Below are 107,467 nucleotides of genomic sequence, written 5' to 3'. Positions count from 1 at the left end.
GATCGACGCTGGCCGTGCCATGGGCGGCGGCGGCGCTCACCGAAAGGGTGTGGCTGTCGCTGGTGTCGACGTCGCTGAAGGTGACCTTGCCGGTCGCGACCTGCGCCGTGGCCGGAAGATCATCGCCTTCCGAGACATTGCCGGACTGCGCGGCCGAGGTGATCTGCGGCGCGTCGTTGGTGCCGGTGATGGTGATAACGACATCGCGGGTGACGACACCGCCATGCTGGTCGTCGAGCGTGACCGTATAGGTCTCATGCACAACCTGGCCGGCCGCGAGCTTGTCGAGGGCCGAATCCGCAGCAGTGAAGGTCCAGGTGACAAGACCGCCGGAGCCGGTGCCGGTGGTGTCGGTGGTCTTGACCGCGTTCAGCGAGCCGAGCTGGCCGCTATAGTCGGTGCCCTTGAACACCGCCGAGGCCAGATGCACGTCGGTAAGGTCGACGTCGCCAAATGCGATGGTGCCGGTCGCGGTCTCGGTCGGCGTGTGGGCATCCTCGGTGACGGCGCGAACAAGACTGGCAGCGCCAATCACCGGCGCGTCGTTGGTGCCGGTGATGGTAATAACGACATCGCGGGTGACGACACCGCCATGCTGGTCGTCGAGCGTGACCGTATAGGTCTCATGCACAACCTGGCCGGCCGCGAGCTTGTCGAGGGCCGAATCCGCAGCAGTGAAGGTCCAGGTGACAAGACCGCCGGAGCCGGTGCCGGTGGTGTCGGTGGTCTTGACCGCGTTCAGCGAGCCGAGCTGGCCGCTATAGTCGGTGCCCTTGAACACCGCCGAGGCCAGATGCACGTCGGTAAGGTCGACGTCGCCAAATGCGATGGTGCCGGTCGCGGTCTCGGTCGGCGTGTGGGCATCCTCGGTGACGGCGCCGACAAGAGTGGCAGCGCCCATCACCGCCTTGTCGTTGGTACCGGTGAACTGAACGGTGGCCGTAGCCCAGCTCAGCGTGCCGTTGCCGAGTTGAATGGCATAAGTTAGCTTGTCGGTAAGAACCTGGCCTGCCCCAAGCGCCTGAATTTTCGCGTCGATATCCGCCTTGTCGTAGTGGATCATACCATCCGTGCCGATCCAGATCCGTGCGCCCAAGGAACTCGTTTCCGCGGTCGCGACAGGAACAGCGAGTGCCGCAGCATCACTCGAATAGGCGGCATCACGAATGAGCAGGTCCGACGGCGCGGGTGTTTTCGTCGCCGTAAGAGCGCTATCTGCGTTGTCGATCGAGTAGAGCTGCTTGGCCGCCCCGCCAGAATCATTCGCCAGCACATTCAGGACAAGTACACTGCCGTTCACGTCTTCCGAAAAGATGAAGGCATCGTCCTGTGCCTGCGGTGTATTGGAGAACGACGTCGTAGTACCGCCGGCACCGGTGACCTGAGTAGCCATTTTTCAACCCCTGTTTTTTTACGCAGACGCCCCTACGCCTGTATGTTGATAGTCCTGTACGACCACGCTCTATCCGAGCGTCGATCCCAAAGATCGGCACACTGCTGGGTTGGAAGTGAAGTGCAGTGCATCATCAGCGAGCCTGCCGGAAGAAGAGCCGGCTGGAGCTTGCGGATGATGATCGCTTGATGGCGGCTGCGACACGGTGATCGCTGCGCTACGTCTCCCTGCCCCAATTGCTCGTCTAAAACGTCGGTTTCCGATCAGCGATTTTAGACGGTTCTTATATTAGGAGATTATTAACTCTATGATGCTGGAAACGTCAACGTCGTAGTTTGCAAACAGTTAATAGTTAAATGTTGAAGCAGAGCCACGGCCGCGGTGGCCCAGAGAACGTACCAAGAACTGTGATTTATTAGCATTTTCGGCGCGGGACCGACTGCGGCGACGTAAGAGGGCAGCCGTAGGAGCGTCAGCATAGCGCCGCCACAGGCGGGACGCTGGACCGACGGCCCCGGCGAGGAGTGCCGCGTAGGACGCATGTTGCGATAATATGATGGGGCCGCCCTTTATCGTGAGGCCGTAGAGAAGATGTTGCGGCTACTCGGCCATCCACTCTAACGGGACTCTCGGGGCTGTTGCGATCCGACGCGGCAGATTGGTCCCATGACCGACAGATTCGCCACCCAAATAACGACAATGGCGCCCGGAGGATCAGAGTCGATTCGTCATGAGCACTTGGGACGGCGCGAAAGCTCGGCCTGTTCGAAGATCGCCAATTGATCGTCGAGTTGAGGTAACGGGCGGTGCTCTCTCAGCCCGAATCTTGGCAAGTTCCCGCTTTATGAAAGGTTGATTGCGACGTTGCGCAGGAGCGCAACGGATTTTCGCATACCTTCCATCGCGGGCAACATCATGTCCTCGTGCTCGATTGACAAGACATCGTCGTAGCCAACCTGCTTGAGCGCGGTACAAAACTGCCGCCACCAGGTCTCACCGTGGCCGTATCCGAGTGTGATGTAATTCCAGGCCCGTTCGGCATAGAGGTTTGGGGGGCGCGGATCGAGCGTGCCGTCGATGGCCGCGGTGATTGGCTCAATCCGGGTATCCTTGGCGTGGACATAGTAGATGGCCGAGCCGAGCGCTCGAATGGCGGCAATCGGGTCCGCGCCCATCCACAGCGGATGACTGGGGTCATAGTTGGCGCCGACCGTTTCTCCGACAGCGTCACGGAGCTTGAACAATGTCTGGACATTGTACACGGCCTGATGGCCATGCAGCTCCAGGCACAGTTTGTGAATGCCGACATTGTTTGAAAACGCTACGAGGTCGCGCCAGTAGGGAATTATCCGCTCTTCCCACTGATAGCGCAGGATCTTGAGGCATTCCGGCGGCCAATCGGTGATGATCCAGTTCGGGTTGGCGTCACCCGGTCCGCCCGGCAGGCCCGACATCATTATTACACGATCGATCTCCATCAGGCCGGCCAGCCGAATGGTGTCCCGTGTCACGCTATGGTGGACGTTCCCCTGCGGTCCCGGGTGCAGTGGATTGCCCGAGCAATTGAGCGCTGCAATCGTCAGTCCGTGATCCCGGATCTTGGCAACGAATTCCTTGCGCGTGGCCGCGCTCGCCAGCATGGCCTGCAGGTCGATATGGGGCGCCGACGACCAGTTGCCGCAGGCGAACTCCAATGTCTGAAGTCCAAGCTCGGCCGAGGCGCGCAGCATCTCGTCGAATGAGAGGTCGGCGAGGCTGTCTGTAATCATCCCGATCTTCATCTGGAAGCTCCTCGTTTCGATTTGCACTAAAACCTGACGGTCTCGAACCTGCCCGACTTGGCGGAGGCAAGCGCTGCCTCGCACAGGATCATCGCTTTGCGGCCGTCGCTTGCCGTGACGTCCGGCCGTCGTCCTGTTTCGACGCAGATAATGAAATGATCGATCTCGGCAGCGTAGGACTCGGCATAGCGCTCAACGAAGAAGTAGTAGGGCTTGTCGCGCGATATCGCCTTTGCGCCTGATAGTTCGACCGATGTCGGGATCCTGTTGCCGGCTCGCAGCATCCCATCCGCGCCATGCACCTCGATGCGCTGGTCGTAGCCGTAGGCGGCCCTGACGCTGTTGTTAATGTGACACTGCCGGCCGGACGCCGTGCGCAGCACGAACATCGCGGTATCGTAGTCGCCCAGCTTGGCATATTGCGGCGCGACAAGTGACGACCCGGTCGCGAAGAGCTCCACCGGCTCCTCGCCCAACAGGTTTCGTGCCATGTCGAAGTCGTGGATGGTCATCTCCCGGAAGACGCCCCCTCCCCCGGCCAGCGCTTCCTCGGTTTCCGGTTCCGGATCCCGGCTGGTGATAATGATCTGTTCAACGGCGCCGATCTCGCCTTGCGCAAGGCGCGCCTTCAGCGCCCGAAAACTGGGGTCGAACCGACGGTTGAATCCGATCTGAAAGGGCACACCTGCCTTCTCGACAGCCACCAGACATTGATCCGTGCGCTTGAGATCAAGATCGATCGGCTTTTCACAGAAGATCGCCTTGCCCTTGGCGGCCGCGGCCATGGCCAGGTCCGCATGCGTTCTCGTTGCCGAAGCAATGAAAACCATGCGGATCGATGGGTCATTGATCGCGGTCTGGGTGTCGGCGATCTCAGCTCCTGTTAGGGCCGAGACCTTCGAAGCGGCCTCGGTGTTCGGATCAACGATGTAGCGCAGGCGCACCCGGGGATGGCGCGCCAGGTTGGCTGCATGCACCTGGCCGATAAGGCCCGCTCCGAATAGACAGACATCGATCATGCGCTTGATTTCCCTGAAAGGCCGCGTGGTGTCGGGCGGCCTTGAGCGTGGCCGGGACGGCGACTTGATTGAGGTGAGTGGCTGCCCAGCAGGGTCGTCATTTGACGGCTCCCATGGTCAGCCCGCGAACCAGATGGCGCTGCACCAGGAGCGCGAAGAAGACGATCGGCAGCGCGCCGATGACGCCGGCCGCCGACATCGAGGCCCAGTCGGTGTCGATGCGGCCGATCAGCGTGGCGGTGCCGCGCGGCATCGTCATCGCCCGCGGCGTGGCCGTCAGCGCCAGCGCGAACAGGAATTCGTTGAAAGTGACAAGCACGGCAAAGATGGCGGTCGCCGCGAGGCCGGGTGCTGCCAGCGGCAAGGTGATGCGCCGGAACGCACCGAAGCGGGAATCACCGTCGACCATAGCGGCTTCCTCGAGGTCCACGGGGATTTCGCGAAAAAAGCTCTCCATCATCCAGACGCAGAAGGTGATGTTGAAGGCGGTGTAGGTGGCGATCAAACCCAACCAGCTGTCGAGCAGGCCGAGCTTGAGCATCAGCAGATAGACCGGGATCAGGATGACGACCGGCGGCACGATGCGCAGCGTCAGCAGGAACAAGCCGACCTTGCGCTCCATCGCGAAAGGCAAGCGAAAGCGGGCGATCGCATAGGCGCCCATGGCGCCGGCGACCAGGGCGATCGCCACGGAGAAGAATGTCACCACCAGCGAGTTGGTCAGATAGGCGCCAAACTGCTTCTCCGTGAACAGCCTGATGTAATTGTCCAGTGTCGGAACATGCGGATAGAGCGTGCCTTCCTGGGTGATCTCGCGATTGGACTTCAGCGAGGTCGAGACGAGCCAGTAGATCGGCAAGAGGACGATGGCCAGCACCGCGCTCATTACCCCGATGCGGGTCAGACGACTGTTCATGATGCGTCGACCCTGCGCAAAAGCCGCACGGCGCTAAAGGCCAGGGCAAGCACCACGAGACCGATGGTGACGAAAAGTGCTGCCGCATAACCCGTCTGCTGGAACTTGAAGGCAGTGTCGTAGCCATAGATCGAGACCAGCCGCGTCGCCTCGCCCGGTCCGCCCCGGGTGAGCACGAACACCTGGTCGAACGTGCCGAAGGCGTCGATCGTTCGAAGCACGATGGCGATCGCCAGCACGGGCCGCATCATCGGAAAGGTCAGGTCGGCAAACACCCGCCAGTTGCCGGCGCCGTCGACGCGGGCAGCCTCGAAGGGTTCGTGCGGCAGCGACTGCAGGCCGGCCAGCAGGATCAGGAACATCAGGGGCGTCCATTCCCAGACATCGAGAACGACGAGGCCGATGAAGGCCTTGACGGGGCTGCCGAGGATCTGCACCTGGCCGCCGCCCATCCACTCGGAGATCGCCGTCAGCATACCGGCGTCGCTGGCATAGATCAGCCTGAAGACGATGGCGACGACGACCGGCGTGATCACCATCGGGATGATCAAAATGGTTCTGAGCAAGCGGATGCCGCGAAATTCCCGCAGGCAAAATAGCGCCAGGGCAAAGCCCAGGATCGCCTCGAAGATGACCGACAGGGCGACGAATTCGACCGTCACCCAGAGCGCGTTCAGAAACTGCGGATCGCTCCACAGCTGGATGTAGTTCTGCATGCCGACATCGGCGACGACCGAGCCGTAGCGATAGACCTTGGTGCTGGCGCGCAGACCGTCCCACAAGGGATAGACGAGCACGCCAAGCACGATCAGCACGCCTGGCGCCAGCATGAGATAAGGGAGGGCGAGGTCGAGCCCCGCCCCCTGCAGACGGTATTTGCGGCTCTGCGTCCCGCCGTTTGCCATCAATAGTAGCCGACCGAAGACAGGTAGTCCTTGACCTGCTTGGCGGCATTGTCCAATGCGGCCCCGCCACCCGAGCCAGCCTGCAGCGCCTTGTTGAGCTCGATGCCGAGCAGTTCCTCGACCTTGGCCCAGTCTGGCGTGCGCGGCCGCGGCAGCGCGCCGGCGTCGAGTTGCTGCAGAGCGACCGGGATCAGCCGGTTGCCGGGCTTGGCAATGCCGAAGGCGCTGCGCTTGACCGGAATGGAACCTGCTTCCGACAGCTTGGCCTGAATGTCGGCGCTGACATACCACTTCAGGAATTCGACCGAATTGGCCTTGTTGGGCGCCGATTTCGGAATGCCGGCGATGAAGATGCCCATCTGGGCGATCGCCGCAGTCTGCTTCGGCACGACACCGAAATCGAGCTTGCCCGCCACTTTGGTCTGCGTCGGATCGTCGGCCTTCAGCGCATTGCCCGAATACTGGATGATCGCGCCGGCGTCGCCGCCCAGGATCGCCGCACCTTCCTGATCCGAGTCGAATTCGACGACGCCGCTCGGCGCGTTCTGCTTCATGGTGCCGACGAAGAATTCGGCGGAGGCCTTGCCTTCGGCGGAATTGAAGACCGGGTTCCATTTGTCGTCGAAGAAGGATCCGCCAAACGACAGGAAGACCGGATACCAGCTGGTCACGATCGGATTTCCGGAAACACCGCGGAACACGACCGGATATTTGATCTTGCCAGCCGCAACGCCTTCCTTGCCCTTGGCGATGACTTCGTCCCAGGTCTTCGGCGCACCGCTCGTGTAGACATCGTTGCGGTAGGTCAGGGTCTGCAGATCGCCGACGAACGGCACGCAGATCAGCGTTGGCGTGGCAGTTTCGAAGCCTCTCACGCGTGCGCCCTTCTGCGGCGGCCAGTAGCCCATGTCGATCATCGAGCCGATCCAATCCTTGTCGCCGCCGTCGATGCCGGCCGCGCCGAGATCCTCGAGCACGTTGGCCGCGCCGAACTGCGGCACCCATGGATCGTCGAGAAGGTAGAGGTCGTACTGGCCGGCGCTGTTCTTGGCGTCGGCGAACCACTTCTCCAGCGTCACGCCATATTCATCCTCGAGGAATTCGATATCGAAGCCGGCATTCTTGGCGAGCGGGATGATCTTCTGTTTGAACGGCGTCAGGCCGCCATCGGCGAAAGCGCCGATGATCACCTTCTTGCCGGCCGCCCTGACCGGTACAGGCAGGCCGATTGCGGTAAGGGCGGTGCTGGCAAGCGCCAAGCCAAGTCCTCCCTTGAGTACGGAGCGGCGAGTAAGTCTGCTTCTGCTGGACTGTGTCATTTCACTCTCCATCACTGTTGACCCTGTGGACGGCTGTCAGGCCGGCCGAATTGAAGAAGCATGCGTTCGACACATCGAAGGTGACCGCGATATTGGCGCCGACCGCGCCCCTGAAGTCGCGGCCAGCGCGGACCGAGACATTGCCGCCGCCAAGCCGGACGTTGACCAACGTCTCGTTGCCCATGGGTTCGACGACATAGATCTCCCCGGGCAGTGCGTTGGGCGCGCCTGGCTTTGAAACGCTCATATCTTCCGGCCGCAGCCCGATCTCGACCACTTGCGCCGCGCGGCATGCCGCCAGCCGGGCGGCGGGAATCGCAACCGGCGTTCCACCGATCGCGATGCCTTCGTCGGCCAGTGTGACCGGAAGGATGTTCATCGGTGGATTGCCGACGAAGGTGGCGACGAAACGGTTGGCCGGGCGGTCGTAGATGTCGGCCGGCGGAGCCATCTGCTGCAGCTCCCCGCCGTGCATCACCGCGACGAAGTCCGCCATGGTCAAGGCCTCCACCTGGTCGTGGGTGACATAGAGGGTAGTTGCGCCGAGCCGCTGACAAAGCCGCTTGATCTCGCCGCGCATGGTCAGGCGCAACCTTGCGTCCAGGTTCGATAGCGGCTCGTCCATGAGGAAGGCCGCCGGATCGCGAACGATCGCGCGCGCAAGCGCCACGCGCTGCCTCTGGCCGCCGGAGAGCTGGCGCGGCCGCCGATCGAGCAGGTGGCCGATCTCGAGAACCGCTGCGACCTCATCGATCTTGGTGCGGCGCTCGCTGTCCGGCATGCTGCGGATCCACAGCGGATAGCCGATGTTCTCGCCAACAGTCATCTGCGGATAGAGCGCATAGCTCTGGAAGACCATGGCGATGTCGCGGTCGCGCGGCTGCAGCCGGGTGACCTCACGCTCGCCGATGAAGAGCTTGCCGGCGCTTGGCATGTCGAGGCCGGCCAGGATGCGCAGCGCCGTCGTCTTGCCGCAACCCGAAGGACCGAGCAGGGCCAGGAACATGTGGTCGGGGACGGCAAGGTCAAGCGAGCGCAAGACGTTCAGCGCGCCGTAGTTCTTGACCACACCTTTGTACAGGACAGAACTCATTGCCGCTCCCCAGCGCCCCGAAGGGTATCAGTTCTCCCGTTCCTTGACCTCGAAACCGGCCGTGAGGGCCAGGTCGCGCAGGTTGCGATAGCCCATCGTCGCATAGGTAAGCGGATGGGCCTTGCCAGGATCCTGTTCGGCCTCGACCACCAGCCAGCCGGCATAGCCATTGTCGGCCAGCACCCGCAAAAGCGTCAAATAGTCAATGGACCCATCTCCTGGCACGGTGAAGATGCCTTCCATCACCGCGCCCATGAAGCTCATATCCAGGGCGCGAGCGCGCTTCAGCACATCCGGTCGCACATCCTTGCAGTGCACGTGGACGACGCGGCCGACATGCCGCCGCAGCAGCGCCTCGGGATCGCCGCCGGAAAACAGGCAATGGCCGGTGTCATAGAGGAGGCCAACGGCTTGCCCTGAACTGGCCATCAGCCTGCCGATCTCGTGATCCGTCTCGATGATGGTTCCCATGTGATGGTGAAAGGCCATGCCGACGCCGAAATCCGCGAACCGTTCGGCCAGTCGCGTTATCTTGTTGCCGTAGGACTTCCACTCGCCGTCGGCAAGCTTGGGACGCTGTGAGATCGGATCGTGAATGGCGCCATGGCGGCCGCGCGATGTGTCGGCGTAGACGACGTGCTTGGCGCCGAGGTCGCGCAGCAGCATCAGATGCGGCAGGATGGCGTCGAATTCCTCCTCGACCTCCTTTTCGCAGATCCGGCCATCGTACCAGCCGGAGACCAGTTCAAGGCCATGGGCCGCGAGAACCGCAGCCAGCGCCTTGCTGGCACGCGGGAACTTGCCGCCGAGCTCCGTTCCCGCATAGCCGGCTTCGGCCGTTTCGGAAAGGCAGACCTCGAGTGGTATATCCCCGCCCAGCTCGGGCACGTCGTCGTTGCTCCATGTGATCGGATTTATGCCTATGCGGACAGCCATTATCGCTCCTCATCGTACAGGCCACGCCATTGCTGGCGGCGCCTCATCCGAACCAATCAGGTCGGTGAAGGCGTTCCGCTTGTGGTCTGTCTGGCCAGTCGTTCCCTCTTGCTTTTCATTTAGGCGCCGATCTGTCTCCATCGCGAGAGCCAGTTTGGCGGGAAGTGAAGGTGCCAGTTTCAATTGGCGCGGCGCGCGCCTAAGCTCGATCCGCTCTCTAGCCGCGAGGCCTTTCCGATGCAGATATCAAGGCGAAGGCGCCAAGCTTTTCCGATGGACGCGCTGATTATCGATCGGACAATCGATGAACCGATCCATCGCCAGCTCTATCGGCAGATTGCCGACATGATCCGTGGGCGTCGCCTGGCGCCGGGATCGGAATTGCCATCGACGCGCGCGCTGGCTGAGGATCTGGGCCTCGCCCGTAACACTATCGTAGGTGCGTATGACCAGTTGGCGACGGAAGGCTATCTGGTAACCCGGCAGGGCGCGCGCGCGGTGGTCATCGACCTGCCCGTGAACTCGACCGATCAGGGCAGCAAACCCATTGCCACGGCAGTCCATCGACCGCTTTCCAAGCGCGGCGAGAGCCTGATGCAGCAACCCTTCCATCACGGATCGCCGGGACGCTTTGCCTTTCATCCGGGCATGCCGGACCCGCAAAACTTCCCGTTTGGCGTCTGGGGCAGGCTGCTCGCACGCCGGGCAACGTTTGGCGCCGACATGTTGTTCGGTACCTATCATGTGACCGGCCTGCCGGCGCTCAAGGAGGCGATTGCCGGCTATCTGATCTCGGCCAGGGGGGTGCGGTGTTCTCCCGAACAGATCGTCGTGACGACGGGAGCACAGGCGGCGTTCGATCTGCTGGCGCGTCTGCTGCTCGATCCGGGCGACACGGTCTGGCTGGAGGAACCGGGCTATTACGCGGCCAAGGCGACTTTCACCGTCGCTGGTGCCAATATTGTGCCGCTTGTCGTTGACCACGACGGCTGGCAGATGAGCCCGCCCGAGGTTTCACCGCGCCTGATCTATGTGACGCCCGCCTGCCAGCATCCCTTGGGGATCACGATGCGCATGGACCAGCGGCTGCGACTGTTCGAAATCGCCGAGCGCAACAATTCCTGGATCATCGAAGATGATTTCGACGGCGAGTACAGATTTCAGGGAAGGCCGGTCCCCGCCATACAGAGCATGGATTACGCTGACCGGGTCATCTATGTCGGCACCTTTGCCAAGCTGCTGTTTCCAGCGCTCAGGCTGGGGTTCATGGTCTTGCCCACCGCCTTGTGCAAGGGCATTCCGCATGCACTGAGCACCACCGGGCAGTTCGCACCCCTGGTGCTTCAGGCGGCGCTGGCCGATTTCATCGATGAGGGCCACATGAGCCGCCACCTCAAGCGCATGCGTCGCATCTACGCCGAGCGACGTAAGCTTTTCTACGAATTGTGCGAGACCGAACTGGCCGATCACATGACCCTTTCGGCGGCGGAAGCCGGTATCCAGGTCGTTGCCTCGCTTCACGAACGTTGCGACGATCGGGCGGTCGTGCATTGCGCTGACAAACTCGGTGTCAACGCATCGCCGCTGTCGAAATATTACTGGTCATCGTCGGGCAATGGCCTGGTGCTTGGCTATGCCGCCTGCAACAAGGCCGAGAGCGAAGCGGGTATCCGACGTCTACGCCAGGCCATCGAGCACGTGCGGACTTTGTCGTGAGTCCGTCTGCCGCCATGAACTGGTGGTTGGCGCCGCCAGATTGGTCGAGTGTTGCCAACTACTCGGCGCTAACTACTTCCGGGTTGTCTGAAGGGTGAAACATCCGGAAATTGGGCGGACTGAATGGCAGGCCCAGAGGATTTACAAGGTTTGTTGAGACTTGCCGCTTCGCTGCAGTCCGCCGTCGCCGATCCCGCTGCACAGCGTGGTCGGCTATGCGCCGAATGCTCCTCTGGAGCCTGTTGTGCGGCCGGCTCGACCCTACCGGCAAAGGTTAGTTCACCTATCGGCCAATGTTGAAAAGCTATCCTAATGTGGCCGACCAAAAGACCCCGATGGCTCCGACCCTGTTTTATATCATCGCAGTTGGGAACTACACACCTAGGACTTTTGCTCTGGAGGGAGAGAGATCCTTTCCCGTACGGACTGCTCCGTCGTGTCAGCCGCGGACTTGACGATTTCACCAATCTGGTCGGCCACCGTGCCTGGTTGCGTGTCCTGCCGTCCAGCTTCCTGCTTGATCGTCTCATAGGCGTCTGCGGCAACGTGCTTGGCCTGATCGACGCCTTGCTCGAGCATGCTCTCCGAGCTCTGGCGAAGCTTCTCGCGATATCCGCCCAGTTGCTCATCCTCCATCGCGGTATGGGGCAGCATGGCGCCTATCGCGGCGCCGATGGCGAGACCGACCGCCGCAACGGCCAAGGGCTGATCATTCAATAGCACCTGTGCCGAGCGGCTGGCTTTCGCAGCCATGTCGCCGGCCGTCGATCCTGCACTGGCAGCGTTGCTCGTCAGTCCTTCGGCGGCCCCCCTTGCTGCTCCTGATATTGTGGCGCCAACGCTGCTTGCGGCCGACGAGAGCGATTCAGCGGTTTCGGAGAGCGTGCTGCCCAAGCCGGCCCCCTCCGCCTCGTCACGCCTGCTGGGGGGAGTAGTCGCCGCATACGCGGCCGGGCCGCGGCTGCCGTTCGACGGACCGCTGCCCAGCATCAGCCAAGCCAGACCTGCGCCCACCATGGTCACGGGCAAAGGATTGTCCCTGACCTGTGTTCTCAGGTTGTCGAGCATGGCCGAACTTTCTCCCCCGGAGAAGATGCCGGTGAATTCGTCCAGCAATTGCCCCGGTGTCATCTTGCCTCGAATGGATTCGGCGGTTTCCACCACCCTGGCGCGCGCGGCCTCCGCCTCGCGTTCAAGTTCGGCTGCGGATTTCTCGGTCATCTCACTTGTTCCTTGATCACATTCGCGTCGCGCCTGAGCTGTTCCTGGGTCCGCTCGGGAGTCAGTTCGGAAGGCGCCATGCTTGCCGTCCCGGTGCGCAGCAGGATAACGCCAAGAATTGCCACCACCACGCCGACCAACAGGGAGGACCACCCGGCGCCCAGCCCTGCCCGCGTCAATGCGATGACCAGTGCTTGCAGCAGCACGATCAGGGCCGCGAGCAGGCAGATTGCTCCGCCCAGCACCTCGGCGGCGCCAGCGCCCGTCTTGGTAAGCTTTTCTGACAGCTCGGCCCGCAGAAGCCTGGCTTCGGTTTGCACCAGCGTGGTGACGTTTTGGGCCAAGTCGGTCACCAGGGTCGCGAGGCTGGGATTGTCCTGCGTGTTCATCTGTCTTGCTCCGCATGCTGCGTGGCCAGATCGTCATCTGTGCGGTCATGTCCTCGGGACCCGTCCGTCGACCGATCAGCAGATCGAGCGGTCTGGGTGTTGGCTTCTCGGGAGGCACTCCGAGCTGCTTGGGGGCTCGTCGGAGGGGAAGCTTTCATGAAGCGTCCAAGCGCCAATCCGGCCAATACGGAGCCAGCGAGCAGGGCCCCGGGGTTTTGCCTGCCGAAGGACTGCACATCCTCAAGCACCTGGCCGAACGGTTTTTGTTTCAACGAGGAGGAAAGCCGCTCCAGGCCGCCGGCGGCGTCCAAGGCAAATTTCGATGCAGTCCTTTCATCATTGTTGGCCAGGTGATCACTGGCCGCGCGTAGGGCGCCGCCCAACGCCGCCAAGCTCGATGCGATGTCGCGCTGCGTCTCCTGCGCCTTGTCTGAAACAACCTGCGTGGCTTCTGTCGCGTAGTCGCCAGCCTTGCGGCTCAATTCGTCGCGAGCATTGTGAAGCAACTCGCTCGCGCGCTCTTGTTCCCGATCAAGCCTGTCGGAAACGTCAGTTGTCGCCTTGTCGAAATCAGTGGGTTTACGGCCCTGGCCATCATTACGTTGCATGGGTCACCTAGTGAAAACCGAGGAAGGAGAGGACCGCGAGCACGACAACGACGAGGCCGATAAGATAGATGACACTGTTCATGGCACGTTCCTCCGTGCTGCCCAACTTCATGGAACCTGCGATGTTCCGTCGGCAAAGAGCTTTTTGAGGTCCAAGAGCAACGCAGGCAGAGTTGCCGAAAGTTCCTTCTGAGAAGAATGCCTTCCGAGCCAATCCATTAAGCCACCATCAAAGTGCGCGTGAGAGAAATCGCTGGTGCCGTCGCGGGCTTGGCTGCGCGCGACGCCGTCGCTGGGCAGCTAGCTGGGCTGATGGGCCGTCAAAGCGCAGATGTGATACAAAGCGCACTGCAAAGCGCATCCAGCAAGGCGGGCGACATGCAGATCGTCAATCTCGACTGGAAGGAACTGGACGGCCCCAACGTCGAGCCGCCAACACGGCGCGGTTTCGGCACGACGCTGCTGGCGAGGGTGGTGGCAGTGCAATGCGATGCCAGCATCCAGCTGAATTATCTTCGGGAGGGCCTGCATTTTCACCATGGCGCTGCCATTGCGCGAGATCAGGCTGGTGCCGGCCTACTCATGAAGCCGATAGCAGTGCCGCTTTGGCGATAGCCCGCGCAAGGCTTCGCTGATATTGATGGCAGCCGGAAAATTCCTGGATGCACCAGATGACATCGAATTCGGATAAGGCGGAGACGGTCGAGCAGTTGCTCGAAACGCCGGACCTTGCCAGCGCGCTTGAAAGCGAACAATTCAAGAAGTTCCTCGACCAGGTGCCAATTGCAATCGCCGTTTCGGATGTCAGCGGGCAAGAACGTGTCGTCTATGCCAATCCGGAGTTCGAGAAACTGTCCGGTCTGAAGGCGGCCAAGCTCGCCCAGAAGCATTGGGCGGCACTTTCCGGCATCGGCCTGCACCAGCAGAAGGATCGCGCGCTATCAAGTGCGGTGGTCGACGAAACCGATTTCGTCGGGACCTTCCGACTGGAGCGGGGCGAGGACAAGCCTGCAATCGTCGACGTCTATTCCAACGTCATCGAGGATGACAATGGCAGAGCCTGCTTCCGGCTGGTGGCTCTGGTCGACGTCTCGGCCCATGGCGAGACCGAAGATGCGCGCTCGATCGAGGAGCGCGTTCGCGAGAAGGACACGCTGTTGCGGGAATTGCAGCACCGGGTGAAGAACAATCTGCAGATGATCACCGCCCTGATCCGCCTCGAAACACGCAATGCGACCGAGCCGCACCGCAACCGCTTCGAAAGACTGGCCGGCCGCGTCGACGCCCTGGCCATCCTTTATCAGACCCTTTCGGGCGAGGAGCACAAGGAGGAGGTCGATCTCGGCGTTTATCTCAGTCAGATCGCGTCGGCCGTAATGGCCTCGCATGCCGTCGAGGGCATTCGCCTCGACATGAAAGTGGACACCTATCCGGTCTCGGTCAACGTTGCTATGCCCACCGGCTTGGTGGTCAACGAACTGCTGACCAATGCGCTCAAGCATGCATTTCGCGGGCGCGACAGTGGGACGATCACCCTGCACAGCGTCGTAAACGGCGATGGTTGCCGCATCGTCGTTGCCGATGATGGGATCGGGTTGCCGGAAGGCGAGAGCTGGCCCAAGCAAGGCAAGCTCGGCGCGCTCATTGCACAGTCGCTGAGCGAGAACGCCAAAGCGGAGTTCCATGTGACTTCCAGCGCTGACGAAGGCACGCGGGTCACAATCGTGTTCAAGCGCTCTGCCGCCGAAGGCTAGGCTGGATTACAACCGAACCCGTTCTTCTTCTCCCACGTTGAAACTGGTCGACCTGCCTTAAGTTAATCGCAGAAAGTCGACGGAAGGCACGCAACAGGTTTTGGCTCTTCTCTCTTCCTCTAACGAGCAACCACCCCTCCGGGGTTCGTGGGGTCGGTCCGCGACGATAGACCCTGACGGGCCTAACGTTGGTCTTGGTCTCCTCCGCCATGGGAGAAGGATTGGAGTTCCTGCATGTCGACGCTTTCATCGCCGTCCTCGTCGACAGCGTTGAAAATCCGCCCAATGAAATCCTGAACCTCCGTCTGCGACAGCGCACCATCACCATTGGTGTCAATGACAGCAAACATGATGCGTATTTTTGCGCCCTGCATCATATCGGCTGCCGCTCTGCGGCCATGTCTCATGCGCCGCGTTTCACGATCGCTCATTTCGTCGTCCTGAAGCGTTGGGACGCTATGCAGCCGCTCTGGCCCAGGGCCTCGGTCCATTTCTGTCCTCTCCTGCAGCATCTCACCCATCATCTGGCGCATCATCCGACGCATAGCGTCCTGGTTCTGTCCGGCCTCTCCGGCGGTCTGATTCTGGGCTGGTACTGCGGGCTTGGGATCTGTCGATTGAGCAAAAGCCGACGAGGCGAGCATAGCGAACGCCGCGGCTAATACTGTAGTTGTGAAGGGTCGTGCCATTGGGATCTCCTTTGACGATTGCCACGCCGACTACCCGGCGTACCGCCCAACCAGCAGCTCAGTTCATGGTTCCTGGGAATCAGGCGCAAAAGCGCCGACTTCTCCTGCTGTAGGGCCGGCACATCTGAGAACGGAGCCGATCATAGTCGACGAGGTGCCCAACGAGGGCGTGCAAGCAGCGCGATCTACCCGGTCGTATGCTACGCGGTTAACAACCATCGGCCCTTAGCGATCTCACCATGCGAACGACAATCGAATCATAGGGGAGCTTTTCGGCGCGGCTATAGTTGACGGTAAACAGGGCCGCACGATCGCCGCAGACTTTGATGGCGCGAACATACAGGATCTGCCCGTCCTTCACGCCCGAATAGCTGGCCCATTGCGGCCTCACTCGCCTATAGGTCAGCCTCCAGCCTTCGGTTTCGTTTACTGCCATGCGATGCTCAATCTCGGTGCGAAAACTCGCCTTGCCGAGTTGCGCGCCCCACACGGCAAGAAATGCTTTATTTTCGCCCTCGAAGGCTGCCCCTTGATCGGAACGCTGAGTCAGCACAAACCCAGGTGGAACATCGAACACGAAGCCAAAGTGCTTGATTCCGAAGGCCTGCCATCCCTGAGCACCGAGCAGCGATGTGGGCATCATCGTGATAACTACACTCAGCAGAATATGGAGAACATGTCTCATGGCGTGATCCTAGCGCCTCGGCGGCCCGCGCCAGGTCTGTGTGCACGTCGTCGAGCAGCGTCGGCTCGCCCGAGGCATTCGTTTGGTGATCGACTGGGTTGCCGCTTGGGGCCATTTAGTTAGTGGCATAGGGAAAATCCCTGGTGATCCTGGCAATTAGGCCGCGCAAAAAGCCTGTCAGCCCTGGAAAGTGCTTCCAGCGTCTGCGCGCCAATGCCCGTTTCCACCTTCTGAGGTCCGCTCGGCTCGTTCGGGCCGGAGCCAAACCCAAGGTGTCCCTTTTTTAAGGCGGCGACAGCACTCTCGGAATTAGTCTCGCCCGCTCGGCAGCAGCGTGAAGCACCGCGTCAGCTCGGCGTTCAATCCTTCAAAGCGTCCCGAATTGCGTCCTTTGCCTTGCCAACCCCTTTTTGCAGGCTGCCTTCGGCCTTGTCGGCGGCTCCGTCAGCGCGAAGCTTGTCATCACCCGTTGCCTTACCGATTTTGTCCTTTACCTCGCCGCGCAGCTTCTTTGCTGAGCCCTTGACTTGGTCCTTGTGCATGGTTCTTCTCCTCGTTTGATCAGAACCAACGTGTGCGATATCTGAAATGTTCCAGAGGAGCAGGATCGGAGTAGCCCCGCGCTGGGCCCGTGCCACACCACGTCCACATCCCCACGCGCTAACATCATTGCACACCTTCCCAGTTACGGACAAATGGCGCGGGTGATGAACACCGTTCTCCCGCAGTTGATTGCACCTTTTGCCCTCGAACAGCCACCGAAGCTTTGAATGGACGGACGTGTACTGAGCATTTCGAGGGGAAACGTTTTAGTTTCATCGACGTTGTTCCTGGGCTCGTGTCAGATCAGGGAAACATCGATGGACAACGAAGGCACATCCGCTCTCCACGGTGATAACCCGGTCGCCGTTACCGATCGCGCTATGCCTGACGTAAAGGAATTGGCTGCAATAGCTTTCCAACGGACGCGAATGCCGATGGTGGTGACTGATGCCACCCAGAAAGATTTCCCTATCGTGCTGGCGAACCAAGCTTTTCTGAACCTCACGCGCTATGGGACGAGTGAGGTACTTGGACGCAACTGCCGGTTTCTTCAAGGCCCAGCGACATCCCCTGCGGCGATCGCCGAGATCCGAGCAGGATTGCAGGAGGAGCGTGAGATCAACGTCGAGTTGCTGAACTACCGAAAAGATGGATCGGCGTTCTGGAATCTGCTGCACATCAGTCCAATCCATGATGACGATGGCCGTCTGGTTTACCATTTCGCATCTCAAATAGACCGCACAGATTTTCGCAGGATCGAGAGCCTGGAAGCGTCAGAGCATCGGTTGCTTTTGGAGGTGGACCATCGAGCCAACAATGTACTTGCCCTTGTCGACAGCATCGTGCGCTTGACGAGATCTGACGACGCCGCGCTATATGCCGCCTCCGTCCAAAGACGCATACAGGCCCTGGCTAGGGCGCATGGCTTGTTGTCGCAGCGGGCCTGGCACGAGATTCCATTGCGGGAAACAATCTCATCTCAAATTGAGCCGTACGGAGCGACACGCGCTCTGCTGGATGGTCCTGATGTCATGCTTGCAGCACATTCTGTTCAGCCGTTGGCGCTGTTCATTCACGAACTAGCAGTCAACGCGGCTTCCCACGGCTCGCTCTCGAAAGAGAGGGGTCAGCTACAAATCAAATGGCAAGCCAGACCGCAGAATAGTGGTTTCGTCCTCGTGTGGGAGGAAACCGGGGGACCACCCCCACCTACGTCTCCGCCAGAAGGTTTTGGAACGTTGATGACCGAAGCTACAATTCGCCGACAGCTTAAGGGATCACTAAACCGCGAGTGGTCCGATCAAGGGCTAAGGATCGTAGCTGAAGTGCCCAACGTCACAGTCTCGCGGTAAAGAGACTGCATGGGTCCACGGCGGTCTCTGCCTAGCATTGTGCTCGCACCTGAACGCCATCGCTCTTCTATCTGGTTTGCAGGATGGCTGCTTCGGCAGCGACAAAGCTGCTGCCGTAGGCCAAAGCTTGCGGAAATGAAGAGCAAAGGCGGAGCGGTTCCGGGCTCGACCTTGATGGGCCCGCGCAAGCGGGCAAGGGAGGTGACAGCGCCCGCTTCGCCGGACCAGGTGAGTGAAGGTCCAACTGCGCTATACTCGCTTGAACTAACGCTTGCTGTTCCTGGCCCGTTGATTATCGTTGAGCGTTCCTGAGGCAGCACGGGATATGGACTTGCCTCGTCGATGAGTTCGATCGCACCTGCTTGCTTTGATCGCCGCCGCGGTGGTCCCGGTTTGGCTGTGTTAGCGCCGGCCTCGGCGCTTCGGCGGGTGGCTCGAATGGCGTCAATGCAGGAGCCGGCGTCTCGGTCGGCAGTGGTGGGGCCAACGCCGGCCTTGGCGCCTCTGTGGACGGCACGAGTGGCGTCAATGCCGGAGCCGGCGCCTCGATTGGCGGATCCAGCGGAGCCCTGCTCTGTCAGGGGATAGCTACACCAACTCCATCAGCCGCTGCTGCAGGAGATTTCCGCGAGAGCATCCGGGAGATTAGGCCTGTCCTGGTGCCACGCGATCGGCGAGTTCAGGCGCGATCAGTACCGTGCTCTCCGGCGACCAGTTCAGCACAACTTCCTGGCCCTCGGCCAGCCTTTCGGCACCTGTATTCTGCACGATCACCTTTAGCGTCTGGTCACCGCGCTCGACGAAATAGGTGCTGTTGTTGCCGGCGAAGATGCGCTTCGAAATCTGGCCCTTGAGCGTGTTGGCATTGGCGTGATCAGACTTCCCCGTGCCAGTCGAGAACTGGATGCGCTCCGGCCGCACGGCGCAGCTCGCCTTTCCACCCGTGGGCACGGACGCGCCGACAGAGGCAGCGATCGTCGTGCCGTCCGGTAGCTTTACGCCGTTGCCGGTCGCATCGCCGCGGAAGATGTTGGCGTCGCCGAGGAAGGTCGCGGCGAATTCGCTTTGCGGCCGGTCGTAGATTTCTTCCGGCGGCCCCTCCTGTACCAGCCGGCCGTCGCGCAATATGCCGATGCGGTCACTCATCGTCAGCGCCTCTTCCTGGTCGTGCGTGACGAAGATGGTGGTGATGCCGATCTCGCGCTGGATGCGTTTCAATTCGATCTGCATGTCGACGCGCAGCGCCTTGTCGAGCGCGCCGAGCGGCTCGTCGAGCAGAAGCACGCGCGGCTTGGTGACGATGGAGCGTGCCAGCGCAACGCGCTGCCTCTGGCCGCCGGAGAGTTGATGCGGCCGGCGGCCGCCGAGCTTGCCGAGTTGGACGAGGTCGAGCGCGCGCTGCACTTGCGTGGCGATCGACGCCTTCGCCTCGCCGCGCACCGAAAGGCCAAAGGCGACGTTGTCGGCGACGCTCATATTGGGGAACAGCGCATAGTTCTGGAACACCATGCCGATGCGGCGCTTCTCGACCGGCACGCGCTCAACGCTTTCACCGCCGATGGCGATGCGGCCGGTATCCGGAAAGTCGAAGCCGGCGATTTGGCGCAGCAGCGTCGTCTTGCCGCTGCCCGAGGGGCCGAGCAGCGCGTAGAAGCCGCCATCGGCAAAATCGATCGAGACATCGTCCAGCGCCTTGTGCGCGCCGAAACTGCGGGAGACGTTCGCTACCTGGACGCCGGCCATTATTTCTCTCCGCCGAATTTGAAGAAGCGTGCCGTCAGCAGCATGAGCGCCATGGATACGACAATGATGATCGTCGAGACCGCATTGATCTCGGGCGTGAAGCCTTTGCGGATCGCGGCATAGATTTCGACCGGCAGCGTCGTCTGGCCGGGCGTCGACAGGAAATACGAGACCACGAACTGGTCGAACGACACGGCAAACGCAAACAGCCCGCCGGCGATCACCCCAGGCATGATCCATGGCAGCGTGACGCGCATGGTCACCTGCCACTGATTGGCCCCGAGTGAGCGCGCCGCCTCTTCCAGCTCCGGGGCGAAAGTCTGTAGCCGGGCCGAGACGACGACGATGACATAAGGCAACGCCAGCGCCACATGGCCGAGCAGGATGGCGAACAGGCCGCGCCCGATGCCGACGCCGAAGAAGAAGATCAGCATCGCCGTGCCGGTGATCAGCCACGGAATGGCAATCGGCGGGAAGAGCAGCGCCTGCAGGAATTTCTTGCCGCGGAACTCGTAGCGGTAGAGCGCGAGCGAAGCCATCACGCCCAACACCGTCGAGATGATCGTGGTGATGACGGCAATCTCGATGCTGTTCCAGGTCGCCGCGATCAGCTGGTCGTTCTGCCAGAGCGAGGCATACCAGTCCGTCGTCCACTCGAACGGCAATTGGTAGAAGGGCGATGTGTTGAACGACATCAGCGCCATGATGATGATCGGCAGATAGAGGAAGGCGAGCAGCAGCACGATATAGAAGCGCCCGAGCCATTCGAGGATGCGCGTCGTCGCCATCAGCCTGCCCTCCGCAAAACTGGAGCGGCGAGCGCCAGGATAATCAGCACGACCGCCAGCAGGATGAAGGACAGCGCAGCACCCAGTGGCCAATTGAAGACGGCGACGAACTGGTCCTCGATGACTGTGCCGTAGAAGGTCCCGGTGCGGCCGCCGAGGATGCGTGGCTCCATGAAGGAGCCTACCACCGGCACGAAGATTAGCGCTGAACCGGCGATCAGGCCGGGCATCGACAGCGGCATGATCACCCGCCACAGCACCTGCCGCCGCGAGGCGCCGAGCGACCGGCCGGCTTCGATCAGCGAGTCGTCAATGGCCTGCAGCGTCAGGTAACAGGTCAGAACCATGTAGGGCACGTAGGAGTGCACAAGGCCGATGATGACGGCGGGATAGGAATACATCAGATCGATGTTGATCTTGAACGGCAGGACCGCGTTGAGCGCCGTGTCGAGAATGCCGCCTTCGCGCAGCACCATGGCCCACGAGAAGATGCGCACCAGGCCATTCGACCAGAAGGGCAGGATGACGAGCAGGAAAATCGCCTCGCGGCTGCGGCCCTTCAGCACCTTGGCCAGCACATAGGCTGCCGGGTAGCCGATGACGACGCACCACAGCGTGACCTCGAGCCCGAGACGCAGCGACGCGAGCAGCAGTTTCGAATAGAGGCTTTGCGAAAAGAAGGCCGCGTAGTTGCCGAGCGTGAACGACCACTCCTTCCCGGCCAGCGGCAGATCGGTCATGAAGGAGAAGAACACCATGGCCGACAGCGGCAAGAAGATCGCCACCGTCAGCCACAGATAGGCGGGCAGGAGAAGCGGCAGAGCGGGCCTCAATCCACGGCGCGAACCGATCGCAAGCTGGTCGGCCATTTTGCCTCTCCTCCGAAAGACGCGCGTTATTTCACGTTGACCTTCAGCTCCTGCCACAGCGCCAGGTACTTCTCGCGCTGCTCGTCGGTGATCGGCGCCTGGAACTGGATGCGCTTGGCGACCTCCGGATCACCCATCACCTTGCGGTTGAAGGCATCCCCGGGCAGTGCCTCGACCGCCTTGGTGTTGGCGGAAACAGGAGCGCCGACCTTGGTGACCCATTCGACATAGAACTTCGGATCGATCATGTAGTTGATGAAGGCCTCAGCGCCGGCGACATTCTTGGAGCCGACCGGGATCGAGAAGGCGTCGAGCCAGGCGACCGAGCCTTCCTGCGGGATGACCAGCGAGACCGGCAGCTTGAAATGCGTCTTGGCGCGATCGGCCGAGCCGCTCCAATAGGTGCCGATGTCGATCTGGTTGGAGGCGACCATCTGGTTCCAGTCGTTCTCCGAGCTCCAGAAGGTCTTGATCTGCGGCATGAGCGAGGTGAGCTTCGCTTTGACCGCTTCCATATCCTTGATGTCATTGATGTTCTGTCCCGAAGCCAGCGCACCGAACTGCACCGCCTCGACGGCGTCGTCACGGATGATGACGCGCCCCTTATGCGCCGGGTTCCACATCTCGGCGATGCTCGTCGGCGGCTTGTCGAACGACTTATCATTGATGGCCAGCGCTGTCAGGCCCCACACCCACGGCACACCATAAACCTTGCCGTCATGGTCGAGCATCGGCGAACCGGCCTTGTCCTTGGCGATGTCGGCATAGTTGGAGAGTTTTGAGACATCGATCGGCTGGATCAGCTTCCCGGCCATCGCCTGGTCGTTGAAGGCGGCATTGATCATGACGACGTCGTAAAGGCCCGGATTGGTGCGGATCTTGGTCAGCATCTCCTGTTCGGAGTTGAAGAAGTCGTTGACCACCTTGAAGCCGGTCGCCTTCTCGAAATTGGCGACCGCCCACGGCTCGTCGGCGCCATAGCCTTTCCAGTTGAGCACATGCACTTCCTCGGCTGCTTGTGCTGCCAAAGGGAATGCATAAACCGTGAATGCAGAGACGAAGACGGCGGTCGCCTTCAGAAAAGCTGTCAGGCTGGGTATGCGCATGTTTTCTTTCCTCCATTGTTTGCCCGGTTGATGGGCTTGTTAAGTTGCAGTCGCTTCCTCTCGGCCATGCGCGGTGGTTGCTGGGCCGTTCCGGTTCAGGAATTCCTGGATTTCTGCATGGGTGGGCGCCGAGGACCCGCCATGACGAGTGACGGAAAGGGCGGCCGCGGCATTGGCGTAGCGGGCCGCCTCGCAGGGTGGCGTGCTCCGCGACAATGCGCTGACGAAGGCGCCGATATGCGTGTCTCCGGCCCCATTCGTGTCGACGGCTTGCACCTTGAAGCCGGGCACCGTACGAGTGCCGCCATCGGCTGTGCGCACGGTGCAGCCATGCGTGCCGGCGCGGATGACGACGCCTTCGGCCGTGGGGCAATGCTCGGCAAGCAATCTGATCGCGACGGACCGGGCATCGCCGGCGCCGGCGATTTCGGCGGCCTCGTTGGTGTTGCAGCTCAGCCAGGTCGTACGCGCCAGCACCCTGTTCAGGATTGGCCGTGGAATGTCGGCGATCACAGGTGTCGGGTCGAAGACCAGAGGAATGCCGGCCGGCAGCGCCTCGATCCAGTCGGCGAGCACATCGCGGCTGCCTGGATAGCTCAGCGTGTAGCCCGAAGTGAAAACCCAATCGCCCGGGACGACTTGGATCGGCTTCATCATTTCCAGCGCGAGCCGGCTCTCGGCGCCTGGCCATGAAACGAAGGTGCGTTCGGCGTCGCCGCTGATCATGGCGACGCAATTGCCGCTGTCCATCGAGGGAGACGGCGGCGTCAGCGTCTCGATGCCTTCGGCCGGGAAAGCGGCGCGCAGAAAGTCGCCGTCAGGTCCTGTCCCCAATTGCCCACCGAACACCACTTTCATGCCGGTGCGACTTGCCGCGACCATCATGTTGAAGCCGCCGCCGGCGACGCGCGCATAGCTCGTCGCGGTCTTTTCCGTGCCGGGCGCCGGCAAGGCATCGATACGGTAGACATAGTCGACCACGGCGCTGCCGACATGGACGAGCCGCCCGCTCATATGGCGTCCTCCTTGCCTGGGCCGGTCTTGGAGTCGCGTGCGGCGACCAGATCGGCAACCAGTGCGCAGACGTCCGCGACGTCGATACCATGCAGTTCGGAGATGCGATCCTGCGGCAGCTTCGACAGGCCGGCGCAGGCGCCGGCCATGCCGGCGGCGATGGCGCCAATCGTGTCGGTGTCGCCGCCGAGATTGGCTGCGATGACGGCAGCCCGCCATGCGTCGCCTTGCGCGACCTCCAGCACCGCGAATGCCGCCGGCACCGATTCCTGACTGGCGACACCGGTGCCGACCAAATCGACGATCAGCTTGATTGCTTCTCTTTCGGCCTTGCCGCGAACAAGCGCCTGCGCCCAGAGAATGCGCGCGGCGATGTCGCCGCCTGTGACCCAATGGCCGAGCGCGGCGCCAAGTCTTGCCGCTGCGACCGCATGGCCGCAAGCGGCGCGCCAGTCGCCACCCGAGACGCCGAGACTGACAGCGGCAGCGACCGCGGAAGCCGATGCAATGGCTATCGAGGTATTGTGCGTGGCCCGGCAGGTTTGTGCGACCTTCGCGACGACGGCGTCGAGCGGCTCCGGCGGCATCATGATGCCGACCGGTGCGATGCGCATCGCCGCGCCGTTGGTGTCGCCGCCGCGCCCCGCCTCTTCGGCCGGCACGCCGCTGTTGATGGCGTCGATGGCCCGTTTGGTCGAAGGTCCAAGCAGGTCGTAGCTGCCGCGCGCCTTGACGTCGCGCTCCCAGTCGAGCAGCGCGTTGACCCAGCGCGCATGGTCGAAACGCTCGCCGGATTCGACAAGGATGCGGCCAAGCAGCAGCGCCTGTTCGGTATCGTCGGTAACCGTGCCGGCCGCCAGCCCCTTCGACACCGGATGATCGGCGGCAGGCACGACGAAATCCTCGACATGGCCGTAGAGCTCGGCGATGCGAGACGTCGACAGAAGTTGTGTCGGCATGCCCAGCGCATCGCCAAGCGCCCCGGCGATCAGCGCGCCCATTGCCCGATCCATCAAGGCAGCGTCCGCCATGCTCAGAACTCCAGATGGAGCGCGAAATGCGCGGGATTGAGCAGGCTGGTGACGAATTCGATGGCGCGTCCGTCAGCGGCGCGCGTCAGGCGGCGTGTGCGCAGGAAGGGCGTGCCGGGCGCGCAATCGAGGATCGCGGCGTCGGCAGCGCTCAGCATCTCGACGTCGACCCATTCCTCGCCATGATCGGGAACAAGCCCTGCCACGCGCAGTGTCTGGTGCAGCGAGCCTTCGCGCAAGCCGCGCAGCGGTATGTCCTCCAATTCGGGCGACAGCGGCAGACGGCTGCGCTCGATCGAGATGGCGTGGCCGTCATCGGCATTGGTGCGGGCGCGATCGACGGCGATGAAGGACCGACTCCCGACCCCGAGCCTGGCCGCCAGTTCCGCGTCCTCGATGATCTCGAGCCGCAATGTGCGGGTCTCGGCATTGGCGCCCGCATTGGCAAGTGCGCGCGACCAGCCGATCGCGTCATCGACCGGCATGCCGTCGAAGGTGACAAAGGATCCGATGCCGACCTTGGTTGTGATGAGCCCCCGGCTCGACAATTCTTCGAGCCCCTTGCGGACTGTGTTGCGACTGACGGAGAAGCGCTGGACGAGCTCGTTCTCGCTCTGCAGGCGGTCGCCGAACCCAAGCAGGCCGGAGCGTATCTCATGCTCCAGAACCGTCGCGATCTGCTCGGGCTTGCCCGTGCCGGGAGTGAGTTGCATCGCGCGGCGGGCCATATCGATACCTGTTCACTGAACCTGTATGATCCTGTTCAATAGCTTATCTGAAAACAACCGTCAACGGGGCACTGCCTGCTTATCACCCACCGAACTCGGTTGGCATTAGGCTACGCGTGCTTCGCGCCCAAGCCCTCGCCACGACCCCTTCCAGTTGTCAGACGCGGAGGAAATGCCACCGCGCCAACCGTCCAATTTTGTACGTTAGATGTGAGCCTTCAGGAGGTCGTCCATTCGGACCTGGTGGCGGTCAGTAGCGGGGGGTTTGCTTACTGCATCGGCAAAGGCTCGCGGAGCTTCCTGATAAACAATGTGCGCGTCGTTCGATATCTCGCGCAGAAATTCCCCGCAGACCCTTCAGAATTTTAAGGGCGACCGAGCCTAAACAACCAGATGGTTAGCCGCGTCGTTGACGTGGTGGCGCAGACAGTGTTCATGGCCGGCGCCGATCCGGCCATTTTCCCAACAGCGGCGTTGCATCGTTCTCAATTGCCGAAGTGCCTTTTATTGGGATCAGTGACGGCTCTTCAGTGTTGCGCTTACGTCCAATTTTCAGGGCTTCGATTTCGTCATCACGCCTTGCGATCCGGCTTTCCAAGTTTGCAATGCGCTCTGTCAAAAAATAGCGGCCAACGATGAACCCTCCGCCTCCAAAAAGAACTGCGAAAGTCATGAAGGCTATAGGGTTGGCGATCACCAGAGTCGCATTGGTCTGGAAGAAAGTGATCAGATCGTGCATTTTGAACATCCTCTCAGTTCCGGGGAAGTTTGTGGATTTCCAATCTCACCGGGCCACCTCGATCGCAGTTCGTGCAGAGAAGCGCCCGCTCAACGGTACTGAATAGTGCGTCCTTCCCGTATCGCCCGATCAGCGCAGCCGCCTTCACCTCGGCGTGATGAGAGCAAGTCTTGCACCACGCCCGCAGCCTGTGCCATTCGCGTAAGTCCCCGAGGGAGACATCCAGATCGGCATGAATACTTCCGTCGACAATTGCCTGTGGCGGGATCTTCACCTCCCCAGGCGTCAAGATTTTTTCCATGACATGCCGGCTGTTGTAATGGATCAGCAGCATGCCGGGTCGACGGCGAATTGCAGCCTGCCAGGCGGCTTGGCTGACTGTCGCATCCGGGGACGTTGAAATCGTTTCGAGATGGGTCTTTTCCTCCCTGTCCCAGACTTCGATGCGGAAATTGTCCTCGGCCGTATTCGCCATCAGGTCCGTCCCCTGTGCCAGCCGCGAGAGAAGCCGTTGGAAACTGCCGCGCGCGACAGCGCGAGCTCACGTTCGAGTTCAGTGTTCCTGGATAGAACGTGCAGCAGTGCGACTACGCAATCGCCGCCCGCCGCAGCGATGGCCTGCTGCACCGCGGTTTCCAAATCCGACATAGCTTCGCCGCCCGGCGCGTTCTGGCGCTTTCCCATAGCCCTTCCTGCTCATATGTCTTTTCAGGAATAAGGAATATATTCCTGCCTCGTCAAGGCCGCTCTTGACTTTTTGTTCTTATTTCGTTCACTGTTGACCAGATTGGCCGCGGGAGGCGAGTTATGAGGCGTCAGCTGGAAATCAAAGGCGCTTCGCCGGAAGAGAAGCACCGCGGCATCGAAGCGGCCAAAGCTGTTCTTGCCGCAGCGGGAATATCCGCGGAAGAGGCAACGGATGGGATGTTCGCGCTCGAAAACTGGGACGATTCCAGCTTTGACGACGATGAAGCACCCACGGAGGACGAGGATGTAGCGGCGGCGATCTGGATGGACGCCAACAAGGCGGCAATCCTGGCGTGCTGCGCTGACTGGCCAAGTGATGCGGTGCCGGAGAACTATCAATTCCTTGAGTTGGTGGATTGATGTCCGACCACGGCCTGCCTTCCCAGAAAAAGCCGAAACTCATCGTTGTCGTGGCCTTTGACCGCGGTGACGATGGCGAACTGTTCACGGCCTATGGCCCGACTGATCAGCAAAGCGAGGAGCGCGCGCTCAGGATGGCCAAGGGGCTCGCCTCGAAGCATATTGGCGTGATCGCCTGGAGCCGAGATGCCGACCCTGCACTAGGCGATTACGGTCCGCCCACAACGCTATTCGTCAGCGGCGATGTCCCAGACATGGAATAGGCGCCGCCGTGTCACGCGCTTTCAGGCCGTACAGTCTCCACCGAGAGCGCCCCGGCCGAAAGCGGCCGCAAGAGTTCGGCCTCGGGCTTTGTAAGATCGAGCCAAGCCGGCCAATTTTCAGGCTTGAGCACAACCACCTGGCGGTTGTGATATGGCGCAACGTCCGCCCCGGGATCGGTCGTGAGCATCGTGAAGGTCGGCGGCTTGTTGCCGGTGCCCTCACGCCATAAGCCGGCAATCGCCATAAACGGAGCGCCGTTGAGCGTAAACCGATGTTTGGCCTTTGGATACTTGATGCCAGTGAATTCGAAGAATGCCGACGCAGGAACCAAGCAGCGATTGCTGTTTGCGAATTGCCTGCCTTCCGAGCGGAAATTGAACACTGGTCCGCCTTTCGGTCCTGATGGCGGGAACCCGAACGTCATCGATGCAAGTTCTATGACGTCGCCGCCGGCACGCATAATTGGAGCTGGGTCGTTGATGCGAATGTCGTCTGCGTGCGGCAGATCGAGTTCGGTCTGATGGTTCGGGATCTTCAACGTCAGCGAGGCCATCATCCGGCAATATTCGGCCCAGAGGACGTGCTGCTCGTAGTCATTGCACATGGGAGCCCCTTCGGCATTCTTGCAGGAACAGAACGAAGACCTGGACGCTTGACAGCGCCAGCATTTCTACGCCGACTTTCGGCTCTTGGCTTTTGCGCCGCCCTTGATGCCTTCCTTGGCCAGGCTCTTGCGAAGAACCGAGGCCAGATCGACGACATTCTCTTTTGGTGCGGGCACCGGCTTGGGCGGCGCTTTGCCTTTGCGCTTGGCGTCGATCATGGCGATTAACGCGTCTTCATATGTGTCTTCGAATTTCGACGGATCGAACTTGGTGACTTTCTTGTCGATCAACAGTTCGGCTATCTCAAGAAGGTCTTCATCGTATTTGTGGCTTTTCAAGCTATCAAACACGGTCTTTTCCGACGTCATCTCGTTGTGAGTGCGCAATTCGGTCAGCAGCATCCCCTTCTGGAAAGGTTGGATCAGCACCTCGCGCCCGCGCTGGTAGAGCACCACGCAAGAGCGCGCAGCCACGCGCTTGTTCGCCATCGCGTCGCGAAGAACGCAAAAGGCTTCGAGGGAGGCGCCGTCCGCCGGGATCAGATAATAGGGCTTTTCCAGATATCGGGTGTCGATGTCTTCGATCGCGACAAATGAATCCACCTCGAGCGTGTGGGCCGATGTCAGCTTGAGTTTCTTGATCTCGTCAGGCTCGATATTGATGAAATGGTCCTTGTCCACCTCATAACCCTTAACCTGGTCCTGGCTCTCGACGACATCCCCGGTCTCTTCATCCACATACGCGCTTTTGACAGGCAGGCCATCTTCACGGTTCAAAATCTTGAAGTGGATCTTGGAGGCCTCGCTGGTCGCACCGACAATCTTCACGCCGCACGAAACCGACCCGACCTTCAGGAAGCCCTTCCAAACCGCTCGGGGTGCCGCCATGACGTTGCTCCTTTTGTTGCCGCCAGTAACAACACTCGAAGTCGTCGCCCGTTCCGCCGAAGTGTCACGAGACTCCTCCGGGCGAGGTTGGCGACAGCATCGACCATGACTGCGAAAATGCTGTCAACTTCCTCCCCATCTCTGTTGCCGATATCCCTTCACGGCATTGCCGATCACGCGTTCACTGGTTCCGCCGAGATCCGGCGTGGCATTGAAAGCCGCCGCTCATACGAAGACGACTCGCCGTCCGCTCTGGTGAACCCACATGGCAAAGCTAAAGTGCTCTCGGCTGCTAGCCACCTGAGAGTTGCCCGGCAGAGGTCGTAGGCGCGCTCTGCGTCAGTGCGATGAAGACCTACGGTGCCTTCTCAGCCTGGTAATCGCCGAGCGTCCGACAGTGACTACGCCGCCGCAGTCAATCCGCACCGTCAACTTGTCGGCTTTGCGATCAATGCGGATAATGTCCCCAACAAGAACGACTTTATCTCCAGCGCGGGTTTTAGGTGGTGGGTCAACCGAATAGGGTGAGTCATAGGACGGAATGCTTACTTTGGCGCGTCCGCTAGGCAGGATCGTGGTGACCGTGCCCGTCAACGCGACCTCGTCGCCGATCTCAAGTTCCCGGGGCACACTATAGTGTAACATAGGCCTCCTCCGGCGCGTTCCAGATGTTAATGCCGGTAAACTGACTTGGTTGCGTGAAATCGCAAGTCTCTGCCCCCTCGCCTCCATCGGGCCGAGCACCCTTTCCAAGTGGGGCTTCCGGAAGCGCGGGTGGGAATTTCCAGCGCCGCCGATCAATGAAATATTTGATCGCTGGCGATCAGAAACCGGAACTCACCAAGCGTGAGAAGCTGTCAAGCGTGATCGCGGCGACACTTTCCTCGCCTTCGGGCGCCACCGATTCAGGTCGAGTAATCTGAGCCCGCTCCGACTGGCCGGCTTCGTACTCGGAACCTTGTCTTGCACGGCATGTTGAGCATGCGGTGGTCAATTCCTCAGGTGCAGTCACCGAGTCCGTCGGTGGCCATGCGGCGGGCTTTTTCATTGGTGTTTAATGGCGGCACAGTTCACTCGGCACCGAAATTGCATCCTGCTATGAGCCTGGGTCACCCCGCCCCGGGCAGTCCCTTGGTTCATCCCTAGGGACGCCCGCCGCTGCCGTGAATGGGGCGGCGGGTCTATTTGCGGGCGACCCTGACCTTACGTTGAGGAGGGATCACGCCATTAAATGGACCAAGTGCGTACCACCCAAATCGCGAATGCGATGGGCATAGACCACCGCCTCAATCGGTCAACCCGCCGCAACCACTCCAGACTCTCCCGCTGCCGAAAGGTGGCGGGCTTCTTCCAGCACGGAACCTTGTCCGTCGCTGAAAATTGACCCAACGGCGACAGCGTTGCACAGGGCTGTCGCTGACCAAAGACCCAATCTCTGGTCGGCCCGCACCGCCCCGAGCGGTGCGGGCTTTTCAGCCACGCAGAGGGAATTCCCATCGAACCTGAAGGCCAAAAAGCGCCCCGCCGAGTTACAGGACAACGTGGGTCCGCGCCATGCGAGACATCGTTCGGACCGCCATACAAAAGCCCGCCGGCGGAAGCTGGCGGGCTTTTGACGCCGCGCGCCCAACGTCAACCGCTGGCCCGAGGGCGGGGGAGAGTCGAAGCGCGCGTCTCGCCGATCGCTGGATCCCCTTCATCGGGTGGCGATATGAAAGGATGTGAAGGGGGCCGACGCAGAGCCTGAGAGATACCGCGCCGGTCTCGGCGACCCGCAGGCCCGCCGCGCGCTCACGTCGTGGCTTTCGCCTGCTTATGTTCCATTAGCGATGCGGATGCCCAAATGGAACCGTCCCCCTCCCGATGTGCATTCATGGTCAGGTCCAACGGAGGACAGCGCAATGTTCATCATAGTCAATGCGCGGTTGGAAGCTGATGCCTGTGGATCACGCAAGCTGCATGCGGCGCCTTAACAGAACCCCGCTCTGGAGCGGTTTCTCGTGAGAGGGCGAGCGTGTGACCCAACGGCCTTGTCAGATTCTGCCTCTGCCTTTGACCGACTCCGGTTCAATCCGGCCATGTCCCGGCGTCGGCAAGTCTGTTCGTGCCGAGGAGGTCCTCCATTCGGCGATGGTGCCATCCGGAAGACTTACTTGCGTCCCCGCGCGGCAGGCAACACCCTTTCAGCAATTCCATTGGCCGCAGCAGCGCTTGCCTGAGCCCGTGCTGTGGTCAGGAACGGGAGTAGGAACCCGCTCCGTGTAGAGTTCTGGAGCGGGTTCCTGCTGCCTCAATGGTGTCTTATCAAAGCCGCGCCGAGGGCGGCGGCAATGCCTTGGTCGAGCAACAGTGGTGTCTACTGGCCCGCTGATCTGGACAAGCTCCAGCGGGTGTTTGATCGGCTGTGTAGCGAGCGCCGTCTAGCCAAAAAAGACAGGGAACAGCGGGAATCCCTGGCCAGGGAAGTGTTCCAGGTTTTCGATGCCGGGACCACGAACGAAGCGGACCTATTGCGGGCCATTTCGAGGCGGGTGAGACGTCCCGCTTGATGGAGCTTTCTATGTGGCCTTGTCCATCAGTGGCGTCTTCCGCGTCGGCGTTTTATAGGGCGTCACCAGTCTGACGGTATCGGCATCGACGGTGACGGGAATGCCCAGGTTCACCGTCACGTGATTTTCGTCGATGTGGGTGACGCTGCCAATCAGCTCGATGTGCTGCCCCTTCTGCACCTTCGTTGTTTGATCGACGATCGAATGCGGCTGTCCATAAGAAGGGATGGAAACGCTCACATGGTCCTCAGTTACCCGCCGCCGGACGGTTGCGGTTATCGCGACCTCATCGCCGATCTTGATGCCCTGAGCCATACGATGATTCTGGGGCGGTCAACGCCCTCGTCAAGCAAGCGCTAATACTTGCATTTTCGCCACCCCGGTGACACGGCTTAGAGCCGCCAAGTTATGCGGGCCAAAACATTAGTGCTCCGAACACCACGGCAACTCCGCCTGCCGCCACAGCCATACTACGACTAGTTGCGATCTCGAACGGGTCGCCGCCATTTAGTTGGTCGACGATCGCTTCGCGCCATACACCGATCGCAGTTCTTTTTCGATCTGTCGCTGGAGGATCCGCGATAGCTCGATGGCCCTCTCCTCGTCACCGACCAGGCTGTTGATAAGTTCGGCGCCGACCCAGCCGTGCGCGTAAATCGCTCCGTCCTGCGAGAGCTTGTTCAGCAACTTGCACACGCACTGGCATAAGGCGCGACCCTAAATGGCAGACAAAGCCGCTTGGCAGGTAGCCGGCGCCGCCCCGGCATGCTGCTGATCCACTACAACAGCCGCCATGTCACGGAAAAGATCATCACACCAGGCCAGGTCGTGATTCCGCCGCAAACGTTCATCGATGGCAGCGTTCACGCCGGCTTGGATGTTTCCCTTGGCGACCTCCGTGAGTGGCACACTTTGCGGGCCTGGTGAACAAAATGCTTGCATCATGCCGAGATGAAGCCGGCCGGGCTGATCCGACGATATGGCAAAGGCGCGCTTTTTAGCACCATCGAACGCGCGCTGTTCTGCATGAGCCTCGACCGGGGCGGGCCGGTCCGGCTCGAGGTTCACAATGTGCCACGAAACTGTGGGAGTTGGAGAATGCATAGCCACTCGACAACTCGTGGAACTCCTCAAAATTGCCGGGAAACGTGTGCGCCAGGTAGCGCACGATCTTGGAGTTATCCATCAGCCGATGGAAATATGCGTTCCCGGCACCGAGTTCCAGGCTCGCCAAACCACGCCGCTCAAACGCGCTCAGAAACGCGGCACCTAGGGCGCTGACCTCGGGTTCCATCATGCGGTACTGATCCTGAGTCAGGTTGGCGATCATGGTCGGATGGAAGTCCTTGACCAGCATCCTCTGTGGCGTAAGGGCGACGAGCATCTTCACGTAAGTGAATGTGACCCGGTCCATGGCAACCATTAGCCTCGCAATCTCCAATTGCCTGGCTGGGAGAACATGCCGGAGCAAACCGAAGATTTTCACCTTTACCGGGCAATCACGAAGGCGGTCGAGAACCTCGGCGCAAATCCCGTGGGCGGGTTGCCAGGCCTCGCTTCCGCAGGGAGAGATTTCACCACAAGGTGGAGTTGCTGCCGGTCCGACCCTCGTGGCTTGCAGCCTTTGAGCCAACAGTTTCGGTATGGTGGGAAGTCCCTCGGACGCCAGCAAAGAGTGAAACCGCATGTCACTCATTATCAGACGAAGCGCTTCGACCAAACGCCCCAAGCGTTGTTCTGTTTCAGCTACTTCCCTTATGAAATCGCGTTTGCGTCTGCACTCCGCCTCATAGGTTGCCAGGAGCCTGGGTGCGAAGAGCTTTTCTTTTGATCCCGGCTGATCAGCGACAATGTTCCGGGCGTGTCGCTGGTTGCTGTCGCGCAAAACTTTGTGAGCGGGTTCGCGGGTCAGACGACGCTTCGAACTCACCATAGGTCCTCAGCACCTGTTCGCCCTGCCAGCCGGACAAGCGGACCGAGCGTGGCAAAGAGGTAGGTGTCCAGCGGTGCTCCATTGTTGGCGCGCAAGACCGATTTTCCGAGGATTTCGGACGCAGGGGCAATCAGATAATCCCGAATGGCCAGATCACCAGGGCTCATCCTGATCAGGGTGAAGATGTCGGCGAGCGACTGGCGCTTTGTGTCCAAAGACCAGAAGGGATATCCGTGGTCGGAGGCGCAGCACCGCGCGATCTCTATCGCAACAGAGAACTCCTCATTGATCCGGAAGACGTCGCTCTTTGTATCGTGAGTCGCCGTTCCGCCTGCCACTTCAATCGCTGCCAGCAGGTCCTCGATCGCCTGTGCACGCAGCGACGCCATTCGCTGCTTGGAGGTGATAAACTGCCAGTTCTTCGGCGGCTCATAGCCAATCAATTCGTAGGACTTTAGAAGGCTTCCGAAGCGATGGTGGTATAGACTCGCTGCGGGGCAATCGGGTGCAGCGTCGATGATGGAGGTAGACAAGGCGCCTCGGCGCGCCAGGACCTTCCTTAATGCCATCAGCATCTCTTCGTTGCTCACACGCGTATGCGAATAGAGCCTCTTGTGAATGACTTGCGCCCGTTCGAACAGCTTGAGGTCGATAATGGGCTCGAATGCCTCTTCCGCTCGCACCCACTGTTCGGGAGGATTGTGCACTGCCTTTCCTTTGAGCTTGCGGGAGCGTCTGTTCCAGACATTGGTGCCAATGTATTTTTCATTGGTCAGCACCCCGCGCACCGTTTCCTGCTTCCAGGGTCGACCAAGGTCCGTCAGCACGCCGCGCTTGTTCAGCAGCCTTGCCATCTCAAGATCTGTCTTGTTTGTTTTGACGAAGTGATTGAAGATCCACCGCACCGTTGCAATCTCTTCTGGCGGCCCGGGTACCAGGATCATCCTGTCAGTGTGCAGGCTCTTTTGTTCGTGCTCGGAGAGGATAAGTTTGGGATGTCCCGAGTGGTCCAGCAATTGGCGTCTTAAACCGAGCCCTGGCTTGCCGCCTTGGCGGAACCCAAGCCGGACCAGCCTTGCCTGGCCTATGAACGTCTTTTGCGAGAGCATGCGGCTGTGCTCGGCTGCCATGCTGCGTTTAATGGCCTTAAGCACATCGGAGCCGACGCTGCCGTCGTTCAAGAACTGCTCGGCGCAGAATTCGATACGCACGCCGGCCATATGGCAGCGGTATTCGTAGGAGGCGCTTTCATCGATGTTCTGAAAGCGTCCCCAGCGGCTGACATCATAGACAACGATGGTTTCGAAATCGGCACGCCCGCTCTCCACATCGGCGAGCAAACGTTGAAGGCCGAGGCGCCCTCCCAATTTGAGGCCGCTGCGCCCGGCATCCTCGTAAGTGGCGACGATCGCGTAGCCCATTATGTCGGCATAGTCGCGGATGGCATCTTTCTGGTTGTCGATCGAGTAGGTCTGGTGCTCTTTCGACATGCGCAGATATTGAGCAGCGCGTACTACGCGCGTGCCTGCAGTCCGAAGGGTTGCAACCTTGTCCATCGCGTTGCGCCATCGCATCGATGTCTTGAAGATAGCGAAGGACGGCCTGCGAGTTGGTTAGCAATTCCAGTCCAGTTTATGTCGAATCCCCGGCGTCGTTCGTTCGTCATTGCGGCGCAACCGTGTGCGGATGGCGCAAGCGCCTGGGCATGCTCTCGCTCGGCATGGCGAAGCCAATTGGAAAGGGCTTTGTCAAGCGCCGACCAGCGATGATGGGAACGTGAAGGCTGGGTGAGAACACACATTCGTAGTTTCCGCTTTGGAAACCATGGCTTTCAACTACCGGCAAACCTTGTCTCACTTCGTGAGCCGGCGCGCCGCCGTTCCGCCGCAATGCAGCCGCACTCGGGCCATCGCCCCCGCTTGTCAGTTCCCGGGGCGTCAGAGGAGTTCCAGTCATGATCGTTAGAAAGGCTATTTTGGCGGTGCTGGTCACCGCGGCACTCGCGGGCTGCCAGTCGCAGACAGAAGGCCAGCAGCGCGCCACCACGGGTGCGCTATTGGGCGGCGCCGGCGGTGCTCTCGTCGGCCAGGCCATCGGCGGCAATACTAAGAGCACCGTCATCGGCGCGGCCAGCGGCGCGCTGCTTGGCGCCGTCGTCGGCTCCGCCACCACCCCGCAGCGCCGGGAGGACCAGCTCTGCCGCTACCAGGACCGTTACGGCCGCATCTACACCGCGCCTTGCGACGACCGTTACTACAACGGCAATTATTGACGAGCTTCCGACTGTGTGAGCCGGCGCGTTAACGCCGGCTCACACACACCGTCGTTCCGTTGTACGCTTTGCGGGATAGGACGGTATTGCGGCGGGCAGCAGGAGGTCGAGCATGATGAGCCTTGCCGGTGCCCTGAAAAATCGCGGCGGGCATGCAGTGAAGCTGCTGCTTCGCTACGACAACCGCAACTGGCTGAGCATCCGCCAGATCGAAGCCTTCACGGTTTTCCTCGAAGCCGCCAACCGCAAGTCGCGCGAACGCGCCCTCCCTGCTTGAGCCGGGAGGACGCGATCTCCGTCGAATGGCTGACCTAGTTGACAGTCATTTGCTTGCGCCATTTCCAAGGCCTATCGAACGATCCTGCCCATAGGCCGTACTTGGCTTTCCTAGCGTCAGTCTGGGCCTTGGCATAGAAGCCAGCACTATATTTCGGCCAGTCGACCGCATAGCCCTTCTTGACCACCCATTCGCCGATATCGACACCGCCTGCCGTGCAGACGGCCACCATGCGCCTGAACTGGTCGCGGTCGACCTCGATGCAGGATGTCGGGCGATGCGCCTCGAGAAAGTCCGCCAGCGCGAGAGATGCCTTTTGCCCGCAATGATATTTCTAGCCGCGGCGTCAAGGCACAGCTGCGCGCTTTCCGGCGCGTCAATGCCGTTCAAGCGAATTCGCTGCCCGTGAATTTCGATGGTGTCGCCGTCGATGACAGAGGGGACGCCCGACAGCGGCGCGGCCGTGGCAGGCAGAGGAAGGATAACTAGTGCAGCGGCTAAGAGGCAGGCGCCGCTAGCCTAGGCAATTGCTAAGTCATGTCTAGTTGTGAGCTTTCCATAGATTATCCATTCGGCCCGACTGTGGAGACTGGAGTTACCAAGTCCAGATTCAACGGAGGGTCCGAATGAACATCCATAAGAATGCCCGTCTGACGCTGCTGCGTCGAGAGGAAATGGCGCTGTCGGCGATAGAAGGCGGCCTTTCTCAAGGCCAAGCGGCGTTGAAATATGCGGTGACGGCGAAGATCGTGGCGGGTTGGGTCGAGCGCTATAAAGCTGAGGGCCGGCCGGCATGGCCGACCACTCGTCGCGACCCAAGCAAATCCCCAGCGCCACCGAACCGCCGATCGTTGAGCGGATCGTGGCGCTGCGGCGCCAGCGCCTCACCGGTCAGCATATCGCGCATGAGGTTGGCGTTCGCCAGCAACGGTGAGCCGGGTGCTTGCGCGCGCGGGCCTTTCGCGACTGACGGACTTGGAGCCGGCCGAGCCGGTGCTACGCTACGAGCGCGAGCCATCCCCCGCCGCATGAAGTCGGTAATGTGTCGATATGAATGAAAGATCCCGCGACAGTCGTGAATGACCGCTGACTTGGAATGACCGCTGAGGGCGGCTTCCCATCGGTTGCGCCGACCCGTCGAATGGCAAAATTCCTCACGCAGCGGGTCGCAGGGCCGCCCTCAGCAGCATTCCGAACAAATCGCGCGGCTCGTCGGGGTCGGCCAACAGATCGAGTTCCTCATAGAGGCCGGTCGCCTGCAGCTGGTCGCGCACATAGCGCAGCGCCGAAAAATCCTCGATCGCGAAGCCGACTGAATCGAACAGCGTGATCTGCTTGGCGTCTCGGCGGCCTTGCGCCTTGGCGGCAATCACTTGCCAGAGCTCGGTCACCGGATGGTTTGGATCCAGCTGCTGGATCTCGCCCTCGATGCGGGTCTGTGGCGGGAACTCGACGAAAATGTCGGAGCGAAGCAGGATGTCTCTGTGCAGTTCGGTCTTGCCTGGGCAATCGCCACCGACGGCGTTGATATGGACGCCGGACCCGACCATGTTGTCGGTGAGAATGGTGGCGCACTGCTTGTCGGCGGTGACGGTCGTGATGATCCCGGCACCTTCGACCGCCTCCTGTCCACTCCCACAGATGGTGATGTCAAAGCCCATGCCAGCAAGGTTCTTCGCGCATTTTTGTGACGCGGACCGATCCAGGTCATACAGCTTCAGCGTATCGACGCCGGTCAGCGCCTTGAAAGCGATCGCCTGAAATTCCGACTGGGCGCCATTGCCGATGATGGCCATGGTGCGAGTTCCGCTCGGCGCCAGATACTTGGCGGCGACCGCGGACGTGGCGGCGGTGCGAAGCGCGGTCAGGATGGTCATTTCGGTGAGCAGCATCGGGTAGCCGTTCCCGACGTCGGCAAGCACACCGAAGGCGGTGACCGTCTGCAAACCCTGACGCATGTTCTTGGGGTGACCGTTGACATATTTGAAGCCATAGAGCCGCCCATCGCTTGTCGGCATCAGCTCGATGACCCCGTCATGGCTATGCGAGGCGATACGAGGCGTTTTATCGAACAGTTCCCAGCGCCGGAAATCTTCCTCGATGTAGCTGGCGAGCTCGGTCAGGAAGCGCTCCACGCCGATGGCAATGACCAGCTTCATCATGCGATCGACGCTGACGAAGGGGACGATGTTCAGCTTTGCCGCGGTCATGATCAAAAGCTCCCGGAATGGCTGCGGGTGGGACGGTCCATGATGCGGCGGCCCATCAGGCTCGCCGTCAGGTCGACCATCAGCGTCGCGGTTCGGCCACGCTCGTCCAGAAACGGGTTCAACTCGACCAGGTCCAGGCTGGAGACGAGCCCGCTATCAGACAACATCTCCATCACCAGATGCGCCTCGCGGAACGTCGCGCCTCCGGGAACCGTGGTGCCGACTGCCGGAGCGATCGAAGGATCGAGGAAGTCGACGTCGAGACTGACATGCAGCAGTCCGGCTTCCGCAGACACGTGCGCCAGGAAGGCCCGCAGCAGCGGCGCGATGCCATGCTCATCAATGGCGCGCATGTCGTGCACGATCACGCCTGCCTCATTGAGGGCCCTGCGCTCCGCCGGATCGACACTTCGAAGTCCCATCGTGCAGATACGCGATGGATCGACCGCTGCCGGCAAATCCGGGAAATAACCGGCGAAGCCCGGCTGGCCGCTGGCGTAGGCGAGCGGAACACCATGCAGATTGCCACTCGCGGTGGTGTCGAGCGTGTGGAAGTCCGGGTGGGCGTCCAGCCACAGCACGAACAGCGGGCGTCCGGTCGCGGCGGCGCGGCGGGCAAGGCCCGATACGGTTCCTGCTGAGACTGAATGATCGCCGCCGAGAAAGATCGGCATGGCATCTTCGCTCGCCGCATAGGCGGCCTCGGAAATGGCGGATGTCCACGCCGAGATTTCAGGCAGAGCCTTCAGCGCCAGGTTGCCGTGCACGACGCGTCTTACCGGGATTGCCTGGACGGCGCCCATATCCTCCACCGCATGGCCGAGGCTGGACAGCACCTCGACAAGTCCGGCGGTTCTCAGCGCGCTCGGCCCCATCTCACATCCCATTCTGCCAGCGCCGTCTTGCACCGGCGCCCCGACGATTTTGCAACGCATTGTTTTTCCCGCGACCAAGTTCTGATAAGCCGCGAGGAGATCATGGCGAGCCGGCGATATGAAGGGGCAGAATTGGCAATTCGGGAACAATGTTTATTGTAATGGCAGCAAAATTGGTCAAAATGGTAACTCGATGGATGCGCTGGACGAACGGCTCGTTACCTTGCTTCGGCATGACGCTCGGCGCAGCGTGTCGGATCTCGCTGTCGATCTCGGCGTCTCGCGCGCTACGGTCAGGGCACGTATGGAGCGGTTGGAACGGTCCGGCGACATCATCGGCTACACGGTGGTGCTGCGCGCTGACGCTGTCGACCAGCGCATTCGCGGTATCATGATGATTGAGATCGAGGGGCATGCCGCCGACCGCGTGGTCCGGACGCTGGGGGGCTTCCCCGAAGTTTCGACTATCCATACCACCAATGGCCGCTGGGATCTGGTTGTCGAGCTTGGGACCGCCTCGCTGACTGATTTCGATGCGGTGCTGCGGCGCATCCGGCTCATTGCCGGGATAACAGGCAGCGAAACCAGCCTTCTCTTGGCTACACCGCGCACGACCCGAGCGCGGCTGACCTAGGTATGTCGACTAAGATCGGTTCGAGCAGACGTAGTCGCAGCAATGGCGCGCCGTCCAACCGGCCGAGGCGGCGACGCCACAAGGTCAGTATCGGTATATTCACGCGTTCTTCAAGCGTCACAGCGTCGGCGAGGCGCTGGCCACAGCCGGAATTGGCCAAGCAAGTCCACCTCCAGCGACCGGCCGGGATGCTTCGCGAATGGCCGGGATCGCGCCATTCACCAAACGTTGTTTCTATTCCTTTTTTCTGATTCCGAGCTCGATTTGTATCCCAATAGGTAGCACAATATGTAGCACATTTCTCGGCAACTTCAGGGACATGCTGTAGTTGAACCGCACCGGGTTTGCCGGGGGCTCGAACTCGTGAGACCGTCGAGCTATGACCAGCAAAACAACGAACAAATTCATCTGAAGTCCGCGCCCGAGCGGTGCGGCTTGTTTTTGACTACGAAACCGAACATACCTCTCGATGGGCGACCGTTTTCCTCGATCGCAGCCAACATCGGGTGTTCGGCGCTCACACTCGGGCGAGGCGAACAACGGTTCAACACCGGGCATTCCCGGGGGCGTCCCGGAGAAGATGAAGGCTCTGGAACGGGAGAACCGGGAGCTTCGTCAGGGCGATGGCCTGATGGGTCCGACTCTGTTCAAGTAGGCTGCGACGAGTTCGCCCGCGAGATGAACCGTCTGCGGACGGGGAGCGGGCATCCATCGATGCGGCTCAGCGAGAAAGTCAAGCAGCCCTACCGAGATTGTAAAGTAAGGTTCCGGAACCCTATCTATGGACGCTGAACGTTGCAGTTACACCAAGCAGGCTGAGACGTCTCGGCCTTCGTGGCTTGGTCGCCTCCCAAGCGCCTGGAATGAGTTGTACGGCCCCCCGATACGCTTCCAGAAACAAGACGTTCGTTCCGATTGATAGATGCTGCCGCAATGCAGTCGACGGTTGCATCTCATCGGCGGCGCCCTGCGAGTCAAGTCGCATTTTTCGGCTAGCTGGGCGTAGCCCCCCGAATAAACCTTGCGGGCTTCGCGCGTCGCCGTCTTGGACTTCCCTCCGCCATGTTCTTGGCGAGTCCGACGAACCGGAGGACGGCACGCTTTGGATTCGATTCTAGCCACACGCCCCTGCCTCGCGTGAATTTCTTCAGCCGCCGATCGGATCCGAGCGCATCCTTGGTCAACCAGTGGAACGGGCCGATGAAGAATTCGGCGTGGGCCGGTTCGCCATACGTCGTCGAGAGTACCAGAAGGATTATGGCTTCAAGGCGAGGTACTTTCCCCCGGACGAAATTGCAAAAAAGAAGACGGACGCACCTCATTGTTGAACATGGTCCCGAGGACGGCTTTTTCGACCAGCACTATCACAGCAGCATTCCCTACAGATTGGAGGAGGAGTGCCGGATGGCCTACGCGGTGCTGAATTATGCCCGGCGCCGTGGTGCTGCGCTGTCGCTGTACAGTCTTGGAACGGCGGAAGGCACGATGGCCAGAACACTGTCCGAATTTTCGGATGGGCAGATTCTTTCGCTGTCCTGCAGCCCGAACCCCGAGAACTACAAATCCTTCATGGCGCGTGTATTCGCCCAACAGACCCAAGCAGATAGAGTTCGTGACCCAGCACCTCAAGGACGGTGGCAGGCTTCGACGTCATCCTGGAGGACACAACATTCCAGATGCCATCTTCGTCTTCGTCGAGAAATTCAGGGCGGCCGATGGCGCGCTGGTAGTCGCTTTCAGGCGTAGAGGCCGAGATTTTCCTTGCTGTTGCTCGCCGCAAGACTGCAGAAATTGCCGCTGTTCCACGTCATCGTGCAGTACTTGAAATGCGCACCTACGGAGCGCGCCATCTCTGCCAGTGTCACCCTTGCCGGGCGGCGTGCAGGCGAACGAGATCGCGCACGAGTTCATCGCTGGGCAGAAGGCGGGGGTCGGCCTGAGGCTTGCGAACTGGCATCCCGCTTTTGCCCGCTGCGGTTGCCGCAAAAAACCCTGCCAGTTGGTTGATCCGTGGTCCTTGGTCGCACTCGGCCAGAAAATCATTGAGCCCTCGCATCGCACTATGTCTCCCGCACCGTTGCTTTGGTGAGATGCCAAGAGATCAATGAGAAAACTCCACTCATTAAGAGCGGTCTAATGTTTCAAACTGCTTTGAGTCTTGGCCAGGGCACTGTTAGGCCTACCGAACACGATCGGCTTTCCTGAGATTGCCATTTTTTTACTAAAGTCACATCTTCTACCAATCCTGAGTTAGTTGTGATTTGTCCAGCAACCTATGGTTAGGCACAACACCGGAGGGCGGGCTACTCTTAGTATGAAGGCTGCTCCCATCCGTGGACACCCCTTGCTTCGATCCGAACAAGATCCGCCGTTCACACCACCAGACGCTTACACACCAACATGAGAGCTGGGGCAACGTGCGGGCTGACTTGATCAGGAGAACTGGTCTGGAGCGCCAGGAAACAGCAATTTCGTTCCCGGGCCATATATTCCTGATGAACCTGAAAGGGGCGGCAAGCCGCGGAGAGGATTTCGTCGACGGGCATCGGATCTCGTTTTCGCCGCGGCGGGCTGGCTCGGTAATCCATATGCCTGCTGGCAGTGATTGGACGGGGTGGGACGAGGGAGAACCCACGGCCGCCTACCTGCTCGTCTCAATTGAAAAAGGATTTACCGACGAAGCGTTCGGCGGGATGGTGCGCCATTGCGACCTGCCGGCTTCGATCGGATTTCGGGACAGCACCGTGGAGATGGCTTTGCAGCGGATCGCCATCGAGCTCAGGCAGCCCGATCCGATCAGCGTGACGATGGTCGAGAGCCAGGCGATGCACTTGCTCGTTCAGATGGTCAGGCGCAACGGCCACTATCACGAGCCGGCGAAAGGCGGGCTGTCAGCCTTCGATCTCAAACGGGCAATCGCAATGATCGAAGCCTCGTCGGACGAGACACCCACCCTCGCCGATCTGGCAAAGGAGGTCGGTATCAGCCGTTTCCATTTCAGCAGGGCTTTCAAGCAATCTACCGGGATGACGCCACACGCGTTTATCGCGCGGCGTCGACTGGATCAGTCCGCCGACATGCTGCGATCGACCAATATGTCGGCGACGGAGATCGCGCTAGAATGCGGGTTCGGCAGCTCAAGCCATTTCGCGATCGCCTTTAAGCGGGCATTCGGAGCCAGTCCGACGGAATACCGCCGCCGGTCCAGGATTTGATTCAATACTTCCGCTGATTTCAGCAACGAACTGAAAAAACAAGCGTGATTGTTAAGCGGCAATCTGGGCAGTGGGTATGACAAGCGCCCATTGGATGCGCAGCCCTTGTCAAATGCAATTCAAATTCACGCTGACCTGAGATCAAGCATCCAGTCCCGTCTATGGCTTGGATTCATGGCGAGCACGCTATCGGCGGCAGTCGGACGAAACGGATATTACATCGCATCCGCCTGGACTGTTGTCGCAGCAGGCTACGGAAGCGCCGGCGTGGCGATACTGCTTGCGACCGTCAGTGTCGTCGAAATCGTTGCGAGCCCTCTGGCCGGCCTGGCAGCGGACCGGTTTGACCGACGGCGATTGAACATCACGGCCGACCTCGGTCGCTTTGCCATCTTGCTCGCCACGGCTTGCACGCTTCTCTACAAGGACGCCTTTTTAACGCTCTGCCTGTCAGCGGCGCTCTTTTCCATTTGCGATCGTGTCGCACTGACCGCCTCGCAAGCGATGATCCCTCTCGTGACGGGAGGCGCCGAACTTGCGGCATCGAATTCCATCATCTACTTCATCATGCAGTTTGGCAGCCTCGGCGCAGCGTTGCTAGCCGGATCATTACTGGGTGGGCGCTCCCCTGCCCTGACGCTCATGGCCCTCGCCCTGTTGTTCCTCGTTTCAGCCGGCTCACTGTTCTGGATGCCAGGCCTCCTCCTGCAACGTGTCAGAACGGCCAAAGGCCTGGCACCGAACTTCGATAAGCATCTAGTTCGTCTGTTTGCCGCTTATGCCCTTCTTTATGGAGGCGCGGTGCTGGTCACGGTGATGGGATCAAGCTTCGTCTTCGAAGAGCAGCACGGCACAGCCGCCGATTTCGGCTACCTTGAGGCCGCGTGGTCGGCTGGTTCGGTTATTGGGGCGGCTGTTCTCGTCAGGCTGACACGAGCGACAAGTGGTCCTATACTGCACCTCATGCTTTTGGCCTCAACGGCGCTCGCGTTGATGTCGTTGATCACTGCGCGCGCGCCTTGGACATTGATCGTCTTCGCCGCGCTCGGGTTTCTCTACAATCTGGGCCGGGTGAGCATCGAGGTCACACTGCAGTCGCGTACGCCTGACAATGTATTGGGCAGGGCCAAGGGCGTCATGCACAGTCTCGCTGTCGCGCTGGGACTGGTCATATTCAGCATCGCTGGCGTTATGGGCGAGAGTGTATTTCCTTCGACGATCTTCTTCGGATTCGGCGTGGTGCTCCTTATCAGCATTCCTGCATTGAGCATCGGCATCGCACAGCGAAAGGACGAACCGTGAGGTGGACGAGCTAGCGACCGACACAGGCGCCAAGCAGGCGGTGCTGGACTCTCTGGCGACGCTCTATCCTTGGACGCGCTCCTATCATCGCCGCCGGCTTCGCGATTATGCGTCCCGCTTGTTCGAAGCGCCTGCCCAGAAATCGGAACCCGAAATTCGCAGCCGCGCGTTTGCCAGGCTGCTCGACACGATCAGGAATGCGGGAACGCGAAACGGATTGCCGATCAACGCCGTCTCCCAAATATGCAAAGATCTAGAACAACGCCGCGTGTTGCAGACCGGCCCGCATTTGTTTCTCCTCATGGAGCCAGAGGCCTATTACACGCACATCTTCAGCCTGCTTGGCCTCTCGGCGCATGGCTGCTCGACCTACGTTTCCTATGCCGTTTCAACGGTGAGTCTCGTTGAAAAGCCCCGCAAGGGGCCAGGCTGGATCACGCTTGGCGGGAAGCCGGTCAACGTCTTCGGTCTCAGCCGAAGCCGGATGATCGGATACGGCCTTCTGACCGGGCCTGGATCATACCGGTTGGAGCTGGTGCCAACGGAGCGAAATGCCGAGGGAGAGGCCCTCGCCCTGCTTCACAGCCTTCTGCCGAAGACGCAGTTCGAGCGGCCTGCGCATGCCATCAAGGCAGCCAATCGCATCCTCTGGCCAAAACTGTTCGGAGAGAGCTTTGCCTTCCTGCAAATCGACGATGAGGATGTTGCCGACCTGGTGGCGGACCACCTGTCAGACGAGGGTTCCTGGCTGCGTACGAGGTTGCTGGAAAGCCCAAAGCTGGCTTTGAATATCCTTGACGAGATCGACAGGCTGGCGGCTGGCCCCTGGGGTGGCTGGCTCGCGCGCGGTACCGATTTCTTTTGGTACTATGAAAACGGAAAGCGCCTGCCGCTGCGCATGGTGGGTGGAGAACTCATCAATCTGGCGACCAGAATGAAGGTAGCTCGCTTCGCGGCTCCCGATATCGTTGAGCGGCTGGCGAACCGCAGCCTTATTCCCAACCTGCTCCTTATGTTTCTGGTCCTGTCGATCCTGCCCGGCGTGCGCGCGCTCGGAGGCAGTCACCAGCCGGTCTATTATCCCCTGATGCGCTACGTCATTTGTCGGGCTCTAGAGACCGCAGACATGGATGCGGACTTTCGACGCGCTCTCGCGAGCGATGATGTGCCAGGAGCTTGGGGGCATCGCGTCATTGAATGCGATGAGGATCCATTCGAGTCAATCCGAAAGGGCAGCATAGGCGAAACCAGGGAGGTCATCGACCGCTTCGGCGATATGCCTTTCGCTGATGCCTGTGGCGGTCTGAGCAGTTTCGTTTCTGATCCGTCGTGGACTGAACTTTGCTCACAGCTGCGGGAGCGAGCGATTGCCCCAAGCGTCTTTTCCTAAGAGTGGGCAACCGCCCGTGGCTGAGGTCAAAATGAGCAGCACCTGCCGTCGCAAAATCGATCACGGAATGGCGCATTCTTGGCCGAAAACAGTCCGCCCGCTTTTTGGTGATCCAGGTAAGACGAGCTGCCGCTACCCGATACGCAAGCAGTCGATCGGAATGAATTTGGCCTGGCTTGGCAGCCGCAGAATATTCAGGACGCTGAGGCCAGCCAGAACGCCCAGAGATGGAGCACAATTCGCAACGTTATTCGCGATGGCGGCTTGATCCTCTTGTCTGCAGTTGTTGCAGCGGAGGTTCTCCGCTGCACGGATGACGGATTAGCCATTCTTGCACGGAGATCGGGATCGTAGTGACCCGTCCGGCGTTGAGAGGCGCTGCCTAGCCTACGGAAAGTTCAAATGACCCGCATCGCTACCTTCAACGTGAACGGCGTCAACGGCCGCCTGCCCGTGCTGCTCAAATGGCTGGATGAAACCGCGTACGACATCGTCTGCCTTCAAGAGCTCAAGACATCCGACGACAAGTTCCCTGCCGACGCGATCAGGGGCGTCGGTTACGGCGCAATCTGGCACGGCCAGAAATCTTACAACGGGGTCGCTATTCTCGCTTGGGGAGCAGAACCACTGGAACGTCGGCGCGGGCTGCCCGGGGATCCAGACGACACGCACAGCCGCTACATCGAGGCCGAGGTGAATGGGCTTGTTGTGGGTTGTCTCTACCTGCCCAACGGCAACCCGGCGCCAGGTCCAAAATTCGACTACAAGCTCCGCTGGTTCGATCGCCTGATCAGCTACGGCCGGCTGCTGGTCACGGACGGCGCTAGCATTCTCTGCGGCGACTACAACGTTGTTCCAACCGCAATCGACGCCGTCGTGCCCCAACGATGGCTAGGGGACGCGGTGTACTTTCCGGAGAGCCGGCAAGCCTACGCCGAAATGCTCGGGAATGGTTGGATCGATGCCGTCCGCCGCATCCACCCCGAGAAGGGCATCTACACCTACTGGAACTTCTCATACCGGGGCGGCTACGATCGAAGCTCCGGTCTCCGAATGGACCATCTGCTCGTGAGTCCTTCCCTTTCGGACAAACTGCGCAATGCCGGCGTGGACGTCGAGTTGCGCGGCTGGGAGAAGCCAAGCGACCATGCGCCAGCTTGGATCGAACTCGATTGACCAATACTAAGTCACTCACGCAGCTCCGGAACTGAAATCGCTCCTATGATCGCCCTGCTACGTCTGGCAGAGGTGCAGGCCGGCCGAAGCTCCATGCCTGGGCGCAAATCCCGGCAGCTCTCGCGCCGCCGAGTATCTGGAGGAAGTTGCACAAATAGGTGCCTTGGCAACCGCCGGTAATCAGATGCGTTGCCGATCACGCAGATTCTGCACATAGACATTGATGATCAGTGCGACGAGCAGAATGATGCCGCGGATGAGGATTTTCAAAAAACTGTCGATCTGGACGTGATCGAGGCCATTGTTGAGGACGCCAAGTATGCACAGGCCGATGATCGTGTTGCCGATCCCGCCACGGCCGCCAAAGAGGCTGGTGCCACCGACCACCACCGCTGCGATGGCGTCAAGCAGATAGCCGTCGAACTCGTTCTGCTGAGCGCTGCCGAAATGGGCTACGCCAATCATCCCTGCGACACCGGAACAGACCGCCGAAATGACCATCACCGCGCCTAAGACCAGTTTGACGTTGACACCGGAATATTCCGCCGCTTCGCGGTTGCCACCGACCATGTAGACGTATCGGCCGAAGCGCGTGTAGGTCAAAACGATATGGCCGACCAGCAGGAATACGCCCAGCACGATGATGATCCACGGAAAGCCGGCTATCGTGCCAGAACCCATCATCGTAACCAGATCGGGAACGGCATAGGCGATCTGGCCGCGCACCAGAAGCGCGCAAATGCCAGCACCGATCTGCATCATGGCAAGTGTCATGATGAACGAGGGAATTCCAATTAGCGTCGTGCCGAAGGCGTTGACCAGGCCCAGGAAGGCGCAGATGAGCAGCGCCAACCCGATCGCCGCATAGCCTGGCAGGGGGATGTTGGGAATGTTGACGTAGGATTCCTGCATTGTGAAGTAGGCAACGGCAATGCCGGTGGCATTGGCGATGGCCGCTACCGAAAGGTCGATCTCGGCGCAGAGGATGACAAAAGTGAGCCCCACCGCGATGACGCCCGTGACGGAAATCTGCGTCAGCACGTTGACCCCGTTGTCGACGCTGAGGAAAGATGGGCTGGCGATGCTGAAGAACGCGAGCAGGATGATCAGCGTCGCGAAGGGCGCAATGTTGCGCATCCGGTTGCGCAGGAAGGCGCCAGCCCGCGACGGGGACCCTTTCACGGCTTCCTGAACCGGCATTGTCAATGGCGTTCTCCCTCAAGCGGCGTCGAGCAGCCGGTCCTTGCTGATCGTTTCGCCGGCGAACTCGTGCACGATCCGGCCTTTCTTCATGACGATAATACGGTCGGCGAGCGACAGGACGGTTTCGGGCTCGGCCGAGACAACGATGACAGCAAGGCCCTGGTTGCGCAGCGCACGTACGATCTTCACAACATCGTCTTTGGCGCCAACATCCATGCCTCGGGTCGGCTCGCTCAAGATCAGCACCTTAGGGATGTATGTCAGCCATTTCGCCAGCGCGACCTTCTGCTGGTTACCGCCGGAAAGACTGGCGAGCAGCGCCTTCACATTCGACGGACGGATATTCAGCAGTCCAACATGGCGGCTGGCGATCTCGCGCTCCGCTGCCGGCTTCACCCAGAGGCGCGAGATGCGGCCAAGCACGCTGATCGAGACATTTTTATAGACTGGTTCTTGGTAGAACAGCATGGAACGGCGGCTCTCCGGCACGAAGGCGATTCCCGCGCGGCGAGCGTGCGCCGTGTTGCGAAAACGTTTCGCCGCGCCCTCAATGGCCAACGTCCCGGTGCTCGGCTTGAGCTTGCCGAACAATGTCCGCGCCAGTTCGACCTGGCCGCAGCCCATAAAACCGTAGATGCCGAGAATCTCGCCGGCCCGCGCGTCAAGCGACACATCGGCGAAGGCGCGCCCCACCGCAAGATGTCGCGCCGAGAGGATCACGGGCGCCGCGGACTTGCTATTGAGAGCAATCGCGCCGGTATAACTTTCCTCCAGCTCCTCGTGACCGCTGCCGATCATACGTTCGATAACCCAGCCTTTGTCGATCAAGGCCGCGGCTTCGGTGACAACACGGCGCCCGTTGCGGAAGATGGTCACCCTATCGGAAACTGATAGGATGTCGTCGAGGAAATGGGAAATGAAGACGATGCTGCGGCCGCTCGCACGAACACCGCGAAGCACCTCGAACAGGCGATGCACCTCTGGCGGCGACAGCGCCGAGGTAGGCTCGTCTAGTATGATGATCCGCGCTCCCGAGAAGAGCACGCGGGCGAGTTCGACCAGTTGCTGGAGGCCGATCGACAATGATCCCATCGACGCGCGAGGATCGACCTCGATGCCAAGATTGGCGAGTTGTTCCCGGGCTGCGGCCATCATACCGGACCAATCGATCAGTCCTGCCTTCGTCGGCTGTTTTCCGAGAAAGACATTTTCGGCGACTGTGAGATCGGGAATGACGCTCAGTTCCTGATGCACCATGCCGATGCCCGCCACAAGCGCATCACGGGCCGAGCGGAAATGGACCTGCTCTCCGTCGATGAACATGCGGCCGTTGTATTCGGCGTGCACACCGGCGATGATCTTCATCAGGGTCGATTTGCCGGCGCCGTTTTCCCCAACGAGTCCATGGATCTCGCCGGCGCGCAACACGAAATCCACATCCTGCAGCGCCACCACGCCGCCGAAGGATTTCGATATCCCATCCATGCGAAGGCGCGGCGCGACCGCTCGCAAGGAGGCTTCAGCTTGAGCGTTCATTCTGTCCGCGTCGCAATTGTCCAGTGGCTGCGCGAATGGCTGGCGGATGATCCGCCAGCCAGTTGGGACGAAGATCAGATCAGGAAATGATCTTCCATCCATTGCATGCCGGCGGCATTCTCCTTGGTAACCACGGGACCGTCGGTTACGACGCTTTTCGGGATTCCTTCGCCTGACTTCTCGCCACCTGTCACTGCGGCGACGCCGGCGACAATGGCGCCGCCATGAATACGGCAGGATGGATTGCGCACGGTGGCGTGCATGCGTCCTTCGGCAACGGCGGCTATTGCAGGGGGCATGGCGTCGCAACCGCCGATCTTAATGTTGGTACGGTTATGGGCCTTCATGACGTTGTACGCTGCAAGCGCCATGTCGTCATTGTGGAAATAGGCCGCGTCAATCTGCGGATATTTCGTAAGATAGGTCTCCCATAGCCGCGCCACCTTGGTGACGTCCCAGTCGGCCGGCTGGTTTTCCAGAACCTCGACATCGGGATGCTGTTTGACGATGGATTCGAAGCCCCGGTTTCGCCCTTGGGCGCCCGTGTGGCCGAGCGCGCCCTGCGTGGTGATGACCTTGCCCTTGCCGCCGATGGCGGTGATGAGCGCCTGGGTCACCGATGATCCCATGAATTCATTATCAGGCGCGAGGAAGCTGTGCACATTGATCTTGTCGAGTGGCGCAATCAGGGTGTCCATGTCGATGACAGGGATCCCGGCGTCGATCATCTTTTGCACCGGCTGCACCAGCGTGCCGATACCAAAGGCCTGGATCGCCACGAAATCCCATTTCTGGGAAGCCATGTTGTCGATCGCCGCGCGCTGCTTTACGGCATCGAGTTCCCCGTCGAACCAAGTCACCTCGACGTTGAATAATTTGCCCCAGTATTCCGCCGCTGCCTTACCTTGGGCGCACCATGTCGCCTGAAGTCCGGCGTTGGAGAACGCTGCCTTGAGCGGCTTTTCGGAACGCCCGGAGGCCGCGGCGGCGCGAGCCTGGCTGATCCCGAAGCCGCCCAGAAGTGCAGCGGCACCGCCAACAGCCGCCAAGGTCAGAAGATTGCGTCGGTCGTCGTCTATTTTGTTTTTCATAATTCCTCCCAGTATGGCTCATGGAAATGCGAGCCATACGGCCATTATGGCCCCGCCGATCTTGTGGTCAAGGTTCCGAGACAACGTCGTTCGACGTCCTCACGGCATCCAGGGTTAGTGGCACTACGGCCCTGGGGCGTTCAGGAACCGACCATTCCTTAAGATCGACAAAGCAATGACCGAGGACGCAAAGAGGCGGTGCTCCGGGTCAGGAGACTGCACAATCTACAGGAGGTCCCAGGCTCGACGGGTATGCAAGTAAGTCTTCCGGATAGCTCCGCCGCCGAATGGTGGCATGCCTGGTCGGCACCGCAACTCTTGTATGGATGGCTTGTATTCATCCCGCTTCGCCATCATGGTTGGATTGCCGGGAGGAAACCGGCGTGGCCCGGTTGCACTTCCCCGAAGAAGCTAGTCCCCCCGATGCAACCGGGCCGCTGATTTGGCCAGCCTGTTGAGTCCGACCTGCCATCGTTCCTGACGTGACTGCGGCGTGTGAAGACGCGCGCCTGCGTCGATCGATAAATCGATGAGCTGCGACCGACAGCCGCCATGATCCAATGGCCCGCACTCGCTCAAAGCCTAGCCTCGCCTCCTGCGCTTTTGGCCTCAACATTTCAATCTAAATAGTGTGCGCGAAGCGGCAGACGCGGTCTCCAAAAAGGTGTTGCTGGCGCGATGGGGAGACCTCCATTGGGCGCGGGTGAGAAGTGGTCAATACACCCGTTTGGTCTACTGTCGAGGTCATCGCAACCACTCTATAATTTGCGTGTTGTTTCGGCACGCAAATTAACGGAGTCACCGATGAGACCCCAACTGTTTTCAAAGCCCGTTCCGGTATTTGTCGGGATGGGCTTCCCGCGCGATATCGTGTCGGTCGTGGAGGCCTACGAAAAGCTGAATGAGTGGCCGGGCAGCCGCAGCCCGGCATTCACAGCCGCGCTCTGTGTCTGCCAATCTGCTTTGGTCGGTGACAAAGACGTCGAAACAGCGCGCATTGCCTTCGAAGCTTTTGCGCTTGCCCGCGGCATCCTCGCGCCCGACGCGCTCGAGGTGGCGGCGGCACGTGCTGCTGATGAGTGGCTGACAGCTTGAGCATGGTACTCATTCACCGGCCGCAGGTCAGGCCGCAGTATGCTAACCAACCCGCCATATTCGTTAGCGTTCCTGTACCTCTGTCGACATTTTTAATGCGAGTTCCGAATCGAGGATTCGAACGACATTAAGCTCAAAGCCGACGAAGACCGGCCTGTTCGAGGCCGCCTCTCCTGCCGGCCTCGGTGTCCTTCGTCATTGAGAGACGGTCAATTGCTCCTCGATAGCAGCGATCAGGGCAGACAACCTGGCGCGCACCCGAGGAGGCAGTTGAAGGAAATGCAATATCAAGCGGCGACCTTCTGAGCTGGCAACGAAGCCAATGCGCTCGTCGGGCGGTAGCAGGGAAGCCTCACAGCCAGTCTCGCCATTCTCCGGGAGACCTTCGAAAAAACGACTGACGGGGACGCCCAGCGACTTGCCAATCTCGTAGATCATGGACGCACTGACGCGGTTCCTTGCGTTCTCGTATTTTTGGAGCTGTTGAAAGCTGACGCCTATCGATCGGGCAAGCTGAGCCTGGGATACGTCCGACAGCACGCGAACCGTCGCGATCTGTCTGCCGACGTGAAGATCAGCGGGGTGAGGGTCGCGCCCGATCTTTGGCTTTGGCGCTGCCCTGAAAGGACGCGAACGTTTCGGCTTCAACAATGCTTTCGATGCTCCAACAGGGTCATTCTCGGTTCAGTGACCTAGGTTTTTGCGTTGATCGTCAGCCAAATTTGCGCGCAGGCGGCACAACTATTCTGCCGGAAGATCCGGATATTTCGATCCCTGCACCGAAGGAACGCGAGCGGCTTGCGAAACCCTCGAGAATCTCTCGCGCCGCGTTTCCTCCAGCAGGGACAGGAACCAATCCGCCTTTTTCGGATCCGTGGGGCTCATTTGCCTCGCCGATCACGACGGGCAGAAAGTCTATGGCTTCGAGGGTTCCGTTCGCATCGTAGCGGCAAGCGGCGACAATGCTCTGCCAGACTTCGGGAGGATCCCATTCGCCCTCGTCCGGATGGACGTGAAAGAGAAAATTTCCGAGACCGTAGAAGATTGGCGAACCATTGTAGATTTCCACCGCCTGAAGAACGGGGGCACCGTGGCTGACGAAGAGGTCTGCGCCGGCGTCGATGCACATGCGGGCGAAGGCCTGTACCCAGCGCGGCACGTCCTGCCAACCCGGTTCCCAATGGTGGTGATGCAGATAGGCGATCACAAAATCGCCTTGCGCAGCCGCTTGCCGGATGGCTGACAGATGAATATTCGCACTCTGCGGATCGATTTCGATCAAGCGGCTGAAGTTAGCTGCCTGGATGAACACGGTCCCGTAGAAATTCAGCTCCTTCCCGCTCGTCAGCGGGGGCGGGTCCTCCGGTTGCGCGTAGTTGGTGATTTCAAGGTGCGAGCTTTGCAATTGATCGCCAAGCCTGGTCAGCCTTCGGAAATGGCCGTTCGGCACCCCGATCTTGCGAACGGTCTTGAGTCGGTTGACACCAGGCCGAGCCGGACGCGAAGCCGTCCGGTTCTCGGCATACATGTTGGCGGGTCCAGGGCCTGCATCCATTGCAAGAAGAGAGACCTGGCGGGCTCCCAAATGGCGATGGCCCAGTTTCGTGGCATCGGTTTCGTCGATCCCGATCCCGGCATGCAGGAAGCCGCGGGCTTCGACCTCCTCCAGCGTGGCGAGGACTCCGCAAGGGCCGAGATCGAATGCGTGATTGTTGGCCAGAGCAAGCGCGTTAAATCCGATGGCTTGCAATGCGTCCAGCACCTCGGCCGTGGAGTAGCCGAAGAACTTGCCTTTGGTCGGCCAACCACCGTGTTTGCCGAGGATCGTCGACTCGAAATTGGTGAAGACGACGTCACCTTGCCGATGTTAGCCATTCTACTTCTCCTTGCTCCTGTTTGTTCGAGCCCGCACCATTGCGGTCTCGATGGTGGTCAAAAGGCCGGAGGCGATCGACGGCGCACCCATGGGCCGCAGCGAAGCGCAGGACGGCGCGGGAGCGACTTTGTTGTGCCGCGAGGAATGACGGCTCAGCCGGCAGGGGAAGAAAGTCGCGATGCGCCGTTGCGTCACAGGCGATCGAGGCAAAGCCATCCTTCGGACCAGAAACACCAATCGACGAGACCGCTTCGGTGTGCTCGCCAGCGACAGGACTGCTCAAGGAGATATGGCTGGCCAGGCCCGACCTATCCGGCATAGGCGCCCATCGGCGATTCGCTTTTTTTCGCCTGGCTCATGCGTTTGCAGCGCCGACTTCGCGTAACCTGGAAAGGCCTTGGCGGCCACCTGATTGCGACGGAGGAGCAGTCGCGACTGTGACCGATGGCTCCAATGTCGCCCGCGGCTATAGGCACCAAAACATCGTCGCTGCCCGCAGGGCCTTGAGCTGCTCCTTCCCGATGCTCGAGGCCGGCGGACATGTTCAGTTCCAGTTGCGATCAGTTCGCCGTTCCCGCGACCCCTGGGTGGGCTGCGCTGCCACCGACGCACATCGTGGCGGTGACCCGCTGTCCGCCAAACAGTGCTCGCTCGCTTCGACCGCCTGCCGGCAAGCATCACGAAACCGAAATCGCCGTTCTCACCATGTGGTCCTCCGAAGACCTGGCGTCCGGGTCACTATAAATAAGACTTTTCTAAAATGCCTGGAACCGACGCTCGTCGCGGGGCTTGAGTCGGCATCTGGAGTTGCGGACTCATGAGTAGCGTCGAGGACCGGCTTTCGTTCATCGAGTTTCAATCGCCGACCCTGGTGGCGAAAGCTCCCGAAGACGGCGAATGGCTTCACGAGGTCAAGTACGACGGCTACCGGACCCAGATCATCGTCGAGGGGGCAACAGCACGAGCCTTCACGCGTCGCGGCTATGACTGGTCGCATCGCTACAGCAGGATTGTCCAGGCCGCGGCGAACCTGCGGGTGAAGTCAGCAATCATCGATGGCGAAGCCGTCGTGCTCGGCGACACGGGTCTCCCGGACTATCAGGCCCTTGAGCGGGAGTTGGGCAACCCGAACTCACCGCGGTTAATCTTCTATGCATTCGATCTTCTGCACCTGAATGGTCGTGACCTTCGCCAGCAGCGACTGGTTGATCGCAAGGCTGCGCTGGAAAAGCTGCTGAGTGGTAGGGCGCCAACACTGACCTATGCCGAGCATCTGCAGGTAAGCGGCAAGGACATGTTCGACCATGCCTGTCGGATGGGCCTGGAGGGGATCGTGTCCAAGCGCGCGGACTCGCCCTATCGCTCCGGCGTCCAGACGAGTTGGGTCAAAGTCAAATGCATCAAGAGCGACGCTTTCCCGATTGTGGCATTCGTTGAGAAACTCGGCGCCCAACCACGCCGCATCGCATCACTCTACATTGGCAGGCGAGAGGGCGACCGGCTGCTTTATGCCGGCAAGGCTCAGAGCGGCTATACATTGGAGGCAGCGCGGCGTGTTCGGGAGCGGCTCGACCCTCTGGTCATCGCAAAATCGCCTCTCTCCGACCCTGTTGATAAGCCGAAGGCGACCTGGGTAACGCCTGACGTTCTGGCGGAGGTACAATTCACCGGCGTGACGGATCGCGGCATCCTGCGGGAGGCAGTGTTCAAGGGATTGCGCGACGACCTCGTGCCGATCACGCCTAAGCCGCCTGCACCCTTTAAGCAACGGATGGACCGGGGCCATGGCGTCCCGCGCGAGAACATCCTGCAGTTGCTGCCCGACGCGGTCCCGCCCTCCAAGGAAGAGCTCAGGCGCTACTGGGATTGTGTTGCCGATCAGGCGCTGATCCACCTTGGCCGGCGCCCACTGAAGCTGGTTCGCCACGCCTTGGGGACCACCTTCTATCACAAGGGGGTGTTGCCGGACGTTCCTGCGGCGGTGCACCAACTACGGGTCCAGAAGCGCGAGGGCGGTGAAGGGGTGCGGGTGTGGGTGGATGATCTTGCCGGTCTGCTCGGCCTGGTCGAGATGGATGCGGTTGAGCTTCATCCCTGGAACGCTACGGTCGACGATATCGAGCATGCGGACCGGCTCGTGCTGGACCTCGATCCCGGCGAAGGCATCGAATGGGACGAAGTGATCGACGCCGCGTTGGCGCTGCGCGACATCATGGAGGCGGCCGGCCTGGAGAGCTGGCCGAAGGTCACCGGCGGCAAAGGCATTCATCTGATGGCCCCGCTTGAAACGAAGATGAGCCACGACAGCGCCCGGCAACTCGCCAGGTCGCTCGGCCAGTGCCTCGTCGACGCCGTCCCTGACCGCTATTTGCTGTCGGCCGATCCGGCAGCCCGAAAACGCCGCATCTTTATTGACTATCTCCGCAATGGGCGCGGCAACACGGCCGCTGGTGCCTTCTCCCCGCGGGCGCGGCCGGGCTTTCCGATAGCGCACCCCGTGACCTGGACCCAGGTCGAGCGCGGCATCCGCCCGGACGCCTTCACGATGGACCATCCCTTCAGGGCGGCTACGAAAAGAATGGCGTAAGCAAAAATAGCCCGACCTGCTCGTCAAGGTGACACAGGATTTGCAGGCCGGACCATACACCGGCTGAGGGTAGCCGGAGTAAGCGGACCCTGTACCCTTTGGGCCGAAAGAGCAAATCGATAAACGGTGCGGTGCCGTCCTGCCTCTGTTGCTCGCTTGCTCGGTCTACCAGCCTGTAGGGCCCTTCGAGCACGCGACGGCTCTCCACAATTCTTTGGCGGACACGGCCGGAGGATGCGCCTTCCCGCTCCTACGACGCGGCGCGGCGCCGTTGACAAGGTATCGAAAGAGCCGCCCAGCGCGCCGAGGAGCGGAAGCGGTGACGGGAAGCATCGAGAAAGTCCGAGGGTTATAAAGCCACCACATTGCAGTATGGCGAACGCAGGCGCCGTCGCTATGCCGTCCCAGCTGGGCCGTGCTGTAGCAACGGAGCGATACGGGGTCGTGGTCTTCACCGAGATATCGGGCGAACTCGCAGACGCCTCAGAGTTGGCAGCATTCTATCGGCAGCTGATTGAGGCGAACGCTGACCACTTCGCAAACTTCCTTGGTCGAGTTAACGGCCATGGCGTGAGGCAGCGTTTTTGCGGATAAACCCGCGGCGTTAAGGCTTCGGCGGACCAGACATCGACAAAACTGGATGCAAGGCGGCAGCCGCCAGCTTGCAGTAAGTGGCGCCGCTTATCGCGCGTACGGGTCGATTTCTCGGACGATCTCCGAGTCGTCTCCGTCATATTCGGCAACCGGCATGACGGCGAGCGTGCCGTCGCCGGCGCGGAAGATGACGATGCTGACCATCAGGCTGGTGGCGAGGCTGAAGGCGAATGCGTTTGCTTCTGCGAGGGACATCTTTCCGGCTCCTGCTTGGAAGCGGGGATCCATCCCCGCGTGACAGGCGCCCGATGTGTCCGGGCAAGGCCGCGATCACCGTGAAGGCGTAGCCGAAACGGCGGCACGCTTTGCGTAGTCCGACCCTTTACGGGTTGATGGCGTCAGGCCCTCTGACCGGACCAAGGGATTGCGCCAATGAACGCGGTGATGGGTTCGGTTCCAGGACCGGTTAGGCATGGCGCTCGAGGCTCGCGCGCTTCGCAGCCACGGGAAACTGCGATGGTCGCGTCTTCGTCTACGACCGGCATGCCGGCGGATGAGAGTGGCGTTGGTGGCGCTGCAAGCACGCCTCTCATGGAGCGGCGAACTTCATGACCGGAATGCCGAGCCCGCGGGCCTTGTCGGCGAGGTTGTCCTGGATGCCCGTGCCCGGAAAATGAACGACGCCGATTGGTATTGTGTCGAGCATGGCGTCGTTGCGTTTGAAGGGAGCAGCCTTGGCGTGCCTGGTCCAGTCAGGCTTGAAGGCGATCTGTGGCACCTTGCGATTGTGAGCCCATTTGGCGGCGATCAATTCGGCGCCCCTGGGTGAGCCACCGTGGATCAAAACCATGTCCGGATGCTTGGCGTGTATCTGGTCGAGTTTGGCCCAGATGAGGCGATGGTCATTGAAGTCGAGCCCGCCGGTGAAGGCGACCTTCGGTCCAGGGGGTAAAAGCGCATGGCTGTCGGCATACTTCCTCGCGGCAAGGAAATCGCGACTGTCGATCATCGCCGCGGTGAGATTGCGGTGGCTGACCACGGAACCCGAACGCGGCCGCCAGATCGAATGGGTATGTCGCTCGAAGTGCTCGGCGGCCTGATCGCGCATCAGTTCGAAGACATCGCGGCTTTCGAGCAACGTTTGGCCTTGGGCGGTGAGTCGTTCAAGTTCGACCGATTTGACCTCGGATCCGTCCTGTTCGCGCTGCAGCCGGCGCTGGGAGAGTTCGTTGTCGTCGAGTTCGCGTTCAATCCTGCTGGTTGCGCGATGGAATAGGTTGACCGTCCCCCAGAGCAGTTCCTCAAGGTCGGGTTCGAGGCGTGTGTCGACCATCGCCACCACGAGAGCGTCGAAGATATCGGCGATGCTGGCTGCGATGACCTGGCCTTCTGGAAGCGGGCGCGGATCGGGTTCGTCTTCGAAGCGGCGGTAGCCGTAGAGTTGTAATTCACGAAGGACATGGTCTGTCGGGGACGACGCGTGCGGCGGTTCGCAGTCGGTGTCATGGTGATCGCTCATGTGGCTTCCCTTTTCTGGATTGGTCGCGTCCATCGCGGCCTTCATGGCGAACGACGGCGACGGGCGGTCCGGATCTGCACCCGCAGCGCCAGCGCAGGGCCGAAACGAGAGTGGAGGATGGCGAAGCCCGGCTATTTTGTTTCGCGATGGAAAGGCCCCAAGCCGGGGTCCCCCGCGGCTCGCCGCGTGGGGTGGAAGGGCCGCCGGAAAATAACCGGGCGCAGCCATTGCCAATCCGGACCGACCGGCGCGCCGATCGCCCTCTCGAAGGGCGTGTGGCCGTGCTCTTCGGGAAAAGGAAGGGACATTGCAGCGACCCGCGACAGGGACGGGCCAGCACTCGATTCTTCCCGGTCAGACCGCCAATGCTGCGAACCGGTCAACGTCCTGCGGTGCGATCTGAACCCGAAGGATCGCCCTGAGGACATCAAGACCGAGCAGACGCAGATCCTCGTTGAAATCGCCGAGTCGAGGCTTCAGCACGATCGCTTCGATCCCCGCGGAGTTGGCACGTTGGATAAGGGCCGCCACCGCGCCATCACCTGCCGGATCATTGTCGCTGGCGATGTAGAGACGACGCAGCGTGTCTGGAAACAGGACGGCGGACAGATGTGCTGCCGACAGGGCTGCGACCACCGGCATGGACGGCAGCGCCGAACGTTGTGACAGGATGGTCTCGATGCCTTCACCGGCTGCCATCACATCGCTGACGGCCCCGAAGCGCACCGCGTGCCCAAGCAGATCGCCCATGGCCCGCCTGGGCGTGCCGATCGGCGCTCTGCCGAGGCGGGCCTCGCTGAAACCACTCGGATCCAGCCAGGTACGGTGCGCGCCCGTAAGTCTGCCTGCCAGATCGGTAACGGCCGCAATCATCGCCGGCCAGGTCTCGGTCGGCGCGTACCCGTCGGGTCGGTAGTAGCAGTGTGGATGGAACCGAAGACATCCGGTTTCGTGCAGGGCCGTTATGCTGCGTCCACGCAAATAGGTCTCCACGAGCGTTCGCGAGATCGGCTGCGACATGGAAACAAGCCGCCTCGCCGCTTCGACAGATCCCGAAGGAGCAGGAACTGAACGCATCGTGCCTTCAGTGGGATCTGGCGTCGGTTGGGGCATCGACAAAAAACTGCGCGCCTCGTCGGCGACGTCCTGGAAGTCGACCAAGCCACGCGACTCCCGAATGACGTCGAGCAGATCGCCGTGCTCGCCAGTCGCGGCGTCGGTCCATTTCCCAGCCGCGCCCTTGCCGGACTCCGGCCCTTTCAGCCGGACGAACATTGACCGCCCAGGCGTATTGCGCACATCGCCGACCAGCCAGTAGCGGCCCTCGCGATGACCGTTGAAGAGATAGTGGCTGCACACCGTCTCGGCCCGCTGACCGAGACGAGATGCCAGTTCGGAAGCATCCAGACGGGGCATCAGGCCGCCTCTCTCTCGCTGATGCGCTGCACCGGATAGCGCTCGAGGACTTTCGCAAGAATGACCGGTCCCGCGGCATCGGCGGGAACGAACATGCGTAGTCTCCAGGTTATGATCTCGTGAAAAAGCCCGTAAGCCGAGAGCCGCTCGCGCATCGCGTCGGTGAAGCCCGAAAGCTCGATGCGGTTGGCACCCATCACGCGGACGCGCCGCAGATGAAGTCCTTCGGCGAGGTCGAGCGTAGTGCGGCCATCGATCAAGGCGCTGAAGGCGTCGTCCGCCGTCAGCGTACTAACACCAATTGCCAGCGCGCCAGCGGCCCAAGCCGCCGAGACCATACGGCCGATGATGCGCTCGCCGTCATCGGTCTGGAGCCGGTAGACACGGCTGGTCTCATTCGGGAGTCGCTTCCAGATCGGCAGCAACAAGCCAGCGACGACGTGGATAGTCGAATCGGAGAACGCCGGGACCTTGGCGAGCTCCGCATCCCAGGCCGTCGCGAAGGTGTCGCGATCCGCCTCGGTCCAACGACTTTCCTCTATCATACGGAGGGAAGCATGGTGTTGCTCCATCGGACGGATCAGGCGAACGCGCCGTTCCACCTCGCCATCGTCGAGCATGAGCGATGGCGCTGGAATCTGCACGGCAGCGCGCGCTGAGCGTTCGTTGATGAGCAGAACGGCACGCGGATCATCGCAATGGGCGACAGCGTCCTCGAACGACATCGGTCGGTTGCGCTGGCGCTGGGCAATGGTGAGGAGTTGCGTTTCGGCGCCGGTGCCGGGGTGGGTGTAGATCGTCCGCCGGTCGGTGACGACGAAGCTCTCTGCCTGCAGCGTCTCCAGCCCGACCTCATGGATGCCGGCAGCGATGGCACCCTCCACCTTGGCGGTGAGCAGTTGCTCGAAGGCCGCGAACAGGACGTCTTGCATTTCGATGGTGAGTGCCAGCAGCCGGTTGAGGAAGGTGGTGATCGGCGGCAGGTCATCCTTTATGCCGTTGTCATCCATGAGCTTCAGGCCGGTCGTCTCCTGGAATTGCTGTAGGGAACAGCCCTTCACCCTGCCGCGTACGATCAGCAGATAAAGTTGGCGCAGCGCATCGCGCGCATAATGCGATTCCAGATTGTCCTCTGGCCGGAACAGACCTTGTCCGCCGGTCTGGCGCTGGCCGCGCGTGATGGCGCCCAGCGTATCGAGGCGGCGGGCGATGGTGGAGAGGAAGCGCTTTTCCGCTTTCACATTGGTCGCGATGGGTCGAAAAAGCGGCGGCTGCGCCTGATTGGTCCTGTGCGTGCGGCCAAGACCCTGGATTGCGCTGTCGGCTTTCCAGCCCGGCTCAAGCAGATAGTGGACGCGAAGCCGCATGTTCCGCGACGACAGGTCGGCGTGGTAGCTGCGTCCTGTCCCGCCAGCATCGCTAAAGACGAGAACACGTTTGACGTCATCCATGAAGGCCTGCGTCTCGGCAAGATTGGCCGAGGCCGCGCGGCTCTCAACCATGAGCCTTTCGTCCTTCCGAACGATCCGCCGCGATCTCCCCGTCACTTCCGCCACGATGTCCGTTCCGAAGCGCTGGACGATCTGGTCCAGCGCGCCGGGCACCGCTGGCAGGCTGGCGAGCTTCTCGATCAGGGCGGTGCGGCGCGCGACCGCCTCACGGCTTTCGACAGGTTGGCCGTCGCGGAAGGCGGGCCTGGACGACAGATTGCCGTCGGAATCGGTGAAGGGCTCGTAGAGCTGGACCGGGAAGGAATGGGCGAGGTAGTCGAGCACATATTCGCGTGGCGTGATGTCGACGCGAACATCACTCCACTCTTCCGTCGGGACCTCGGCCAGCCTGCGTTCCATCAGTGCCTCACCGGTGGAGACGATCTGGATGACAGCCGAATGTCCGGCGTCGAGATCCTGATCGATCGAGCGGATCAGCGTCGGCGTCTTCATCGATGTCAGCAGATGACCGAAGAAGCGCTGCTTGGCGCTCTCGAAGGCCGAGCGCGCGGCTGACTTGGCCTGGCGGTTCAGCGTGCCGCTGTCTCCGGTGATGTTAGCGGCTTGCATGGCCGCATCGAGATGGTTGTGAATGACGGCAAAGGCGCCGGCATAGGCATCGTAGATGCGCCGTTGCTCGGGCGTCAGCTCGTGCTCGACCAGCTCATATTCGACGCCGTCGAAAGACAGCGAGCGCGCCGTGTAGAGACCGAGGGCACGAAGGTCCCGGGCGAGCACCTCCATAGCAGCCACGCCGCCCGCTTCTATCGCTTCGACGAATTCCGCCCGAGTGGCGAATGGCAGGTCCTCACCGCCCCACAGGCCAAGTCGCTGGGCATAGGCGAGATTGTGGACCGCCGTGGCGCCGGTCGCGGAGACATACACGACACGGGCACATGGCAGAGCGTGCTGCAAACGCAGGCCGGCGCGGCCCTGCTGAGATGGGGCGACATCACCGCGTTCTCCCTTGCCGCCGCCGGCATTCTGCATGGCATGGGCTTCGTCGAAAATGATCACTCCTTCGAAATCGGAGCCCAACCATTCGACGATCTGCTTGACGCGCGAAACCTTCTCGCCTCGATCATCGGAGCGCAGCGTGGCATAGGTTGTGAACAGGATGCCTTCCGGCAGCGTGATAGGACGGCCTTGAGGAAAGCGCGAAAGCGGGGTGACGAGCAGACGCTCCATGCCGAGTGCCGACCAATCGCGCTGGGCGTCCTCGAGCAACTTGTCGGACTTGGAGATCCACACCGCCTTGCGGCGGCCGTGCAGCCAGTTGTCGAGCACGATACTCGCCGCTTGCCGACCCTTACCGACCCCGGTGCCGTCTCCGATGAAGAAACCACGCCGGAAGCGCACAGACCGCTCCGCGTCCTCCGGCACGGCTTTGATGATGTCGAACGTATCGTCGACGGTCCACGATCCGACGAGGAAACCCGCATGGGCCTCACCGGCGAGGATGAGCGTCTCGAGTTGCGCATCTGAAAGTGACGTCAGAATGTCGGTGGGGAGCGTCGGCCGATAACTAGGCCTGGGCGGCGCGACGGAGGCCATGGCGGCGGATTGCACGAGCTTGGTTGGATGCGCCTGGGAGCCTGGAATGCGGATCGTCTGCAATCCGTATTCCTCATAAATCGCGTCGGTCAGCCGGGCTCCTTCGTCAGGCGTCCAGTCCACCGTCTCGTAGTCGAGCTCGACGCAGGCGAGTTCGGAACGTTCCGGACGAGCCGGCGCAGCGGCATGGCGCGCGAGATAGCGGCGCACCGTCCGGGATGTGGCTTTGGCGGGCAAGACGTTGACCGGATCAGGGAACGGCAGCCGTGCAGGCACATGTTAGTCTACCCAGCCGAGCAGCGTCGCGACGTCTGGTGCACGACCGGGAGACGCCGGAAAGCGAGAAGGATCGCCAGCAGCCAGCTTGTCGATGACCGTCAGCCGCGTCTCGATCGTCGTGCCATGCTTGGCATAGACCGAGCCGCCGATCGTAGCGGTGAAAACGACGCGGCTACGCTCCTGCAGGCGAATGAAGGCGTCACGCCAGGCAGGTGTCTCCGGCCCAAAGTTCGCACCGGTGATCGTGACCAGGCGACCACCATCGGCGAGCCGAGCGAGCGCCGAGCCGATATGGCGATAGGCTGCATCGCCCACGCGACCTTCGACATTGGCGAGCACCGAGAATGGCGGGTTCATCAACACAACGGTCGGCATGATCGCCGGATCGAGGTGGTCGTGGATCTGGGCAGCGTCGAACCGGGTGACCGTGAGGGCCGGAAAGAGGGTGGACAAAAGGCCGGCTCTGATCTCGGCGAGTTCGTTCAAAACGAGCGAACCGCCGGCGACCTCGGCAAGGATGGCGAGCAGGCCAGTGCCGGCCGACGGCTCGAGCACCCGATCCGCCGAGGTGATGGCCGCCGCGGTGACAGCAGCGAGACCCAGCGGGATCGGAGTCGAAAACTGCTGGAACGTCTGGCTCTCCTCCGAGCGACGCGTCTGGGTGGGCAAGAGGTTGGCAATCCGCCCCAAGAGCGGCAAAGCGCAAGCCGGAGATCCGGCTTTGTGTAGAAGCGATCTTCCATACTTGCGAAGAAAGAGGACGGTCGCCGCCTCGCAGGCATCATAGGCGGCCTTCCAGTCCCAGGCGCCGGTAGCGTCGGACCGACTGAATGCCGCTTCCATTGCGGCGCGCAAATCGGCTGTTTGGATACGCCGACCGCATTCGAAACTGGGAAGGAGAAGCAGGGCCGCCGCGTGTATGGCAGCGGCCGGGTCGGAAGCCAGGGAAGCAGACGCGGCTGGATTGACAGTCGCTGTCGGAAACAAAACGGTCATCGAGAAGGCCCTCGGGAGAGCGACAACGGGAAAGCCCGCCGGCGCTCTCTCTGACCGGACGGGCTCAAACCCGTCGCGGCCGGACTCTCACTCTGACACCGGACGTAAAAAAGCCCGGCGCTCCTGCGAGTGCCGGGCAATCTAATCTGGAGAGAAGTCGAGCCTATTCGGCGATCTCGACTTGATCTCCCTTCTCGTCTTCGAACAATCCGTCGTCGTCGCCGTCACCCGCGAGGAATTCGGGCAGCTCTTCGTCTTTATTGTCCGAGCAGGAATCGACCGCTTCGACATTGATATCTGCAAGCTGCAGCGGTTCAGGCAACCAGCCGCTGTCGGCGAGGAGCCGCTCCGCCTCGTTGGCCATGTCGCCTTTCTTGAGGTGGTCGATCAGCTGGGCGGCGCGCTCGCCTTCACCCTCGCGCACGGCTTCGAGAATACGTGCCTTGGTGACGCGACCAAGATAGTTACCGACCGTCGGCCGCCAGCCCGCATCGGCCATGTCGAGCCCGACTGCGCGGGCCAGGTGATCGGCCTCGGTAAGTCGCTGCTGCACGCCATGGGCGGAAATCGCGCCGTTGCCGTAGCGATCGGCCCTTTCGTAGAGAGCGTTCACGCCGAACGATGCGCAATGCGCGAACAACTCAGCCTGCTCGGCGGCTGTGAGAGCCGCAAGCGCATTCCAAAGCTCGGTGACATCACTCGGAAGACGGGTCTCCCAGGCTTTATGCCGGCCATCGATCGCGCGTGCGTAAGGTGTGTCGCGAAGCTCGGGAGACTGGGCCGGGAAGACCGTGGCACGGACACAGACGTCCATCGCCGCGCCTTGCGAGTTGTATCGAGAGAAGACGTCACGGACGAACTTGTGCAGCACGGCCAGGAACGCGGTCGCCGGATCATTTGCGAGTTTGTCGCGCAGCGCCAGCGTACGCTCGGCCGTCAACTCCATGATCAGGCGATCCGGCAACGGCTTGATGCCATCCTCCTCGTCATCCCCCGGCCCGGTCGACTGGCCACCGGTGGTGATGACGGATCGCTGGACCGAACCCGCCGCCACTGATTTATTGCCTGCCTCGACGCTGCGATCGTTGTCGCCCTCGGACGCAACGGGGACTTCATCTTCCGGCTTCACAAACCCGCGTTCGACGAGAAGCGACCCGTTCGTATCCACACTGATGAAGACTCCGGCGCGCGCGACGTCGGCCGGATCGAATCGGACGGGGCGCGCCTCAAACGCCCTGATGGCGGTTTCAAGCTCACCAAACCGCTGGTCGACCTCGTCCGGCAACTCGTCGGCCTCTTCATATTCCTTCTGCAGCTTGTCGAACTCATCGCGAAGTGCGTCGAGCGTCGCCTGTTCCTCGTCGGAGAGGTCGACCGGCGTCCCATTGAGTTCGCGCAAGCCGCGCGCCGCGCCATAGGGGAAGCTCAACGCGACTTCGATCCATTTCCAGCCTTCATTGGCGATTTCGTCGGCCATGACCTGAAGCTTCTCGGTGAGGAGACGATCGAGCAAGGGTACATCCTGCAACCACCCGCCATCGTCCGACTGGAACAGGTCGCGCAGCACTTCGCCACCTGCTGCCTCATACGCGTCGAGACCCACGAAGACGGCTCGCTTGTCGGAGGCACGGACGGTGTTCTCGGTCAGCATGCGGCGGATCTGGTATGGCTCTTTCGACCAGCTGTTCTTGACTGCCTCCCAGACCTGCTCTTGCCGTACATGGTCATTGCTGACCGAGAAGGCTTCGAGCTGAGCGATCGTCATGCCATCTTCGGCATAGATGTCGAGGAGCGCCGGCGACACGGCGGTGAGCCTGAGACGTTGCTTGACGATGTTGACCGAGATGAAGAAGGCTGCAGCAATCTCCTCCTCCGACATGCCCTTGTCACGCATTTCCTTGAAGGCGTGATATGCATCCAAGGGATGGAGCGGAGCCCGATCCAGGTTCTCTGCCAGCGACACTTCCTCCGAGAGAACCGCGCTGGAAGAGTTTCCGACAACACAAGGAACGGGCGCAGTCTTGGCTAACAGCTTCTGCTTCACGAGCATTTCCAGGGCGCGGTAGCGGCGGCCACCGGCCGGCACCTCGAACATGCCGGTCTCCCGGCCATCGGCATCGAGAACGGGACGGACGTGGATGCCTTGGATCAGGCCGCGCCGAGCGATGGAGGCTGCCAGGTCCTCGATCGAGACGCCGGCCTTGATGCGCCGGACATTGGTCTGGGCGAGAACCAGCTTGTTGAAGGGAATGTCACGCGAGGGCGACAGGGTAATCTTTTGAATGGCAGTGGCCATCGGGTTTCTCCTCGACGGGCGCCGAGAGCCTCTCTCTCGGTCCTGAACCCGTCACGAGATCCCCTCAATCCTCTTCCTCTCCTCGCTTCGGGTCGATTCATCCCAGCGCTGCCCGTTGGCAGCACCGCGGAAGATGCTTCGGCCTCCGGGATGCTTCCACTGACGCGGGCAGCCTCGGAACAGAGCGCGATCGAGCTACCGCCGACGAAAGAGAGATCGCGTCCGATCGCCATACCAAATGGCAGTCGGACCGACTACGAGCAGAGCTCGGGACAGATCGGCCAGCCCGAACAGGTACCGCCAGCATCGTCGAGTTCAGTAACGAGCCAGGTTCCGGCGCCGAGGCGATTGAAGAAGCGGACGAGCGGGACGTGCTCAGCACCACGGTTGCGCCCCTGGCAAGAAGCTGCTCGCGCAGGTCTGAGAGGATCATGCCGCTCTCCTGTCGGCATCCGCATCCGTTTCATTCGGCAGCACGGTATCCTCGGTCAAATGGCCCAGAAGCCAGTCGGCCGCCTTGCGAGCCTGGCTGGCGGCGCGCACGATGGCCCGATTGTCTTCACGCAGCACCTCGAGCCAGGAGCCGATATGGTCGGCATGGCGTACTGTGGGCACGATGCCGAGCGCAGCACAGCAGAAGGCTGCGTTGATCTCGGCCACGAGTTCCTCAAACGCATATTTCTTCGTCCCGAAGGAGCCGGAGAAATCGCGAGCGAGGCGTGAGGCATGACCCGTGGCATGACCAAGCTCATGGAGCGCCGTGCGATGCCAGTCGATCGGCTCGAAATAGGCTTGCGGAGGCGGCACCTGAACATAGTCGCGGGCCGGCACATAAAAGGCATTGTTCCCACCGATACGGAAGTCGATGCCGGTGCTTTTGATCAGAGCCTTGAGCCGAGGCTCGATCAATCGGGCGTCCGGGATTGGAGGCAAAACTTCCGTCTCCTCGGACAAACCTTCACATTGTTCGATGTTGAAGACAGTGAAGCGCTTGAGGAACGGAACCGCCCTGGCATCTTTGCCCGTCTCGCTGGCGCGCTTCTTCTCATCGTCCGAGATAAAGCAATCAGCATAGATGACGGTGGTGCCACGCTCGCCTTTCCTAACATTCCCGCCGAGCACTTGTGCCTGTCGGAAGGTTAGCCAGCTTTGCGTCCGATAGGCGCGCTCGATGACGGCGCCCCAGAGGATGAGCACGTTGATCCCGGTATAGTGTCTGCCGGTGCTGGCGTTCTTCGGCAAGCACAAGGGCGCTTTTGCGGCAGCAGTCCCCCACGGCTGGACCCAAGGGAATCGACCTGCCTCCAACGCGGCGATGATCTTGTTGGTAATGTCTTCATAGAGGTTGGTCCGGTCGGCAACTGCGCGGGCTAGATTGCTTTGATAAGACATCGCGGTTCTCCGCGACGGGCGCCGGAGGCCTCTCCTCCGGCTTTCAACCCGTCACGGAAAAACCCCGCTGGCACTCTCACTCTCAATTTTCGAAGAACGGGTATCCGCAGCAGGAGGGCAGCCCCACCTCCGAGGCACCTCATGAGCCGAAGGCCTGACTAGCTTGCACACGACGCTTCGCGAGATTGCCCGCACATCATGGCAGGCCCGCCGTTTTTAACGCCAGAGGGTCCCAATCACCGCACGAGCGATTTGATGCCGTTCACAGATCGCTCTCATATCCTTACATTTCCGGCCAGATAATCGCCTTGCGGTGAGAAGTCTTCTCGGCCCGGTTCCTACCCACCAAGGGTCGAAAAGAGATTGTCCGGCAGCCGCAGTCAACTGCCTGATACGGGGCCGGCCAGACCACGCGATCAAGCGGCTTACTGACCGGTGTCGGACCATCGCAGGTCCTCAAACAGTCGAGCGCAGCTTAATTCTTCTGCGCCTGCGGAAAGGCAAGCCATGACGATCCAAGAGCAGGTGGACGACCATACGCCGCTACGGCTCAACGTAGCTGCCGAAATCGCCTTTCCCGACGGCTCCATGGGTGCGGCAGGTCTGCGAAAAGAGCGAGATGCTGACCGTCTTCAGACAGAGTTGATCGCAGGCAAGGAATACGTCACTTTGGCAGCGATCGCAAAAATGAGAGAGCTATGCCGCGGACGTCGAAAGGGGCGCGCCTCGTCTGGCGCGCCGAAAGCAGAAGGGCGGACGGAAAGCTGCGCAGCGCAGCCGGCTGGTTCATCCGCGATGGCGCAACCTTCATCAGCGCTTGTGGCGGCACTGGCGACCGCGAACGCGCTGAAAAGCGTCTCGCCAGTCACATCACGGAAAAGTACCGGCCGGCCCGCGAGCGCGGTCGTGATCCCACCACGGTCCCGGTAGCTGACGCCGTAAACGTATACCTTACCGACGTCGCGCCGTCGCACGCCAAGCCGAAAGAAACCGCCGACCGGCTGATCGTTGTGCTAACGTGGTTTGGCGACACAAAGATCGGCGACATCGATGGCAAAATGTGCCGCGATTACGCCAAGGCCCACGGCAACGGCGCTGCCGCCAGGCGTCAGTTGGAGGATCTACGAGCGGCGCTGAACAACTATCACCGCGAAGGCTACGTAACTTCTGCGCCAGCAATTGTGCTGCCCGCGAAAGCAGCACCGCGCGACCGCTGGCTGACCCGCGACGAGGCAGCCGCCCTGCTTCGCGCCGCGTGGGGCATGCGCCAGTCGTGGAAGGGCCGGCCAAGCGATCGTCGCACCGCACGCCACGTCGCGCGCTTCATCCTTGTCGCTCTCTATACCGGCACGCGCTCCGCCGCGGTCTGCGGCGCGGCCGTCCGGCGGACAGAAGGTGCGGGATATGTCGACATCGAACGCGGCGTTTTCTACCGCCGCGCCAACGGTCGCCGCGAGACCAAAAAGCGGCAGCCACCCGTCAGGTTGCCTGATCGCCTCGTGGCACATGTGCGCCGCTGGGCGAGCACACCGCTGGAAATCAAGACCAAGGGCCGAGGAAAAAGCGCCAGCATTGGCCGCATGATCGCCCATGACTTCGTAGTTGAGTGGAACGGCAAACCGGTGCAGTCGATCAAGAAGGCCTTCCGCTCGGTGGTCGAGACGGCCGGACTGGGCTGGTATGAAGAGGTTGCGACACCGCAAGGTAGCGTCCGGCGCGTCTTCCGGACCGACATCACCCCGCACGTCTTCCGCCACACGGCCGCGACCTGGCTAATGCAGCGGGGTTCCGACCCCTGGGCGGCGGCGGGATACCTGGGCATGAGTGTCCAAGTGCTCATTCAGACTTATGGCCATCACCACCCCGATTTTCAGGCCCAAGCCGCCGAGGCAATCGTCTCCAAGTCACGCTTGCCACACATGCCAAAAAACACAGTCAGTATGCACGCGGCACAGAAAGAGAACATTTCCGCCTACCCCACAGTTACCCCACAGATATACCGGAAATAAACGTGAACATTGGCCTTCAGACGCCATCAGAAATGGCGGAAATCCGGGCTTTTGCTGGCCAACCCGCCCGTTCGGGACGAGGGGGTCGCAGGTTCAAATCCTGCCACTCCGACCAGAAACAACAATGGGTTAGCGCCGCGACGATGGCTACCCCACAGATATCCCGACAGAAATAGCTATGTGTCTACGTGGCGCGTCCCCGCCAGCGGGCGCACGCCCCGCCGCGGTCGAAATCCGCTGCAGGCAGGCGCCATGCCGACATCTTCGCCGACACTTCACGCTGCAAGCGGCATCGGCTACCGCCACCGCACCTCTGTCATCGAGGAGTTAGGCCGGTTGGTCGAATGGTACCGGGTCTTCCACGTCTGACGAGCCGGGTCGGCGAGGCTCCGGGCGCACCCGACCCTTTCGAGAGCCGAGCATGGCTTTGCGAATCGAGGCATCATTTATCAGTGCCTTGATCGTTGCCGTGGCGAAGAGCCGACTTCTTGAGATAGGGCGCGATAGAAATCAGGGCTGTGACCAAGCTGCTGAAAACGATCCAGCCAACTATCTCTTTCTCCGATACCTTTCGATCATGTTTGATGCCTGTTGCCGGCGGCGCCCGCGAATGGATGATTTCCGCCAGATCGGCCCGGCTGCCATGCCGGATCGAATAGGCGCGGGTAATTTCCGCGCCGAGTAGAAAGACCTCCGATGAGTAGTAGACCCACAGCAGCACCACAAGCAGCGCCCCGGCAGCGCCATATGAGGAGGCGACCGCGCTTGTGCCAATATACCAGCCGATCAACGACTTTCCGATGGTGAACAGAAGCGCCGTGATCACGGCGCCGGCGCCCACATCACGCCATTCGAGTGAACGGTCCGGCAGAACTTTGTAGATGGCAGCAAACATCAGTGCGATCAGAACAAAGGAGACGATGGTATTTATGGTAGCGAGGATAAACTCGCCAAAAGGCAGGTGAGCGTTGATCACTTGGGCAAGCGCCGATATCGCCGCGCTCGCAACCAGCGAGACCAGAAGTAGAAAGCCCAGCGCTCCCACCAAGCCCAGACTTGCCGCGCGAGCCCGCACCAAGCGCGAAATGGAAAATCCGGCGGGTGGCACTTTCCACATCTGGTTCAGTGAAAGCTGCATCTCTCCGAACACCCCGGATGCGGTGACAAACAGAGTGATCAAGCCCAAGATCGTCGCCAAGGTCCCTGCGGTTCTCTGGGAGGCGCTTTCGATCGTTGCTTGCAGCAGGTCGGCACTTTGAGGACCCATGACGCCTGAAATCTGTGCCGACAACGCGACCTGAGCGGCATCGTTCCCGAAGCCCAGACCGGCGATGGCAACAACGATCAGCAGGATTGGAGCGAGCGAAGTGGTCGCATAGAAAGCCATCGCCGCCCCGTGGCTCAAGCAATTGTCGTCGACGAAGCCGCGGATGCTCTCGCTCAGCAGGTGCCAAAACGCAATCAGCGACCGTGACATTGTTAGCCTCAAGACTTTTCGCAACTCGGCTGGAGAGTTCGCCGCATCACCGGCGGACAATCTTGCGGACGGATTATGACCTTCGTCACCATGACTCCGTCCACAATTCCACGCGCTTCACTCACGATCCTCCCTTTGCTTCAACTCGCGACGTAACTCCGCGTTCCCAAGGCCGGCTCGAAGGAAAGGTCAGCACATTGACGCCTGCTGTTTGTGCCGGCATCGCAAGATCACTGCTTCGGTGCCACCGGCACAGATGCGAACGACGAGAGCATTTGATCGGGCTCTCAAGTGCTGGTGCGTGGGCGGCGGCCCCTGCGGGAGCATCTCCTCAACGCCGCGAAAATCGCTCACGCGATCGACCAGCGGAACACGCGGTAGCGTTGCAAAGATCGAAAAAAGCTGGCCAGCTGCTTCGCCGGAACCGTTTCGGAATGAGATGACGCCCACAGGCAAACAGGAGGACAATCGATGAAAACCGCAATTCTGACTGCCGCCGTGGTTCTGGCCATGCCGGGTTTTGCCTCTGCCAAGGACAAATGCGCCGACGCCAAGGATCAGGTCACCATGAACCAGTGCGCCGATGCTTCGTTCAAGAAATCGGACAAGAAGCTAAACGAGCTCTACAAGCAGATCGAAACCCGCCTCAAGGACGACGCGGATGCCAAGAAGCTTCTCGTTCAAGCGCAGCAGGGCTGGGTTAAATTTCGCGATGCGGAGTGCCAATTCCAGACTGCGGGGGTGGCTGGAGGAAGCATGGCTCCGATGCTTATCTCGATGTGCATGGACAGCTTGACGCAATCCCGTGTCAAGAATTTCGAGGGTTACCTGAATTGCCAGGAAGGCGATGCGAGCTGCCCCGTTCCAACAGCGAACTGACGCCCACAATTGGTTTGATCACAATGCAGCGGGAACCAGAAACTCGCTGGGTTTTGCGGCACAATTTCGTCCAAAAAAGCCGTTTTGGATTCGCCTGATGCGGTGCGCCTGGTGGCGGGGCATAACCCGCCACAAGGTTGTTGGCAAAGGCGATGGCCTATTTGGAGCCGCCAAGTGCCTTCAATTTCTCGCAGAACTGAGCATGAGGCTTGCTCATCGCCGCGTCGTTGCATTCCTTCATCATCTTGTCCTGATCAGCCTTGGCCATCGCAGCCCAGGCCTTTTTCATATCGGCGTCCGGCTTCATCGTCTTCATGCTCGCGTCGGTGAAGAACGGGGCCATCATCTTGGGTTCATCGAGCGCGCCGGCAAGCGCCGCGCCGCCAACAATCGTGAAAGCAAGTGCGCCTAAACAGGCAGTTTTGAAGCTCATGAAATTATCCTTCCCTATTTTTGTGCCCCGACCGTCGTTTGCGATCAGGTGCGGTTTCTAACGCTATATAAGCAACATCTAAAAAACGGCGAATGTTGGGGTGTCGCTTCGCAAGTCGATCACATCCTAGGAACGGCATTGCGGAAAAGGCAATTTCCCCCAAAACTTTGCTGGAATGCGCGGCGCACCCTGGCCGTCCTTTGCGAAAAGATGGATGAGCGCACAAAATCCGGCACCAAAGGATAGGTCTGGAGCGAGGAGAGGCTCATGCCTTCTTCAGGAACGCAGTTTTCAGGACAAGACCCTTCACCTGCCTCGTGTTGCATTCGATTTCTTCTGGATTTTCGGTAAGGCGGATATTTTTGACCATCGTGCCGCGCTTGAGCGTTTCTGATGTGCCCTTCACCTTCAGATCCTTGATCAACGTCACCGAGTCACCGTCGTTCAGTGCAGCGCCGTTGCTATCCTTAGCCTTCTCAACCATCTTCCCAGTCCTTTTTCTTTAGATACGGAACACGTCGCCGCAGGCGGAAATCAGTCCCTGTTTTGCTTCCATTCCATCGAAATCCATCTACCGGAAGCGTCGATCCGGTCGAGGTGCCTTTAAGCACGAAGCGGCCATCGATCTCGAGACGATAGCCAACGGCCGGATCAGGAAATCCGAGCCATCCCTTCGCTCAAAACGGCGCCCGGCCTCATTCCCTGTTTCCTGCGATCGAACCGGCGCTGCCAGAAATCACGAAATGGCTACGCCAAGGCCGCGTTCGGTGCATGCACCCACGAGCTGGGCACATTAAGGGAGACCCGATATCGAACTAGACTAGCGCCCTTACCATCACTGTGTCGCGGGTCTTCATCCGCCTCAAGGACAAAAGCGTCATCCGCCTGCGCGGCTTGCGCAGCATCGAAATTCTAAAAGCAGGACGTGCTGCCGAACATGGGCAATAACGCGCCTGGCTCCTCCAACAGTCACCCGCCAGGGCACGGTGCACGCCGCCTAGCGGAGGCCGAAAAAGCTCAATATCGCTATCACGATGACCACCGCTCCTATGAGCCAAATGATATTGTTCATGATCTCTCTCCTGTTGCCTGGTGAGCCCGCGCCTCTGGCGGAGGACGCGGGCCGATCAGCCTTTGCCTGCTGATCTTCAGCGGACCTCAAACCGCGATGCCTGCTGTGGAGATAAAACCATTAGGCTTATCTAATGTTCCGCCGCCTGACAGGATCTCGAAATAGCCAAGCGAACTGCTTTTGTGGGACAGAGACAGATTGGTCCTGACAGCAGCAGTTGCGCTGGCCTGCCCGCGCGGACGATGGACGATGCGGCAGCGTGGCTGCCCGGGAGAACCAACCGTAATTGTAGAAAAGGCGATGTCGGGGCCATCCTGGGTGAGGACTCATGGGAGTCCGTCGCCAAATATTGCGATTTTTCTCCAGGTCTGGTCGCGCGATCCGATAGCCAGCCCTTCGATTTACCGCACGTCCCAGCTGTCCCGGGAAGCCCGGAACCAAAGGGATCAGCGGCAGTTGTATCCAACGAAGGGCTAACAAAGGCAATGGAGAAATTGCAATGAAAACAGTGGCCATCTGCGCTTTGGCGCTATCGCTGGGGTTCCCTGCTTTGGCATCGGCCGCCCAGACTGACGTTGTCATCAAGACCCATCATCGACATCATAACCATGTCAAGATCATCAATGAGGAGGGCCAGCGCCTTCATCACCGTCACCATGGACAGATCGCGTTCTACGACAATGGCCGCCGGCATCACCATCGGAATACCGTTGTTGTCACCGGCTCCGTCTCCACCCATCACCGTCATCATCACCCGGTGGTGATGGAAAACAGCGGCTACTGATCGCCGACTGGTGGCCCGGCTCTCGATCAAGCCTGGCCACCAGGTGCGAAAGAGAACGGGGCCAATTCTGAGATCTCGTCATCGCCGGAAATAAATTGCGCAAACTTGGGTCCGTGAGCCCAGGGCAATTCGTCGTATCCTACGCCGGATGGGCGTGTAATGGACCTTGCGGCACCAGGGGAGAACTCAGCTAAGGACTACTCCAGCCACCAAGAAGGTAATAGCCACGGCGAAGATCGGTGCGAGCAACCAGCGCGCCTGGCCAACACTCTTCTCCATCGGCTTCCTCCCATAATCTCGTAGCGGACAAACGGTGGCAAACAGCGGCTGTTCCTGGCTGCGCGGCCGGCAAGACCATTACGTCCTGGGGCAAGACCTAAGTCCCGCACCTCGCCAGACCGAAGCCCAGCCCTGGAACGTTTGCCCGCCCTCCAGAGTTCGGTTGGCTGGGCGCGAGGACCATCAAAAAAGAAGCGGACATAGATGACCACGACAATCTCGAATCGTGACAACGCAAGATCCGATGCCTTGCAGCTGCGCGTGGCAGACCTCAGGAGCAGGATGCGCGACGCGCGGATCACCGAGGGCGAAATCAAGACCTTCCAAAAGGTCGCGGCCGTAATGGAGGACGGTCAAGGCCGGATCGATGGCGACGACTTGATCGCCGCATCCTTCGTTACCGACGTGCTGACGGACACGACGCGCCCTGAATGACCATGCCAACAATCAGCAGGCTTTTTGAATCCCATTCCGAAGCAGCCCGGATCGCCGGCAACCTTTTGGCGGCCGGGGTTCCTCGCGTACAGATCGCGATTATCGGGCCCTACCATGACGAAATCGGTGTCGTGAAATCTCCCGCTGTCATGCTTGGCGCCGCCGCCGGGCTGTTGGCGTGCCTGAGCGCTTTTGCTGTCCACGGCATCAATCCTTTTGCGACCGGCCTGTCGGCGACGGCCCTGATAGGCTGCGGCTGCATCCTCGGCGGGTTGTTCGGAGCCATGGCCGCGGGCGCCAGAAGGTTTGAGCGTCGAGGCGTCGGCGAAGGGGTTGTGCTGGTGACGGCCCATGTCGATGAGAATGCCGCGGACATCGCCCAAATGGTGCTCGGCGGTGGTTGTGTCCCCATGACCGGATTGGACGCCGAAGCAGCGTAGGATTTCGATGACATTGAATAAACGGGCCGATACCCCAGTGCAGAGCGCGAGCACTGGGTATCGGCCCCTCAACCTTTGACGAGATGGGCATCGGCCCCTAGTTTGATCGATGAATATGAGGGAGCCGGTAAAACGGCGAACCGGACGCGGACATGAATTTGATCTCAACGACAGGATCGGCACCGGTTCTTCTGGCTACGGTGTTTCTCGTTGCCGGATGCTCCTCGATCGGCAGGACGGCCGATCCGGCCAAATACGAGAGCATGAGCTGCACCGAGCTCAACAGCGCCGTGGGAAGCAGCGCGAGCGACATCTCGCAAACCGCGATCACCCGCGGCAAGGTCGCCAACACCAGAGTGCCGCGCTGGCTGCTTGGTGGATCGCGCGTGAAGATGGCGGTCGCCAACCGTGAAACGGCAAGGATCGACCGGTTGAAGCAACAGCAGGATGCCGTTGTCGCCGTGCGCGCACGCAAGTGCGCCAACTCAGCCGGCTGAGCGAACAGGCCTCACCTGCCGTGACTTATCACGCGCTCAACCGGAACCGCGTGACGTCGATCGCGGCATTCATCAGCGTCTGTGTATAAGGCGCTTGCGGATTGCTGAAGATAGCCTCGGTCGGCCCCTCCTCGACGATCTTGCCCTGCTTCATGACGATGATGTAGTCGGCCATGGCGCGCACCACCGCGAGATCGTGGCTGATGAACAGGTAAGACAGTTCGTGGTCGGCCTGGAGCTTGCGCAGCAGTTCCACGATCTGTTTCTGCACCGAGCGATCGAGCGCCGAGGTGGGCTCGTCCAGCACGACCATCGTCGGCTTCAGGATCATGGCGCGGGCAATGGCGATGCGTTGCCGTTGTCCGCCGGAAAATTCGTGCGGGTAGCGGTTGCGGGCGTTGGGATCGAGACCGACTTCGCGCAGGGCCTCGACCGCGCGCTGGTCGCGCTGCTTTCCCGAAAGGTTCGGCTCATGCACCAGCAGCCCTTCGGTGATGACCTGGCCGACGGTCATGCGGGGCGACAGCGAGCCGAAGGGATCCTGGAAGACGAGCTGCATCTGGCGCCGCAGCGGCCGCATCTGCCGCCGGTCGGCAGTGGAAATGTCGCGATCGCCGAACCGAATGAGCCCATCGCTCGGCAAAAGCCGCAGCAAGGCGCGGCCGAGCGTCGATTTGCCCGAGCCGGATTCGCCGACGATGCCGATGGTCTGGTTGCGTTGCAACCGGATCGAGATGTGATCGACGGCCCGCAGCATCAGCGGTTCGCCGGCGAAAAACCCGCCACCGATCCTGAATGTGACTTCGACATTCCTGCCCTCGAGCACCATGGGCGCATTGGCGGGCGGAGGTGCCTTGGTTCCCGTCGGCTCGGCCGCCAGCAGCATCTTGGTGTAGGCATGCTGCGGGTTGGCGAAGATCGCTTCTGCCTGGCCTTCCTCGACGACCTCCCCCTGGCGCATGACATAAACCCGGTCGGCGAAGCGGCGGACGATGCCGAGGTCGTGGGTGATGAAGACGATCGCCATGCCAAGCTTGCGCTGCAACTCGGCCAGCAGCATCAGGATCTGCGCCTGGATGGTCACGTCGAGCGCCGTCGTCGGCTCGTCGGCGATCAGGATGTCGGGGTCGTTGGCGAGCGCCATGGCGATCATCACGCGCTGGCGCTGGCCGCCGGACATTTCGTGCGGATAAGATTTCATCCGCCGTTCCGGATCGGGAATATGGACGAGCCGCAGCAGCTTGAGCGCCTCATCATGCGCCTCCGTGGCGCTCAGGCCCCGATGCCGGCGGATCGGCTCGATCAGCTGGTTGCCGATCGAATAGAGCGGATCGAGCGAGGTCATCGGCTCCTGGAAGATCATGCTGATCTTGCGGCCGCGGACCTTGTTCAGCTCGGATTTGCTCAGCGTCAACAGGTTGCGGCCGCGATAGTCGACACTGCCCGACGCCTCGCCATTGGAGGCCAGCAGGCTCATCGCCGCCATCATCGTCTGGCTCTTGCCGGAGCCGGACTCGCCGACGACTGCGACGGTTTCGCCCGCATTCACGTGGATGTTGATACCCTTGACCGCTTCGACCGCACCGTCGAGCGTGCGGAAGCGGACGCGGAGGTCCTTGACGCTGAGGATCGTTTCGGGAGTGGCCATGTCAGCGTTCCCCATCTTTACCGATCCCTTGGGTCGAGCGCGTCGCGCAGGCCGTCGCCGACGAAGTTCAGGGCGAACAGCGTGGAGACGAGGAAGAAGGCGGGAAACAGGAGCAGCCAGTTGGCGGTGCCGATGTTCTTGGCGCCAACCGAGATCAGCACGCCCCAGCTGGTCATCGGCTCCTGGATGCCAAGGCCGAGGAACGACAGGAAGCTTTCCAGGATGATGACCTGCGGCACCAGCAGCGTCATGTAGATCACCACGGGGCCAAGCAGGTTGGGGATGACATGGCGCAGCAGGATGCCGCGCTGGCCGATGCCCATGGCTTCCGCCGCCTGGACATATTCCTGCCGGCGGATCGACAGCGCCTGGCCCCGTACGATGCGCGCCATGTCGAGCCACAGCACGGCACCGACCGCCAGGAACATCAGCACGAAGTTGCGGCCGAAGAACACCACCAGCATGATGACGAAGAAGATGAACGGCAAGGAATAGAGCACGTCGACGATGCGCATCATCACCTCGTCGACCTTGCCGCCGGAAAAGCCGGCGGCGGCGCCATAAATCACACCAATCACCACCGCCACGATGCCCGCGAGCAGGCCGATGGCAAGCGAGATACGCCCGGCCATCAGCGTGCGCGACAAGAGATCGCGGCCAGTGTTATCGGTTCCGAACAGGAAATACTGCTGCTTGACCGATGCGCTCATCGTCACTTCGAGGCCGTCGGTCGACTTGCTCTCGATCTTGGTGTCGTCGAAGGCATCGGAACGGTCGAGGTAGCGGATGTTGCGGTCGTCGATCGGCTTGGCCGACTTGACCGTGACGAAGACCTGATTGCCCTCCTGGTGCCACTCCTTGATGTCAACGCGCATGCGTTTGATCGCTTCGGTGAGCGCCGTCTCGATCATATCGGGTTTCGGGTAGGCCGACAGGCTTGGCGGCATGCGCACATAGTCGGCGTAGATGGTCGTGTATTGATGCGGCACGAACCACGGGCCAAAGACGCTGACGACCCCGATCAGAACGAGGTAGTAGAGGCTGAACATGGCGGCGCGGTTGGCCTTGAGGCGCGCCCAGGCATCACCCCAAAGCGAGCGACCGACGATGGCGGGAGCGGTGGCTGCGATGTCAGTCATAGCGCACCCTCGGGTCGACGACCGCGTACATGACGTCGACGATCAGGTTGAAGATGATGGTGAAAATGGCGATCACCACCACCGTTCCCATCACCAGCGTGTAATCGCGATTGAGCGCGGCATCGACGAAATAGCGGCCGACGCCCGGAATGGAGAAGATCGTCTCGACGATGACCGAGCCGGTCAGCAGTGCCGCCGCCGCCGGGCCGGTGAAGGAGACGATCGGCAGGATGGCGCCGCGCAAGGCGTGCTTGACCACCACCGACCAGTCGGAGAGGCCGAGCGCTCGCGCCGTTCGGATATGATGGGATCGCAGCGATTCGATCATCGAGCCGCGCATCAGGCGGGCGACGATGGCGATCTGCGGCAAGGCGAGCGTCAGCACCGGACCTACCTTGTTGATGAAAGCGCCATCGCCCCATCCCCCGATCGGCAACAGCCTCCAGGTCAGCCCGAACAGGAGCTGGATCACCGGCGCGATGACGAAGGTGGGGATGGTGCTGCCGGCGGTCGCCAGCGCAATCACCGTATAGTCGCCAAGCTTGTTCTGGTTGAGCGCGGCAATGGTGCCGAGCACGCTGCCGAGCAGCAGCGCCAGGATCAGCGCCGAGGCACCGAGTTGGACGGAAATGGGCAGGCCCTTGGCAAACAGTTCGGTGACGGTGAAATCCGGCATGTTGTAGCTCGGGCCGAAATTGCCGCGCAGCAGATTGCCGAGATAGTGGACATATTGCAGCCAGAGCGGATCGTTGAGACCGAACTGGGCTTCAAGATTGGCCTTGATCTCGGGGCTAAGTCCCCGCTCCTGGTTGAATGGACCGCCCGGCGCGACGCGCATCAGGAAGAACGCCATCGTCACGATGACGAACAGCGTCGGGATGGCGGTCAAAAGCCGCCGGAATACGTATCGCAGCATCGGTGCCCCGCTTGATCTGGAGCTCGCCCGTCCACCCGGACGATTGCGCTCCAGCCTTCAAATCTTCGCACCGAACTTTCCGAAAATCGATTCCGCTTCCCGGGCCGATGCGATGGCAAACCAGCGCCGCCGCGCATTCAGTTGCGCGGCGGCTTGGCCAGGGATCAATCCTTGCTGACGAAGCGTGACGGATGCACGTCCATCACATTGTCGACGAAGCCATGCAGCTTCGAGGAAACGATGTCGTGGTAGCTGTAGTAGAGAAGCGGGATCTGGCCGACATCGTCGATGAGGATGCGCTCGGCCGCGGAGAGGTCCTTCATGCGCTCGTCGGGCTTGCCGCCGGCGGCCGCGGCCTTGTCCATTGCCGCTTCGTATTGCGGACTGTTGTAGTTCGAATAGTTGTTGCCGCTGGCCTTGCGCGTGATGCCGAGGAAGGTTTCCGGATCCTTGTAGTCGGCAATCCAGGCGGCACGCGCCACGTCATAGTCGCCCTTCTGCTCGAGGAAGGAGTAGTGGGTCTTGGTGTCGGTGTTGAGCAGCGTGACGTCGACGCCAAGCGGCTTCAACTGTTCCTGGATCGCCACAGCGGTGTTCTTGTGGTTTTCCGAGGTGTTGTAGCGGATCTCCATCTTTAGCGGATGCTCGGGCGTGTAGCCTAGCTTCTCAAGGATTTTCTTGGCCGCGTCCTCGCGGTCGATCTGCGGCATGTCGGCGTATTTGGCCATTGCGGGCGTGTAGCCCTCGATGCCGGGAGGCACCATCGAATAGCCGGGCAGCATAGAGTTCTGCCAGACCTTTTCAGCGATGAAGTCACGGTCGATCGCCATCGAGATGGCGTTGCGCAGCTCGGGGTTGTTCCACGGCGCCTTGTCGGTCTTGATCGCATAATAGTAGGTGCCGAGATACGGCCCGACATGGATCTGGTCGCCGAACTTGGTCTTGAGGTCGGCGAGCTGTTCGGTCGGCAGATCGTCATAGCTGTCGAGTTCGCCGGCCTCGAAGCGCTTCATAGCCGATGAACGATCCTCGGTCGGGATGTAGTTGACGACGTCGAACTTGACCGTCGCGGCGTCCCAGAATTTCGGATTCTTGACCAGTTTCATGTGGTCGTTCGGAACCCATTCGGCCAGCGTATAGGCGCCGTTCGAAACCAGGTTGCCGGGCTTGATCCAGTCGGCGCCGAGCTTTTCAATCGAGGCCTTGCTGACCGGATAGGTCGCCTGATGGGTCAGCATCTCCAGGAAGTACGGCGTCGGTGCCTTCAGCGTCACTTCCAGGGTGGTGGCGTCGATCGCCTTGACGCCCATGTCCTCCGGTTTGCCCTTCTTGGTGTTGACGTCCTCCGCACCCTTCACCGGATAGAGCATCGAGGCGTATTCCGCGCCGGTCGCTGGATCCTCGAGCCGGTGGAAGGCGTAGACGAAGTCGTCCGCCGTCACAGGGCTGCCATCCGACCACTTGCCGTCCTTGCGCAGCTTGAAGGTGTAGACGGTGCCGTCATCCGACACCGTCCAGCTTTCGGCGGCGCCCGGAATGAGGTTCGCCTTCTCATCTTGCATGACCAGTCCCTGGAACAGGTCACGCAGCACGTTGGCTTCATAGACCGTCGAGGTCTTGTGTGGATCGACCGACTCCGATTCAGCGGCGGTGCCCCTGTTGTAGACGGTCTCGGCAAAGGCTGGCGTCAAGAACGTACCGGCAGCCAAGGTCATGGTCGTGGCGAGTACCGTCGCCTTCAGCATATTTTTCAGCATGAAGTTCTCCCTGTCGGCGCTGCCATCGGCGCGCCTTTACGTGTTGACGCCCCGGAACCGATGTCTGGTTCCTTTGAGCGCGCCGCCGGTTCCCTCCGGCGGCTGGTGGCAGGAGACTAGACAGGAGGTAAGCTCTTTTCAACTGAGTACTGATTGACCCTAAGTCAATCCTCATTATCGCAGAAGCAACGGCTAAATTAGAAAGACGTTTCAATCGAGCACATCCCTTGGTTGCACCCGGAGTTTCCGCTTCCTCCATGCGAACTTGAGCATGCTGGTGCCATGGTCCACAACCTCATTTCCAAGGTCCGAAGGCGCCAGTTCCGAACAGACAATTCAGGAACTTCAGCGGTCGAGTTCGCACTGCTGTCGCCGCTTTTCATCCTTCTTTTGCTCGGAATGGTTGCCTACGGCATCTATTTTGGCGCCGCCAACTCGATCCAGCAAATCGCAGCCGACGCCGCCCGGACGGCTATCGCCGGGGTGAACCAGACCGAGCGTCAGACGCTCGTGGCCAGCTATCTCACCAACAATGCCGGCGGCTACCCTTTCGTGGACGCCAGCAAGCTGACCTACCAGGCCAATGACAGCGTGGCCGACGGAAGCCAGTTCGTGGTGTCCATCTCGTACGATGCCCGCAACCTGCCGATCTGGAATCTGTTCCCGGGCATAGCCATGCCAGGGACGACCATCAAGCGTCAGTCAACGATCAGGGTCGGGGGTATCTGAATGCTGCAGCGGGCGGGCAAGGGCATCGGCCGGGTTGCACGGTCGATGATGGGAGACAGGAAGGCGAACTTCGCCGTCATGACCGCATTGAGCGCGCCGGTCGCGCTGGCGCTGGCGGCGGTGGCGATAGACGAGGCCTCCATCTACACCGAGCGCCGGGAAGCCCAGGCGATGGTCGACCTGGCAGCGATCACCGCCGCCTCGAACATCAACAACGTCAACACAGCGGTCGTCACCACGCTCACCGACAACGGCATGCCGGGTGTCGTTGTTCAAGCTTCGGGCCAGACCATCCCAGCGGCCGCCGGAAAGACGGTGGTGACGGTCACGCGGGGCCGATATGCCTCGTCGACCGCCAATGTCAGCCAGCGCTTCCAAGCGGGCGTGACGCCTTACAATGCGGCGCGGGTGACTTTGGCGAAAATTCCCCAGCGCTACTTCGCAAGCTCGCTGATCCCCACTCCCGTCATCGACACCCAAGCCACTGCCAGCATGACGCCGCAGGCGACATTCTCGGTCGGGTCGAGATTGCTTGGCGTCAATGGCGGCATCCTCAACGCACTTTTGAGCGGACTTCTCGGCGGCAACATCTCACTCAGCGTCATGGATTACAACGGGCTGATCTCGGCCGATGTCAGCGTGCTTTCCTTCATCAGTGCGCTCGGTACACAACTGAACATCACGGCCGGCACCTATTCCGACGTCCTGGCATCGAAGGCGACCGTCGGCCAGATCGCGACTGCCATGGCCAATGTTCCTGGCCTCGGCAATACCGCCAAGGTCGCCTTGCAGACCATCGCCTCCAAGTCGACCAGCACCGTCAAGATCCCACTCAGCGGACTTGTCGACCTTGGCTCCGTCGGCAGCCTGGGTCTCGGGCAACAGCCGTCCGGCCTTGGCGTGGACGCCAGCGCCATGGGGATGCTGACGGCGGCCGCCGTACTTGCCAACGGCACCAACCAGGCCGCGGTCGATCTCGGCGCCACCATACCGGGGCTGCTTTCCACCAAGCTCAACATCGCCATCGGGGAGCCGATGCAATCCTCGCCCTGGCTGGCGGTCGATGGTATCGGCACTGTGGTGCGAACCGCCCAGACGCGCATCAAACTGACGGCCTCCGTCGGTGTCGGCACGCCCGGCATCGGCGGCGGCATCAATCTGGTGGCCGTCAATCTGCCGCTCAATGTGGAAGTCGCCTATGCCGAGGCCAAGCTGACCGACATCACGTGCCCGACAGGGCCGTCCAGCATCAGCGTTTCCATCGCCGCACACCCCGGTATTGCCCAGATAACCCTGGCCAACAGCAACAATCCCTCCGGCTTCGCCGATTTCAGCCAGCCGCAGACCTTCACCGACGCAGACATCGCCGATGTTAAGCTGCTGCTGATACCGTTGATCCAGGTGATGGGTTCGGCCGCGCCCGCGATCACCAACAACAACCCGCAGACCTTGACCTTCAATGCGACCGACATCGCCAGCAAGACGGTCAGGACCGTTTCGACGCGAAACATCACGCAATCGCTCACCACGTCGCTGGTCAACAGCCTCTCGCTTTCGGTCAATCTGCTTGGTCTCGGGATCGATGTGACCACCCTGCTCGGAACGGTCAGACCAGCAGTGGTGGCCCTGCTCAACACTGTAACGGCGCCCGTCGACGACTTGCTCTACAATGTGCTGTCAGCCCTGGGCGTCGGTGTCGGCCAGGCCGACGTGCGCGTCACCGGCGCGACCTGCGGACGGGCAGTGCTCGTTCAGTAGGACCGCTTGGCACAACCGAAGCGCCAATCAATCGAGCCGACCGAGGAAGCAACCGAGAGCCGGCAGCGAGAGCGCGTTTTCCTCGACGGAAGCAGTGCCGCCCAAGACAGCCGCGACAGTTCCGATATCCTCAGGCAACGGCCAAGTCGCCGGCTCTCCGGCGAAATTGAAGACACAGAGCAGCCTCTCCCCACCACCCTCGCGGATGAAGGCGAGCACGTCGCCCTCGGTATCGAGAAAGCGGATCGAGCCGCCGACCAGCGCAGGATGCTGTTTGCGCAAGGCGAGCGCCGAGCGGTAGGCCGACAGCACCGATTGCTCCTCGCCGTTCTGCACATCGACCGCGCGGGCGCGATGGCTTGCCGGCACAGGCAGCCAGGGTTTCGCGGTGGAAAAGCCCGCATTGTCGGCGCCCGCCTCCCAGACCATCGGCGTGCGGCAGCCGTCCCTGCCCTTCACACCGGGCCAGAAGCGGATGCCGACGGGATCGCGCAGATCCTCGTAGGCAAGCTCCGCCTCCTCAAGGCCGAGCTCCTCGCCCTGATAGAGGCAAATCGAACCGCGCAAGCTGCTCAACAGCGTGATCGAGAATTTGGCCACCCGGTCGGGATCGCCACCCGGCCGCGTCCAGCGGCTGACATGGCGCACCACGTCATGGTTGGAAAACGCCCAGCAGACCCAGCCATCGGCAACCGCATTTTCGAAGGCCTCGACGCAGCCACGCACATGCGCCGCGGAGAATTGCGAGCCGAGCAGGTCGAAAGTGTAGCTCATCTGAAGCTTATCGCCGCCGGAGGTGTAGGCGGCGAGCGTCTGCAAGGAGCGGCCTTCATCGCCGATCTCGCCGACGGCGGCGCGGCCCTCATACTCGTCCAGCAATGCCCGAAAGCGCCTGAGGAAATCGAGGTTTTCCGGCTGCGTCTTGTCGAACAGATGCTCCTGATAGAGGTAGGTGCTGGTCTCCGTATTGGTGCCGGCAACACTCGAAGCCAAGGGCGGATTGCCGCGCAGCCAGCGGTCGTGGACATAGTAATTAACCGTGTCGAGCCGGAAGCCGTCGACACCGCGCTCGAGCCAGAACCGCACCGTGTCCAGCAACGCCTCCTGGACGTCCGGATTGTGGAAATTGAGATCGGGCTGCGAGGCGAGGAAATTGTGCATGTAATATTGGCGGCGGGTCGCGTCCCACTCCCAGGATGGTCCCCCGAAGACCGACAGCCAATTGTTGGGCGCGCCGCCGTCCGGCTTGGCGTCGGCCCAGACGTACCAGTCGGCCTTGGCGTTGTCGCGGCTGGCGCGGCTTTCGATGAACCATTCATGCTTGTCGGATGAATGCGACAGCACCTGGTCGATGATGATTTTCAAGCCGAGCCTGTGCGCTTCGGCGATAAGCGCATCGAAATCCGCCAATGTGCCGAACATCGGGTCGACGTCGCGATAGTCCGATACATCATAGCCCATGTCGGCCATCGGCGACTTGAAGAAGGGCGACAGCCAGACAGCGTCGACGCCGAGCGAGGCGATATGAGCGAGCCGTGATGTGATGCCCTTGAGATCGCCGCTGCCGTCGCCGGTGGTGTCCTGGAAAGAGCGCGGATAGACTTGGTAGACGACGCAGCCTCGCCACCATTCGGGCCTCTGCATGGCATTGTCGTCGGACATTTACGAACCCTTCCCGGCGCAACCGTTTCCGGTCCGGCCCTCGATCATGAAATTGACGCTGCGGCCCGGCAGCGGGCGTAGAAGGTCGATCGCCTGCGTCTCGATTGCCGCGCGCCAATGGAAGCCATCTCGCACTGGCAAGGTGAAGACGCATTGGCGGCGGTCGCCGTTGATCATGACGGCAAGCCGACCGCCCACGGCATCGCGCAGCAGCATGACGAGGCGATGCCGGCTGGAGTCGTTCCAGTCGCTCTCGTTGAGCGGAGCGCCCGTCTCTGTCAGCCACGAGACATCGGGGATGTCGGAACCGTCAACCGCTTGCCCGGTCAGGAAACGCATGTCCGACAGTGCCGGCACGGCCTGGCGAAGCGTTGCGAGGGCCGATGCGTAACGCTCCAGCGCCTGGTCGCGGGCTGCCCAGTCAAGCCAGGTGATGGTGTTATCCTGCGCATAGGCGTTGTTGTTGCCTTTCTGGGTGCGGCCGAACTCGTCGCCTGCGGTCAGCATGATGGTGCCGCGCGAGACGAACAGCGTGGCGAGCAGTGCGCACTGGTCGTCGAAGCGCGCCTTGGTGATCGCCGCATCGTCCGTCTCGCCTTCGGTACCATTGTTCCAGGACAGGTTTTCGTTATGGCCGTCGCGGTTCTGCTCGCCATTGGCCCCGTTGTGCTTGCGCTCATAGGAGACGATATCAGCCAGCGTCATGCCGTCATGGGCGGCGATGAAGTTCACGCTGCGGCTTGCCGGCGACCCTGCCCCGTTGAACGCGTCGGACGATCCGGCAAGGCGCGTGGCGAGAGCACCGACCATGCCGGCATCGCCGCGCCAGAAGCGTCTGACATCGTCGCGGTAGCGATCGTTCCACTCAAGGAACGGCGGCCGGAAATTGCCAAGTTGATAGCCGTTTGCCCCGATATCCCAAGGCTCGGCGATCAGCACGCGGTCGCGGAGTACCGGATCATGGGTGATGGCCCGGAGCAGCGGCGCTTCCGGATCGAAGATACCATCGACCCGGCCCAGCACCGGAGCCAGATCGAAACGGAAGCCGTCGACGCCGGCCTGGCGCACGAAATGACGGAGTGTGTCGAGCACCATTTCCCGCACCACCGGATGGTCGCAAGCGATCGTGTCGCCGGTGCCCGTGTCATTGACCAGCACGCCATCCGGCCGGTGCCGATAGTAGGCCTGGTTGTCGAGGCCGCGTAGCGAGAGCGTCGGCCCCAGCCTGTCGCTTTCGCCGGTATGGTTGAAGACGAGGTCGAGAATGGTGCCGATGCCGGCCCGGCGTAGCGCAGCGACTGTATCCTGCAATTCCGTCAGGCCGCCGGGCGCGAGGCGTGGGTCGAGCGCCATGAAGGTCACGGGATTGTAGCCCCAGGCATTGCTTAAGCCCAGCGGCGGCAGATGCCGCTCGTCGATCGACGCCGTCACCGGCATCAGTTCGACAGCGGAGACTCCGAGCCTTTGCAGATGCTCGATGATGGCTGGATGGGCAAGTGCGGCGATCGTACCGCGCTGTTCTTGGGGCACATCCGGGTGGAGCTTGGTGAAGGCGCGGACATTCAATTCGTAGATCAGGCCGCCCGGACGAAACAGCGGCGGCAGGATCGGTGGGGCCGCGGGCAAGGCCTTGGCCACGGCCTTGGGCATCACCGACGCGGTGTCGGCGCCCTCATTGCGCCGCGCGGCGAGCCGCCAGTGATAGGCATAGGGCCGGTCGATCTCGACGGCGTAAGGATCGGTCAGCAGCTTGTCGGGGTCGAACCACAGCCCACGCTCGGGTGCATAGTCGCCGTCGGCCCGCAGGCCATAGCGCGCGCCCAAGGCCAGGCCGGAGACGAAAAGCGCATGCATGCCGTCGCCTTCCGGCGTCAGCTCCAGCCGATCGAGTTCGCGGCTTCCCTGCTCGTCGAAGATCGAAACCCAGAGGCGACGGGCCGACGAGGACCATACGGCGAAGCGGATGCCTTCAGGGGTAATGGTGGCGCCGAGCGACGTCATGCGCGCGAGCCTTCTCGGCTGCAAACGTCGGAGACTAGCTGGGCTTTCCCCGACTTCGTCATCCTAGGGCGAAGCAGGAGCGAAGCTCCGTCGCGAAGACCCTGGGATCCATGCCGTGACCTTAATCGAAGAGCGCGGCGCAGCAGAATTCTGCACCGTGGCAACGCCGTCGTGTCACGGCATGGATCCTCGGGTCTGCGCCGCGTCGCTACGCTCCTTGCTCCGCCCGTGGATGACGAAAGGATAGGGGTTTCGGACAATCTCCAATGCATGCAGTCCGTCACGCCCCCTCAACAGTCTCGCTGCGCGCCGATCCACCGCCCTGGGGCGAGCCACTGGTCTCGCCCCGTACTTCGGACCCTACAAGGGGAGAAGGGAAGGCCTCATCCACCACCCTCAAGTAATCACGCTGGGCTTGTTGCGGCCGGTGTGGCTCTTGATCCCGGCAATGTCGTCGGCGGCGGCGATGAGATCGGCGAGCGCCTCCTGCGTGTCGAGATCGTGCCTCGCCTGATCCGGCTCGTAGCGCTCGATATAGACGCGCAGGGTCGCGCCCGAAGTGCCGGTGCCCGAAAGCCGGAAGACGACGCGCGAGCCGCCTTCGAACAGCACCCTTATACCCTGGTTCTCGCTGGTCGAGCCGTCGACGGGGTCGTGATAGGCAAAATCGTCGGCCTTGGCGATCTTCAGGCCACGCACGCTGGTGCCCGGCAGCGAGCCGAGCTTGGCCCTGAGTTCGTCGACCAGCGCATTGGCGCGGTCGGTCTCGACCTCCTCATAGTCGTGCCGCGAATAGTAATTGCGCCCATAGGTCGCCCAATGTTCGGTGACGATCTGTTTGCAGCTTTCGCCGCGCGCGGCCAGGATGTTGAGCCACAGCAGCACGGCCCAAAGACCGTCCTTTTCGCGGACATGGTTGGAGCCGGTGCCGGCACTTTCCTCGCCGCAGATGGTCGCCATGCCGGCGTCGAGCAGATTGCCGAAGAACTTCCAGCCAGTAGGCGTCTCGTAGATGCCGATACCGAGCTTGTGGGCGACGCGGTCGGCGGCACCGCTGGTCGGCATCGAGCGGGCAATACCCTTGAGGCCTTCCTTGTAGCCGGGTGCCAGGCGGGCATTGGCGGCGAGCATGGCGACCGAATCCGACGGGGTGACGAAAATGCCCTTGCCGATGATAAGATTGCGGTCGCCGTCGCCATCGGAGGCGGCGCCGAAATCCGGCGCGTCCGGTCCCATCATCTCGTCATAGAGGTGCTTGGCATGGACGAGGTTGGGATCGGGGTGATGGCCGCCGAAATCCGGCAGCGGCTTGAAATTGCGGCAGGTGCCGTTCGGTGCGCCGAGGCGGTGTTCGAGGATTTCCTTGGCGTAGGGTCCGGTCACCGCATGCATGGCGTCGAAGCGCATGCGAAAGCCCGACTTGAACAGTTTGCGCAGCGCATCGAAATCGAACAGGCTCTCCATCAGCTCGGCATAGTCGGTGACCGGATCGATGATCTCGATGGTCATACCGCCAGCCTTGACGGTCCCGACCGTATCGATGTCGATCGGATCGATGTCGGCGGTCTTGAAGCTCGAAATCGCCTTGGTCTTGGCAAAAATGGCGTCGGTCAGCTTTTCCGGCGCTGGGCCGCCATTGCCCGCATTGTACTTGATGCCGAAATCCTCGTGCGGGCCGCCAGGATTGTGGCTGGCCGACAGGATGATGCCGCCGAAGGTCTTGTATTTTCGGATGACATGAGAGGCCGCCGGCGTCGACAATATGCCGCCCTGCCCGACCATCACCTTGCCGAAACCGTTGGCGGCGGCCATGGCAATGGCCTTCTGGATGACCTCGCGGTTGTAGAAGCGGCCGTCGCCGCCGATCACCAGGGTCTTGCCGGCAAATCCGTCGAGCGCGTCGAAGATCGACTGGATGAAGTTCTCGGCATAGTGCTCCTGCTGGAACACTGGTACCTTCTTGCGCAGTCCCGACGTACCGGGCTTCTGGTCGGAATAGGGCTTGGTGGGGACGGTGCGTATCATGCTTCAGGCAACCCTTTTCGAAAGCAGCAGGCGATAAAGTTCGACGTATTTTTCGGCGCTTCGGTCCCACGACAGATCGGTCTTCATGCCATGGCGCTGGATGGTTTCGAAGCTTGCGGGACTGGCATGGGCATCGACCAGGCGGCGGATGGCGTGCAGCAGCGCGCCGCCATTGTTGGGAGCAAACTGGAACCCGGTCGCCACGCCCGCGGCCATTGCTGCTTCATTGGCATCGATGATGGTGTCGGCAAGGCCGCCAGTGCGCGCGACGACCGGCACGCAGCCATAGCGCAGGCCATAAAGCTGCGTCAGCCCGCAAGGCTCGAAGCGCGAAGGAATAACGATGGCGTCGCAGCCGCCCTGCATGATGTGCGACAGCTGCTCATCATAGCCGACGACGACGCCGATGCGGCCACGGTGGCGTGCGGCCGCGGCCAGCAGCGCGCCTTCGAGGCCCGCGTCGCCCGAGCCCAGGATGGCCAGCCTTGCGCCTGTCGCGACGATGCCGTCGACCACCGTCGCCAATATGTCCATGCCCTTCTGCCATGTCAGCCGGCTGACGACACAGACAATCGGGCTGTCGTCGCGGTCGAGGCCGAAACGGTCCTCGACGGCGGCCCTGTTGGGCGCCCGGGTCTTCAACGTTTCGGCCGTATAGGTCGATACCAGATGCTTGTCGGTCTCCGGATCCCAGATGGCGGTATCGATGCCGTTGACGATGCCATGGAGATCGCTTGAACGCATGTTGATGAGACCGTCGAGGCCCATGCCGAATTCCGGCGAACGGATCTCCTGCGCATAGGTCGGGCTCACCGTTGTGATCGCCCAGGCCGCCTGCAAGCCAGCCTTGAGGAAGCCGACACCGCCATAATATTCGACGCCGTCAAGTGCCATCGCCGCGGCCGGCAGGCCGAGCTCGCCGAAGATGCCGGCGCCGAACTGGCCCTGGAAGGCGAGATTGTGGACGGTCATCATCGACGGGATGCCAACGGCCTTGCCATAGCGCATATAAGCCAGCGTCATCGCCGACTGCCAGTCATGAGCATGGACGATGTCAGGCAGGTAGCCCGAAATGGCGCCGCCGGCGATATCGGCGCCGGCCTGGCTCAGCGCCGCGAAGCGCCGCCAATTGTCCGGCCAATCGGCGCCCGAGGCGTTGCCGTAGGGACCGCCAGGGCGGTCGAACAGATGCGGCGCGTCGAGCACGAACAGGTCGAGCCCGGCGACCTCGACGGCATGGACCGAGGCCTTGCCGCCCTGCAGCAAAGGGTACTGATAGACGGCCTTCTTTTTCTTGAAGGCGTTCATCACCACCGGAAAGCCCGGGATGAGCGTGCGCATGGTCACGCCCTTGGCCGAGAGCGCAATAGGCAGCGCGCCGGTTACGTCAGCCAGTCCGCCGGTCTTGATCAGCGGGAAGATTTCGGGCGTGACCGACAGAACATGCATACGCTTAACGATCCGCTCCTGGTCCATGTCGCCCAGAACCGTGTAGCGGTTTTGGGACCACGACATGCACAAAACACCCTAAAGTGACAGCTTGTTGATCATGTCCTGTGTGATCAGGCAGATACCCTTTTCCGAGACGCGGAAGCGCTTGGCGTCGATCGCGGGATCCTCGCCGACCACCAGCCCTTCCGGTATCCTTACACCGTGGTCGATGACGACGCGCTTCAACTTTGCGTTCCGGCCGACATGAACGTCGGGCAGCATGACAACCTCCTCCAGCGTCGAATAGGAATTGATGCGCGCACCGGTGAAAATCAGGCTTTTCTTCAGCGAAGCGCCCGAGACGATGCAATCGCCCGACACCAGTGACGAGACGGCGGAACCGCGCCTGCCGTCCTCGTCATGGACGAACTTTGCCGGCGGCTTCAACTCGGCATAGGTCCAGATCGGCCAGTCGCGGTCGTAGAGGTCGAGTTCCGGCGTCACGTCGGTCAAGTCGATATTGGCTTCCCAATAGGCGTCGACCGTGCCGACATCGCGCCAGTAGGCCTCGTTCTCGGCGGTCGAACGCACGCAGGACTTGGTGAAGCGGTGCGCGATCGCCTTACCGTGCGTGACGATATAGGGGATGATATCCTTGCCGAAGTCGCGGCTGGAGCCCGGCTCGGCGGCGTCGCGGCGCAGTTGCTCCATTAGGAACTTGGTCTTGAAGACGTAGATGCCCATCGAGGCCAAGGCGAATTCCGGATTACCCGGAATTCCCGGCGGATCGGCGGGCTTTTCGACGAAGGCGATGATGTTGTCCTTGGCATCGACATGCATGACGCCGAAGCCGGTCGCTTCCATGCGTGGCACTTCGAGGCAGCCGACCGTGACATCGGCGCCGGCATCGACATGCTGGCGCAGCATCATCTCGTAATCCATCTTGTAGATGTGATCGCCGGCCAGGATGACCATGTATTCCGGACCATAGGCCTCGATGATGTCGATGTTCTGGTAGACGGCGTCCGCCGTGCCTTCATACCATTGCGTTTCCGACACGCGCTGACTGGCCGGCAGGATGTCGAAGCTCTCATTTCGCTCGGGCCGCAGGAAGTTCCAGCCGCGCTGCAGGTGGCGGATCAGCGAATGCGCCTTGTACTGGGTGGCGACGCCGAGGCGGCGGATGCCGGAATTGAGCGCATTGGAGAGCGCGAAATCGATGATGCGCGTCTTGCCGCCGAAATAGACCGCCGGCTTGGCGCGCCGGTCGGTCAATTCCTTGAGGCGGCTGCCGCGCCCGCCGGCCAGCACATAGGCCATGGCGTCGCGGGCCAGCGGCTGGGTTCGTTTCAAGTCTGCCATTCCTACCCTCCCAAGTTACTCGTCTATATGCGTTGACCAGCCTTAACGAGTTCAGTCGGCGGCGAGTTCAAGCATGATCGTCGACAGCGGTGGCAGAAGCATCGTTGCCGAAATGCTCTTGCCCTCCGCCCGTGCCTCGACCACGCCGCCATTGCCCATGCCGGAGCCGCCATATTCGGAAGCGTCGGTGTTGATGATCTCGCGCCACTTGCCTGCCTTCGGCAGAGGCACACGATAATTGTCGCGCGGCACCGGTGTGAAATTGGAGATGACGGCGACCGGATTGCCGCCGGGAGCGTTGCGCACCCAGGCGAAAACCGAATTCTGGCTGTCGTCGACGATCAGCCAGGAAAACCCTTCCGGCTCGCAGTCGCGGCCATGCAGGGCCGGGCGTGAACGATAGAGATAGTTGAGATCGCGCACCGTCTGCCAGACACCGCGATGCGGGCGGAAATCGAGCAGGTTCCAATCGAGCGCGCGCGCCTCGCTCCATTCGCGGCGCTGCGCGAATTCCTGGCCCATGAACAGCAGCTTCTTGCCGGGATATCCCCACATGAAGCCGTAATAGGCCCGCAAGGTCGCGAATTTCTGCCAGTCGTCGCCGGCCATCTTGCCGAGCAGCGTGCCCTTGCCGTGCACGACCTCGTCATGCGAGAGCGGCAGCACGAAATTCTCCGAGAAGGCGTAGGTCAGGCCGAATGTGAGCTCGTTGTGGTGGTGCTTGCGGAAAATCGGCTCCTTGGAAAAATACTCCAGCGTGTCGTGCATGAAGCCCATGTTCCACTTGAAGCCGAAGCCCAGCCCGCCTTCGTGGACAGGCGCCGAGACCTTTGGCCATGAAGTCGATTCCTCGGCGATGGTCATGACGCCGGGATGGTGCCCGTAGAGCTCCTTGTTCATTTTCTGCAGGAAGCTGACCGCTTCGAGGTTTTCGCGCCCACCCTTCTCGTTGGGAATCCATTCGCCCTGCTTGCGCGAATAGTCGAGGTAGAGCATCGAGGCGACCGCGTCGACGCGAAGACCGTCGACATGGTATTTTTCGGCCCAGAATAGTGCGTTGTTGACGAGGAACGACACCACCTCGCGGCGGCCGAAATTGTAGATCGCGGTGTTCCAGTCCGGGTGGAAGCCCTTGCGCGGGTCGGCATGCTCGTAGAGCGCGGTGCCGTCGAAATGGACCAGACCGTGCTCGTCGACAGGGAAATGCGCCGGCACCCAGTCGAGAATGACGCCGATGCCGGCACGGTGGGCGCCATCGACAAAGCGGGCAAAGCCGTCCGGATCGCCGAAGCGGGCCGATGGCGCGTAGAGGCCGGTTGTCTGGTAGCCCCAGGACGGGTCATAGGGATGCTCGGAGATCGGCAGGAATTCGACATGGGTGAAACCGGCCTCGACCACATAGGGGATCAGCCGGTCGGCCAGTTCATCCCATGACAGGAAGGTGCCGTCGTCGCGAAGCTGCCAGGAACCGGCGTGGACTTCGTAAATCGAGATGGCTTCGCGCCGAGGGTCGGCGTTGCGCCAGAAATTGCGATGCGCCTCGTCACCCCATGGATGGGCCGGCGGCACCGCGGTCACAGAGGCGGTTGCCGGGCGCAGCTCCGACTTGAAGGCGAACGGATCGGCCTTCAGCGGCAACCTGACGCCATCGGGGCCTATGATTTCGTATTTATAGGGCCGGCCGGCACCAATATCGGGAATGAACAGCTCCCAGATGCCGGTGTCGCGACGGTCGCGCATCGTATGCCGGCGGCCGTCCCAGTCATTGAAATCGCCGACTACCGAGACGCGCCGGGCATTGGGCGCCCATACCGCGAAATGCACGCCGGTAGCGCCTTCGTGCTCGATGACATGCGCGCCGAGCTTGTCGAACAGCCTGAGATGCGAACCTTCGGCGATGTAGTAGTCGTCCATCGGCCCGAGCACCGGGCCGAACGAATAGGGATCGGTCAGCCACCAGTCGCCGCCGGCATTGCGCGCGTGGTAGCGAAGCGGTTGGCGCTTCCTGATCGACAGCTTGCCCTCGAAGAAACCGGCGTCGTCGCGCCTGGTCAATTCGCCCGCCTCGATGCCGGTCAGCGTGTAGGCGGTGACGGACTGCGCGTGCGGAACGAAGCAGCGCGCGAACAGGCTCTTGCCGGCCTCCTGGACACCGAGAACCGCAAAGGGATTGCCGTGCGTACCGGCGACAATCGCCGCAACATCGCTGGCTGGCGCCAGTCCGTCCGGCCCGCTTGTCGCAGCGGTCGCGCGCGGCTTCCTCATCAGGCAGCGTCCCTCCCAGGGCACCAGCTATTCATTTCCAGCGATGTGAGTTGGGATTCAACTCGCATCACCGGGACCACATTGTTCGTGGCTCATGCAATCACATCAGACCGGCACGTTCCAGATTTCTTTCGCGTATTGACGGATCGTGCGATCGGAGGAGAACCAGCCGACGCGGGCGACGTTGCGGATGGCGCGCGCGTACCAGTCCGGGCTGTTGCGCCAGACAGCATCGACGTCGCGCTGGCAGGCGGCATAGGCGTCGAAATCCGCCGCGACCATGAACCAGTCGGTGTCGTAGAGACCGTTGATGAGATCGCGGTAGCGATTGGGATCATCGGGCGAGAAGACGCCTGACGAAACGGCCGCGACCGCCTGCGCCAGTTCCGAGGATGCTTCGATGACGCCGCGCGGATTATAGCCATTGTTGCGCCGCTCGGCGACTTCTTCGGTGGTGAGGCCGAAGATGAAGATGTTGTCGTCGCCGACATGCTCCTTGATCTCGACATTGGCGCCGTCAAGCGTGCCGATGGTCAGCGCGCCGTTCAGCGCGAACTTCATGTTGCCGGTCCCCGACGCTTCCATGCCTGCGGTCGAGATCTGCTCGGAAAGATCGGCGGCCGGCATCAGCACCTCGGCCAGGCTGACATTGTAGTTCGGTACGAACACGACCTTCAGCAGGCCACGCACCGAAGGGTCACTGTTGATCACCCTGGCGACATCGTTGGCCAGTTTGATGATCAGCTTGGCGTTGTGGTAGCTAGGCGCGGCCTTGCCGCCGAAGAATTTCACGCGCGGCATCCAGTCGCGCTCGGGATGCGAACGGATCTGGTCATAGAGCGCGATTGCTTCGAGGATGTTGAGGAGTTGGCGCTTGTATTCGTGGATGCGCTTGACCTGGATGTCGAAGAGCGCCGAAGGGTCGAGCTTGATGCCGAGGCGATCGGCTACCAGATTGGCAAGCCTCACCTTGTTCTGGCGCTTCACGGCGGCGAATTTTTCGCGGAAGGCTGTGTCGTCGGCGAGAGGATCGAGCCCCTTGATCGCCTCGATGTCATCCATGAAGCGGTCGCCGATTGCCTCGCGGGCAAGCGCGGTGAGGCCCGGATTGCACTGGATGAGCCAGCGCCGCGGCGTGATGCCATTGGTCTTGTTGTTAATGCGATCGGGATAAAGTTTGTGCAGGTCGGCGAAGACCGTCTTCTTCATCAATTCGGTGTGCAGCGCCGACACGCCGTTGATCGAATGCGAACCGACAAAGGCCAAATTGCCCATGCGCACCCGGCGGTCGCCATTCTCCTGGATCAGCGAGATGCGGCTGATCTGCTCGTCCGAGAACTGGTCGGTGGCGCGGGCTTCGAGCAGCACCTGCGCGTTGATGGCGTAGACGATCTGCATGTGGCGCGGCAGGAGCCGCTCGAACAGCGGCACCGACCAGCTTTCCAGCGCCTCGGGCAGCAGCGTATGGTTGGTGTAGCCGAAGGTGCGCTTGGTGATGTCCCAGGCGAGATCGAAATCCATGCCATGGACATCCATCAAGAGCCGCATCAGTTCAGGCACGGCGATCGCCGGATGGGTGTCGTTGAGGTGGATCGCGGCCTTGTCGGGCAGCGACTTCAGGTCGCCATATTGGCTGAGATGGCGCTGGACGATGTCCTGCAGCGAAGCGGTCGAGAAGAAGTATTCCTGGCGCAGCCTGAGCTCCTGCCCGGCCATGTGGGAATCGGCTGGATAGAGCACGCGCGACAGCGCATCGGCCTTGTTGCTTTCAGCCAGCGCCCCGATGTGGTCGCCGGCATTGAACTTGTCGAGCAGGATCGGATCGATCGGCATGCCCGACCACAGTCGTAGCGTGTTGACGCGCTTGGCGCGCCAGCCGGCCACGGGCGTATCGTAGGCGACCGCCAGAACATGTTCCCTCGGCTTCCAGACATGGCGTTCGAGGCGCCCTTCCCTGGAGGTGATTGATTCGACCGAACCGCCGAAGCCGACTTCGAAGGAGCGCTCGCGGCGCTCGAACTCCCAGGGGTTGCCATGGTCAAGCCAGGTCTCGGGCAGTTCGACCTGCCAGCCGTCATGGATTTCCTGGCGGAACATGCCGTTGGCATAACGGATGCCGTAGCCATGCGCGGGAATGTCGACGGTCGCCATGCTTTCCATGAAGCAGGCGGCGAGCCGTCCGAGGCCGCCATTGCCAAGGGCAGCGTCCGGCTCGAGCGCCGCGATCAGGTCGAGGTCGACGCCGAGCGACGACAGCGCCTCACGCATATTCTCCATCAGGCCGAGATTGGAAAACGCGTCGCGCATCAGACGCCCGATCAGGAATTCGAGCGAGAGGTAATAGACGCGCTTTTCCTGCTGGTCGTAGGCTTCCTTGGTCGCCTGCATCCAATGGTCGACGACGCGATCGCGCACGACCTTGATCGAGGCGGTCAGCCAGTCGTACTGGGTCGCGACGGCGGTGTCCTTGCCGACCCGGTATTTGAGCGACATCAAAACTTCTTCGGCGAGCGTCTTGGGATCGGGATTGTCGAGAGCGGGGGCTTCGATCGTCATGGCGGATGTCATATCGCCTCTCGTTCGGTTTGGCCTGATCATACCGGCTTTCACCGTTTCTCCCAGCCTATCCTAGTGCATTGCAGCATGTTTTCAATCGATTAGAGAATACTCCCGCCTGCTTACCCTGCGGCAACTTGGCAGTTCAGGCCGCCAATGCCACCTCCGGGGGTGTTTTTGCCCCGGTCATGAAGGCAACGGCATCGGACATCGTATATTGCTTGGGGTCGATGACGCACAGGCGACGGCCCAGACGGTGGATGTGGATACGGTCGGCCACCTCGAAGACGTGCGGCATGTTGTGCGAGATCAGCACGATCGGCAGACCACGCTTCTTCACGTCGAGGATCAGTTCGAGCACGCGGCGGCTCTCCTTGACGCCCAGTGCCGCCGTCGGCTCGTCCATGATGACCATCTTCGAGCCGAAGGCGGCGGCGCGGGCCACCGCCACGCCCTGGCGCTGGCCGCCCGACAGCGTCTCCACCGCCTGGCTGATGTTCTGGATGGTCATCAAGCCGAGTTCGGTGAGCTTGTCGCGAGCGCGCTTTTCCATTGCCGGACGGTCGAGCATGCGAAGCCACTGGCCGACAAAGCCGGGTTTGCGGATCTCGCGGCCGAGGAACATGTTGTCGGCGATCGACAGCGCCGGCGACAGCGCCAGGTTCTGGTAGACGGTTTCGATGCCGGCTTCGCGAGCTTCCATCGGCGACTTGAAGGAGACGGGTTTGCCTTCGAGCCGGATTTCGCCTTCGTCCGGCACGGCCGCGCCGGAAATCGCCTTGATGAGCGACGACTTGCCGGCGCCGTTGTCGCCGATGACGGCAAGGATTTCGCCGGGGTAAAGGTCGAAATCGGCATTGTCGAGAGCCGTGACGCGGCCATAGCGCTTGACCAGACCGCGCGCGGTGAGGATGGGTTCCTGGGTCATGCTGAAACCTTTCTGATCCATTGGTCGATGGCGACGGCGCCGATGATCAGCACGCCGGTGAGCAGCACTTTCCATTGCGGATCGGCGCCCAGCATGTTGAGGCCCATCGAGACGACGCCGACAATCATGGCGCCGAACAAGGTGCCGAGGATGGAGCCGCGGCCACCGAAGAGAGAAATACCGCCGATCACCGTCGCGGTGATCGCCTGCAGATTGTAGTCGGTGACGGCGGCGGACGGCGAGATCGAGCCGTTGCGGCCGATGGAAACCCAGGCCGCGAAAGCGGCGATCAGCCCGGCAAGGGTGTAGACCGTCATCAGCACCTTCTTGGTCTGGATGCCCGACAGCTTCGCCGCCTCCTGGTCATCGCCGACGGCGTAGACATGACGGCCCCATGCGGTGTGGTTGAGCACGTACCAAAGAACCAGCACGAGCACGACCGTGGCGATGACGCCGAGCGTCAGCACCGCCGTGCCGACCTTGAAGCTCATGGCAAACAGGTGCAGCAGCGGTGCCTGATTGTCGACGTCGGTGTCGCGGATCGTCTCATTGGCCGAATAGATGAAGTTCGTGGCCATGACGATATTCCAGGTGCCAAGCGTCACGATGAAGGGCGGCAGCTTCATATAGGCGACCAGCAGCCCGTTCAGCAGCCCGCAAGCCGCACCGGCGGCAAGCCCGATCGCCACGGCGAGCACGCTCGGCATGCCGTAGCTGACCGCGCAATTGCCCATGATCACGGCCGAAATCACCATGATCACCCCGATCGACAGGTCGATGCCGGCGGTCAGGATGACCAGCGTCTGCGCGGCCCCGAGAATGCCGACGATGGCGATCTGCTGCAGGATCAGCGTCAGTGTGTAGGACGAGAAGAATCGCCCTCCGATCGTGATGCCGAAGATGATAATCGACAGAAGCAGCACGATCAGCGGCACGGCGGCCGGCGTCGAATGCAGAAAATGCTGGATGCGCTTGACGGCTGATTTGTGCTCGTCGAAAGCGGCCACGCTTGTGTCGCTGGCCGAGAGAACCTTCTCGAATTCCTGAACTTGAGCCATGTTTTCTCCCCGTAGGGCTTCAGCCACGCGCTGACGCCGTCCACGCCTTCCGGTCTGTCGCCGGGATTATTCGCGTTTACAGTGATGCATCGTCCACCCGATGCGGCCGGGGATCAAGCCCCCGGCCGATCGGTTTTGTTCCGGTCAGGCCGGCATTAGCCCCAGCACTTGGCGAGGCCTTCCTTGGTGTCGATGGACTTGACGCCGTTGGCGGGCTTGTCGGTGACGAGATTGACGCCGGTGTCGAAGAAGTTCTTGCCCTCGGTCGGCTTCGGCTTGGTGCCATCCTTGGCGAAAGCGGCGATCGCTTCGATGCCGAGTGCGGCCATCTGCAGCGGATATTGCTGCGAGGTGGCGCCGATGACGCCTTCGGCGACCGACTTCACGCCGGGGCAACCGCCGTCGACCGAGACGATAAGCACCTGGCTTTCGAGGCCGACGGCCTTGAGCGCCTGATAGGCGCCGACCGCTGCCGGCTCGTTGATGGTGTGGATGACGGTGATGGTGTTGTCCTTCTGGAGAAGGTTTTCCATCGCCTTGCGGCCGCCTTCCTCGTTGCCGTTCGTCACATCATGGCCAACGATGCGCGGATCCACCTCATCGCCGATCTTGTTGGGGTCCTTCACGTCGATGCCGTAGCCCATCATGAAGCCCTGGTCGCGCAGAACGTCCACGGTCGGCTGCGAGGGGGTCAGGTCGAGGAAGCCGATCTTGGCATCCTTGGCCTTGTCGCCCAGCGTGGCGGCGGCCCAGGCGCCGATCAGCTTGCCGGCCTCCAGATTGTCGGTGGCGAAGGTCGCGTCGGCGGCGTCGATCGGGTCGAGCGGCGTGTCGAGCGCAATCACCAGCAGGCCCGCATCGCGCGCCTTCTTCACCGTCGGCACGATGCCCTTGGTGTCGGACGCAGTGATCAGAATGCCCTTGGCGCCATCGGCGATGCAGCTTTCGATCGCCGCCACCTGGCTCTCGCTGTCACCGTCGATCTTGCCCGCATAGGTCTTGAGATCGACGCCAAGTTCCTTGGCCTTGGCGGTCGCGCCCTCCTTCATCTTGACGAAGAACGGATTGGTGTCGGTCTTGGTGATCAGGCAGGCGCCGACGCCGGCGGCTGATGCGGACGAAGCGAACGCCATCAGACCCAGCGCGGCCGCCGCAAAAACGGTGGACTTCAACAGTTTTGTATTGGTCACGATTTTCCTCCCAGTGGACCATTTTCGAGTGCCGGCCAACCGGCACCCGCACGGCATCCAAGCGACTTCTCCCAGCGCGGATGCCCCCTCAAAGAACACCACACCAAGGCATCTGTCAATAATTAAATCACTCTTATTTATTATTGACAGCCTTGCGTCGTTCACTCATTCTGGCCCAAAAGCATTGCCGGGGAAACGACGGGAGGAACAGGGTGGAGACCGCCACTGCGAGGCATGGTTCGCCCGAAGCGAACGAGAGCCTTATTCACCGCGGCACCAACCAGAGCGGCATGCGCGACCACAACGAGCGCCTGGTGCTTTCGCTGGTGCGCCAGCACGGCAGTCTCGCGAAGTCCGACATTGCCCGCATGACCGGACTTTCGGCGCAGACGGTCTCGGTCATCATGCGCGAACTGGAGGAAGAAAGCCTGCTCGTGCGCCAGGCGCCGTTGCGTGGCAAGATCGGTCAGCCCTCGATCCCCATGGCGCTCAATCCCGAAGGCGCCTTCTTCATCGGCCTCAAGATCGGCCGCCGTAGCGCCGAACTCGTGCTGATCGATTTCCTCGGGCAGGTGCGCGCCATGCTGCAGCATTCCTACCGCTACCCTGCCCCACGCGAGACGGTCGAGTTTGTCACGTCGGGCATGAAGACGATGCGCGGCGAGCTGACACCGGCGCAGGACAAGCGCATTGCCGGACTCGGCATCGCCATGCCGTTCGAACTTTGGAACTGGGCCGACACCGCCGGCGCGCCGCTCGACGTCATGGACGAATGGCGCCATCGCGATATCAGGGCCGACATCCAGGCACAGTGCGATTTTCCGGTCTACCTGCAAAACGACGCCACCTCCGCCTGCGGCGCCGAACTGGTCTTCGGCCAGACGGGCGCGGCGCGGGACTTCGTCTATTTCTACATTGGCGCCTTTGCCGGCGGCGGCATCGTGCTCAACGGCCGGCTCTTCGGCGGACCGACCGGCAATGCCGGCGCGCTCGGCTCAATGCCCGTGCCCGGGCCGGATGGAAAACCGACCCAGCTGATCGACGTGGCCTCGATCGCCATGCTCGAAAAAACACTCAATGCGCGTGGCGTCGAGGCCTCGTATCTGTGGACCTCACCCGAGGATTGGGGGGAGATCGGCGCTGAGCTCGACGAGTGGATCGCCAGCGCCTCGCAGGCGCTCGCTTACGCCATCGTGGCAGCGTCCTCAGTCATCGATTTCGAGGCCGCGGTGATCGACGGCTGGATGCCGAAGGCCGTCCGTCAGAGGCTGGTCGAGGCGGTCGTGACGGCAATCGGTGCGATCGACGGCGAAGGGCTGAAACTTCCGGCCGTCCGCGAGGGAACCGTTGGCATCCATGCCCGGGCGCTCGGCGGCGCCAGCCTGCCGCTTTCCGAACGGTTCCTGATCGGTTCGACGACGATCTCCAGGAGCGCCTGAATGCTGATCGGGATTCCGGCGCTGCTTGGTCCGGAGCTTCTGGCGACGTTGCGCGCCATGGGCCATGGTGACGAGATTGCGCTGGTCGACGGGAACTATCCGGCGCAAGAGCAGGCAAGACGCCTCATCCGGACCGACGGCCATGCCCTCATTCCCGTACTCGACGCGATACTGACGCTGCTTCCGGTCGACGATGTCGTGCCGGAGGCGCTGTTTCGCGCCTCGGTGAAAGGCGATCCGTCGCTTGCCGACCCCGTCCATCATGAAATGGAGGCGATCTGCGCCAAACGCGCGCCGGGCCGCAAGGTGGTTGCGCTGGCCGGCACCGACTTCTATGCACGGGTCAGATCGGCGCATGCCATCGTCGCGACAAGCGAGCCGCGGCTTTACGCCAACATCATCATCCGCAAGGGCGTGATCTATCCGCCGGAGACCAGGAAGCCATGATCCTCTGCTGCGGCGAAGCCCTGATCGACATGCTGCCGCGCACCACCACCGAGGGTGAGCCGGCCTTTGCTCCCTATGTCGGCGGCGCCGTTTTCAACACGGCGATCGCGCTCGGCCGGCTCGGCGCGCCGGCCGGCTTCTTCTCGGGCCTGTCGTCGGACCTGTTCGGCGGCCAGTTCCGGGACGCGCTCGGGGCAAGCAAAGTGAGTTCAACCTACGCGCACACTTCGCCCCGGCCGACGACGCTGGCCTTCGTGCGGCTGAACAACGGCCAGGCGACCTACACCTTCTATGACGAGAACACGGCCGGGCGCATGCTGACCATCGAAGACCTGCCGCAACTCGGCGGCGAGATCGAGGCGATGCTGTTCGGCGCCATCAGCCTGATCTCGGAGCCGGCTGGCTCGGCCTATGAGGAGTTCATGCGGCGCGAGCATGAGGCCCGCGTGATGATGCTCGATCCCAACATCCGGCCGAACTTCATCCCCGACAAGGCCAAGCACCTCAGGCGCATCCGGGAGATGATGGCGATGGCCGACATCGTCAAACTGTCGGACGAAGACCTCCACTGGTTCGGCGAAGCCGGTTCGCACGAGGATGTGGTGCGCAATTGGCTCGAACGTGGCCCGAAGCTGATCGTCGTCACCCATGGCAGCGAAGGTGCCGTTGGCTACAGCAAGCAGCACCGTGTCACCGTCATACCGGAGACAGTCAAGGTGGTGGACACCGTCGGCGCCGGGGACACGTTCAACGCCGGCATCCTTGCCTCCCTGCATGAGCAAGGCCTGCTGGCGAAGGCGGCGATTTCCAGCCTGTCCGAAGACGCAATCCGCAAAGCATTGGCGCTCGGCGCCAAGGCGGCGGCAGTGACGGTATCACGAGCCGGCGCCAATCCCCCCTGGCGACACGAGATCGGCTGATCGGCTCCCGAAAGCGATCACTTTATGTTTCCATGCGCCAGAAAACCGCGACAAAAATGGCCTGAATTGCACCGCCAAGCCCGGATTCCCGGCTTTTTGGGGCAATGCGCCGGCAAAAAACGGGTAACGGGCTGCGACACTTGCACCCGATGCCCGGTCCGCAGCCGGCTTTTTCAGCCGCGCCAAGTCTGGTACCAGCGGGCCGGTTATTGGCAGGTATTGAGGCCGACATGCAGTTCATCGATCTTGGCGCGCAGCGCGAACGAATCCGCGACCGGCTGAAAGCCGCGATCGACCATGTTGTCGAGGATGGCCGCTATATCTTGGGCCCCCAGGTCGCCGAATTCGAAAAGAAGCTCGCCGCCTATGTCGGCGTCAAGCATGTGGTCGCCTGCGCCAACGGCACGGACGCATTGCTTTTGCCGCTGTTTGCCGCCGGCATCGGCCCGGGCGACGCGGTATTCGTGCCGAGCTTCACCTTCGCCGCCACGGCGGAAGTGGTGGCGCTGGCCAAGGCCGAGCCGGTTTTCGTCGATGTCGATCCGAAGACCTACAACATCGACATCGCCAGCCTCGAGGCGGCGATCGCGGCCATCAAGAAGGAAGGCCGACTGAAGCCGAAGGCGATCATCCCCGTCGACCTGTTCGGTCTTGCCGCCGACTACGAGGCGATCATGGCTATCGCCAATCGCGAAGGCTTGTTGGTGATCGAGGATGCCGCGCAGTCCATGGGTGGTTCGCTCGAAAGCAGGATGTGCGGCTCGTTCGGCCATGTCGGCTCGACCAGCTTCTATCCGGCCAAGCCGCTTGGCTGCTATGGCGACGGTGGCGCGATGTTCACCAATGATGACGCTTTGGCCGACACGCTGCGTTCCTTCGCCTTCCACGGCAAGGGCGAGACGCAATACGACAACATCCGCGTCGGCATCAATTCACGGCTGGATACGCTGCAGGCGGCAATCCTGATCGAGAAGCTGGCCATCCTCGAGGAAGAAATGGTAGCGCGGCAGGTGGTAGCCAAGCGCTATGCAGAAGGCCTGGGCGACATCGTCACCGCGGCCCGTAACCGGGATGGCAGCCGTTCGGCCTGGGCGCAATACGCGATCGAAACGCCCAAACGCGACGGCCTTAAAGCGCATCTGAGCGAAAAAGGCATCCCGTCTGTCATCTATTACGTCAAGCCGCTGCATGAGCAGATCGCCTATCGCGACTACCCGCGCTCGCCGACCGGTCTTGCGGTTTCGGAGGACCTGCCGATACGCATCCTGTGCCTGCCGATGCATCCCTATCTTAGCGAGGCCGACCAGGACCGGATCATCGAAACGATCCGCAACTATATCGGCTCGAACTCGGCGCAGGCCGCGGCCGAATAGGCGCCTGATAGCAGAGGCCGACACACCTCGTTCGCTTAGAGCGGTCGGGGCGCAGGCCGGCGCGTCGCGCCGTTATTCTGAGACGGCCGGCGCGCGTCTTGTGGTCCGGTCATCCAGCCGGGTCACGGAACGGCACTGCAATATGCAGATCCCTGCTGTGAAGACCAAAGTGCCCAGCACCCATGACAACCAGATCCGATGGTCGACCGACAGTTCGACAACAGCGATGATCAGGTAGTTGCTGGCTATGAAATGGCAGGGGCCGCGCAAACCGCCGATCATTCTTATGATCGCGCCCAGGAGCACCCCATACACAATGATGCCCAGCGCTCCGAGCTCGTACCACAAATCGAATACGATATTGTGTGCGCTTGGGAGATCCACCTGCGCATAATATGTGGGACTCACCACAACCCCGACCGCGTTTCTCATCGTATTGGCGCCATGGCCGAGAACGGGCTGGTCCGCAATGTGGGGCGAGATCATCTGCCAAAGATCAAGCCGCGCGGCGAACGTTCCTGGATAGAAAGCCAGCCATCCCGTGGTTTTGAGGTAGGCGAACAGCGGCGAGACGACGAAGGGGGCGATCAGGGCAAAAGACAAATAGACGGCGAAGAATGCGACCAAGGCGTGCTGGCGGTATTTGGCGGGCATGACAAACATCACCGCCACGAAGATAATCGCCAGATTGACGCCGGTCGATTGGCCGTAGAGCAATGTCAGCACGGCAAAGAGAGCCGCAAGCCCCCTCCAGACGAACCGCGGCTGGGCAAGAAACATGACGGCAAAAAAAGCTCCATAGACCGTGATCTTGTGGAGGGTGAAAACATTTTCCACAAATCGCGGATTTTCGGTCAAAAACGCAAAATACAGTTCCCAACCCATCACCGACACCAGGCCGATCAACATGCCGACCAATGAGACCCGCGCGAGCCGGTCGCGTTGAGCGCCCGGAAGCGCCAGAATGCACTCAAACAGCAGGATGGCGGCGACCGAGTAGCCAAACAGGTCCCTCGCCGCCATGAGAGAGCGGCTCGCGTTAACCGACCACAGAGCGCTCGACAGGACAAAGCCGGACAAGAGGGCCAGAGTTACGGCGAGGCCTATCGTTGCCCTGCCAAAGCGCGCACCCTTCGTCAAAAGGGTAAGAGCGCCCATGAGTGCCGCGACAAATGCCAGGGCCGTCGGAGACATTTCGACGAAGACGAAAAGGGCGGGAGAGAGGGCGTAGAGGCCCAGCAACATCCTGAGGACTATTTCGTCGCGATTGCTGGTCCATACCGGAAACCCGCCCAGAATGACGGCATGGCATTTCTGAAAAAAGGACATTCAACTACCGACTCAGGGAACGCCTATACAGGATAGGTTATCGGCGAAGGCACCTCAACGTTCGATACGTCCTGCGGTTGCAACCCTGCCGCTGGCGATGAAATGCGGATTGGCGAAGTCCTCGTCATCGGCCTGGTTGCGCTTGCCATAGGCCAAGGGCTTGCCGTCCAGCGTGCGTGTCGTGCCACCGGCGGCGCGCAGCACCGCGTCACCCGCCGCCGTGTCCCATTCCATGGTGCGGCCGAAGCGCGGATAGACATCCGCCTCGCCATTGGCGAGAAGGCAGAATTTCAGCGACGAACCGACCGAGACGATCTCGGCGGCACCAAGGTCGCGAATATAGGCTTCGGTTTCAGGCGTGTTGTGCGAGCGGCTGGCAACCACGGCCAGCGGCGTCGCGGCCGTTCTCACCGAAATCGACCGGCGAGAAACGATCTGGTAGTCGCCATCGATTTCGAGGGCTTCCGCCCTGCCCGGCAGACCGGAAAAGAAGCGGCCGCTGCATGGCGCGAAGACAACGCCGACTTCCGGCACGCCATGGCGGATAAGCGCGATGTTGACGGTGAAGTCGGTGCGCCGGTTCACGAATTCCTTGGTGCCGTCAAGCGGATCAATGAGGAAGAAGGCCTCGCCAAGGTCGCCCGGCATGACACCGGCCGCCGCCTCCTCCTCGGCCACGCAGGGAATGTCGGGGAATTCCGTACGCAGGCCGGCGAGGATGATCTTCTCGCTCTCGCGGTCCGCCTCGGTCACCGGCGAGGAATCCGATTTGCGGTCGACCGCGCAGCCGGCTTGGAACACACGCATGACCTCACGCCCGGCCGCTAGCGCCAGCCGCTCGAAGATCTCAAGCATCGACGTGTCGTCAGATGCCGCCGCCATTGTCATATTGATCTTCCGCAATGTCACGCTCGTTCAGCCAGTGTTCCAGGGCATCTACCATCTCTTCAGGCGACTTGCCGAGCGTCTTCAGGTGGATCTCCGGTTTCTCCGGTGCTTCATATGGAGAATCGACACCGGTGAAATTCTTGATTTCGCCATTCAGCGCGCGCGCATAGAGACCCTTCGGGTCACGCCTGGCGCATTCCTCGAAAGGCGTGTCGACAAAGACTTCGATGAACTCGCCACTGGCCATCAATTCCCTGGCCATGCGCCGCTCGGCTCTGAACGGCGAAATGAAGGAGACGATGACGATCAGCCCGGCGTCCGCCATCAGCTTGGCCACTTCGGCGACGCGGCGAATGTTCTCGACGCGATCGGCGTCGGTGAATC

General features: G+C 61.3%; 91 protein-coding genes and 5 pseudogenes. 31 read left to right on the top strand and 65 right to left on the bottom strand.

Annotation, left to right across the window (positions count from 1 at the left end; all coding sequences use genetic code 11):
- The 8 genes from O7A70_RS29710 to iolE all read right to left on the bottom strand — a co-directional run.
- The coding region (locus O7A70_RS29710) for a VCBS domain-containing protein (protein ID WP_337143518.1) at positions 1–1,393 on the bottom strand (1,393 nt) is incomplete at its 3' end.
- A gap of 842 nt (positions 1,394–2,235) precedes the next feature.
- On the bottom strand, positions 2,236–3,174 hold the full coding sequence (locus O7A70_RS29705; protein WP_337143517.1) for a sugar phosphate isomerase/epimerase family protein: 939 nt from the start codon (positions 3,172–3,174) through the stop codon (positions 2,236–2,238).
- A 26-nt stretch (positions 3,175–3,200) separates the two neighbouring features.
- Positions 3,201–4,193 carry an inositol 2-dehydrogenase gene (gene iolG / locus O7A70_RS29700; RefSeq protein ID WP_337143516.1) on the bottom strand — a complete coding sequence of 331 codons (993 nt, stop codon included), beginning with the start codon at positions 4,191–4,193 and terminating at the stop codon, positions 3,201–3,203.
- A 97-nt stretch (positions 4,194–4,290) separates the two neighbouring features.
- Positions 4,291–5,109 (bottom strand): carbohydrate ABC transporter permease, encoded by an 819-nt coding sequence (locus O7A70_RS29695; protein ID WP_337143515.1) that lies wholly within the window; start codon positions 5,107–5,109, stop codon positions 4,291–4,293.
- On the bottom strand, positions 5,106–6,014 hold the full coding sequence (locus tag O7A70_RS29690) for a carbohydrate ABC transporter permease (protein ID WP_337143514.1): 909 nt from the start codon (positions 6,012–6,014) through the stop codon (positions 5,106–5,108). The genes O7A70_RS29695 and O7A70_RS29690 overlap by 4 nt, the downstream gene beginning before the upstream one ends.
- A complete protein-coding gene (locus tag O7A70_RS29685; RefSeq protein ID WP_337143513.1) occupies positions 6,014–7,333 on the bottom strand; it encodes an extracellular solute-binding protein in 1,320 nt (439 codons plus the stop codon). The genes O7A70_RS29690 and O7A70_RS29685 overlap by 1 nt, the downstream gene beginning before the upstream one ends.
- 1 nt (position 7,334) lies before the next feature.
- Complete coding sequence (locus O7A70_RS29680; protein WP_337143512.1) at positions 7,335–8,426, bottom strand: ABC transporter ATP-binding protein; 1,092 nt, start codon at positions 8,424–8,426, stop codon at positions 7,335–7,337.
- Positions 8,427–8,453: 27 nt separating this feature from the next.
- A complete protein-coding gene (gene iolE / locus O7A70_RS29675) occupies positions 8,454–9,362 on the bottom strand; it encodes a myo-inosose-2 dehydratase (RefSeq protein ID WP_337143511.1) in 909 nt (302 codons plus the stop codon).
- Positions 9,363–9,635: 273 nt separating this feature from the next.
- Between iolE and mocR the strand changes: the two genes are divergently transcribed.
- The gene (gene mocR / locus O7A70_RS29670; RefSeq protein ID WP_337143510.1) at positions 9,636–11,078 is read left to right on the top strand and encodes a rhizopine catabolism transcriptional regulator MocR; all 1,443 of its coding nucleotides are present in this window, start codon (positions 9,636–9,638) and stop codon (positions 11,076–11,078) included.
- A 381-nt stretch (positions 11,079–11,459) separates the two neighbouring features.
- Here the strand turns inward: mocR and O7A70_RS29665 are convergent, their stop codons facing one another.
- The 3 genes from O7A70_RS29665 to O7A70_RS29655 are packed head-to-tail and all read right to left on the bottom strand — an operon-like array spanning position 11,460 to position 13,296.
- Complete coding sequence (locus tag O7A70_RS29665) at positions 11,460–12,299, bottom strand: hypothetical protein (protein ID WP_337143509.1); 840 nt, start codon at positions 12,297–12,299, stop codon at positions 11,460–11,462.
- A complete protein-coding gene (locus tag O7A70_RS29660; RefSeq protein WP_337143508.1) occupies positions 12,296–12,688 on the bottom strand; it encodes a phage holin family protein in 393 nt (130 codons plus the stop codon). The genes O7A70_RS29665 and O7A70_RS29660 overlap by 4 nt, the downstream gene beginning before the upstream one ends.
- Positions 12,685–13,296 (bottom strand): hypothetical protein, encoded by a 612-nt coding sequence (locus tag O7A70_RS29655; RefSeq protein ID WP_337143507.1) that lies wholly within the window; start codon positions 13,294–13,296, stop codon positions 12,685–12,687. The genes O7A70_RS29660 and O7A70_RS29655 overlap by 4 nt, the downstream gene beginning before the upstream one ends.
- A 378-nt stretch (positions 13,297–13,674) precedes the next feature.
- On the opposite strand from O7A70_RS29655, the gene O7A70_RS29650 reads away from it, so the two are divergent.
- A complete protein-coding gene (locus O7A70_RS29650) occupies positions 13,675–13,911 on the top strand; it encodes a hypothetical protein (protein ID WP_337143506.1) in 237 nt (78 codons plus the stop codon).
- 56 nt (positions 13,912–13,967) lie between these two features.
- The gene (locus O7A70_RS29645) at positions 13,968–15,050 is read left to right on the top strand and encodes a sensor histidine kinase (RefSeq protein WP_337143505.1); all 1,083 of its coding nucleotides are present in this window, start codon (positions 13,968–13,970) and stop codon (positions 15,048–15,050) included.
- A gap of 182 nt (positions 15,051–15,232) precedes the next feature.
- Here the strand turns inward: O7A70_RS29645 and O7A70_RS29640 are convergent, their stop codons facing one another.
- The 3 genes from O7A70_RS29640 to O7A70_RS29630 form a co-directional block, all read right to left on the bottom strand.
- Positions 15,233–15,739 carry an EF-hand domain-containing protein gene (locus O7A70_RS29640; RefSeq protein WP_337143504.1) on the bottom strand — a complete coding sequence of 169 codons (507 nt, stop codon included), beginning with the start codon at positions 15,737–15,739 and terminating at the stop codon, positions 15,233–15,235.
- A gap of 208 nt (positions 15,740–15,947) precedes the next feature.
- The gene (locus O7A70_RS29635; RefSeq protein ID WP_337143503.1) at positions 15,948–16,424 is read right to left on the bottom strand and encodes a hypothetical protein; all 477 of its coding nucleotides are present in this window, start codon (positions 16,422–16,424) and stop codon (positions 15,948–15,950) included.
- Positions 16,425–16,783: 359 nt separating this feature from the next.
- On the bottom strand, positions 16,784–16,966 hold the full coding sequence (locus tag O7A70_RS29630) for a CsbD family protein (RefSeq protein ID WP_337143502.1): 183 nt from the start codon (positions 16,964–16,966) through the stop codon (positions 16,784–16,786).
- 318 nt (positions 16,967–17,284) lie between these two features.
- On the opposite strand from O7A70_RS29630, the gene lov reads away from it, so the two are divergent.
- On the top strand, positions 17,285–18,319 hold the full coding sequence (gene lov, locus O7A70_RS29625) for a blue-light-activated histidine kinase (protein ID WP_337143501.1): 1,035 nt from the start codon (positions 17,285–17,287) through the stop codon (positions 18,317–18,319).
- A gap of 645 nt (positions 18,320–18,964) precedes the next feature.
- Here the strand turns inward: lov and O7A70_RS29615 are convergent.
- The 10 genes from O7A70_RS29615 to O7A70_RS29570 all read right to left on the bottom strand — a co-directional run bounded on the left by O7A70_RS29615 (position 18,965) and on the right by O7A70_RS29570 (position 27,021).
- On the bottom strand, positions 18,965–20,062 hold the full coding sequence (locus O7A70_RS29615; RefSeq protein ID WP_337143500.1) for an ABC transporter ATP-binding protein: 1,098 nt from the start codon (positions 20,060–20,062) through the stop codon (positions 18,965–18,967).
- Positions 20,062–20,850, bottom strand: coding sequence for an ABC transporter permease (locus tag O7A70_RS29610; protein WP_337143499.1), 789 nt, complete (start codon positions 20,848–20,850; stop codon positions 20,062–20,064). The genes O7A70_RS29615 and O7A70_RS29610 overlap by 1 nt, the downstream gene beginning before the upstream one ends.
- The gene (locus O7A70_RS29605; protein WP_337143498.1) at positions 20,850–21,719 is read right to left on the bottom strand and encodes an ABC transporter permease; all 870 of its coding nucleotides are present in this window, start codon (positions 21,717–21,719) and stop codon (positions 20,850–20,852) included. The genes O7A70_RS29610 and O7A70_RS29605 overlap by 1 nt, the downstream gene beginning before the upstream one ends.
- Positions 21,720–21,745: 26 nt before the next feature.
- The gene (locus tag O7A70_RS29600; RefSeq protein WP_337143497.1) at positions 21,746–22,825 is read right to left on the bottom strand and encodes an ABC transporter substrate-binding protein; all 1,080 of its coding nucleotides are present in this window, start codon (positions 22,823–22,825) and stop codon (positions 21,746–21,748) included.
- Positions 22,826–22,864: 39 nt separating this feature from the next.
- Positions 22,865–23,839, bottom strand: coding sequence for a PfkB family carbohydrate kinase (locus O7A70_RS29595; protein WP_337143496.1), 975 nt, complete (start codon positions 23,837–23,839; stop codon positions 22,865–22,867).
- Positions 23,836–24,870 (bottom strand): ADP-ribosylglycohydrolase family protein, encoded by a 1,035-nt coding sequence (locus tag O7A70_RS29590; RefSeq protein ID WP_337143495.1) that lies wholly within the window; start codon positions 24,868–24,870, stop codon positions 23,836–23,838. The genes O7A70_RS29595 and O7A70_RS29590 overlap by 4 nt, the downstream gene beginning before the upstream one ends.
- A gap of 2 nt (positions 24,871–24,872) precedes the next feature.
- Entirely contained in the window at positions 24,873–25,598 is a 726-nt protein-coding gene (locus O7A70_RS29585; RefSeq protein WP_337143494.1) for a GntR family transcriptional regulator, read from the bottom strand.
- Between the two features lie 433 nt (positions 25,599–26,031).
- The gene (locus O7A70_RS29580) at positions 26,032–26,337 is read right to left on the bottom strand and encodes a hypothetical protein (RefSeq protein ID WP_337143493.1); all 306 of its coding nucleotides are present in this window, start codon (positions 26,335–26,337) and stop codon (positions 26,032–26,034) included.
- A 13-nt stretch (positions 26,338–26,350) separates the two neighbouring features.
- Positions 26,351–26,812, bottom strand: a complete 462-nt coding sequence (locus O7A70_RS29575; protein ID WP_337143492.1) for a hypothetical protein — start codon at positions 26,810–26,812, stop codon at positions 26,351–26,353.
- A complete protein-coding gene (locus O7A70_RS29570) occupies positions 26,812–27,021 on the bottom strand; it encodes a hypothetical protein (protein WP_337143491.1) in 210 nt (69 codons plus the stop codon). The genes O7A70_RS29575 and O7A70_RS29570 overlap by 1 nt, the downstream gene beginning before the upstream one ends.
- A 123-nt stretch (positions 27,022–27,144) precedes the next feature.
- On the opposite strand from O7A70_RS29570, the gene O7A70_RS29565 reads away from it, so the two are divergent.
- Both O7A70_RS29565 and O7A70_RS29560 read left to right on the top strand, forming a co-directional pair.
- Positions 27,145–27,444: a hypothetical protein gene (locus O7A70_RS29565; RefSeq protein WP_337143490.1), complete on the top strand. Its 300-nt coding sequence runs from the start codon at positions 27,145–27,147 to the stop codon at positions 27,442–27,444.
- Positions 27,444–27,707 (top strand): hypothetical protein, encoded by a 264-nt coding sequence (locus tag O7A70_RS29560; protein WP_337143489.1) that lies wholly within the window; start codon positions 27,444–27,446, stop codon positions 27,705–27,707. Before O7A70_RS29565 ends, O7A70_RS29560 begins: the two co-directional genes overlap by 1 nt.
- Positions 27,708–27,718: 11 nt before the next feature.
- Here the strand turns inward: O7A70_RS29560 and O7A70_RS29555 are convergent, their stop codons facing one another.
- From O7A70_RS29555 to O7A70_RS29540, 4 genes are all read right to left on the bottom strand, one after another.
- Positions 27,719–28,312 carry an SOS response-associated peptidase gene (locus O7A70_RS29555; RefSeq protein WP_337143488.1) on the bottom strand — a complete coding sequence of 198 codons (594 nt, stop codon included), beginning with the start codon at positions 28,310–28,312 and terminating at the stop codon, positions 27,719–27,721.
- Between the two features lie 66 nt (positions 28,313–28,378).
- Entirely contained in the window at positions 28,379–29,200 is an 822-nt protein-coding gene (gene ku, locus O7A70_RS29550; protein ID WP_337143487.1) for a non-homologous end joining protein Ku, read from the bottom strand.
- Positions 29,201–31,758: 2,558 nt separating this feature from the next.
- Complete coding sequence (locus tag O7A70_RS29545) at positions 31,759–32,064, bottom strand: hypothetical protein (protein WP_337143486.1); 306 nt, start codon at positions 32,062–32,064, stop codon at positions 31,759–31,761.
- Positions 32,065–32,256: 192 nt separating this feature from the next.
- Positions 32,257–32,436 carry a hypothetical protein gene (locus tag O7A70_RS29540; protein ID WP_337143485.1) on the bottom strand — a complete coding sequence of 60 codons (180 nt, stop codon included), beginning with the start codon at positions 32,434–32,436 and terminating at the stop codon, positions 32,257–32,259.
- A gap of 78 nt (positions 32,437–32,514) precedes the next feature.
- Between O7A70_RS29540 and O7A70_RS29535 the strand changes: the two genes are divergently transcribed.
- Complete coding sequence (locus tag O7A70_RS29535) at positions 32,515–32,676, top strand: hypothetical protein (RefSeq protein ID WP_337143484.1); 162 nt, start codon at positions 32,515–32,517, stop codon at positions 32,674–32,676.
- 70 nt (positions 32,677–32,746) lie between these two features.
- On the opposite strand, the gene O7A70_RS29530 is transcribed toward O7A70_RS29535, so the two are convergent.
- Together O7A70_RS29530 and O7A70_RS29525 are read right to left on the bottom strand one after the other, a co-directional pair.
- A complete protein-coding gene (locus tag O7A70_RS29530) occupies positions 32,747–33,682 on the bottom strand; it encodes a plasmid partitioning protein RepB C-terminal domain-containing protein (protein ID WP_337143483.1) in 936 nt (311 codons plus the stop codon).
- A complete protein-coding gene (locus O7A70_RS29525; protein WP_337143482.1) occupies positions 33,676–35,238 on the bottom strand; it encodes a recombinase family protein in 1,563 nt (520 codons plus the stop codon). The genes O7A70_RS29530 and O7A70_RS29525 overlap by 7 nt, the downstream gene beginning before the upstream one ends.
- 398 nt (positions 35,239–35,636) lie before the next feature.
- On the opposite strand from O7A70_RS29525, the gene O7A70_RS29520 reads away from it, so the two are divergent.
- Both O7A70_RS29520 and O7A70_RS29515 read left to right on the top strand, forming a co-directional pair.
- Positions 35,637–35,954, top strand: coding sequence for a YMGG-like glycine zipper-containing protein (locus tag O7A70_RS29520; RefSeq protein ID WP_140508130.1), 318 nt, complete (start codon positions 35,637–35,639; stop codon positions 35,952–35,954).
- Positions 35,955–36,066: 112 nt separating this feature from the next.
- Positions 36,067–36,231, top strand: coding sequence for a hypothetical protein (locus O7A70_RS29515; protein WP_337143481.1), 165 nt, complete (start codon positions 36,067–36,069; stop codon positions 36,229–36,231).
- A 34-nt stretch (positions 36,232–36,265) separates the two neighbouring features.
- Here O7A70_RS29515 and O7A70_RS29510 read toward each other — a convergent pair whose 3' ends face one another.
- The gene (locus O7A70_RS29510) at positions 36,266–36,493 is read right to left on the bottom strand and encodes a thermonuclease family protein (protein WP_337143522.1); all 228 of its coding nucleotides are present in this window, start codon (positions 36,491–36,493) and stop codon (positions 36,266–36,268) included.
- Positions 36,494–36,857: 364 nt separating this feature from the next.
- Here O7A70_RS29510 and O7A70_RS29505 point away from each other — a divergent pair.
- Positions 36,858–37,245, top strand: a pseudogene (locus O7A70_RS29505) (helix-turn-helix domain-containing protein); the annotation flags it as partial.
- 140 nt (positions 37,246–37,385) lie between these two features.
- Here O7A70_RS29505 and O7A70_RS29500 read toward each other — a convergent pair.
- Together O7A70_RS29500 and rocF are read right to left on the bottom strand one after the other, a co-directional pair.
- Positions 37,386–38,441 (bottom strand): ornithine cyclodeaminase, encoded by a 1,056-nt coding sequence (locus tag O7A70_RS29500; RefSeq protein WP_337143480.1) that lies wholly within the window; start codon positions 38,439–38,441, stop codon positions 37,386–37,388.
- Between the two features lie 2 nt (positions 38,442–38,443).
- Complete coding sequence (gene rocF / locus O7A70_RS29495) at positions 38,444–39,376, bottom strand: arginase (RefSeq protein ID WP_337143479.1); 933 nt, start codon at positions 39,374–39,376, stop codon at positions 38,444–38,446.
- 133 nt (positions 39,377–39,509) lie between these two features.
- Here rocF and O7A70_RS29490 point away from each other — a divergent pair, with 133 nt between their 5' ends.
- The 7 genes and pseudogenes from O7A70_RS29490 (at position 39,510) to xth (ending at position 47,033) form a co-directional block, all read left to right on the top strand.
- Positions 39,510–39,950 carry an Lrp/AsnC family transcriptional regulator gene (locus O7A70_RS29490; RefSeq protein ID WP_140508126.1) on the top strand — a complete coding sequence of 147 codons (441 nt, stop codon included), beginning with the start codon at positions 39,510–39,512 and terminating at the stop codon, positions 39,948–39,950.
- A 379-nt stretch (positions 39,951–40,329) separates the two neighbouring features.
- Positions 40,330–40,584: pseudogene (locus O7A70_RS29485) on the top strand (IS3 family transposase); the annotation flags it as partial.
- Between the two features lie 566 nt (positions 40,585–41,150).
- Positions 41,151–41,696 (top strand): hypothetical protein, encoded by a 546-nt coding sequence (locus O7A70_RS29480; RefSeq protein ID WP_337143478.1) that lies wholly within the window; start codon positions 41,151–41,153, stop codon positions 41,694–41,696.
- 587 nt (positions 41,697–42,283) lie between these two features.
- Positions 42,284–43,165 (top strand): AraC family transcriptional regulator, encoded by an 882-nt coding sequence (locus O7A70_RS29475; protein WP_337143477.1) that lies wholly within the window; start codon positions 42,284–42,286, stop codon positions 43,163–43,165.
- Between the two features lie 174 nt (positions 43,166–43,339).
- Positions 43,340–44,467, top strand: coding sequence for an MFS transporter (locus O7A70_RS29470; protein WP_337143476.1), 1,128 nt, complete (start codon positions 43,340–43,342; stop codon positions 44,465–44,467).
- A gap of 1 nt (position 44,468) precedes the next feature.
- Positions 44,469–45,857, top strand: a complete 1,389-nt coding sequence (locus O7A70_RS29465; RefSeq protein WP_337143475.1) for a hypothetical protein — start codon at positions 44,469–44,471, stop codon at positions 45,855–45,857.
- Between the two features lie 402 nt (positions 45,858–46,259).
- A complete protein-coding gene (gene xth / locus O7A70_RS29460; RefSeq protein ID WP_337143474.1) occupies positions 46,260–47,033 on the top strand; it encodes an exodeoxyribonuclease III in 774 nt (257 codons plus the stop codon).
- A gap of 180 nt (positions 47,034–47,213) precedes the next feature.
- Here xth and O7A70_RS29455 read toward each other — a convergent pair whose 3' ends face one another.
- The 3 genes from O7A70_RS29455 to O7A70_RS29445 form a co-directional block, all read right to left on the bottom strand.
- The gene (locus O7A70_RS29455) at positions 47,214–48,233 is read right to left on the bottom strand and encodes an ABC transporter permease (RefSeq protein WP_337143521.1); all 1,020 of its coding nucleotides are present in this window, start codon (positions 48,231–48,233) and stop codon (positions 47,214–47,216) included.
- Between the two features lie 18 nt (positions 48,234–48,251).
- Entirely contained in the window at positions 48,252–49,772 is a 1,521-nt protein-coding gene (locus O7A70_RS29450; protein WP_337143473.1) for a sugar ABC transporter ATP-binding protein, read from the bottom strand.
- 74 nt (positions 49,773–49,846) lie between these two features.
- A complete protein-coding gene (locus O7A70_RS29445) occupies positions 49,847–50,863 on the bottom strand; it encodes a sugar ABC transporter substrate-binding protein (protein ID WP_337143472.1) in 1,017 nt (338 codons plus the stop codon).
- 804 nt (positions 50,864–51,667) lie between these two features.
- Here O7A70_RS29445 and O7A70_RS29440 point away from each other — a divergent pair.
- A complete protein-coding gene (locus O7A70_RS29440; protein ID WP_337143471.1) occupies positions 51,668–51,958 on the top strand; it encodes a DUF982 domain-containing protein in 291 nt (96 codons plus the stop codon).
- A 195-nt stretch (positions 51,959–52,153) separates the two neighbouring features.
- On the opposite strand, the gene O7A70_RS29435 is transcribed toward O7A70_RS29440, so the two are convergent.
- Both O7A70_RS29435 and O7A70_RS29430 read right to left on the bottom strand, forming a co-directional pair.
- Positions 52,154–52,606, bottom strand: a complete 453-nt coding sequence (locus O7A70_RS29435) for a helix-turn-helix domain-containing protein (RefSeq protein ID WP_337143470.1) — start codon at positions 52,604–52,606, stop codon at positions 52,154–52,156.
- A 64-nt stretch (positions 52,607–52,670) separates the two neighbouring features.
- A pseudogene (locus O7A70_RS29430) lies at positions 52,671–53,810 on the bottom strand (CapA family protein); the annotation flags it as partial.
- Positions 53,811–54,651: 841 nt separating this feature from the next.
- On the opposite strand from O7A70_RS29430, the gene ligD reads away from it, so the two are divergent.
- Positions 54,652–56,421, top strand: a complete 1,770-nt coding sequence (gene ligD / locus O7A70_RS29425; RefSeq protein WP_337143469.1) for a DNA ligase D — start codon at positions 54,652–54,654, stop codon at positions 56,419–56,421.
- A gap of 681 nt (positions 56,422–57,102) precedes the next feature.
- On the opposite strand, the gene O7A70_RS29420 is transcribed toward ligD, so the two are convergent.
- From O7A70_RS29420 to O7A70_RS29390, 7 genes and pseudogenes are all read right to left on the bottom strand, one after another.
- Positions 57,103–57,270 carry a hypothetical protein gene (locus tag O7A70_RS29420; protein ID WP_337143468.1) on the bottom strand — a complete coding sequence of 56 codons (168 nt, stop codon included), beginning with the start codon at positions 57,268–57,270 and terminating at the stop codon, positions 57,103–57,105.
- A gap of 334 nt (positions 57,271–57,604) precedes the next feature.
- Positions 57,605–58,534: a DUF2493 domain-containing protein gene (locus O7A70_RS29415; protein ID WP_337143467.1), complete on the bottom strand. Its 930-nt coding sequence runs from the start codon at positions 58,532–58,534 to the stop codon at positions 57,605–57,607.
- 354 nt (positions 58,535–58,888) lie between these two features.
- A complete protein-coding gene (locus O7A70_RS29410) occupies positions 58,889–59,950 on the bottom strand; it encodes a DUF7146 domain-containing protein (protein WP_337143466.1) in 1,062 nt (353 codons plus the stop codon).
- A pseudogene (locus tag O7A70_RS29405) lies at positions 59,950–64,269 on the bottom strand (strawberry notch-like NTP hydrolase domain-containing protein). The gene O7A70_RS29410 and the pseudogene O7A70_RS29405 overlap by 1 nt, the downstream one beginning before the upstream one ends.
- Before the next feature lie 163 nt (positions 64,270–64,432).
- A complete protein-coding gene (locus O7A70_RS29400; protein ID WP_337143465.1) occupies positions 64,433–66,565 on the bottom strand; it encodes a ParB/RepB/Spo0J family partition protein in 2,133 nt (710 codons plus the stop codon).
- 254 nt (positions 66,566–66,819) lie between these two features.
- The gene (locus O7A70_RS29395) at positions 66,820–67,017 is read right to left on the bottom strand and encodes a DUF2958 domain-containing protein (protein ID WP_337143520.1); all 198 of its coding nucleotides are present in this window, start codon (positions 67,015–67,017) and stop codon (positions 66,820–66,822) included.
- Positions 66,995–67,957: an ArdC family protein gene (locus O7A70_RS29390; RefSeq protein ID WP_337143464.1), complete on the bottom strand. Its 963-nt coding sequence runs from the start codon at positions 67,955–67,957 to the stop codon at positions 66,995–66,997. The genes O7A70_RS29395 and O7A70_RS29390 overlap by 23 nt, the downstream gene beginning before the upstream one ends.
- Before the next feature lie 698 nt (positions 67,958–68,655).
- Here O7A70_RS29390 and O7A70_RS29385 point away from each other — a divergent pair.
- Complete coding sequence (locus O7A70_RS29385; protein WP_337143463.1) at positions 68,656–69,966, top strand: site-specific integrase; 1,311 nt, start codon at positions 68,656–68,658, stop codon at positions 69,964–69,966.
- 442 nt (positions 69,967–70,408) lie between these two features.
- Here the strand turns inward: O7A70_RS29385 and O7A70_RS29380 are convergent, their stop codons facing one another.
- Positions 70,409–71,443, bottom strand: a complete 1,035-nt coding sequence (locus O7A70_RS29380) for a YihY/virulence factor BrkB family protein (protein ID WP_337143462.1) — start codon at positions 71,441–71,443, stop codon at positions 70,409–70,411.
- A 471-nt stretch (positions 71,444–71,914) separates the two neighbouring features.
- Between O7A70_RS29380 and O7A70_RS29375 the strand changes: the two genes are divergently transcribed.
- Entirely contained in the window at positions 71,915–72,322 is a 408-nt protein-coding gene (locus O7A70_RS29375) for a lysozyme inhibitor LprI family protein (protein WP_337143461.1), read from the top strand.
- A gap of 157 nt (positions 72,323–72,479) precedes the next feature.
- Here the strand turns inward: O7A70_RS29375 and O7A70_RS29370 are convergent, their stop codons facing one another.
- Both O7A70_RS29370 and O7A70_RS29365 read right to left on the bottom strand, forming a co-directional pair.
- Positions 72,480–72,755 (bottom strand): hypothetical protein, encoded by a 276-nt coding sequence (locus O7A70_RS29370; protein ID WP_027143995.1) that lies wholly within the window; start codon positions 72,753–72,755, stop codon positions 72,480–72,482.
- A 265-nt stretch (positions 72,756–73,020) separates the two neighbouring features.
- On the bottom strand, positions 73,021–73,239 hold the full coding sequence (locus tag O7A70_RS29365; RefSeq protein WP_337143460.1) for an alkylphosphonate utilization protein: 219 nt from the start codon (positions 73,237–73,239) through the stop codon (positions 73,021–73,023).
- Between the two features lie 1,087 nt (positions 73,240–74,326).
- Here O7A70_RS29365 and O7A70_RS29360 point away from each other — a divergent pair.
- The 4 genes from O7A70_RS29360 to O7A70_RS29345 all read left to right on the top strand — a co-directional run bounded on the left by O7A70_RS29360 (position 74,327) and on the right by O7A70_RS29345 (position 76,262).
- Complete coding sequence (locus O7A70_RS29360; RefSeq protein ID WP_337143459.1) at positions 74,327–74,611, top strand: hypothetical protein; 285 nt, start codon at positions 74,327–74,329, stop codon at positions 74,609–74,611.
- 483 nt (positions 74,612–75,094) lie between these two features.
- Complete coding sequence (locus tag O7A70_RS29355) at positions 75,095–75,325, top strand: hypothetical protein (protein WP_027143998.1); 231 nt, start codon at positions 75,095–75,097, stop codon at positions 75,323–75,325.
- Positions 75,322–75,765, top strand: coding sequence for a hypothetical protein (locus O7A70_RS29350; protein WP_337143458.1), 444 nt, complete (start codon positions 75,322–75,324; stop codon positions 75,763–75,765). Before O7A70_RS29355 ends, O7A70_RS29350 begins: the two co-directional genes overlap by 4 nt.
- Before the next feature lie 152 nt (positions 75,766–75,917).
- Positions 75,918–76,262, top strand: coding sequence for a hypothetical protein (locus O7A70_RS29345; RefSeq protein WP_337143457.1), 345 nt, complete (start codon positions 75,918–75,920; stop codon positions 76,260–76,262).
- A 28-nt stretch (positions 76,263–76,290) separates the two neighbouring features.
- Here O7A70_RS29345 and O7A70_RS29340 read toward each other — a convergent pair whose 3' ends face one another.
- From O7A70_RS29340 to O7A70_RS29325, 4 genes and pseudogenes are all read right to left on the bottom strand, one after another.
- Positions 76,291–77,910 carry an ABC transporter ATP-binding protein gene (locus O7A70_RS29340; RefSeq protein ID WP_337143456.1) on the bottom strand — a complete coding sequence of 540 codons (1,620 nt, stop codon included), beginning with the start codon at positions 77,908–77,910 and terminating at the stop codon, positions 76,291–76,293.
- 17 nt (positions 77,911–77,927) lie between these two features.
- Positions 77,928–79,049, bottom strand: a complete 1,122-nt coding sequence (locus O7A70_RS29335) for an ABC transporter permease (RefSeq protein WP_337143455.1) — start codon at positions 79,047–79,049, stop codon at positions 77,928–77,930.
- The gene (locus O7A70_RS29330) at positions 79,042–79,965 is read right to left on the bottom strand and encodes an ABC transporter permease subunit (RefSeq protein WP_337143454.1); all 924 of its coding nucleotides are present in this window, start codon (positions 79,963–79,965) and stop codon (positions 79,042–79,044) included. The genes O7A70_RS29335 and O7A70_RS29330 overlap by 8 nt, the downstream gene beginning before the upstream one ends.
- 416 nt (positions 79,966–80,381) lie before the next feature.
- Positions 80,382–81,527 (bottom strand): annotated as a pseudogene (locus O7A70_RS29325) (peptide ABC transporter substrate-binding protein); the annotation flags it as partial.
- A gap of 477 nt (positions 81,528–82,004) precedes the next feature.
- Between O7A70_RS29325 and O7A70_RS29320 the strand changes: the two are divergent.
- Both O7A70_RS29320 and O7A70_RS29315 read left to right on the top strand, forming a co-directional pair.
- A complete protein-coding gene (locus O7A70_RS29320; RefSeq protein WP_027144005.1) occupies positions 82,005–82,451 on the top strand; it encodes a TadE/TadG family type IV pilus assembly protein in 447 nt (148 codons plus the stop codon).
- A complete protein-coding gene (locus O7A70_RS29315; RefSeq protein ID WP_337143452.1) occupies positions 82,452–84,209 on the top strand; it encodes a hypothetical protein in 1,758 nt (585 codons plus the stop codon).
- A gap of 27 nt (positions 84,210–84,236) precedes the next feature.
- Here the strand turns inward: O7A70_RS29315 and bglA are convergent, their stop codons facing one another.
- The 10 genes from bglA to O7A70_RS29265 form a co-directional block, all read right to left on the bottom strand.
- Positions 84,237–85,871 carry a beta-galactosidase BglA gene (bglA, locus tag O7A70_RS29310; RefSeq protein ID WP_337143451.1) on the bottom strand — a complete coding sequence of 545 codons (1,635 nt, stop codon included), beginning with the start codon at positions 85,869–85,871 and terminating at the stop codon, positions 84,237–84,239.
- The gene (gene glgX / locus O7A70_RS29305) at positions 85,872–87,872 is read right to left on the bottom strand and encodes a glycogen debranching protein GlgX (protein WP_337143450.1); all 2,001 of its coding nucleotides are present in this window, start codon (positions 87,870–87,872) and stop codon (positions 85,872–85,874) included.
- Between the two features lie 396 nt (positions 87,873–88,268).
- Positions 88,269–89,897, bottom strand: coding sequence for an alpha-D-glucose phosphate-specific phosphoglucomutase (locus O7A70_RS29300; protein ID WP_337143449.1), 1,629 nt, complete (start codon positions 89,895–89,897; stop codon positions 88,269–88,271).
- A 3-nt stretch (positions 89,898–89,900) separates the two neighbouring features.
- Complete coding sequence (gene glgA, locus O7A70_RS29295; protein WP_337143519.1) at positions 89,901–91,346, bottom strand: glycogen synthase GlgA; 1,446 nt, start codon at positions 91,344–91,346, stop codon at positions 89,901–89,903.
- A 78-nt stretch (positions 91,347–91,424) separates the two neighbouring features.
- Positions 91,425–92,690: a glucose-1-phosphate adenylyltransferase gene (gene glgC, locus O7A70_RS29290; RefSeq protein ID WP_027146638.1), complete on the bottom strand. Its 1,266-nt coding sequence runs from the start codon at positions 92,688–92,690 to the stop codon at positions 91,425–91,427.
- A 51-nt stretch (positions 92,691–92,741) separates the two neighbouring features.
- Positions 92,742–94,955, bottom strand: coding sequence for a 1,4-alpha-glucan branching protein GlgB (glgB, locus tag O7A70_RS29285; protein WP_337143448.1), 2,214 nt, complete (start codon positions 94,953–94,955; stop codon positions 92,742–92,744).
- Positions 94,956–95,060: 105 nt separating this feature from the next.
- On the bottom strand, positions 95,061–97,523 hold the full coding sequence (locus O7A70_RS29280; RefSeq protein WP_337143447.1) for a glycogen/starch/alpha-glucan phosphorylase: 2,463 nt from the start codon (positions 97,521–97,523) through the stop codon (positions 95,061–95,063).
- Positions 97,524–97,656: 133 nt separating this feature from the next.
- On the bottom strand, positions 97,657–98,439 hold the full coding sequence (locus O7A70_RS29275; protein WP_027146641.1) for an ATP-binding cassette domain-containing protein: 783 nt from the start codon (positions 98,437–98,439) through the stop codon (positions 97,657–97,659).
- A complete protein-coding gene (locus tag O7A70_RS29270) occupies positions 98,436–99,497 on the bottom strand; it encodes an ABC transporter permease (RefSeq protein ID WP_337143446.1) in 1,062 nt (353 codons plus the stop codon). Before O7A70_RS29270 ends, O7A70_RS29275 begins: the two co-directional genes overlap by 4 nt.
- A 155-nt stretch (positions 99,498–99,652) precedes the next feature.
- Positions 99,653–100,630: a sugar ABC transporter substrate-binding protein gene (locus O7A70_RS29265; protein ID WP_442921021.1), complete on the bottom strand. Its 978-nt coding sequence runs from the start codon at positions 100,628–100,630 to the stop codon at positions 99,653–99,655.
- Positions 100,631–100,899: 269 nt separating this feature from the next.
- On the opposite strand from O7A70_RS29265, the gene O7A70_RS29260 reads away from it, so the two are divergent.
- From O7A70_RS29260 to O7A70_RS29245, 4 genes are all read left to right on the top strand, one after another.
- Entirely contained in the window at positions 100,900–102,126 is a 1,227-nt protein-coding gene (locus O7A70_RS29260) for an ROK family transcriptional regulator (RefSeq protein ID WP_337143445.1), read from the top strand.
- Positions 102,127–102,573, top strand: coding sequence for an RbsD/FucU family protein (locus O7A70_RS29255; RefSeq protein WP_337143444.1), 447 nt, complete (start codon positions 102,127–102,129; stop codon positions 102,571–102,573).
- Positions 102,570–103,493, top strand: coding sequence for a carbohydrate kinase family protein (locus tag O7A70_RS29250; RefSeq protein ID WP_337143443.1), 924 nt, complete (start codon positions 102,570–102,572; stop codon positions 103,491–103,493). The genes O7A70_RS29255 and O7A70_RS29250 overlap by 4 nt, the downstream gene beginning before the upstream one ends.
- A 230-nt stretch (positions 103,494–103,723) precedes the next feature.
- Positions 103,724–104,866 (top strand): DegT/DnrJ/EryC1/StrS family aminotransferase, encoded by a 1,143-nt coding sequence (locus O7A70_RS29245; RefSeq protein ID WP_337143442.1) that lies wholly within the window; start codon positions 103,724–103,726, stop codon positions 104,864–104,866.
- Positions 104,867–104,938: 72 nt separating this feature from the next.
- On the opposite strand, the gene O7A70_RS29240 is transcribed toward O7A70_RS29245, so the two are convergent.
- The 3 genes from O7A70_RS29240 to cysC all read right to left on the bottom strand — a co-directional run.
- Entirely contained in the window at positions 104,939–106,195 is a 1,257-nt protein-coding gene (locus O7A70_RS29240; RefSeq protein WP_337143441.1) for an O-antigen ligase family protein, read from the bottom strand.
- Positions 106,196–106,249: 54 nt separating this feature from the next.
- Complete coding sequence (gene cysQ / locus O7A70_RS29235; RefSeq protein ID WP_337143440.1) at positions 106,250–107,050, bottom strand: 3'(2'),5'-bisphosphate nucleotidase CysQ; 801 nt, start codon at positions 107,048–107,050, stop codon at positions 106,250–106,252.
- A gap of 10 nt (positions 107,051–107,060) precedes the next feature.
- A partial coding sequence (gene cysC, locus O7A70_RS29230) for an adenylyl-sulfate kinase (RefSeq protein WP_337143439.1) occupies positions 107,061–107,467 on the bottom strand: 407 nt, incomplete at its 5' end.

Source organism: Mesorhizobium sp. Cs1299R1N1 (assembly GCF_037179655.1).
GTDB lineage: Bacteria > Pseudomonadota > Alphaproteobacteria > Rhizobiales > Rhizobiaceae > Mesorhizobium > Mesorhizobium salmacidum.
Note: the sequence above shows the minus strand (reverse complement) of the source record. Positions and strands in the feature narration are given on the sequence as shown.

Bases quoted from the DNA above. Each gene is read 5' to 3' on its own strand.
- O7A70_RS29385 (WP_337143463.1), top strand. From the start codon at position 68,656: ATGCCGCGGACGTCGAAAGGGGCGCGCCTCGTCTGGCGCGCCGAAAGC.
- O7A70_RS29575 (WP_337143492.1), bottom strand. From the start codon at position 26,812: ATGGCGAATACGGCCGAGGACAATTTCCGCATCGAAGTCTGGGACAGG.
- O7A70_RS29335 (WP_337143455.1), bottom strand. From the start codon at position 79,049: ATGACTGACATCGCAGCCACCGCTCCCGCCATCGTCGGTCGCTCGCTT.
- O7A70_RS29380 (WP_337143462.1), bottom strand. From the start codon at position 71,443: ATGTCACGGTCGCTGATTGCGTTTTGGCACCTGCTGAGCGAGAGCATC.
- O7A70_RS29560 (WP_337143489.1), top strand. From the start codon at position 27,444: ATGTCCGACCACGGCCTGCCTTCCCAGAAAAAGCCGAAACTCATCGTT.
- O7A70_RS29645 (WP_337143505.1), top strand. From the start codon at position 13,968: ATGACATCGAATTCGGATAAGGCGGAGACGGTCGAGCAGTTGCTCGAA.
- O7A70_RS29635 (WP_337143503.1), bottom strand. From the start codon at position 16,424: ATGAGACATGTTCTCCATATTCTGCTGAGTGTAGTTATCACGATGATG.
- O7A70_RS29320 (WP_027144005.1), top strand. From the start codon at position 82,005: ATGGTCCACAACCTCATTTCCAAGGTCCGAAGGCGCCAGTTCCGAACA.
- O7A70_RS29590 (WP_337143495.1), bottom strand. From the start codon at position 24,870: ATGGCGGACGCTGCCTTGATGGATCGGGCAATGGGCGCGCTGATCGCC.
- O7A70_RS29610 (WP_337143499.1), bottom strand. From the start codon at position 20,850: ATGGCGACGACGCGCATCCTCGAATGGCTCGGGCGCTTCTATATCGTG.
- O7A70_RS29595 (WP_337143496.1), bottom strand. From the start codon at position 23,839: ATGAGCGGGCGGCTCGTCCATGTCGGCAGCGCCGTGGTCGACTATGTC.
- O7A70_RS29500 (WP_337143480.1), bottom strand. From the start codon at position 38,441: ATGACCGCGGCAAAGCTGAACATCGTCCCCTTCGTCAGCGTCGATCGC.
- O7A70_RS29240 (WP_337143441.1), bottom strand. From the start codon at position 106,195: ATGTCCTTTTTTCAGAAATGCCATGCCGTCATTCTGGGCGGGTTTCCG.
- O7A70_RS29255 (WP_337143444.1), top strand. From the start codon at position 102,127: ATGCTGATCGGGATTCCGGCGCTGCTTGGTCCGGAGCTTCTGGCGACG.
- O7A70_RS29545 (WP_337143486.1), bottom strand. From the start codon at position 32,064: ATGGCTCAGGGCATCAAGATCGGCGATGAGGTCGCGATAACCGCAACC.
- O7A70_RS29340 (WP_337143456.1), bottom strand. From the start codon at position 77,910: ATGGCCACTCCCGAAACGATCCTCAGCGTCAAGGACCTCCGCGTCCGC.
- lov (WP_337143501.1), top strand. From the start codon at position 17,285: ATGGACAACGAAGGCACATCCGCTCTCCACGGTGATAACCCGGTCGCC.
- O7A70_RS29415 (WP_337143467.1), bottom strand. From the start codon at position 58,534: ATGAGCGATCACCATGACACCGACTGCGAACCGCCGCACGCGTCGTCC.
- O7A70_RS29370 (WP_027143995.1), bottom strand. From the start codon at position 72,755: ATGAGCTTCAAAACTGCCTGTTTAGGCGCACTTGCTTTCACGATTGTT.
- O7A70_RS29270 (WP_337143446.1), bottom strand. From the start codon at position 99,497: ATGGCTCAAGTTCAGGAATTCGAGAAGGTTCTCTCGGCCAGCGACACA.
- O7A70_RS29420 (WP_337143468.1), bottom strand. From the start codon at position 57,270: ATGTCCCTCGCAGAAGCAAACGCATTCGCCTTCAGCCTCGCCACCAGC.
- O7A70_RS29685 (WP_337143513.1), bottom strand. From the start codon at position 7,333: ATGACACAGTCCAGCAGAAGCAGACTTACTCGCCGCTCCGTACTCAAG.
- O7A70_RS29655 (WP_337143507.1), bottom strand. From the start codon at position 13,296: ATGCAACGTAATGATGGCCAGGGCCGTAAACCCACTGATTTCGACAAG.
- O7A70_RS29315 (WP_337143452.1), top strand. From the start codon at position 82,452: ATGCTGCAGCGGGCGGGCAAGGGCATCGGCCGGGTTGCACGGTCGATG.
- O7A70_RS29470 (WP_337143476.1), top strand. From the start codon at position 43,340: ATGGCGAGCACGCTATCGGCGGCAGTCGGACGAAACGGATATTACATC.
- O7A70_RS29600 (WP_337143497.1), bottom strand. From the start codon at position 22,825: ATGCGCATACCCAGCCTGACAGCTTTTCTGAAGGCGACCGCCGTCTTC.
- O7A70_RS29400 (WP_337143465.1), bottom strand. From the start codon at position 66,565: ATGGCCACTGCCATTCAAAAGATTACCCTGTCGCCCTCGCGTGACATT.
- O7A70_RS29390 (WP_337143464.1), bottom strand. From the start codon at position 67,957: ATGTCTTATCAAAGCAATCTAGCCCGCGCAGTTGCCGACCGGACCAAC.
- O7A70_RS29525 (WP_337143482.1), bottom strand. From the start codon at position 35,238: ATGGACAAGGTTGCAACCCTTCGGACTGCAGGCACGCGCGTAGTACGC.
- O7A70_RS29300 (WP_337143449.1), bottom strand. From the start codon at position 89,897: ATGATACGCACCGTCCCCACCAAGCCCTATTCCGACCAGAAGCCCGGT.
- O7A70_RS29355 (WP_027143998.1), top strand. From the start codon at position 75,095: ATGACCACGACAATCTCGAATCGTGACAACGCAAGATCCGATGCCTTG.
- O7A70_RS29280 (WP_337143447.1), bottom strand. From the start codon at position 97,523: ATGACATCCGCCATGACGATCGAAGCCCCCGCTCTCGACAATCCCGAT.
- O7A70_RS29365 (WP_337143460.1), bottom strand. From the start codon at position 73,239: ATGGTTGAGAAGGCTAAGGATAGCAACGGCGCTGCACTGAACGACGGT.
- O7A70_RS29705 (WP_337143517.1), bottom strand. From the start codon at position 3,174: ATGAAGATCGGGATGATTACAGACAGCCTCGCCGACCTCTCATTCGAC.
- bglA (WP_337143451.1), bottom strand. From the start codon at position 85,871: ATGTCCGACGACAATGCCATGCAGAGGCCCGAATGGTGGCGAGGCTGC.
- ku (WP_337143487.1), bottom strand. From the start codon at position 29,200: ATGGCGGCACCCCGAGCGGTTTGGAAGGGCTTCCTGAAGGTCGGGTCG.
- O7A70_RS29375 (WP_337143461.1), top strand. From the start codon at position 71,915: ATGAAAACCGCAATTCTGACTGCCGCCGTGGTTCTGGCCATGCCGGGT.
- O7A70_RS29650 (WP_337143506.1), top strand. From the start codon at position 13,675: ATGCAGATCGTCAATCTCGACTGGAAGGAACTGGACGGCCCCAACGTC.
- O7A70_RS29690 (WP_337143514.1), bottom strand. From the start codon at position 6,014: ATGGCAAACGGCGGGACGCAGAGCCGCAAATACCGTCTGCAGGGGGCG.
- O7A70_RS29265 (WP_442921021.1), bottom strand. From the start codon at position 100,630: ATGGCGTTCGCTTCGTCCGCATCAGCCGCCGGCGTCGGCGCCTGCCTG.
- iolE (WP_337143511.1), bottom strand. From the start codon at position 9,362: ATGGCTGTCCGCATAGGCATAAATCCGATCACATGGAGCAACGACGAC.
- O7A70_RS29275 (WP_027146641.1), bottom strand. From the start codon at position 98,439: ATGACCCAGGAACCCATCCTCACCGCGCGCGGTCTGGTCAAGCGCTAT.
- O7A70_RS29360 (WP_337143459.1), top strand. From the start codon at position 74,327: ATGAAAACAGTGGCCATCTGCGCTTTGGCGCTATCGCTGGGGTTCCCT.
- O7A70_RS29395 (WP_337143520.1), bottom strand. From the start codon at position 67,017: ATGCCGACAGGAGAGCGGCATGATCCTCTCAGACCTGCGCGAGCAGCT.
- O7A70_RS29565 (WP_337143490.1), top strand. From the start codon at position 27,145: ATGAGGCGTCAGCTGGAAATCAAAGGCGCTTCGCCGGAAGAGAAGCAC.
- ligD (WP_337143469.1), top strand. From the start codon at position 54,652: ATGAGTAGCGTCGAGGACCGGCTTTCGTTCATCGAGTTTCAATCGCCG.
- O7A70_RS29680 (WP_337143512.1), bottom strand. From the start codon at position 8,426: ATGAGTTCTGTCCTGTACAAAGGTGTGGTCAAGAACTACGGCGCGCTG.
- O7A70_RS29695 (WP_337143515.1), bottom strand. From the start codon at position 5,109: ATGAACAGTCGTCTGACCCGCATCGGGGTAATGAGCGCGGTGCTGGCC.
- glgA (WP_337143519.1), bottom strand. From the start codon at position 91,346: ATGCATGTTCTGTCGGTCACGCCCGAAATCTTCCCGCTGATCAAGACC.
- O7A70_RS29535 (WP_337143484.1), top strand. From the start codon at position 32,515: ATGCTGCTGATCCACTACAACAGCCGCCATGTCACGGAAAAGATCATC.
- O7A70_RS29520 (WP_140508130.1), top strand. From the start codon at position 35,637: ATGATCGTTAGAAAGGCTATTTTGGCGGTGCTGGTCACCGCGGCACTC.
- O7A70_RS29515 (WP_337143481.1), top strand. From the start codon at position 36,067: ATGATGAGCCTTGCCGGTGCCCTGAAAAATCGCGGCGGGCATGCAGTG.
- O7A70_RS29410 (WP_337143466.1), bottom strand. From the start codon at position 59,950: ATGCCCCGTCTGGATGCTTCCGAACTGGCATCTCGTCTCGGTCAGCGG.
- O7A70_RS29530 (WP_337143483.1), bottom strand. From the start codon at position 33,682: ATGGTGAGTTCGAAGCGTCGTCTGACCCGCGAACCCGCTCACAAAGTT.
- O7A70_RS29570 (WP_337143491.1), bottom strand. From the start codon at position 27,021: ATGGGAAAGCGCCAGAACGCGCCGGGCGGCGAAGCTATGTCGGATTTG.
- O7A70_RS29250 (WP_337143443.1), top strand. From the start codon at position 102,570: ATGATCCTCTGCTGCGGCGAAGCCCTGATCGACATGCTGCCGCGCACC.
- O7A70_RS29345 (WP_337143457.1), top strand. From the start codon at position 75,918: ATGAATTTGATCTCAACGACAGGATCGGCACCGGTTCTTCTGGCTACG.
- O7A70_RS29605 (WP_337143498.1), bottom strand. From the start codon at position 21,719: ATGGCCGACCAGCTTGCGATCGGTTCGCGCCGTGGATTGAGGCCCGCT.
- glgC (WP_027146638.1), bottom strand. From the start codon at position 92,690: ATGGCAGACTTGAAACGAACCCAGCCGCTGGCCCGCGACGCCATGGCC.
- O7A70_RS29440 (WP_337143471.1), top strand. From the start codon at position 51,668: ATGAGACCCCAACTGTTTTCAAAGCCCGTTCCGGTATTTGTCGGGATG.
- mocR (WP_337143510.1), top strand. From the start codon at position 9,636: ATGGACGCGCTGATTATCGATCGGACAATCGATGAACCGATCCATCGC.
- iolG (WP_337143516.1), bottom strand. From the start codon at position 4,193: ATGATCGATGTCTGTCTATTCGGAGCGGGCCTTATCGGCCAGGTGCAT.
- O7A70_RS29585 (WP_337143494.1), bottom strand. From the start codon at position 25,598: ATGGCCCGCCGCGCGATGCAACTCACTCCCGGCACGGGCAAGCCCGAG.
- cysQ (WP_337143440.1), bottom strand. From the start codon at position 107,050: ATGCTTGAGATCTTCGAGCGGCTGGCGCTAGCGGCCGGGCGTGAGGTC.
- xth (WP_337143474.1), top strand. From the start codon at position 46,260: ATGACCCGCATCGCTACCTTCAACGTGAACGGCGTCAACGGCCGCCTG.
- O7A70_RS29640 (WP_337143504.1), bottom strand. From the start codon at position 15,739: ATGGCACGACCCTTCACAACTACAGTATTAGCCGCGGCGTTCGCTATG.
- O7A70_RS29350 (WP_337143458.1), top strand. From the start codon at position 75,322: ATGACCATGCCAACAATCAGCAGGCTTTTTGAATCCCATTCCGAAGCA.
- O7A70_RS29615 (WP_337143500.1), bottom strand. From the start codon at position 20,062: ATGGCCGGCGTCCAGGTAGCGAACGTCTCCCGCAGTTTCGGCGCGCAC.
- O7A70_RS29330 (WP_337143454.1), bottom strand. From the start codon at position 79,965: ATGCTGCGATACGTATTCCGGCGGCTTTTGACCGCCATCCCGACGCTG.
- O7A70_RS29630 (WP_337143502.1), bottom strand. From the start codon at position 16,966: ATGCACAAGGACCAAGTCAAGGGCTCAGCAAAGAAGCTGCGCGGCGAG.
- rocF (WP_337143479.1), bottom strand. From the start codon at position 39,376: ATGCGTTGCAAAATCGTCGGGGCGCCGGTGCAAGACGGCGCTGGCAGA.
- O7A70_RS29245 (WP_337143442.1), top strand. From the start codon at position 103,724: ATGCAGTTCATCGATCTTGGCGCGCAGCGCGAACGAATCCGCGACCGG.
- O7A70_RS29555 (WP_337143488.1), bottom strand. From the start codon at position 28,312: ATGTGCAATGACTACGAGCAGCACGTCCTCTGGGCCGAATATTGCCGG.
- glgB (WP_337143448.1), bottom strand. From the start codon at position 94,955: ATGAGGAAGCCGCGCGCGACCGCTGCGACAAGCGGGCCGGACGGACTG.
- O7A70_RS29490 (WP_140508126.1), top strand. From the start codon at position 39,510: ATGGATGCGCTGGACGAACGGCTCGTTACCTTGCTTCGGCATGACGCT.
- O7A70_RS29660 (WP_337143508.1), bottom strand. From the start codon at position 12,688: ATGAACACGCAGGACAATCCCAGCCTCGCGACCCTGGTGACCGACTTG.
- O7A70_RS29480 (WP_337143478.1), top strand. From the start codon at position 41,151: ATGAAGAATTCGGCGTGGGCCGGTTCGCCATACGTCGTCGAGAGTACC.
- O7A70_RS29455 (WP_337143521.1), bottom strand. From the start codon at position 48,233: ATGCCGGTTCAGGAAGCCGTGAAAGGGTCCCCGTCGCGGGCTGGCGCC.
- O7A70_RS29665 (WP_337143509.1), bottom strand. From the start codon at position 12,299: ATGACCGAGAAATCCGCAGCCGAACTTGAACGCGAGGCGGAGGCCGCG.
- O7A70_RS29445 (WP_337143472.1), bottom strand. From the start codon at position 50,863: ATGAAAAACAAAATAGACGACGACCGACGCAATCTTCTGACCTTGGCG.
- glgX (WP_337143450.1), bottom strand. From the start codon at position 87,872: ATGACGTCGCTCGGCGCCACCATTACCCCTGAAGGCATCCGCTTCGCC.
- O7A70_RS29580 (WP_337143493.1), bottom strand. From the start codon at position 26,337: ATGCACGATCTGATCACTTTCTTCCAGACCAATGCGACTCTGGTGATC.
- O7A70_RS29450 (WP_337143473.1), bottom strand. From the start codon at position 49,772: ATGAACGCTCAAGCTGAAGCCTCCTTGCGAGCGGTCGCGCCGCGCCTT.